This is a genomic window from Streptomyces sp. NPDC047971 (genome assembly GCF_040653355.1).
Taxonomy (GTDB): Bacteria; Actinomycetota; Actinomycetes; order Streptomycetales; family Streptomycetaceae; genus Streptomyces.
Genome location: NZ_JBEZNW010000015.1, coordinates 57,672 through 167,469, shown reverse-complemented (window position 1 = coordinate 167,469; position 109,798 = coordinate 57,672). Strand labels below are relative to the sequence as shown.

The following is a 109,798-nucleotide window of genomic DNA, read 5'->3' as shown; positions in this document are numbered from 1 at the left end:
CCGGCGGCTCGGGCGTACCTACTGTGTTGTGGGGTGGGGGGCCCCGCCCGCGGGGCCCCCCACACCCGCTCCGCAAGCACCGACACGGGGAGTAGCCGACGTGACCAAGGCCGAGCGCGCACTCGAGACGCGGGAGCGAATCCTCACGGCCGCGTGCGAGGTGATCGCCGACATCGGTTTCGAGAACATCAGCATGCGCAAGGTCGCCGAGCACGCCGGCGTGTCGAAGGCTCTGCTGCACTACCACTTCGACACCCGGGAGAAGCTCTTCGCCGAGGCGATGACGCACTCCTTCGCCCAGACCGGAACGGACCTCGACGCCGACGCCGACGAGGTCCCGGCGGCCGTCGTCCTGGCGCGCATCGTGAGCGCCATGCTTCCGACGGACGCCGTGCTGCGCCAGGACTGGAAGCTCTGGCAGGAACTCTGGGTGCGCGCCGGCCGCGACACGACCGCCCGGCACCTCGCCGTCGACCTCTACGACCAACTCCACACCTGGGTCGGCGGAGCGATCGAACGGGGCATCGCCTCGGGCGAGTTCGCCGACTGCGACGTCCCGTCGGTCAGCACCCTGATCCTGGCGCTCTGCGACGGTCTCGGCATCCGCGTGATGCTCGTCGACCCCCGGGTGGATCTCGGCACGGCGCGATCGGCCATCTGGCGGACCATCGCCCCGGCCCTCGGCATCGCACCGGATTTCCCGGAGATCCGACGCGACGCCCCGCCACACCTCGGATGGTGAACGGCCTTGCGGTGGAAGGCCGTTCGCGGTCGGCTGGGGCCGGTCCCCGGGCGTCGTGTCGTTCGGCGGGGTGTGGCACGGTAAGGGTGGGTGCGGCTCGCGAGAGGGAGCAGGATGACACGCAGGCAGATATGGGGCATAGCCGTGGCGGCGTTCGTGGCGGGTGGCGCGCTGGGGTTCGCGGTGGCGGTCGTGCAGGAGGACGAGTCTCCTTCGGTGACGGTCGGTGCGCAGCGGCCGGCCGAGTCCGTCGTCCCCACGACTCGTGAGGGTCTGGTCGACGCGTGGACGGCCGAGCTCAGGCGGGCGGGCAAGGAGCTGCCGCCGGGCTGGGAGGCGCTGACCACGGACGAGATCAGGGGCCGCTATCTGCACCAGCGGATGGTCAACGCTCCCGCCGCCGAGGACATCGACCCGGCCATGGGGCGTCCGGTGGACGAGTGACGCAGCGTCCCCGCGGGGAGAACGGAGCGGGCCCCGGCCGACCGGCCGGGCCCCCTGTGTGCCAGGGGCGGTCAGTTCGCGTCGTTGATCGCGTTGATCACCGGTAGTTGAGTGACGACGGACCGCGCCCGCGCCGCTGGTGGTGTGCCGCGCTGGGCTCACGGCGAGGGGAGGGCGGCCCGGGAATGCACATGCGGCACCGGACGGCCGTGCCGCATCATCTGTGGATGATCGTCATGCGGCCCGTCCTCGAGATGTGCGTCCCCGAGAGATTCGGCCTGTGGCCGGTCGCCGAGGTGCGGCCCTGGGGGTTCCTTCCCCTCGACGGGCGACTCGGTTCCACCGAGGTCGGCGCCGCGGTGATGGTCATCGCCGCCGGCAACGACGCCGACCCCGAGGACGCCGGCGGTCCGGAGCGCCCGGCCGACCCGCTGGGCAGCTTCCTGCACGGTCTCCTCACCATGGATCCGCTCTTCGCTTCGGGCGGACTCCAGGTCACCGACACGGTCACCGGCGCCACCCTGGTGCCCGGATGCTGCAACGGGCTCGACGAGCGTGCCGACTGGCTCGATGTCCTCGACGGCGCCGGCTGGGCCTGCTTCGGGCACGACCCCTCGCCGGTCGCCGAACGCGTCGGCGACACCGTCCGTCTGACGGTCGACGCCGAAGCGGACGACAGTCCGCGGATCGAGATTCCCGTCGCCGAGCTGCGTTCCCTGCTCGCGGGCGCGGAACGCGATCTGATCGACTTCCTCGACCTGGCTGCGGGCTGGGCGGCCCGCCACCTGCCCGCCCACGCCGCCGACGTCACCGAAGCGCTGGCCCGTGCCCTCGCCCTGCCCACGGGGCGCGGTGCCGTCGTGGATGGGGACGGAAGGGGTGGGCCTGCGTGAGGGGGAGGGCGATCAGGAGTAGGTCTGCACCATGCGTGTCAGGATCGTCCGCCCGCGGTCGAGCAGTTTCGGATCCTGCCTCGTGACCCCCGTGTCGACGTACGTGACGCCCAGACGCGCGGTGAAGAGGGGCAGGGCCCGCTGCTCGGCCTCGGACAGGCCGCGTCCGTAGCCGGCGAGGAACGCGGGCTTCAGGTCCGGGTTGGTCGGCCAGGAGGCGCAGCACAGCCAGACGAAGTCCTCCACGGCGATGCCGTGGTCGGACTTCTCGAAGTCGATCAGGCTGTGGGTGCCACGCCTGTGGTCCCAGAGCCAGTTGCGCGTCGAGTAGTCGCCGTGGCGGAAGACCAGCGGGAGATCCTCGGCAAGCCGCGGCAGCTCGCGGCCCACCCGCTCGACGAGGGTCCGCTGCGCGTCGGTGAGATGCGCGGAGGTGCGCTCCAGGAGGCCGGTGACCTCATCCGCCTTCCGGACGACCGACGTCATGATGTCGTCGCGCACTCCGGGCCCGGCCGGAACCGGGTGGTCGTGCCACCGCCTGAGCAGCCGGCCCGCCAGCTCGTGCACACGGGACTCGGCGTCGGGTGCGAGGGGGAACCCCCGCACCACATGACCCGTCAGGGGCGAGGTCATGACCGCCCGCAGCCCGGGATCCGAGGCCAGCAGCCGAGCGGCCTCGCCGGGAGCGAGGCACTGGGCGGCATGTCCGTACCCGCGCACCTCGCGCGCGAAGTCCTCCGGGGTCGGGCTCACCTTCACGAAGGCCGCCGACACCTCGGACGTCACGCGCCACACCCGGGAGTCCCCGCGCGGCCAGGACACGTCGAGAACGTCCATGGCGATCGCGAAACCGGGCAGACGGTCGACGACCCATTGCCGCAGGTCCGCGGGCATGAGGGCGTCGGGCGTCTCGTACGGCTCCACCCCGCTTCGCGCGGCGACCGGGGAGACGGCCGGTTGTGCGCTCGCCCCGTCGCTCGATCCCGCCGGCGGCCGCACCTGCCCGGCGACGCGAGGCGACTCCTCGCTCTCCGTTCCTCGGGCCGTGCCCTGGGACATGGTGCCTGCCTCGCGATCAGGTGGTTCGGACGGTGACCTCCGAGGTTCCGGACTACCCGCGCCCCCGGCCGCCCTATGCGACGACCGCGCCGGATTCATCCGAAAAGGATCACCTGGCGCCCATCCGGTGAGACTCCGCGCCCCCGGCCGTCGCTGACGCACGTCCGGCCCGGGGCGCGGCCCGGTCATCGTGGACGGGTGCGGTAGCCCTCCTGGAAGGCCGCCCAGAAGTCCTCGTCGATGCCCGAATCGACGAGGGAGTTCCAGTTCGTGTGGGCGACGAGCTGGTGGTGTCCGTCCCGGCTGTTGAGGGCGAAGGTCAGATACCCGGGTGCGCTGCCGCCATGACCGTAGGCGGGTCCGCGGTCGGTGGCGTAGACGTACAGGCCCAGGCCGTACGCCACGACCGGAGGGGCGCTGCCGGTCGCGGGGACGGTGTCGGTGAGCATGGCGCGCAGGAGGGGCGCCGGGAGCAGGCGTCCTCGCAGCAGAGCCCGGTAGAACCGCGCGATGTCGGTCGCCGTCGTCACGAGTGCGCCCGATGCGCCGGCCTCGGACGGGCTGAACGCGGTGACGTCGCATCGCGTGGCGTCCGGCGCGTCCGGCAGCAGCGGTGAGATGTCGGCGTAGCCGCGGACGTGGGCTCCGTCGATGGTGGTCCGCGCCAGCGGATACGAGGTGTCCCGGAGTCCCACGGGCGTGAACACGCGGTCTTCGAGGTTGGTGCGCAGGTCGCGGTCGGTGAGCCGTTCGACGATCAGGTCGAGCAGCAGGTAGTTGGTGTTGGAGTAGCGGAAGCGGGTGCCGGGGGCCGGGAAGTACCGGGGGTGTGCGAGGCCGATGCCGATCAGCTGCTCGCGGGGCCAGTACTGGTCGAGGCCGCGGAAGTGGGGGAGCAACCCTTCGACGTAGTCGTGGAGGCCGCTGGTGTGGTTGAGCAGCTGACGGACCGTGATGGGCGCGCCGGACAGTGCGTTGTCGGTGCGGACCTGGTCGGGCAGGAGCCGCTGCACGGTGTCGTCGAGGCGCACCCGGCGCTCGGCGACGAGCTGCAGGACGACCGTGGCGGTGAAGGTCTTGGTGACGCTTCCCGAGCGGAACCTCAGGTCCGGTGTCATCGGCCTGCCGGTGGCCCTGTCGGCGACGCCGGCCGCGCCGAAGCGCTCGGTCAGGCCGTCGCGGGCGAACAGGAACGCGCCCGGATTGGGGTTCGGCTCGGCCACGACCCGGTCGACCAGGGACTGCAGCGCCGGGTCGCGACGGCGTTCGGCCGCGCCTCGACCTGAGGACTCCGCGGCGGCCGCTCCGGATGGCAGCAGAGGGGTGAGAGCAAGTGCCGTGCCTAACAGGAGGGTTGAGCGCCGTCGGATCATCGAGGTCTCCCTTCCAATAACAATATAGGCATACGGTTATAGCACGCGGTACCGTCCTCTCGTGCCGAGAGTCGCCGACCATGACGCCCGCCAGGGGCAGATCACCGACGCCGTCCAACGCCTGATCGTGCGGGACGGCCTCCATGCCGTGACCGTCGCGCGGACCGCCGCGGAAGCAGGCATGTCCGTGGGCCTGGTGCAGCACTACTTCACGGCGAAGGACGAGATGCTGCTGGCGACGTTCGCGCGGGTCGACGGGCATTTCACCGCGCGGGTGGACGAGCTGGTGGACCGGGGCGAGGCCGAAGGACGCACCATCGCCGAGATGCTGCGGCAGGCGTTGGCCGAGCTGATCCCGCTCGACGCCGCGCGCCGCGCCGAGTTCCTCGTCCGACTCGCCTTCGCCGGGCAGGCCGCGCACAACGCCCGTCTCGCCGCCGTCCAGCGGGAGACGCTCGCGGGCATCCGCTCACGCGTCGCCCGGGCCATCCGCAACGGCGTGGAGTGCGGCGAGGTCGCCGGGGGCGTCGACGCGGACGACCAGGCCCGGCGGATCGTCGCGTACGCGGAAGGGCTGGCACTCCACACGCACGTCGACCCGGACTCCACACCGGAATCGGCGACCCTCGCCGCACTGGACGACCAACTCGGCCGCGTCTTCACGGGAACCTGCCGACGTGCCCGCGCGGCCGGGAGCCGGACGGCTCCGTGACGCGGCCTCGGGCATGCGCCGAAGCCCGTGGCAGGTCGGCTCAGCGGGTCACCGCGGCCGGGGAGCCGTCTCCGGATCCGGGCTTCCGAGCAGCTCCGCCAGCGGCCTCCCGGAGCGGGCGGCGGCGATCCGGCGTGCCCTCAGTTGGGCCCGGGTACGGGGGCGGAACGCGGGTCGCCTGACACAGCCGCACGGTTCGCGACCCTCGTACCGAAGTCCCGCTCCCAGCACCGCGGCCACCACGCTCCACGCCTTGGCGTCCCGGCGCCGCGGGGCCGCGAAGTCGTGGCCGGCGCAGCTCATGGGCTCCGAGCATCGGGGGCATCGGTGCTCGCCGGCCCCGGGGTGCCGCTTGAACGCGACGCGGCAGCGCACGCACGCGTAGTGCAGCTTGTAGGGGTTCTCGGCGTAGTAGCACACGAGGGGACCGTACCCCGTCCGGAGCTGCCGCAGGGGCGGTCGTTCTCCGGATGCGCGGTGGGGAAGTTCCCCGCCCGCTCCCCGGGTGCGTGGTGGGGGAGTTCCCCGCCCGCTCCCCGGGCACGCGGTGGCGAGATCCCCGCCCGCTCCCCGGGCACGCGGTCAGGAGAGCCCCGCCCGCTCCCCGGTTCCTCGCGGCCCCCGATGCACTTTCGTTCGCATTCTTTGCTGCGGCGATGAACAGATCTCCTCCCGCCCCCGTATGAAAGGCCGGACGCGTCCCCCCGGTTGCCCTCGCGGCGATCGCAGTCCGTACCCCCACACAGGAGGCGAAGAGTTGAGTCACAGGCGAATACCCAAGCGGAAGGCCGTTCTCGCGGGTGCGGGGGCGGTGGGCATCGTCGCGGCGGCGATCCTGCTGCCGCAGGCCAACGCCTCGCAGGACGGCGCGGGGGAGCAGTCGGGCTCGCCGAGAAAGATGAGTGCCGCGTCGGCCGCGCAACTCCTGCAGCAGCTGGGCAAGCAGCTCGGCGACTCCTACGGCGGTGCCTACTACGACGCCGGCAAGCAGCAGCTCGTCGTCAACGTCGTGGGCAACGACAACAACGTCAACGTCGAGGTCACGAGGGCCGGAGCCGTCGCACGGAGCGTGCAGAACAGTCGCTCGGCCCTGGTCTCCGCGATGGACTCGCTGGGTGACAAGGCATCGGTTCCCGGAACCGCGTGGGCGATCGACCCGAGGACCAACCAGGTCCTGGTCACCGCCGACCGTACGGTCACCGGTGAGCGCTGGGACACCGTCGAGGGGGCGGTCCGCGCGCTGGGCGACGGTGTCGCCCGGATCCAGAAGTCGAAGGGCGTGTTCAAGCCCTTCATCGAGGGCGGCGACGCCATCTTCGGCGGCGGCTCGCGCTGCTCGCTCGGATTCAACGTCACCACCCAGGACGGCCGGCCCGGCTTCCTGACGGCGGGACACTGCGGCGTCGCGGTCGAGCAGTGGTCCGAGCAGCAGAACGGCGCCCCCATCGGCACCGTGCAGGAGGCCGTCTTCCCCGGTGAGGGCGACTTCGCGCTCGTGACGTACGACGACCCGAACACCCAGGCGCCGAGCGCGGTGGACATCGGGGACGGCCAGATCGTGGAGATCGGGCAGGCGATCGATGCGGCGGTCGGTCAGGAGGTGTTCCGGATGGGCAGCACGACCGGTCTGCGCGGGGGCCAGGTGACCGGCCTCAACGCGACCGTGAACTATCCCGAGGGCACGGTCTCGGGGCTCATCCAGACCGATGTCTGCGCGGAGCCCGGCGACAGCGGTGGCGCGCTGTTCACCCGGGACGGAAACGCCGTCGGCCTCACCTCGGGCGGAAGCGGTGACTGCACCTCGGGCGGCGAGACCTTCTTCCAGCCGGTGACCACGGCCCTGGCCGCCGTGGGTGCCCAGATCGGTGCGGGTGGCGCCGATCAGGGTGACGGTGGCGCCGATCAGGGTGACGGTGGCACCGGTGACGGTGGCGCCGGCCAGGGTGACGGTGGCGTCGGCGAGGGTGACGGCGACGGTGCCGTCGAGGAAGGGGGCGAAGGGCACGGCATCGGCTGACGGCGAAGGAGGGGAGCGGCCCTGGACGTCGAACGACCGTCCAGGGCCGCGGCCTGCCGTCCCGGGCCCGCCCCGCCGTTCGGTCAGGACCGCGTGAGGATCCGTCGCAGCCAGCGGGTACGGGTGGCGAGGGCGTCCTCGCTGAGGGCCGCCTGCGGGGCGAAGGTGTCGAAGCCGTGGAAGGCCCCTGGCCATACGTGCAGTTCGGCCTGGCCTCCCGCCCGCCAGATCGCGTCGGCGTAGGCGACGTCCTCGTCCCTGAAGGTCTCCACGGAGCCCACGTCGATGTAGGCAGGGGGCAGCCCGCTCAGGTCCGTGGCACGGGCGGGGGCCGCGTAGGGAGGGACGTCGGTGGCGCCGTGCAGGTCGCCCAGCACGGCCTGCCAGGCGGTCGCGTTGGAGGTCCGGTCCCAGGTGTCGACCCCGGCCATCTGGTGACTGGAAAACGTGTCGTTGCGGTCGTCGAGCATGGGGCAGAGGAGAAGCTGCCCGATCGGTGCGGGGCCACCACGGTCACGGGTCAGCAGGGCGAGCGCCGCGGCCAGTCCGGCGCCCGCGCTCTTCCCGCCGATGACGATGCGGTCCGGGTCGATGCCCAGTTCGGCCGCGTGGGCGGACACCCAGACGAGCCCGGCGTAGCAGTCCTCCACGGGGTCGGGGTACCGCACCCGCGGAGCGAGTCCGTACTCGACGGAGACGACGGCCAACTCCAGTTCCGCGGCCCAGTCGTGAAGCAGCTGGGGAAGCACGGACCAGGCATTTCCCATGATCATTCCGCCGCCGTGCAGGTAGTACAGCAGCGGCAGCGGACCGGTGACCCCGGCGGGCCGCGCGCTGACGAGAGTGACGTCCCGCCCCCGCGCGTCCCCCGGCACCCGCAGCTCCGTCACCTCGAAGAGGCCGTCGGCCCGGAGCTCGTCGACCGTCGGCCGGGGCCGGGTGGCGGCATCCTGCTCCTGCCGGGCCGCGAGGTTCTCCGGGGTGAACGGTCTCCTCGCCTCGTCGTCGAAACCCTCCAGCACCGCGCGCAGTTCGGGGTCGAGAGGGGGCGCCACCCGAGCCGCCGAGACGGGATCCGGCCCTGACGCATGCGCGTGATTCATGCGGCGTAGTCAATCACCTCGGTGGGCCACCGCGGCTGAGGCCCGCGTCGCCTGTCGGCCTCGATCGCCCCGCACGTGCCGGGCGGCCGCGCGTCCGACGTCAGCGCTGCCCGTAGGCCCGGGCCAGGACGTCCACGCTGAGGCCCGCGTCGCCTGTCGGCCTCGATCGCCCCGCACGTGCCGGCCGGCAGCGCGTCCGACGTCAGCGGAGCCCGTAGGCCCGAGCCAGGACGTCCACGGTGGCGGTCATCGCCCGGCGTAGTTCGGTCGGCGCGACGACCTCGACGTCGACGCCGAGCCGGAGCAGTTCGCCGCACGCGTGATCGGTGCTCTCGGTCGGGATCACCGCCTCCACCCATCCGTCGTCACCGACGGCGGTCGCCGTGGTCTCGACGGCGCGCACCACCTCAGCGGGGACGTTGTCCGGCAGCCTCCGCAGTCCGCGAGGAGAGATCCGGACGGTGGCCGTGCCGGTGAAGCGACGGGACGCGAACTCTTCGAGGTACGAGGACCAGTACGCGCCCAGATCGAAGCCACGCGGCCGTTCGAACCGCTCGTCGCCGAGGGAGGCGTCGAGGACCTGGGCGACCCGGTAGGTCGCGATCCGGTTCTCCGTCGCGGCCACGAGGTACCAGACACCGGACTTGAGCACCAGGCCGTAGGGACGGACGCGACGGTCCACCTCCTGCGGCGCGCGCCAGCGGCGGTAGCGCACGTCCACCGCACGTCCGGTGAGCACCGCGTCGACGAAGAGAGGCAGATGAGGCGTCTCCTCGGTCTCCCGGTACCAGCCGGGCGCGTCCAGGTGGAACACCGCGGCCGTCCGCGCCGCCGCCTCACGCGGTCCCGCCGGGAGCGCGGCCAGCAGCTTCAGCCTCGCCGCCGTCACCTCCGCCGCGAGCCCCAGGTCGGCGGCGGGCCCGGGCAGTCCCGCGAACAGCAGGGCCCGCGCCTCGCCCTCGCTCATCCCGGTGAGACGGGTGCGGTAGCCGTCCAGCAGCTGATAGCCGCCACGGCGGCCCGGCTCCGCGTAGACCGGGACCCCGGCCGCCTGCAGGCGCTCGACGTCACGGTAGGCCGTCCGCACCGACACCCCCAGCTCATCGGCGATGGCGCGCGCGGACACGCGACCACGGGACTGCAGCAACAACAGCAGGGAGAGCAGACGACCGGCGGACATGGACGCATTCTCCTCGGAAACACTGACAGCCCCTGGCACGCGGGGTGCCTACCGTCGATCCGCGGCGCCCGGCCACGACCGAACGAGCCGGGAACCGCGTCAGGGAAGAACCACCGAACAGGAGTCCGTCGTGCCCTCCACCGACCCCGCCGTCCGGCCCGCGGTGATCGAGCTTCGCCAGTACACCCTGCGTCCGGGCCGACGCGACGAGCTCGTCGAACTCTTCGATCGGGAATTCGTCGAGACCCAGGAGGAGACCGGAATGATCGTCCTCGGCCAGTTCCGGGACCTCGACGATCCGGACCGCTTCGTCTGGCTGCGCGGATTCCGGGACATGACGGTACGTCACCATGCACTGACCGCCTTCTACGGCGGCCCCGTCTGGGCCGAGCACGGCCCCCGGGCCAACGCCACCATGCTCGACTCCGACGACGTCCTGCTGCTGCGCCCCCTGTCCGCCGCAGGCGCTCCCTCCGGCTCTCCGACGGAGCGCCCGCGCGTGGGCACACCGGCACCGGATCGGTTCGTGTCCGCCACCGTCTGGTCCTTCCCACCCGGACGGCCCGACGGCGCCACGCTCGTCCGTGACGGCCTCCTTCCCGTCCTGCGCGGGACGGGACCGGCGCCGCTCGCCGTCCTGACCACCGAGACGGCGCCCAACACCTTCACCAGACTCCCGGTCCGCACGGGCGAGAACGTGACCGTCGTCATCACCTCGTACCCGGACGAGGAGGCCCACCGCAGGCACGCGGCCGAGATCCTGCGAGACCCCCTCGTACGGGACGAGATCCTGCCGGGCATCGAGCGGGAACGGACGGCAGCGCCCCGAACGCTCCGACTGGCACCCACCGGCCGTTCCCTGATCCGATGACCGCAGGACGGTGAGCGCGGACCGGGTGGCCGACCGGACGGCCGCGGACCACGCCCACCCGGCGGACCACGGCCCGCTGTCCTGCGGAGATAGGGTGCCGGAGTGACCTCAGCGCCGCGCCGGTTCCCGCCGTATCCGATCCGTGGCGTGCGGATCCTGCACCGCCGACAGAACTGCGCCCCGCACTTCGCCCGGATCGAGGTGGACTTCGAGCCCGCGCCCGAGGGCTTCACCTTCGAGGTCGCCGAAGGGCTGACGGTGGCGTACGAACCCCGGGGCGATCTCCCCGGCTTCTACGCGGCGGTCGCCGAAGGGATCGCGGAGCGGCTGAGCAGACCCGAGCACGGACTCGTGACCGCGACCCGTGTGGTGCTGCGGCAGGTCCACGCCGAGGAGTTCGGCTCCCACCCCTCGCGTTCCGGATCGCGGGCTACCTGGCGGCGGGCGAGGCCCTGGCACAGACACAGGAGAATCCACCTAGTCCCTGACAGGGCCCCGTCGGAATGCGCGAGCCACTCGCTCGCCGGCCGGGCAGGATGCCCTCTGTGAACCATCTCCTGTGCGGGCTCGCCGCCAATGACGCGCTGCCGTCCGAGCTGGTCGACCGGCTGATCGCGGTCGCCGACACCGACATCGCCGCGGCGTTGGCCGGTCGCGCCGACCTGAGCCGTCGTCAGGCGGTCGCCCTCGTCTCGCGTGTCGAGGAGAGCGCGGGTCGACTCGCCCACGAGGGAAGGCTGACCGCCGCGGACATCGACCCCACCACGCAGCCGCTCGCGGCCCTCGCCCTGCTGGAGGAAGGCGCCGGCCGCCCGGAATGGGCGCGCCGTCTCGCAGCGGAACCGTCGGCCGAGCGCCGGGCGCGGCTGGCGGCCTGCTCCGGCCTCCCGCCCGACGTGACGGAGACGCTCGCCGGGGACACCGAGGTACGGGTCGTCGCCGAGCTCGCCCGCTGGACCACGCCGGACGTCGCCGCCGGACTCGCGAGCCATCCGCATGCCGAGGTCCGCCGCGCGGTCGCCGCCAACGAGGCGACGCCCCCGGAGGTCCTGGCGGCGCTCATCACCGGCTCGGGCCTGCCTCCCGCGCAGCGGTGCCTGGTCTGCGACCGTGAGGAGACTCCGTACACGCACGATCCGCACTGCCCCCGGCTCGACTGCGATCTGCGGTCGGGCGCGTCCTGCGACGGATCCCACGAGTCCACCCTCCACGACATACGGCAGGCGGCGCTCGGGAACCCGGCCGCACCCGCCGAGACGGTCGGCGCCCTGGCGGACCACCCCTCGTCGCTGCTCCGCCAGGACCTCGCGGCCCGCCCGGACCTGCCGTCTGAGGTGTACGCACGGCTGGCCGTGGACGCCATCCCCGGTGTGCGCGCCAACGTGGCCGCGAACCCCGCGATCGACGATGTCCTCATCCGTGTCCTGGCCGCCGACGGCAGCCACGACGTGCGGCGCGCGCTCGCACACCACCCCCACCTGCCGCTCGACGTCCTTGCCGACCTGGCATCCACGACCAGGATCGGCGCCACGCTGCTGCCACGGATCGCCGCGGCATCGCCCGACGAGGTCGAGGCACTGGCCGCGTCGCGGAACCCCGCTCTCCGGATGCTCCTCGCCCAACGACGGGATCTCCCGCCGGGGACACGCGACACGCTGGCCGCCGACCCCGACGCGAAGGTGGCCAGGTCGATCGCCGCGCACCCGGGGCTCTCCGAGGCCCAGTTGCGTTCCCTGGTCGAGCGGTACGGGGGCGGTGTCGTCGCCCGGGTCGCGACCAACCCGGACACGCCTCCCGCCCTGCTGGAGGAGTTGACCCGGCACGAGCCACCGGCAGGGAAGACGCTCCGGGAGGTGGCGCGGCACCGCCGTGCGACCTCCGGAGCGCTGCTCGCGTGTCTGACGGACAGCCGGGCCAGGCGGATCGCCGCCGGTCATCCCGCGCTCCCGCCGCAGGTCGTCGTGGAGTTGCTCACCGACGCGGACGGGGAGGTGGCCGAAGCAGCCGCCGCCAACCCGTCGCTGCCGTGCGCCGCGATGGCGGGCCTGGTGCCCTGAACGCGGGGCGGGAAGCGAACTCGGCGGATTCCCGGGGACGTCCCCCCGGGGCCGGATCGAAGCGGCCCTCTACCGGGCGGGGACCGCGCCGGCGGGGATCTCGAAGACGAGGTCGACCTCGTCGTGCTCGTTCCTCCGCTCGGCGACGAGCGTGAAACCGAAGCCGGCGACGGTGGCCAGCGAGGCGTCGTTGTCGGACCTGATCGTGGCCCGCACGGTCCTGACGGCGGGGTCGGCAGCGGCCCTGGCGAGCAGCGCGGCCAGCATGGCCCGGGCGTAGCCCTGGCGGCGGTACTTCGGCACGACGGTGTAGCCGACCTCGACCACACCCGCCTCGTCCGGCGGCCCGTGGAACCCGGCGTCGCCGACGACGGTCCCGTCCGGTTCGGACACCGCGGCCCGGGTGATCCAGGGTGCGACGGAGGGGTTGCCGGCCAGCTGGTCGGCCCGGTAGCCGAAGATCCATCGGGCCCGGTCGCCGACGAAGTGTTCGTCGAGTCGCACCCCGGCCTCGGCGCTGCCCGCGGCGAGGTCACCGTCGGCGAGCGCCCGCAGCGCCTTCTCGCCGAGCTCGACGAAGCGGACGCGCTTGGGGGTGGTGCGGAGTTCGTCGTTCATCGCGCAGATGCTCGCCCAGCATCGTCGGCCTGTCCATCGCATTAACACCCCGACCGGGGCGGCGCCCCTCCGACGGCGGCCTGTTCCGCCGGACGAGTGACCGTCCACGCCGAACGGCCGCGTCGGACGGCGTCTCTCATGCCCACAACCCCCGGTAGGGCATCCCCGGTACGGTCTCGCCCGGCATGCGCGTGCCACGGTGCGGGGAGATCATCCCTCCATGGTTGGTACTTCCCCGCAGTCCGAGCCGCCCGGAGCCGAGACCGCACAGGCGCCGCGCCAGAAGCTCGCCCTCGCTGCCATGCTGTTCGCGGTGTCGATGACCTTCATCGACCAGACCATCGTCTCCATCGCGGCCCCGAGCATCACCGACGAGCTCGGCCTGTCCGCCTCGGCCATGCAGTGGGTGGTCAACGCCTACCTGCTCTCCCTCGCCGCCTTCTTCGCCCTCGGCGGACGGCTCTCCGACCTCTTCGGACATCGTCGGATCATGCTGCTGGGCACCCTGCTCTTCGTCGTCTCGTCCGTGCTGTGCGGCTGTGTGCCGGCCGGTGACTTCGCGCAGACCTGGCTGATCATCTTCCGCGCCACCCAGGGTCTGGGCGCGGCCCTGATGTTCCCCGCCGCGCTGGCCGTCGTCGTGGCCGTCTTCCCGGTCGACCGGCGCGGCCGGGCCCTCGCCCTCTTCTTCGGACTGTCGGGCGCCCTGACCGCCATCGGTCCCCTGCTGGGCGGCTGGCTGACCCAGTGGACCTGGCGGGCGATCTTCTGGGTCAACGTGCCGGTCGCCGTCGTCGCGATCGTGCTCACCGTGATGGCCCGGATCCCAGAGAAGCGCCGTGGGGAACGGCTGGACGTCGTCGGCGCCGTCCTCGTCGCCGCCGGCATGGGCCTGAGCGTGCTCGGCTTCCAGCAGGCGTCGGCCTGGGGCTGGAGCAGTGTCGCCACCTGGGTCTGCATCGTCGGCGGTCTCGTGATTCTGCTGCTGTGCTTCGGCTACGAGAAGCGCACCCCGCACCCGCTGATCAATCTCGACGTCTTCCGGGACCGGGCCTTCACGGTCGACAGCCTCGTGCTGTTCTTCGCGATGCTGGCCTTCGTGCCGGTGTTCTTCTTCGCGTCCGTGTACGCCCAGGTCTCGCTGAGTGCCTCGCCGAACCAGGCCGCGCTGTTCCTGCTGTACTTCTTCATCGGCTTCGGCATCGCCTCCCAGTGGGGCGGGAAGATCCTCGACAAGCGCGGCGCCCGGCCGGCCATGAAGATCGGCTGCGCGCTCGGCGCGGTCGGCTTCTTCCTCTGGGCCCAGAAGCTCACCGACCTGTCGATGCACGACCAGTGGCCGTACGCCGCCCTGGCCGGTGCCGGTATCGGCTTCCTGCTCGCCCCCGCCTCCACCGACGCCGTCAACCGCTCCATCGGTGCCTCGTACGGCGAGGTCACCGGGATCACGCAGACGATCCGCAACTACGCGGCCGCCGTCGGCATGGCCGTCTTCGGCACCGTCCTGACCCATGTCTCCACCGACCGGATCACCAGCACGCTCCAGGACCGCGGCCTGCCTCCGGCGGAGGCCGAGGCGACCGCCGGCCACGTGGCCGAGGCGATCACCGGCCCCCCGGACGGCCGGCCGCCCACCGGCGACGGGCCGGTCGCGCGGGCCCTGCAGGGTGCGGGCGACGCGATCCGCATGGACTTCGCGGAGGCCAACCAATGGGTCTTCTACGGCATGGCGATCGCCCTGGCCATCGCGTTCCTGTGCGCGCTGGCGCACCCCGGAACCCGGGTCACCGACCAGGCACCGCAGGGCTGACCGCTCGGCGCGACGCGAGCCTCGCCGACGCCTCAGCCACGGGCGGGAGGCGACGAGAGTCCCGCGGCGCCTCCGCATGCCCCCGGGGTGGCCGCGGGTGCCGGGCGGAGGGGAACCCCGTTGGACCGCAGCATGTCGCGGAGGTGCAGGATCAGAGGGAACACCTCCTGGTTCCAGTCCGCTCCCTGCTCGTCCCACGCGCGCTGTTCCGCCTCGACGGCCATCCGGTCCTCGGCGAAGACCCGCTCGGTGAACCGCCGGATCAAGGGCCACGCGAGATGAAGGGCGCCCGGGAGGGACGGCTTGGCGATCGAGAGCAGCCCGAAGGTGTGGTTCACGCGCTGCTCGGCGTCCTGGGGAACGTAGGCCGCCCACAGCGAGAACGCCGGGAGCGTCGCGTTCTCGGGGACCGCTTGCAGCGTCTGGTACGGGTACTGGGAGCGGACGGTGATCACGTCGGGCGTCGAGCCGCCGCTCATCCCCTCGGCGGACAGCAGACCCGCGCCACGGTCCTTCCGTCCCCCGCCCGGTACGAAGAGGTACCGGGCCTCGACGAAGTCCGGTCCCGTCTCGTACCCGAGAAGCTTCGGCTGGATCCTGCCGAGCACCCCCCGGTGCAGGAACTGATGGTTCATGTCCAGCAGGTTCTCGTGCATGAACGTGTAGTGGCAGTGCACGGTGCGGGAGAAGGTCATGGTCCGGTGGCCGGGCGAATGGAACGCCGGCAGCTCGGGGAGCCCGGACCCGAACGCCTTCTCCGGATCCCCGGGAAAGACGAAGACGAGGCCGTACGCCTCACGGACCGGATAGGCGCGCACCCCGCGCGGCGGCCGGTCCGCCCCCTTCGGCAGATAGGGGATCTGCGAGATGCGGCCGTTCCCCCGATAGGTCCAGGCGTGATAGCAGCAACGCAACGCCTCGCCCTCCACGACGCCCATGCTCAGCGGTACCTGGCGGTGCGCGCACCGGTCCTCCAGGGCGTAGACCGTCCCGCCCTCACCGCGGTACAGGGCGATCCGCTCACCCGCGAACACGGCGGGGAACGTCCCTCCCTTGGGCACGCTTCCCGACACGGCCACCGGGTACCAGAAGTCCGGATCGATGCCCGTGCGCCGAAGATCGGCGACCTCACCTGGGCTGAGATCCGCCGCCGTCGTCCCGTCACCGTTGTCGGTTCGGGCCTCGGTCATGTGCTGCTCCCTCGCAGGCCGATGGGGGAGAACCCGAGCTGCTCGTCGCGTGGTCGGCCGCCTTGACCGGACGGGCGAGGGCCGTTCTGAGCACCGGGCGAACTCCTCGCTCAGGCTCTTGCCTTCCCCGGAGCCACGCCGGGCAGGCTCCCCCCACCGAGTGACGCGCGCTCCGGCGCCCCGGCGGCCACGGTGGTCAGCGCAGGTCCAACCGCATCAGGACGCGCGGATATCCGGCGAGCACCGACGTGGTGTCGGCGGCATGGGTGAAGCCGGCCCGCTCGAAGTTCTTCCTGATCCCCGCGTACGCCATCGTCATGTCGACCCGCGCGCCGCCGCTGTCGATCGGGTACGCCTCGATCACCGGCGCGCCCTCGGCGCGCGCGAACTCCACCGCGCCGGCGATGAGCGCGTGGGAGACGCCGCTCTTGCGGTGACCCGGCCGCACGCGGATGCACCACAGTGACCAGACCGGCAGATCGTCGACATGGGGGATGCGGCGGCTGCGGGCGAAGGAGGTGTCCGAGCGCGGAGCCACCGCGGCCCAGCCGACCGGCTCGTCGCCGTCGTACGCGAGCACACCGGGCGGAACCCGGCCGCGGCACAGCTCGGCGACGTACTCGCCACGCGCCGGCCCCCGCAGCTCCTGGTTGAGCTTGGACGGGATCCGATAGCTCAGGCACCAGCAGACATTGGCTCCGGCCGACTTCGGTCCGATCACGGCCCGGACATCCTCGAAGACCGAAGCAGGTCGCACCTCGATCGCCATGGGCACCACGATGCCACGCCCCACCCGACGACGCCGCCCGATGGACGAAGACGCCTCGCCCCGTCCTCGACGACGCGGCGGCCCCGGCCGGCCTCAGCGGCTTCGCCGTGCGGCGCGGCAGTCACCCAAGCGGCGACGGTACGCGGTCAGTACGCGTTTCGTACGCTGGATGTACGGGCTCCGTACGGTTCGCGGACTAAGGTGTCCGCTGGAGGTGGTCCCTTGTCCGAGCTGTTCGACGCGATCGACGCCCTGCTCGCGTCCCGCGCCACACTGCCGCCGCCGGAGGAGCGCCGACGTCTCCGCAAGGCCCACGGCCTGACGGTCGACGAGGTGGCCGGAGCGCTCAAGGTGCGGCGCGCCACGGTCAGCGGCTGGGAGTCCGGCAAGACGGAGCCGCGGCCGCCGGAGCGCGACGCCTACGCACGCCTGCTCGACGGGCTCGCGAAGCTCTACCCGGCCGACACCGACGCCAACTCCGACACGCCCGCCCAGGACACGGCGGTGCGCGGAGAGTCCACCGGAGCGCCGCACCAGGCTGCGGCGGAACCGCCGCCCCTGCCCGCCCCGCTCGCCGCCCCGCCCGCGCCCGAAAAGGTCTCCCCACCCGCCTCCGTCCCTGCCTCGCCCGCCCCGCGAGCGACGCGGCCCTCCTCCGCGGCCCCGCCCCACCCTGTCCCCGGCTCCCGGCCCCCGGCCCTGTCCGCCGAGCGGAACGCCCCGTCCCGCCCCGCCGACACCCTCACCGCGCCGACGGAGGCGTCGAGTCCGGCGCCCGCCCCACGGCAGCCCTCCACCCCTCACCGGTCGAGCGGGCGGAAGGCCGGGCGGGGCAGCACCGCGCCCCAGCCGCGCGGCGCCGACCCCCGCTTCGCGAACGGCCCGCTCGCCGTCGTCGACATCGACGACGACGGGCAGGCGCTGGCGTACTGCGTGGGCGGTCTCGTCCTGGACATCCCCGCCGCCTCGCTTCCCGCGCTGGTGGAGTGGACGCTGACCGAGGCACGGCTCGGCGCCCCGAGGCTGCACGGCGCGGGCAGGGACGCCGACCCGCTGCTCGTCCTCACCGGGGCCGCCTGCGAGCGCTTCGGGCTGCCGCCACGGCTGACCCCGGAGGAGCGTCTCGACGGGCGGCTGCCGGAGGACCACCGGGCCGTCGAGCAGTTGGCGGGGGCCGAGTGGCTGCTGACCCGACGCGGACTCGGCCCGTGGGCCTGGATCTACCGCCCCGCCCAGGGAGGCCGGCGCCAGTGCGTGCAGCTGTGCATCCCGTCCTGGGACGCGCTCGACGCCCGCCACTGGCACGGCGCCGCCGACCTTCCCCCGGCGGAACTCGCCCGGCTCCTCGGGACGTACGCCTCGCGGGTGCTGACGCCCCGCGGCACCACGGCCGTGACCGGGCTCGAACTCATGACCGCCCTGCGCCCGCCCACCAGGGCCGGAGCGCCGGACGAGACCGGCAGACGGCACAGCGAGCACAACCCCGGCTCGCTCGGCAGGGACGCGATCGACTGCGCGCCGTGCGAGGCACCCGACGGCCACCCGCTCCTCGCGGACCTCCCGCGCTTCCACCAGCGGGGACCGGCCGAGATGCTGCTGGAGGAGGCGTACGACTGGACGCGTCCGCTCACGGACGCCGAGTGCATGCGGCGTCATCTCGTCGGCATCGACGTGAACATGGCCTTCGCCGCCGCCTCGAACGGCGCGATCGTCGGCCTCGCCCAACCGCCGGTCCATGTGACGGGACCGCGGTTCGACGCGAAGGTGCCCGGAGCGTGGCTGGTCGACCTGTCACACGTCGACCTGTCCCGGGTGAAGGTCGGCAAGCAGTGGCACACCCTCGTAGCCGACCAGCTCCCCAGCCCGTTCACGCCCTCCGGTGAGCGCCCCGACGGCCCCGCCTGGTACGCCACCCCCACCGTCGCCTACGCGGTCGAACTCGGCTACGACGTCGCCCCCGCCGAGGCATGGATCCGCCCGGAGAGCGGCCGCTTCCTCGACGACTGGTACAAGCGGCTGCGGGACGCGTACGTCGCCACCATGGCCGACCTCGGGGTGACCGAGGACCTCGGACCGGCCGAACTGCTCGCGGCGATGGACGACCACAAGCGGCGCGATCCCGGGGCGGCGATCGTGGTGTCCGCGATCAAGGCCACGGTGAAGGGCGGCATCGGCAAGCTCCGCGAACGTCCGCGGGGAGACGGCTGGCGCCCCGGACAGCCGTGGCCGGCGCTCGCCCGCCCGACCTGGCGCCCCGACATCCGCGCCGCGGTCATCTCCCGTGCCCGGGTGGGCATGCACCGGAAGATCGTCGCGCTCGCCGCCGCGACCGGCCGCTACCCGGTGGCGGTCCTGTCGGACTGCGCGGTCTACGCCGCCGACGGACCGAGCCCCCTGGACGTCCTGCCGTACGACACCGACGGCAGGACGGTGCCGGGCAGCTTCCGGATCGGCGTCTCCCCGGGGATGGTCAAGCACGAGGGCACCCAGAGCGTGCTGTGGGCCGAGGGCCTCCGCGAGGAGTACGGCCAGGAGCTCAACCTGGCCCGGTACATCAAGACCGGCGACATCGCCGCCCAGGACACGGGGGAGTAGGAGCAGCGATGGCGACATCGGTCGGCGAAGGTCTCGACAGGGTGCTGGAGCAGGCGATCACCCGCCCCGTCCCGAAGAGCGCGGGCGCGCAGATGCGTTATCTGGTCAAGCAGCTGAAGGGCACGAAGGCCGCCGCCCAGTTGCTCGGGATCAGCCGGCGCACCGTCGAGCGGTACGTCAAGGACCAGATCAGAAGCCCCCGCCCCGAACTCGCCGGCCGCATGGACGCGGAGGTGAGAAGGCGGTGGCAGCCGCAGGTACGGGCGAAAGCCCGGAAGGCGGCGTCCAGTACGAACGGGATCATCGTCGACGTGCGGGCCCGCCTGGGCTACAGCGCCCCGGTCGGCACCACCGACGAGGCCCGGATGCGACACCTCACGGTGGCGCTGCCGCCCCGGTTCGCCGCTCGCCTCTTCGACGCCCAGGAACAGGGAGCGTCCGACGCCCAGTTGCGGAAGATCGCGGCAGAGGGGCTGAAGGAGGTGTACTTCCAGAACCGCGGCACCCGCGCCGGCAGCCTGGAGGAGGTGCACATGCTCGACGTGCAGAACATCGAGTTCGGTCTCTAGAGCGGGGAGAAGAGCACAGGTGCCGGGTATGCAGCTCCGCGAGCACCAGGTCGAAGGGCTGGCCCGCATCCGCCGGTGGGCAGGCTTCCCGGCCAGGTCGGCCGTGCGGCCCGCGGGGGAGCGGGCGACGTTCGTGTCCGCCACCGGGTCGGGCAAGACGATCACCGCGGCCTCGGCGGCCCTGTCCTGCTTTCCCGGCGGCCGGATCCTCGTCATGGTGCCCACGCTCGACCTCCTGGTGCAGACCGCCCGGGCATGGCGCCGCGTCGGCCACGACGGCCCCATGGTGGCGGTGTGCTCGCTGGAGAAGGACGACGTCCTGGAACGGCTCGGCGTGCGGTCGACGACCCATCCGATCCAGCTCGCCCTGTGGGCCGGAACGGGTCCGGTCGTCGTGTTCGCCACGTACGCCTCGCTGGTGGACCGGGACGACCCGCGCGACCCGTCGGGGCGCGCCAAGGTCCGAGGGCCGCTCGAAGCGGCGCTCGCGGGCGGGGAGCGCCTGTACGGACAGACGATGGCCCGGTTCGACCTCGCCGTCGTCGACGAGGCGCACGGCACCGCGGGAGACCTCGGACGACCCTGGTCCGCGATCCACGACCAGGCCCGCATCCCCGCCGACTTCCGCCTCTACCTGACCGCGACTCCGCGCGTCCTCGCCGCTGCCCGGCCGCGCGACGGCGGGCAGGAGCCCGAGATCGCCTCCATGGTCTCCGACCCGGACGGCCCGTACGGAGAGTGGATCCACGAACTCGGTCTCTCGGAGGCCATCGAGCGCGAGATCCTCGCCGGATTCGAGATCGACGTGATCGAGATCCGCGACCCGGAGCCCCTCGCGGGACAGCCCGCCGGCCCGGGCGCGGGCGGCCCCGAACCCTCCGAGGACGCGTTGCGCGGCCGTCGCCTCGCCCTGCTGCAGACCGCGCTCCTCGAACACGCCGCGCGCCACGACCTGAAGACCGTGATGACGTTCCATCACCGGGTCGAGGAGGCGGCCGCGTTCGCCGACAAGCTGCCCGAGACCGCCGCGCAGCTGTACGCGACCGAGGCGTCCGACCGGTTCCTCCGGGACGCGGCCGCGCTGCCGCCGTCGTCGATCGGAGCGCAGCCGTACGCGCTGGAGCCCTACCGGCACGTGCCACCCGGCCGCGTGTGGTCGGCCTGGCTGTGCGGGGACCACCTCGTCAGCGAGCGCCGCGAGACCCTGCGGCAGTTCGCCGACGGCGTCGACGCCGACGGGACCGGGGTCCACCGCGCCTTCCTCGCCTCCGTACGCGTCCTCGGCGAAGGCGTCGACATCGTCGGCGAACGCGGGGTCCAGGCGGTCTGCTTCGCGGACACCCGCGGCTCACAGATCGAGATCGTCCAGAACATCGGCCGCGCCCTGCGACCCCATCCCGACGGAACCGCCAAGACCGCCCGCATCATCGTCCCGGTCTTCCTCGAAGCGGGCGAAGACCCCGAGGACATGGTCGCCTCCGCTTCGTACGCCCCTCTCGTCGCGGTGCTCCAGGGCCTGCGCTCCCACGACGAGCACCTCGTCGAACAACTCGCCTCCCGCGCCCTCACCCGTGCGCCCAGGGAGCGACTCCACCACCTCGTCCGGGACGCCGACGGCCGGATCATCCGCGCCGAAGGAGACGGGGAGGCGGACGGAGGACGGGAGTTCGTGGAGTCGGCGCTGCTGCACTTCTCCAGCCCCCGAGACCCGGCCACCGTCTCCGCGTTCCTCCGCAGCCGCGTCTACCGGCCCGAGTCCCTCGTGTGGCTGGAGGGCTACCAGGCGCTGCGACGGTGGCGCGAGCGGCAGGAGGTCGAGGGACTGTACGCGGTCCCGTACGACACCGAGGTCGAGCTCGGCGTCACCCGCTTCCCCCTCGGCCGCTGGGTCCACCAGCAGCGCAGGTCCCTGCGTGCCGGCGAACTCGACGCGTACCGCAAGGAACTCCTCGACGAGGCGGGGATGGTGTGGGAGCCGGGCGAGGAGGCGTGGGAGACCAAGCTCGCGAAGCTGCGCTCCTACCGCCGCGCCCACGGGCACCTCGCCCCCCGGCAGGACGCCCGCTGGGGGGAGAGCGACGCGGACGCGTTCGCGATCGGTCAGTTCGTCGCCAACCTCCGCCGCGCGGGCGGCCTCGGCAGGAACCCCGAACGCGCCGCGGCACGCGCCGCGCACCTGCGCGCGATCGACCCGGACTGGGCGTGCCCCTGGCCGCTGGACTGGCAACGCCACCAACGGGTCCTGGCCGACCTCGTCGACGCGGACGGTGTCCTGCCGTCGATCGCGCCCGGCGTCCTCTTCGACGGCGACGACCTCGGCCGGTGGATCGAACGACAGGTCCATGCCTGGCCGGAACTCTCCGCGGAGCAGCGGGACCGGCTCACCGCGCTGGGTATCGAGCCCGCCGAGCGGCCCGCGCCGGACTCGTCCGACAGGGGTGGCGGCACGGGGCGGACGAAGGCGTCGGCGGCGTTCCTGCGGGGCGTCGCGGCGCTCGCGCAGTACGTCGCCAGGGAAGGGACGCACCGCGTCCCACGCGGCCACATCGAGGAACTGGCCCTCGAAGGGCGGGTGGAGCCGCTGCCCGTGAAGCTGGGAGTCTGGGTCACCAACACCAAGACCCGCCGCGACAGGCTCACTCGGGAACAGCGCGCCGCGCTCGCCGAGCTCGGCGTGGAATGGGCGTGACACGACAACCGCTCGACATCGCGGTCCCGGCTTTTCGCCCTCCTGCCCGGGTCTGTTCACTCGGATGAACGTCCGCGGGCCGTGGTCCACGCGCCGGGCACGCCCTGCTTCGACGGGGCATGGCCGTGCGCCGTCCCCGTACGGCACGGAGGGGGAACGTCGTCGACGGCCGGGGACCCCTTCCCCTCAGGCCGCGGCGCCCGGCGCCGAGGGGCTGGCCTCGGGCGCGGACGTCTGGGCGGGGCCGACGACGGTGAGGGGGATGCCCAGGTGCTCGCACAGCCGCCGGGCGCGTGTGAGCGCGCTGAGGGAGGCCGGCGAGGGGTCGAAGGTGGGCAGCTGGACGCGGACGTGGCGCGGGTGGTGGGCGTGGACGAGCGCCTCGGTTTCCAGGGAGGCCGCGGCTCGGGTGCTGATGTCGAGATCACGCAGCAGCGTCACGTGCAGGACGCCGTCCTCGATGGCGTACGTGATGAGCAAGACGGTCTCCTTCTGTGCCGCGTCCCTGCTGGGCGGGACGTTCCAGGCCCAACGGGGGCGGCCCGGCAGGGGGGCCACCGATCATTCTCCGGGGTCGGGCGCCCCTCCGCACGCTGCGGGACTCCGGGTACGGTGCGTGCCCCTCCCGGGGCGCAGGTCCGCGAAGGGATCCGGGCGGAACCGCGCATGCGGCCGAGGGGGTCGACGCAGGAGGAATCTCTGCCCGCACGAGTCCCCTGTGCGGGCACGTCGGAGTGCTCCCACCCGCCATGGTGCACGTAGCACTGATATACGTCAAGGAATACGTGAAAATCAGGACGTATGATGAATGATCCATCGCGACGCGGAGAGAGGTGCGGCATGGCAGATGGCGGTCGCCACCCTCCGAGCTGGACGTTCCTCACCCATCACGCGCGGGTCCTCCTCATGCTCTTCCGGGACCCCGGTGTCCGACTCAGGGACGTCGCGGCCGACTGCGGGGTGACGGAGCGAACCGTCCAGGCGATCGTCGCGGACCTGGAGGCGGAGGGTTACCTCACTCGCAGACGCGGCTCGGACGGCCGGCGCAACCAGTACGAGATCAATGGCAAGGCCCGGTTCCGCCACCCGGCCGAGGCGGGCCACGAGATCGCCGGCCTCCTGGCCCTGCTGTCCGCCCCTCCCCGGGCAGGCGACACCCCGCCGGCGCGCGAACGCCGTACCCCCGTCACGACGGGGAAGGGCCACGGAGAACCGCGCCGAAGGCCGGCGACGCGCCGACCCCGCGCCGCCGAGTGAGCCCGGCACGACGCGAAACCACGGGCGTTCACCCCGCGATGACCGCCGAACGGTTCCTGGCGCTGTGACCGCAGAGGCTCACAGAGGGGGAACGAGGTCGCACGACTCAGCCCGACAGAGCTGCTTTCCACTGCCACGACTCGACCCGGGTGCGACCCGCGAGATCACCCCGCCCGGTGCACCAGAGCAGGACCCTGGCAGGTTCGCCGGACGGGGCGTCCGGGAAGAGACGGCGCAGGACGGCGGCGGACAGCGAGGCCGGCGGAAGCCACGGAACCGCCAGTCCCTGAGTGATGTCATGGGTGTGCAGCAAGGCTTCGGCGACACCCATCGCGGCGAAGCCCGACACGTCGCACGGCCCCCAGTGCCAGGCCCGCATCCGAGGATCCGCCGCGGCCAGAGACCGGGCGAGCAGACTCCCGCACGCCTCGACCACGCTCAGTACCTCACGTGGACCGGCTTGCGGGCGGACGGCCAGGTCGAACGGCAGATAGGCATCGGCCGGCTGGGCCGCCACCTGTCCCGCGTACGCGATCAGGTCGTGCGCCACATGGACGGCTGTCGCCCGACAGTCCCACTCCAAGGAGCCCGCCGGCACCGACCAGTCCGCGTCGCACTGCGGCCGCAGCACGCCCAGCATCACGTCCACGGCCCGCTCCACGTCCCGGAAGCCCATGCTGCTCATCCCGCGAGAGTAGCCGCTGCCCCACCGGCCACCCATCTCGAGGAACGCTCCGGCACGGGAAGTCAGGAGGCCGAGCCCTGAGCGGGGCATTGCCAGTCGGCCGCGTCAATCGCGTTCCCCTCCGCGTCGCTGAGATGAAAGCAGTTGCCGTTGGTCCACACCGTGACCGAGTCGGGCCGATGGTCGACCTGGAATGGTTCGTCCCCACGTAGAGTCCCGGACCATGAACCATCTGCTGCGGCAGTGTGGGTGACAACAACGCACGTCTGCCTCGGGAGAAGCCGGTGAGTCTCCGCCCAGGGCTCCACGGTCAGCTCCAGCGCCGCCTCACCGCCGTTGCTGAGCAGCAGCCGCGCTGTTCTCCCGGTGGCCATTTCCGATATCCCGCCTTGAGTCCACGAACGATCCCACGTGCAACCCCGGATCCATCGGCACACGCGCCCAGATCATCACACGCGTGATGGTCTGGTCCGAGCGGCTTTCGTAGCCCGACTTATCAAACGGCCCTGCTGGGACAAAACGCGCATTGAGGAAACTTGCGCTCAAGTCCTGATCCCGAAACACCGGAGAACTCGATCGAAGCGCCGTCTGGAATTGTGCGATTCTTCTTCTCCTGGATGGTCCACCGAGAAGAATGTGATGACCCGCGACGACGCTCTCAAGCAGCTCAGCCCATATCGCACGCGAGAGGGCATTCGGTAGGCATGTCGGGTCTGACCGCCTCATCCAGGCTGGGCTGGACGCGCTGATTGCCGGACTCGAGAGTCCCTCCCTCGCCATGCTCGCCGGTCTCCTCCGGAGCGAAGAGCCCGAGGCCCCGTTCCTCTTCGACCAGGTCCTGGAGGGGTTGGGACTGCTCTTCCGTCCGCCCGCTGACACTCGGGCAGCGAAGTGGGCCATGGCCTTTTGGGTCGCCGATCGGATTGTTGACGGATCACTGGATCCAGCAGCCGGCACCCACCTCATCTGGGCGGATGTCGCGCATGACCTCGACTACCCGGTGGAACTCGAACCCCTTGTCCACTGCGCGCACAACTTGGATGGCTGGGATGCGAGTTGGGGAGTCTCCGTCGAGGCACTCAACCGGGAAGCAGTCGAGGCGGCGAAGCAGTTCCTCAGTCAGGTGCCGGAAGCCGCGCCGGGAGACTGAGCCCATCCCCCTTCAGACAGCTGCTGGTCAGCGCCATTCATGGGTATCCGATAGACCCTGGCTATGACGTTCCTGGCGGTGGTCGAGGGTGATACGGGCGGATGGCACGTCGATTGAGGTGCGCTGACTGAGGTGATCTGTGCCCGGTGGACTGAAGTCGAGATCGACTCGTCGGGCCGTAGTGCAGTGCGCAGCCTCATTTGGATATTCGATACGGATTCCGGCCTGGGCGAGGCCTATCTGCACGAGGACGGTACCTGCCTGTACATGGACGTGACGGAGAGCGACGCGATCTGGTTGACGATCGCCTTCCGCAGGCTGACACCCATCCATTGTGGCCTGGTGTTCTGTGAAGAGGGCTATTTCTTCGACGTGCGCGTGCCGGCCGGGACCACCGAGGGTGAACTGATGGCCCTGGTGAGTACTGCGCACTGAACTGCCGGTGTGGCCGCGCCAACAACCGTCCACCGAGGTTTTCTCAACGGTGATCACTTCCAGATTCCGTTGAGGACGAGGGCTGCTCGGACGATGTCGCCGATCCGGCCAGGGCTGAGCGTGATGTGCTGAAGGGCCCGCCACCGCTGCTTGAGCTCGGCGGCGGTCCGCTCGCCCAGAGCCCGCACGTGCCGCAGCAGGGTATTGAACATGCGGGTATCGGCGTGAAGTGCTCGTTCGGACTTGCCTCTTGGACGGCGGACCGGGATGCGGATGCCGACGCCCGCGCCCATGTAGTCCTTGTCCGTCAGGGTCGGAAGGCCCTCGGCCGCCGCCTTGTACAGCGCGGGAAGGGTGTGGATCCGGGCGGCGGTGATGTCGGGGACGCTGCCGGTTTCGACCTCGGAGACCCATAGCGGGATGCCGTCCGGAGCGGACAGGAACTGGATGGTGCCGCCGAACGCCTTGTGCTTCTGGCTGAACCACAGGCCGTTGCCGTTCTCGCGGACGCCGGCCACGTGGTCCGATTCGATCAGCGTGCCGTCGAGGATCACGTGCGTCATGCCCTCGCGCCGGCAGCAGGCGAGGACATCGTGCAGGTCGGAGGACTGCTCGGCGAGGACGTCGATACCCTCGTGAGATAGCGGTAGCCGGTGGCCTGGGAGACGCCGGCGTCACGGGCCAGGCAGTGCACGCAGCCGCGCTCACGGAACCAACGCAGCACCAGCACCGCCTGGCGGAACGGCCCGAGCGCGCGGGCCTTCTCGGGGTGCCGATCCGGCGCCGGTGAGCGGCCAGGTGGCAGGCGAGGAACTCGACGACGTGGCGCGGGACGTCGAGCGTGGCGCTATAGGTGACCAACGTGAAGCCTCTGGTCGTAACGGGCATGATCTTGGGCGGACCTGTCCTACCGGGGCCTTCACGGCTGTCCGCCGCCGGAACCCGCTTGCCCGATCCGCGCCGTTCAGCGTGGTTCACGCCGCTTCGCGAAGATCATTTCGCTGAGAAATCCTTAATGGTCACCGGGATCACTTGGGGGTTGCGGACGGAGAGGCGGTGAGGGGCTTGTCCCAGTCGATCTGGATCTGGTTGTGGTTGCTACGGCTCACCCAGCACGAGTAGTGCTTGGACACCGCGACGATCTGGGCGACCTGGATGGGGTTCAGCACGGGCTCCTGCGCGCCCTCGAAATCCGGCTCGCCGGCAACGTGCACGCGATAGCGCACGAAGTAGCTGAGATTGCCGCCCCTGATGTCGTTGCCCTCCTTGATGGAGCTCACCGTGATGGTGCAGGGGACCTCGTCCGGGCTGCCGGCCTCGGGTCCCTTCTCGTCGTCGACTCCGCAGGCACCGAGGAGCGGGCATATGGCTCCCACGGCGAGCAGGGACAGCAACTGACGTACACGCATCTCGTCTCCTCGTGGAGCCTCCGGCTTTGATCGCTCGTTGTCGACACCGCCGGGAAGGATCTTGGGGAGAACGAAGATAGCGCAGCGTCCCCGGACCTTTCGGCACGCCTGCGTCGTCGGCAGCTCGGTCCGGCATTCAACCTGGCCCGGCAGTTCGCCGATACCTGCCGTGGATGAATTCGGGAAACCCACCGAGCGAGGTTTCTCAACGGTGACCGCTTCCAAGTTCCGTCGAGGCTGCTGAGCCCGACACCGTTGCTTGAGCTCCGTGGCGGTCCGCTCGCCCGGCGCGCGATGGCGGAGATCATTTCGCTGAGAAACCTCACTGGCTTGAGACGCCGAGGGGCACGAGCAGCGCGACCCTGTCGAGCGATGTCGACCACGGATCGTCCGTCGGTCGCCACTCGCGCGGTGTCCACAGTCAATTGTTCATCCGGAGTCCGCGACTTACGGACGCCTGCTCCTCAGCTCGTGCTCCAGCTGCCGTAGTGGCCAAGGCTGGATACGTCGGACTTGACCGGCTGAACAGCGTTGCCACCGGCGTTGGTTGAGGCGGCCAGGATTGTCAGTGGCTGGTGACAGGATCGTCGGCATGGATTTCGTACGTACTACTCCGCCGCGGCCCGTGGACGTGACCGCGGTCTTTCCCGAGCTGGGGCCGTTGGCGCGTCCTGCGATCCGGCTGCACCCCCGCCCCGGGTCGCCTTCGGTCGGGGAGAGCTCGGTCGGAGGGCCGTTGCTGTGGCCGGCCGAGGAGCCGTGGCCGCACTGCGAAGCCTCGCACCTGCACCGTGACAGCGGGTTCCGCCGGTCGCCTGCCGACGTGCGGCTCATGAGGCGCAGGCAGGCCCGTTGGCACCTGGATCACGATGCTCGTGGTGGGACGACGGCGGAGGAGGAGGCGATCAAGGAGCGGAACGCCGCGCGTCTCGCGGAGCGACTCGACACCGGTCCTCCGCCCGCGGACTGCCCGGTTCCCATGCTGCCGGTGGCCCAACTGTATCTGCGCGACATACCTCTGATCCGACCGCCCGGACAGACCGATCTGCTCCAGGTCCTCTGGTGCCCCTACGACCACGATCCGCATCACAAGCCGTCGACCGCACTGTTCTGGCGGTCCGCCGCCGAGGTCGTCGACATCCTCGCCACACCGCCCGAACCGTACGAGGTGAACGACGACGGCTATCTGCCGGAGCCGTGCGTGCTCGCACCGGAAGCGATCACCGAGTACCCCAACAGCCTCGACATGAGCCCACAGATGCGGCTGACGGTGGAGGACGGGAGCAGATGGCAGGCGTCCGGCGTCGACATGGACGGCTCCGAACACGCGGACTGTCCGCGGGACTTCTACGACGTCCATCTGGCAGGCGCGCCCGGTTGGAAGATCGGCGGCTGGCCTCCGTGGGGCCGCACCGACCCCAACCCCCGACACTGCACTGTCTGTGACGCGCAGATGGTCCCTCTGCTGACCATCGCTTCCTACGAATGGGACGGCGGTGAGGGACACAGCTGGGCACCTCACGAAGAACAGGCAGCCGCGTACGCCGCCAACACCACCGGTCTCTGCTGTGGCCAGGACCCCTCGCAGCCGACCAAGGTCGAGGTCGGCAGCACCGACAACATGCAGATCTACGTCTGCCCGACCTCCCCCGAGCATCCGCACACCGACCTGATCCAATGAGCTGCCGAGACGTGCTGTTGGGGGGCGGTGTTCGACTGGTTGGGAAGCCGTGCGTTGAGCAACGAAGCCCCGTACGCAGGTGGTTGTGGCGGGCGCCGCTGCGCGATCATTAGGCTGTTCGCGGATCGGCGGTCAAGGGGTACCGATGTCTTCGGGGGATGAGCACATGCGCGTAGGGGTCTATCTCGCACACCCACGGCCCGGAAGCTTCAATCACGCCGTGTTCGAGGCTGTCGTGGGCGAACTGCGTGATCGCGGGTGCGAGGTGCTCGCGCACGACCTCTGTGCCGAGGGGTTCGCGCCCTCGCTGGCCGCCGACGAGACGCGGACCGTCCAACCGGTCCCGGATGCCGCGGACCCACAGGTGGCGCTGCACCGCGCGGAGGTGGCCACGCTCGACGCCATGGTGTTCGTGCACCCGAACTGGTGGGGCATGCCGCCCGCTGTCCTCACGGGCTGGGTGCAGCGCGTACTGGCGCCAGGCGTCGCGTACAAACTCGACACCGCGGAGGGTGAGCCCGCCGGGTTGCTGCATGCCGGTCGGGCCCTGGTCCTGAACACCTCGGACACTCCCGCGGACCGCGAGGAGAGCGAGTTCGGCGACCCGCTGGACAGGATCTGGTCGGCTTGCGTGCTGCCGTACGTGGGGGTCACCGACGTCCGGCGGGTCGTCTTCCGCACGGTCACGGATTCGACGGAGGAGGCACGCGCGACCTGGCTGAGGCAGGCGCGTGAGCAAGCCGCCGCGCTCCTGGACTGAGATCGGCGGGTCGAGCGGCAGGCCCGGTCGGTCGGCGACGGCCGGCTCCGCGGTCGATCTGCGGGCCGTCTCCGCCTGATCCCGGAGACGGCCCGCCACGAGGATCGGTTCGTACGTGTCGGGGGCGACCCCATGCTCAGCCGGTACGAGCGCCCTGCCCAAGGGGGACCGGGCACGGCCCCGCCAGCCGCGTATTCGCCCGGTGCGAGGGTCCCGGAGTCGATGAAGGTGCCGCCTTTGTGGCGGAGTTCGTTCCCCACGGGCCGCGGTCTGGAAGGCGGGCGAGGCGCGGCTCGCGTTCCAGACCGCGTGCGCGTTCGGCGCGTCCGTACGGTCCTCAGCCGATACGGGTCCCGGTTCCGCTCACCCGTACCCGGGCGTCGTCCTCGCGCAGTTCCACCGTCAGGACACCGGGGCGGCCCATGTCGGCGCCTTGGTGGAGGGTGAGGACCGACGAAGCCGGGACCAGGCCGAGTTCGCGGGCGTACGCGCCGAAGGCGCCGGCGGCCGCGCCGGTCGCCGGGTCCTCCACCACGCCGCCCACGGGGAAGGGGTCGCGCACATGGAAGACGGTTCCGGACTCACGCCACACCAGCTGAACGGTGGTCAGGTCCAGGCGGTGCATCAACGATTCGAGCCGCGCGAAGTCGTACGCGAGATCCGCGAGGCGCTCCCGGGTGGCCGCGCCGATGACGAGGTGGCGGGCGCCCGCGAAGGCGATGCGCGGCGGCAGGGCGGCGTCGAGGTCGGCAGCGGGCCAGTCGAGGGCGGCGAGAGCCTCCGTGAGGTCCGCGTCGCCGATCGCCTCGACGCGCGGTTCGACGGTCGTGAGGGTGGCACGCAAGCCCTCGGCCTCCTCGGTCACGCTCACCGGCACGTTCCCCGCGCGGGTGGCGAACAGCAGCTCGCCGGGGCCGATGCGCTCGCCGAGGGCGACCGCCGTCGCCACGGTGGCGTGACCGCAGAACGGCACCTCCGCCTTGGGGCTGAAGTACCGGATGGTGAAGGCCCGGTCGCTCGCGTCGCCGAGGTCCTCGGGAGGGGCGGTCAGGAACGCCGACTCGCTGTAGCCGAGGTCAGCGGCGATGGCGAGCATCGCGTGGTCGTCGAGTCCGGCGGCGTCGAGGACGACCCCGGCGGGGTTGCCGCCCTCGGGGTCGGAGGAGAACGCGGTGTAGCGCAGGACTGCGGGCTGTGTCGTCATGATCAGCGCAACTTCGGGGCCCCGCGGATTGTTCCCTCGCCCTCGCGAGCCGACGGTGCCTGCCCCCGACCTCGGCCTGGTGGGCAGCGCTCCGGCCGGGCCGACATTCGGTCAGGCCCGCGAGGTCGCCTTCCGGCGGAAGGCGTGGGGAGTGGTGGTGCCCGTACAGACCCTTCGTGAGGCGAGCCCGGCGGACCATGGGGCCGTTAGGCTGCGGCGATGGAACGCATGACCGACGTGCCCCAGAACAACGAGCCGGGTACGGATCGTGCCAGGGCGAACGACTACGACAGCTTCGCCGAGGCCTACGCGGCGGAGACCGAGAACAGCCTCGTGAACGCGTACTACGAGCGGCCCGCCATGCTGGCGCTCGCCGGAGACGTGGCCGGGCGCCGGATTCTGGACGCGGGCTGTGGCTCCGGCCCCCTGTCCGCCGCCCTGCGCGACCGCGGTGCGATCGTCACCGGCATCGACGTCAGCGCGGGGATGCTCGCGCTGGCCAGACGGCGACTCGGGGAGGACGCGGCCCTGCACCTCGTCGACCTGAACGACCCCCTGCCGTTCGACGACGGCGCCTTCGACGACGTCGTCGCGTCCCTCGTCCTGCACTACCTGGAGGACTGGGGACCGGCATTGGCGGAGTTGCGCCGGGTCCTCAGGCCCGGGGGGCGGCTGATCGCGTCCGTGGACCACCCGTTCGTCGCGTACACGATCCAGGATCCCCGGCCCGACTACTTCGCGACCACCAGCTATGCCTTCGACTGGACGTTCAACGGGCAGTCCGCCCCGATGCGGTTCTGGCGCAAGCCGCTGCACGCGATGACCGATGCCTTCACCGCCGCCGGATTCCGCCTCACGGTCATCGGCGAGCCGCAGCCCGATCCGGCCGCTCGCGAGCTGTTCCCCGACGGTTTCCGGGACCTTTCGAGCACGACCACGTTCCTCTTCTTCGTGGTGGAGGTACCACTCCCGGCCGCCGGCTCGGACGACCGGCGCGGAGCGGGTGCCGACCAAACGCCCGCCGGAGGCCGGTGATCCGCCCGCCGAAACCCGGTCGCCCCGAGCACGCCGGGCCTGGCAGGGTGGCCCTCATGAGTCCCGCGCCCGCCCGCCCCGAACCGGTCCGCCATCGCGACCGCGGCACCTGGCTGGTCCAGTTCACCGGTCGGATGCTCGTGGTCTGTCCGAAGTGTGGTGGTCGCGCGGTCGTCGTGCCGCTGCCCCGCCTCGCGGCGCCCAGGTACGTGAGCGAGCTGCTCGTCCAGCCCCGCCGCCTCAGTTGCGCCGGTTGCGGCGCGGTCGCCGAATGGACGGCCGAGCAGCGGGGTACCGGTCTCGTCGGCGCGGTCCCCGGCGGCACGGAGGACCCCTTCTTCCGGCGTCCGCTGTGGCTGCAGACCCGCTGCGCGGGACGCATCCTGTGGGCCTACGACGAGGAACACGTCGACGCCGTCGCCGCCTACGTGTCCGCCCGGCTGCGTGAACGCTCCGTGTCCCCGACACGGGGGATGTTCGCCCGGCTGCCGCGTTGGATGAAGTCCGCGGACCACCGTGACGAGGTGCTGGCCGGCCTGGAGAGCCTGAGGGCCCTCGCCGCGCGCACGGCCCCCGCCGACCGCTCCGACGCTTCCCACGAACGCGGCGACCGCCCACGCCACCACGGCTCCTTGTACTTCCGCGGCGGCCCGTACTAGGCCATGCGTCGGCGAGGACGGCGCCGGCCGGAGGAGGCGGCGCATGCGCCGTCCGGTCGCGACACGCCCCCGCCCTCGGCGCCGTCGCCGTCGACGAATGGCTGTCATCGGCAGGGACATCGACGCGCCCCGCCCTGTCCCACGAGCGAGGATCTCCCCCATGACCATGGATCTCACGGTGCGTTCGGCCCGACCCAGCGATGCCCGGGCCCTCGCCGCCATGCGGTGGACGTTCAGGAGGGAAGACGGTGAGGGGCAGACCCCCACCCCTGTTCCTCCCCTGGACGAGGCCGAGCGGTGGATTCGCGAACGGCTCGACGACGGGACCTGGTTGGCCTGGGTCGCGGAGACCGAGGGCGAGATCCGCGGTCACGTCTTCCTCTGTCTCGTGGAACGGATGCCCGAGCCCTACGCCGACAACAAACCCGTCGGCTATGTCACGAACTTCTTCGTCCTGCCCTCACATCGGAACCAAGGAGCCGGTTCCGCGCTCCTTGAGGCGCTGAAGCAGTACGCACGCACGGCCGGCATCGAGGGCTTGATCGTCTGGCCGTCGGAACGCAGCGCCCCGCTCTATCGTCGCTCCGGATTCCACCCTCCGGAGGAACTGTTGGAACTCCCCCTCGGAACCTGAGGGGATCCACCTTCGGCGAGCGCCCCGGAGAACCGCCGATCTCGACCGCGTCCGGACGAGGCGTACGAGCACCTGATGTCCCGGGCCACCGTCGTGCGCGACGACTGGATCATCCGGCGGACGCCGGTGTGCTCCGACGGAGACCGAAAAAGATTCCGGCGTTCCGGTCACATCTCCGTCAGGCGGTCCGTCAATGCGGTGAAGCCACCCACCAGGGCGGCCGAAGACGAAGGAGCACCATCATGACGAACCCCTCGATCTCCCGGATGGCGAACCCGACCGCGTTCGTACCGGAGCTCGGCGACGTCACCGCCGCCCTCTTCCGGGCCACGGGCAACCGGTCGGTACCCCGCGCCACGATGAACCTGATCCACCTGCGGGCCGGGCAGATCGTCGGCAACACCTACCTGACGATCCTGAACACCGGCTTCCTGCGCAAGGCCGGCGAGTCCGAGGAGCGCATCACCGCCGTCTCCTCCTGGCAGGACGCCCCGTACTTCACCGACGCCGAGCGCGCGGCCCTCGCCCTGGTCGAGGCCACGCTCCAGCCCGCCCCGCACGGGCGGGAGCGCGTCTCCGACGAGCTGTACGCCGAGGTGGCGAAGCACTACGACGAGAAGGCGCTGGCCACGCTCACCGTCGCGATCGGCCAGATCAACTTCTTCATCGCCCTGGCCGTCATCGGCAAGCCCCAGCCCGTCGCCTCCCTGGCGGACGAGCAGTGGGACTGACCCGGTCCGTCGCCGAGCACACGCGGTGGGGCCCGACGATGCCTGCCGGGGCCCGGGGGACGGAGATCCGTGGGTACGGGAGGCCGGTCCGGGGTTCCGCGACGGCGGCCCGTGTGGCAGCGTGGGCGTCGTGATCATCAGGATGAGTGAGGCCCGTGTACGCCCTGGTCGCTTCGAGGAGTTCCGCGACGTGATCCTCGACGCCGTGCGTGAATTCCCGCTTCTCCACCCGGGGTTGGTGGATCACGAGGTACTCGTCGCTCCGCCGGACGGACTGATCTACGTCAGTCGCTGGCGGAGCGAGGAAGACCTGGTCCGCTACGCCGGCGAGAACTGGCGTGACCAGCCGGTGGTGCTTCCCGGTGAGGAGGAGTACCTGGTGGCGCCCCTTCAGGTCCGGCACTTCACGATCGCTCCGTTGACCTGACCTGACCTGACCTGACCTGACCCGATCGGGCCGGGCCTGACCTGACAGGGCCTGACCTGACCCGGTCGGGCCCGATCCCCCGTCCCGGCGCCGGCCCGCCCTACGTCGTCTGCTTCCGGCGCACCATCTCGGCGATCCACTCGGGTGCGAACGGAGACGTGCAGTTCGGGGGAGTGGGGTAGTCCTTGAGCACTTCCAGGCGCTCGCCGATCCCGATCGCGCGGGCGCGGTGTTCGGCGTGCTCGATCCCGATCTGGGCCAGACAGTGGTTCATCGCCCACTGCAGACGGTCCGGGGCGTCCTTCATCTGCGCCTCGATGACATCGAGCAGCAGGGGAAGGTCGAGGCCGTCGGGCTTCTTCGCCACGCGCTCGGTGGTCAGTGCCCAGCCCGCGCTCGCGACCACGGGATCAGGGTCCGCGGACCAGGCCACGCGCAGTTCTTCGGAGGCCGGGTTCTTCTTCACCACGTAGTTCACGAGCCAGTCGTGCACCTTGGGAGCGCGGGCCTCCCGCAGCATGGTGTCCAGCTCGTTCCGCTCGAACGCCTTCGGGCGGCAGACGAGCAGGGCCAGGAGCCTCGCCGCGGTGTCATCCGTCTCCCAGAGTTCACGGGCGAGGTCCTGCTGTGTCCTGAGCTGCTTCGCGAGCGCGCGGAGCTTGCCGAGGTTCACGCCGTGATCGTCACCGCGCTTCTCGTTGGCCGCCCGCATCTTCGGGTCCTCGAGCACGGCCAAATCGGCCATGACCTGCGTCACGGTGGTCTCGGTCACGTCGGTCTCCTGTCCGTCGAGCTGGCATCCAGCCTAGGGCCGACGCTGCGCACGAAGCCGTGGTGCCCCCGGATGGGATGTCCGGTCCGGGGACGTCGACCCGCCACCGAGCGAGGCGACGGCGGTCGCCCCTCGCGGATCACCGCGCGGGGCGTGATGCGGCAGGCTACGGAGAACGGCGCGGGTGCGGGACGGTGACGGCTGAACGGGAGGGGCGGCCGAGTCGCACCGGGACTCCGGGGGAGTACAGGACGCTGACCGGTGCCTCGCTCGGGGTCGGCAGCCCGGCCGATGCGAGCAGGTTCTCCTCGCAGGCGAGCAGTTCCGCGCGGTACAGCGGCCAGCGAGGATGGTCGTTGGGCAGGTACGCCGCTCCGCCGAAGAAGGCGTTGTGCATGCCCCAGCGGGCGGTGAGGAAGTGTTCCAGGTCGGTGGGTTCCTCGATCCACTCGCCCCTGGCCACCGTGATGCGGCTGTGCGCGCCGCGCGGGCCGGGCCAGCGGCGGGAGCTGGCGTAGTCGACGGTGTCACCGTCGGAGCTGACGCTCATCCGGGACCACAGGTACGGGAGCCGGAAGCCTGCCCGCCCCATCACGACCGGGATCAGCCGCGACGCGTCCATCGACCGGAACACGACACCGCGCCGCCCCTGGGCGTCGACCGAGTACAGACGCACGTTGGTCTCGGGGAACGAGCCGAGGTACGGCACCCCGGGCAGCCGGAGCCAGCCGACGCGGTGCATCCGGAAGGCCACGAGCCCGACGTAGGTGACTCCCTCGTGCGTGTCGGGCACCGTCCCGCTGGGGAGCAGCGGAGCCACGACGTCCGGGTCGACGGCCCAGTGGATGAAGGTCAGGTCGAGCCACTCCTGGGTGAGGAGCGGGGCGCGTATGGGGGCGGGGGCGTCGGGCGTCACGGATGAGGGCGGCTGCACGCAGCAAGGATGGCAGAGCGGCGGTTCGCGGCCGCGCCATGGTCCGAGGACTCCGCGCCACGGTCCGGAGAGTACGGGAGCCGACGCGCGACGGTCCAGGACTCGACGGAGCGCCGCGCCACGGTCACGGGCGCCGCGCCCATCTCCGGGACTCGTCGGAGCGGGGAGCGATGGTCCGGGGCCTCACGGAGCCGACGCGCCACGCTCCGAGGACCGGTCGGAGCTGTCGCTCCGCGGTCCTCGGGCTCGTCGGGTACGGGCGGTCCTCCCTAGCCGCCCAGGTCGAACGGAGAACTCGGATTCACCTTGACCGGGAGGCCGAGGCCGGCCACGCGCGTGGGCAGGTCTTCTGGGCCCTCGGCCTCCACGACCATCTCGTCGTCACCGATCGGCACGGGGGTGGAATCCAGCAGCGTGCAGCCGACACCGGACAGCTTCGTCGCGAGGTCGCCGAGGTCGGTGCCTGCCGGCACCGTCAGGAGCCACTTCATCGACACCCTCTCGGTTCGGGCGGTTCACGGGGTACGCGTATGCGGCGGACCGAGGCGATCCCGCGCCAGGGGTCACCGCCGCGCGGGATCGATCCCGTGGCTCAGGGCTTCCGCAGGAGGAACGAGTACGACGCCGCGGCGTTCACGATGCCACGCCCGTACCCCGGATCCCAGACCTTGCCCGTCGTGTTGATCAGGCCGGCCAGCAGGGCCTCGCGCAGTTCCTGTGGGCTGAGTCCCGGGAACGCGGAGAGCAGCATCGCCGCGACCCCTGCCGCGACCGGTGTGGCCGCCGACGTCCCGTTGTCGAAGGGCGACCTCGGGGGCGCCGGCACTCCGCCGGGGCGGCCCGGGCCGAAGTTCCCGAAGAGGTGCGTGTACGAGGCGAAGTCCGGCTTCTGCGACTCGAACATGCCGGGCCCCTGCGAGGAGTAGCCGACACGTTCCTGCTGGCTGTTGACCGCGGCGACCGTGATGACCTCCCTGAGGCTGTTGGACGCGTGGACGGAGCGGCCGGGGCCGATGCCGGAGCGGTCGCAGCTCCCGCTCGGGCAGTGGACGCCGCAGTTGCCGGCCGCGAAGAACGCCGCCGCGCCGGAGGCCACGACCTCGCGCACCTTGCGGTGCAGCGGGTGGTCGAGGTCCCAGATCTCGTGGCCGGGGGCGAGCTCGCGGCGAGGCACGCCGGTGAACCCGTAACTGTTGTTCGTCAGGTGGGGCGTGCCGTCGAGCCTGCGGTGCTCCAGGACCGCCTGGAACATGGTCAGCGCTCCGCCGGAGTCCGGCTGCCCGAGGAAGGGGTAGTCGTACAGCCTGGCCGCGGGTGCCGCGACGAGGATGTCGGCGGCGCACATCGAGCCGTGACTGGTGATCGGGGCGGCCCCGGGCTGGAGGGTCGCTCCGTTGCGGGCGAATCCTCCGGAGACGGGGTAGACATGCCCGTTCACGCCTTCGTCGATGATGCCGACGACGACGTTCTGCCCTCGGAAGCCCTCCTGCCACGGCCGGGCGACGCCCAGCAGTGCCCGGATGGTCTCGAGGGTGGCGCCGGGGCGGAACGGCCGGCAGTCGAGGCCGGTGCGCGAGCGGGCGAGATCGAACGCGTTCGCCTCGACGTCGGTGCCCGGTTCGTTCGGGCTGCCCTCGTTCTCGTAGAGGTGGAGCGGGGAGCTGGCCCACACGCGCACGCCCTCGCGCTCGCGCAGCTCCGCCAGTTTGGTGGGGTCGACCTCCACCGGCAGCACGACCGAGGTCGCCGCCATGTCGGGGTTGGTCTCCGGAACCGCGAACTCCCGCAGGGAGCGCAGCGGCTCGGGGGACTCGCCGTCCTCCCGGGCCGGGCTGAACATGGGGACGGGTACGAAGTTCTCGCCGGGCTCGACCCCGAGCCCGGCCACCAGGTCGAGTTCGGGCAGAGCCTGGTCGAGAGCGGTGGCCTCGGAGGCTACGGCTTCCCGGAAGGCGCCGAATCCTTCGGGCTGGGTCTGTGACGCTTGGGTTTCGAGCAGCACCTTGATCTTGGCCATGGTTCGGCTCTTCTCTCCGTCCGAGGGCAACCAGGCAGTCGCGTGGGCCTCTCGCGTGGCCGGAGCGGCGATGGGGCATCGCGGCCGCGCGTCGGACAGTCGTAACGGCACCTATGGATCTGAGGTCTGCCGGATCGGGACCGCTCGGCGTGTGAACCCTCGGTCGGACGTCGGGTCGATCGAACGTCGGATCGGTCGGACGTCGGGTCGGCCGGACGCCGCGTCGGCCGAGTCGCGACAGACGGGTGGATGGCGCACCGGATAATCGGCACCTACCACAAATCTATGGATATCGCCCGATATGCGCAACTCTGAAGAGATAGTTGACAGTTGCACCGCGACTGTCCGTGAACGGCGCTGGTTGGTGCCTTGATCGAGATCTCTCACCGTGGCGTGTGCGGGTCGCCCGGGGCGATGGGTGACGGCTGGTCAGGGCGGTGGGCGGTTTCGAGGTGGCTTCCGTCGCCGGGCCTGCGCCACGCGGTCGGCGCGAGCTCGGGGCGAACCGTGCCTGTGCGGTCCCGCGCCGGTCAGCCGGTCCCGAGGACCTCGACCCCGCGCGCCGTCAGCTGCTCGATCACGGGGCCGTCCGGGGCCGCGTCGGTGATCAGTCCGCTGATCTCCTCCCACGGAAGGACCCGGAACCGCGATGCCGTGCCGATCTTCTCGGAGGAGGCGAGGATATAGGTGTCCGCCGCCCGTGCGGCCAGGGCGCGCTTCATCGCGGCCTCCTCGGCGTCGCCGGTGGTCAGTCCCGCGTCGGGGTGCACGCCGGTGACGCCGAGGAAGCAGAGGTCGGCGGAGACGTTCTGGGCGGCTTCGACCGCCGCCGCGCCGCAGGCGACCGCCGAGTGCTTGAAGAGGCGGCCGCCGAGCAGGAAGATCTCCGCCTCGGGGTGGTCGAGCAGGGCCGCGGCGATCGTCGGACTGTGCGTGATCACGGTGCAGGCCAGGTCCCGGGGGAGTGCGTGGACGACGGCGAGGGCCGTCGTACCGCCGTCGAGGATCAGGGCGCCGCCGGGCCGTACGAGTCCGGCGGCCACCGACGCGACCTTCCTCTTGCCGCCCGGGGCGACGGTCTGCCGGGTCCGGTAGTCCGCCACGGCGGGCGAGACGGGCAGCGCCCCGCCGTAGACCCGCTGGCACAGACCCTCGCCGGCGAGATCGCGCAGGTCGCGCCGGACGCTGTCCTCGGAGATCCCCAAGGCGGCGGCGACGTCCTTGGCGACGATCTTGCCCTCGCGGGCGAGCAGATCCAGCAGGTGGTCGCGCCGTTCGGCAGCCAGCATCCGTACTCTCTCCTGTTCTTGCACGTTTCTGCATGTATCGTAGCGCGCCATGACCGACCGGCACAGGCTCGTCCTCGCTGCGGGGGTCCGTGCCTCCGGCGGTGCGGCCGAACCGCGGGCCGCGGTCTGCGACCTCGTCCGCCGTCCGTTCCTGCCCGTCCATCACGACGCCGCGCAGATCTCGTCACGCACCCCGCAGGAGTACGCATGAGCCCCCGTCCCGGCGTCGACACCCCCGACCACCGCGGCCGCACCGGCCTCGACCGCGCGGGTCGCGAGCTGGACCGCAACCCCGACGTCGTGATCCGCGACGTCGAACTCACCTCCCAGGGCTGGCACGTCCTGCGCCGCACCACCTTCGACTACCGCCGCCGCGACGGCCGCTGGGTCACCGAGCAGCGCGAGACCTACGACCGGGGCAACGGCGCGGTCGTCCTGCCCTACGACACCGAGCGCCGGTGCGTCCTGCTCACCCGGCAGTTCCGCTACCCGGCCTACGTCAACGACCACCCCGACGGCATGCTGGTCGAAGCCGCCGCCGGGCTGCTCGACGCGGACGACCCGCCGGCCGCCGTCCGCCGCGAGAGCGCCGAGGAGCTCGGCATCACCCTGGGCCCGCTCACCCATGTACTCGACGCCTTCATGAGCCCCGGCTCCGTCACGGAGCGCCTCCACTTCTTCGCCGCGCCCTACACCCCGGCCGACCGGACCGGGACCGGCGGCGGACTCGAAGAGGACGGCGAGGACATCGAGGTCCTCGAACTCCCCTTCGCCGAAGCCCTCGCCATGACCCGCGACGGGCGCATCACCGACGGCAAGACGATCCTGCTCCTCCAATGGGCCGCCCTGGACGGCCCCTTCGCCCCCGCGGCTCCGACACTGTGACGCCGCTCCGCGGGCCGACGACCTCGCTGCCGCGAACCCCGAGGAGAGCGGTCGGATACGGTGACGTCATGACCGAGAGCCTGCCTGCCGACGTGGCCGACGTGCTGGCCGTGGTCCTGAACTCGGACGGTCCGATCGAGGTGGCGCTCCGGCAACAGGTTCCCCACCTCAGGGTGCGAGAGCGCTGTACGTGCGGGTGCGGTACCGCCTACTTCGCCCTCGACCCCGGCAAGGTGGCGCCCGCGTCCAGCGGCCCCGGCACGGCAGTGGTGGCCGAAGCGCGTCTGGTCACGGAGGCCGGCGAGTGCCCTGGCGAGGTCCTTGTCTTCGCACAGGGCGGCTATCTGTCGTGGCTGGAAGTCTGTTCATGGAGCGACGACACCGAGGTGACGCTGGCCGCCGCGCGTCAGTGGCTTCGCCGTGGTCGCTGAGGGCGCAACCCCTCGACGAAGGGGACTCCTCCTGGTGCGACCCATCGCCGAGTTCGCTGTCTCCGCCCGCCCGGACCGCGGCTTCGTCGAGGTCTACGACGCCGACGCCATCCTGGGCGACGACGAGGCATTCCGGGCGGCGCGCGACCATGTCGTGGCCGGCGACGGCTACCACCTGTATCTGTACAGCCTCCAGCCGGACATCCGCGTTCGCGTCGCGATCCGCCTGTGGGAATCAGCGCCCCCGCCGCCCGCGGATGCCGAAGGCCACACACCCGTGACGCTCGATTCCGAGACCGGGATCCTCGTCATCGGCCAACTCGCCCTCGGTCCCGCCGGGACGATGGACCTGCCCCAGCCGGGCCTCTACGAAGGCACGGCCTGGTGGGTCGGACGCCGGGCGACCAGCGACTACTACGACCAGACCCTCCGGCAGCTCGCAGGCGACGCGAGCCCGGAGCTTCTGACGCAGGCGTGGGCGCAGTGCCCTACCCGAGAGCAGTACGTCCTCGACCTCGGCCGCGCGGGCGAATCCCGCCCGGAGGCCGAGTGGCACGACGAGGTCACTCGCGCGCCGTGACCAGCGCGGGGGCCGGGCGTCGTACGACTGAAACGTCGGCCGGGCAAGCGAGCCCGTAGGTGGACAGAGCCGGAGCCGGGCGCCGGGGAGGAGTGGGCGGCGGGGCGGTCGCTGACGTGAGGGGGTTCGGATCCGGAATCATCACGATCCGGTCGAGACCGCGCCGCTCGGTGACCGACCGCTTAGCATGTTGCCCGCCGGGAAGGACGCTGCCCGCCCTGCGCCTGTGGTGGCCCGACAGGTGAAGGGCTCGCCGTGTTCCGTGCGGCCGCGCGTCGGGTCGGGCGCGCGGCCGCTGCTCACGGCGCCGCGGCATGCCGTCACCCCGCGTGGTGCTTCGCACCCCGTCCACCAGGAGCGTCCATGTACCGTAGTTCCGCCCCCGGCGACGCCATGGACCCCTCCTCCGCCGAGCTCTTCGACAGCGTGTGCCGGCGGCTTCTCGGATACGGCACGGAGTTCACGGACGCCGTTCTGGAGGCCATCCGCGCCGAGGTGCCGTACTACGCCGACCCCGTCCTCGCGCCGCCCGACGTGCGCCAGAACGTGGGCGCCGGGATCCGCCACAGCTTGGAGACCGGCGTGGATCCGAGCAGGATCGTGGACGTCGAGCGGTTCACCCGAGAGCTCGGCGTGCGGCGCGCGGAACAGGGCCGCCCCCTGGACGAGGTCCTGCATGCCTTCCGTGTCGCCGGATCCCAGGTCTGGAGAGGGATGATCGGCGTGGTGGAACGGGACGGCCTGGGCGACGTCCGCCGTCTCGTGCACGTCGCCGAGCTGGTGTGGAAGAGCAACGACCGCGACGCCGTCCTGGTCGCCGACGCCTACCGGCAGGTCGTCGACGGGGCCGCCGGGCGGCACGCCGAACGCGTTCGCCTGATCCTCGCCGCCCTGCTGGAGAAGCGCCCCGAACCCGAGTTCAGCCGGAGCGCGGCCGGCATCCTCGATCTGCCGCTCACCGGCCGGTACGCGGTGGCGGTCGTCGAGGCGACACCTCCGTACGGCCGTGTGCCACCGGCGGCACCGGAGCTGACGGGCATCCGCGTCCTGCGACACGCCTGGGGGCAACGAGCCGTCCTCGTCGCGCACTTGGGCGACCGGCCGCTGGAGGCGTTCGCCGCCGGCCTGGTGGGCGGCAAGGGTCTCCGGATCGGGATCAGTCTGGTCGTCCCCGGCCTGGAGGGTCTGGCCCGCGCGCGCGAGATGGCCGGGCTCGCGCTCCGCACCTGCCGGGGCGACGGGGAGATCGCCCGCCTCGACTCCCGCCTGCCCGACGGACTGCTGGTCTCGCGCCCCGACCTGTCCGACGAACTCGTCCGCCAGGTGCTGCGGCCCCTGTACGACCTGGAGCCGGCCGACCGCGACCTGCTGTTCGACAGCATCGGCGTGTGGATCGAATGCGGTGGCTCCACCGCCCAGGCGGCGCGGCGCATGTTCTGTCATCGCAACACCGTCCTGAACCGCCTGCGCCGCGTCGAGCAGGTCACCGGCCTCGCGCTGTCCCGCCCCCGCGACCTGGTGCGACTCACCCTCGCGCTCGACGCCCACCGCCTGCTGGGGCCGGCCGCGGCCGCCGGCTCGGCCGACGACCACCCACCGCGTCTCCCACCGCACTGACCCGCACACAGCGGCGTACGGCGGGGCGTCCATCGGCCCCGGGAGCCCGAGCGGCCGCACATGGGGAGCTTCGGCGGACGGACCGGGCTCTGCCGCGGCGGAGAGGTCAGCCGAGGCGGTCGACCGCGGTCCTCCAGGCAGCGGTCACCGCCGTGTGGGCCTGGGCCGTGCGCTCCGCGTAGTCCCCGGTCAGCGTGAGCGGTGCGCCCACGTGGACGTGCAGTCCCGGGCGACGCAGGGGCGCGGTGGCCACCCCGGCGAGCTGCTTCGCCGCGCTGCCCGAGGTGACGCGGCGCGCACCGGCCTGGCCCACGGGGACGACGGGCGCGCCGGTGCGGTACGCGAGGCGCGAGAGGCCGCTGCGGAAGGGGAGAGGAGGCGCTTCGCCGGAGTCGGTGCGGCGCGGGATGCCGCCCTCGGCGTAGATGAGGACGAGGCGTCCTTCGTCCAGGGCCCTCGCGGCCAGGTCGAGGGAGTCCGAGGCACGGCGGTCGTCGCGGATCACGGGGATGTGGCCTTCGCGGGCCAGGGCCTGGCCGAGGAAGGGGATGCGCCACAGTCCGGCGGCGGCCATGACGACGGGCGAGACACCGAGTCGGCGGAGCGCGGCGAGCACGATGGCCGGGTCGGCGAGCGAGGTGTGGTTCGCGGCGATGATGCTGCCGGGCACCAGTTCGGCCCGGGCGTTCATGGTCACGGCGAGGCGCCCTACGGCGGGGACCAGGACGTCGGCGATGCGGCTGAGCATGGGGTGCCTCCTTCGTGTCGACGAGTCTCCATCGTCGACGTCGGGGGTCACTGCGGCGTGAGCGCTCGTACTCAACTCCGCGCGGTCGCGGTACCCAGAACGCCGAAGGGCGCGGTGGCAGCTCCACCACGGCAGCACCCGGTCGCACGGGAGGCGCCCGGGTACAGCAAGGCCCTTCACGCCGTGGACGCCGTCACCGGGGCGCGGCTCGTCGCGACGGGCGCGACGAGCCGCACGCGTAGGCCACCCGGGTTCAGAACACCCGGTCGCTCGTGGTGACGACCGCGCAGCGGCCGGCCGCCCAGCGCAGGGCCATGTGGTGGTCCTCCTCCGAGAAGTCGGCGACGGCGTCCGCGACGACGAAGGTCTGGATGTCCCTCATCCAGGCGTCACACGCCGTCATCAGCACCCCGATGTGGGCGTACACGCCGGTCAGCACGAGCTGGTCGCGTCCCCACGCCCGCAACCGTTCCTCCAGGTCGGTGCGGACGAAGGCGCTGTACTTCCACTTCGTCAGCAGGATGTCGTCCGGCTCCGGCGCGGCGGCCTCCGCGATCGCCACCGCCGCCCGGTCCGCCGGGACGCCAGGACCCCAGAAGTCCTGCTGCAGACCGCGCTGTTCGGCCGTCTGACCGCCGGGCTGCGCGGTGTACACGACGGGTACTCCGCGTCCTGCGGCCCCCTCGCGGAGGCGCCGGAGGTTGCCGAGCAGGGCGGTGAGCGGCTCCGCCTCGGCGTCGAAGGGGGCGAGGAAGTGGTTCTGGAGGTCGTGCACGAGGAGTACGGCCCGGTCCGGGTCGACGGTCCAGTCCACCCGGTTGGCCGGCAGATCATCGGGACGGGGCATGGGGTACGGCGGGACGCTGGGGAGGGTCATGGGGAGGGAGATCCGTTCGGAGGTACGTGGGTACGCGGGTACGTGGGTACGTGGGTACGCGGGTACGTGGGCGGGTGGGTGAAGGGGGATCGGGTCGCACCGAGCCCGGTTGCACCGAGGCGGGCGCTTTCAGCGCGTCATGAGGCCGGTCCACCGGCGCGGAGGTGCTTCTTCGAGATCTTCCCGACCCCTGTCGTGGGAAAGACCTCGACGAAGACGATCCGGTCGGGCACCTTGTACGCCGCCAGGCCGCGCTCCCGTACGAAACGCCGCAGGGCCGGCGCCTTGACCTCGGGGGCGCCCTGACGCCGTATCACGTACGCGCAGCTGCGCTCGCCCAGGTAGGGGTCGGGCTCCGACACCACGTTGGCGTCGTGGACCGAGGGGTGGGCGAGCAGGTGGTTCTCCACCTCCTCGGCCGCGATCTTCTCGCCGCCCCGGTTGATCTGGTCCTTGGCACGCCCCTCGACCACCAGGTGGCCGCTCGGGGTGAGCCGGACGAGGTCGCCGGTGCGGTAGAAACCGTCCTCGGTGAAGGCGCGGGCGTTGTGTTCGGGCGCGTTCCAGTAGCCGCGGATGGTGTACGGGCCCCGGGTCAGCAGGTGGCCCGTCGTCCCGACCGGCAGGTCCTCGTCCTCGTCGTCGACGACCCGGATCTCGTCGTCCGGGGAGATCGGCCGTCCCTGCGTGGTGACGACCGTCTCCGGGGCGTCGTCCAGGCGGGTGTAGCAGACCAGGCCCTCGGCCATACCGAAGACCTGCTGGAGCGTGCAGCCCAGTGCGGGCCGGACCCGGCGGGCGGCCTCCTCGCTCAGCTTGGCGCCGCCGACGAGCAGCACGTCGAGGCTGGACAGGTCGTAGGCGGAGCGGGGCGCGGCGTCGATCCAGACGAGCGCGAGCGGGGGTACCAGACCCGTGATCGTCACGCCCTCGTCCTGGATCAGCGGGAACGCCGCCTCGGGGGTGGGCTGCGGGCACATCACCACCCGGCCGCCCGCGTACAGCGTGCCCAGTGAACCGGGTGAGGAGAGCGGGAAGTTGTGGGCGGCGGGCAGCACGCACAGGAACACGCTGTCCGCGTCGACGTCGCAGATCTCCACGGAGCCGCGCAGCGAGTACAGGTAGTCGTCGTGGGTGCGCGGGATCAGCTTGGGCACGCCCGTGCTGCCACCGGAGAGCTGGAGGAAGGCCGTGCCGGACGGATCGGGGTCGGCGAGGGGGAGGGGTTCCGCGGGCACGTCGGAGAGCGCCTCGAAGGGTCCCGCGTCCTCGCCGACGACGAAGACGTGCCGGAGCGACGGGCAGCGGGCGAGCACCGTGGTCGCGAGCGTCCGGTGGTCGAAGCCCGCGTGGACGTCGGGGATGACGTAGGCGGCGGCCTCCGTGAAGGAGCAGAAGTAGGAGATCTCCGACTCGCGGTGCGCGGGCAGCGCGAAGACGGGCAGCGCGCCCAACCGGAAGAGGGCGAAGACCACTTCGAGGAACTCGGCCACGTTGGGAAGCTGGACGACGACCTTGTCGCCCGTTCCGATGCCGCGGGCCGCGAGTCCCGCGGCGAGCCGGTCGGCGCGGCGGTCGAGGTCCGCGTACGTCCAAACTCTCCGGGCACCGTCGGGCCCGGCGCGGTCGACGACGGCGACGCGGTCGGGGTGCTCCCCGGCCCGGGCGCGGAGCATCGCGCCGAACGTCTCCCCCTGCCACCAGCCGGCCGCACGGTAGCGCTCGGCGAAGGCGTCGGGCCAGGTCGGCGCGGTGTACGGCGCGGTGTCGGCGCTGGTGTCCGTGCCGCGGGTGCCGGTGGAGCTGGTGTCGGTGCGGCGGGTTTCGGCGCCGGAGTCGTCGGTACGGCGGGTGCGGTGACGACCCGTCTCAGTACGACCCGTCTCAGTACGACCCGTCTCAGTACGACCCGTCTCAGTACGACCCGTCTCGGTCGGTGCGGTCACAGCTCGGCTCCTACGGCGTCCAGGAAGGTACGGAACTTGGCGGCGGTCTCCGCGGTCTCCGCCTCGGGCTCGGAGGCCGCGACGACACCGGCGCCCGCGTACAGACGGAGTGTCCGCCCGGCCGCCTCGGCGCAGCGGATGGTGACGACCCATTCGCCGTTGCCGTCGGCGTCGCCCCAGCCGCTGATGCCGGTGAAGAATCCGCGGTCGAAGGGCTCCGTCTCCCGGATGACCTTGCGGGCGAGCGGCGTCGGAGTGCCGCAGATCGCCGGGGTGGGGTGCAGCGAGGAGGCGACCTCCAGGGCGGACACCTCCGGGTGGGCGAGGACGCCGGTGATGGTGGTGGACAGGTGCCACATGGTGGCGGTGCGGATCAGCGACGGCCGGGCGGGCACGTCGATCGAGGAGCAGTAGGGGGCCATGTTCTGGTGCACGGCGTCGACGACGACCGCGTGCTCGTGCAGGTCCTTGGCGGAGTCGAGCAGGGCGGCGGCCCGACGCACGTCCTCGGCGAGGTCCGCGCTGCGCGGGGTCGAGCCGGCCAAGGGGTTGGAGACCAGCCGGTCGCCCAGCCGGGACACGAGCAGTTCCGGGCTGGCGCCGAGCAGGGTGCGGTCCGGTCCGACGGGGAGGCCGAAGGTGTAGCCGCCGGGGTCGCGGCGGGCGAGCCGCCGCACCATCGCGGCCGTGTCCGGCTCGTCGGGACCGGTCAGCTCCAGGGTGCGGGCGAGCACCACCTTGCTGAACTCGCCCTTCCACATGCGGTCGACGGCGGCGGCGACACCCCGGCCGTACACCTCGGCCCCGGGCACGGGTCGCACCGTCCAGCCCGCGGCTCCCGGCGCCGTGGTGGGCAGCGCGACGAGCGGGTCGGAGGCGAGCGCCGGCCCGATGCGCACGGTCTGCGGCACGACGAGCGCGGCCGGCGCGTCCTGGTCGAAGGGGATGGCGCCCATGACGACGTGGGAAGCCTGCCGTCGGGCGCGGGCCTCGGAGAGCGCGGCCGCGACGCGTTCGGCGACCGGGCGCGCACCGTGCGGGACCTCGTGCAGCACGCCGTGGGCCAGCATGGTGCGGGTCGGGGTGGCGAGGAACCTGTCGCCCGGACGGTAGGCGTCGAGCAGAGCGGTGGCGGCGCCGACGGTGCCCTCCGAGACCGGCGAGGAGACCGGCGGCCCGGCGGGCGGGCGCGGCGTCGGCCCGGCGGCGGCGCTCGGCGCGGCGGCACGGCCCGGTACGGTGGCCCGCGTGGTGGCGGGGCCGACGGGCGGGGCGGTGGACTGGGTCGGGAGCGGAACGCCGGGCGCGGACGGGAGCGCGGCGACCTGAGGGACCGTCGACACGGGTGAACTCCTTGGTGAGAAGTGGGGGTGGGGCGCGCGAGGGGCGGCGCGACCGGGACGGTGCGCGGGGCTTCGGCGCCGGGGTGTGCGGCAGGCGGGCCGTCAGCGGAGGGTGGCCCCGCCGTCGACGTACAGGTCCTGCATGGTGATGTGACGGGCCCGGTCGGACGCGAGGAAGACGACGGCCTCCGCGATGTCCTCCGGTCGGGCGACGCGGCCCAGCGGGATGCCGGTGCGGTGGGCCGCGAGGTCCCCGTCGATGACGCTGCGCGGGACCTCGGTCCCGTCCCAGAGCGAACGCTGCATGGGCGTGTCGGTGGAGCCGGGACAGACGACGTTGCAGCGCACGCCTCGGGCGGCGACCTCCAGGCCCAGACACTTGGTGAAGGCGACGGCGGCCGCCTTGGAGGCGGCGTACACGCTCATCCCCGCGCGGGGGATGCCGGCGGCGTTGGAGGCGACGGTCACCACGGAACCCGAGCCGCGCGCCGCCATGCCGGCGACGACGGCCCGCGACAGGTGGAACACGCCGGTGGTGTTGACGGCGAAGACGTCCGCCCACTCACGGTCGGTGGTCTCCAGCGCGGAGCCGGTCCGCAGCACCCCGGCGACGTTCACCAGGGTGTCGACGGGGCCGAGTTCGCGCGTGACGCGCTCCACCGCACATGCCACGCCGTCGGGGTCGGTGACGTCGAGCCGGTACGGCACGACCCGTCCGGCCGTCCGGTCCCCGGCCGTGCGGTCGGTCAGCCGTGCGACCGTCCGCACCAGCTCGTCCGCCGAGCGGTCGGTCGCGGCGACGGTGGCCCCGCGCTCGGCGAGCGCGCGCACCACCGCCTCCCCGATGCCCTGCGCGGCGCCGGTGACCAGGGCCGTGTGGCCCGCGAACTCCCCGCGGGACGCGTCGGCGTCTCTCACGCCTCCTCCTTCCGCGTGTGCGTGGCGGCGCCCAGCGGCCGGCTCGCCGCCCGCAGCGCCGCGTCGAGCAGCGGACCGATCTCCGCCAGCGCCTCGGGCGCCATCAGCTCGTCGTGACCACGGTCCAGAACGTGCTCGGTGAGCGTCCCGGAGACGAACTCCGGCCACACCAGCGCCGGCAGCTCCGTCGCGGGGGTCGTACGAGCGGCGGTGAAGAACAGCACGTCGCCGCGGAAACGACGGGTCGTGCTGCGGGACAGCAGCCGCACGCAGTGCACGTTGGTGTCGACGATCGCCCGCAGCAGCGACTCGTCGAACCCGGCCAGCAGACCCCGGCTGTCCCGGATCGCCGCGACCGCCTCCGCACGGTCGAGCGTCCCGCTCTCCGTGTCCCGGAACTCGCCCGGTCCGGCTATGGAGAGCAGGAAGCCGCTCTCCTCCCGTTCCAGCCTCTCGCGCCAGTCCGGCGCGTCGAGGTAGGACCAGTCGTCCCGCTCCGGCGGAGAGGCGTCGAGCAGGGCGAGGAAGGCGACCTCCTCACCCCGCTCCTGGAGCATCGACGCGAGCGTGTGGGCCACCGTCCCGCCGAAGGAGTAGCCGGCGAAGTGGTACGGACCCTCCGGCTGCACCTCCCGGATCGCCGCGAGGTACACCTCGGCCAGCTCCGCCGCGTCGGACACGTCGGGCAGCACGCCCGACAGGCCCGGCGACTGCACCCCGTACAGCGGCCGGTCCGCGTCGAGGTGACGCAGCAGGCCCGTGTACTGCCAGCTGAAGCCCGACGCGGGGTGGAAGCAGAACAGCGGTTCCCTCGTGCCGCGTTCGCGCAGGGGCAGCAGCACCCGCAGCGCGTCGCTCCGGGCGTCCGAGCCGATCCGGGCGGCCAGGTCCGCGACCGTCGGCGCCGACATCACCGTACCGACCTGGACGGGCACGCCCAGCTCCTCGCGGACGCGGCCGACGAGCCGCATCGCGAGCAGCGAATGCCCGCCCAGTTCGAAGAAGTTGTCCTCCACACCGACCCGCTCCAGACCCAGCACCTCGGCGAAGACGCCGCAGAGCAGCTCCTCCCGGGCGTCCTTCGGCGGACGGCCGCCGCCCGCGTCCGCGAACTCCGGCGCGGGCAGCGCGACCCGGTCCACCTTGCCGTTCACGGTCAGCGGCAGCGCCGGCAGCTCGACGAACGCCGAGGGCACCATGAACTCGGGAAGCGTCGCCGACAGCCGGGCGCGCAGCGCCGCCGTGTCCGCCTCCGCGCCGGTGCGGACCGTGCCCGAGGCGGGCACGGTGTAGGCGACGAGCCGCCTCACCCCGTTCGCGCCCGTGTGCACGACCACCGCGGCGGCCGCCACCTCCGGCGCGGAGGCGAGCGCCGACTCGATCTCGCCCAGCTCGATGCGGAATCCGCGGATCTTCACCTGGTGGTCGGCCCGGCCCAGATAGTCGATCTGCCCGTCCTCCCGCCACCGCACGAGGTCGCCGGTGCGGTACATGAGGGTGCGGGGCTCGCCGAAGGGGTCCGCCACGAACCGCTCCGCGGTCGCCGCCGGGCGGGCGAAGTACCCGCGGGCGAGGCCGGCCCCCGCCAGGTACAGCTCGCCCGGCACCCCGCGCGGCACCGGCCGCAGCGCGCTGTCGAGCACATAGGCACGGGTGTTGAGGATCGGCCGCCCCACACACGAGGAGACGCTGTCGTCGACGTAGGCACCGAGGGCGTTGATCGTGTACTCGGTGGGGCCGTACAGGTTGTAGCCCATCGTGCCCTCCGTCTCCTCCAGGAGCGACCAGAGGGAGTCCGGTACCGCCTCGCCGCCGAGCAGCACGAGCGCCGGACGGTGCCGTCCCTCGTCGAGGAGACCCGCGTCGACGAGCTGCTGCCCGTACGAGGGAGTCACGTTGACGACGTCGATGCCGACGCGGTCGTAGTGCGCCGTGAGCGCCGCCGGGTCGAGACGCAGCTCCTCGCCGATGACGTGCACCTCGTGCCCGTCGACCAGCCAGAAGAACTCCTCCCACGACATGTCGAACGCGAACGACACCGTGTGGGCGACGCGCATCCGGCGGCCGCCCGCCGTCTTCACCGCGGGGTCGAAGATCCGCTCCCGGTGGTTCAGCAGCATGTTGACCAGGCCGGAGCCCGGCACAACGACGCCCTTGGGCCGGCCCGTGGAACCGGAGGTGTAGATCAGGTACGCCGGGTGCCCGCCGTCGCGCGGCTCGGCCAGCTCCTCCTCCGCGACGGGCGCACCGGACAGCCCGGCCAGTGCGGCGACGGTCGCCGGCTCGTCCAGGACCAGGGTCGGCACGCCGTCCACGACCGGGACCGCGCCGCGTACCGCGTCCACCGTCAGCAGACACAGCGGGCGCGCGTCCTCGACCATCGCGGCGAGCCGGTCCACCGGGTGGTCCAGGTCCAGCGGCAGATACGCGGCCCCCGCCTTGAGCACGGCGAACAGCGCCACCACGAAGTCCGCCGAACGCGGCAGCCCGAGCGCCACGAACCGCTCGGGACCGGCGCCGCGCGCGATCAGCGCCCGTGCCAGCCGGTTGGCCCGCTCGTCCAGCTGCGCGTAGGTCAGCCGCTCGTCCTCGAAGACCAGCGCGGTGGCCTCCGGAGTCCGTACGACCTGCCGGGCGAACAGCTCCACCAGCGGCACGTCCGGGACCTCGTGCCCCATGTCGTCGCCCAGGGAGAGCAGTTCGGCCCGCTCCGCGGGCTCCAGCGTCCGCAGCCGGCCCACCGGAACCGCCCCGCCCGCGGCGAACTGCTCCACGAGCAGCCGCAGCCGGCCCGCGAGCCGCTCCGCGGTCGCCCGGTCGTAGAGATCGGGCCGGTACGCCAGGCTCAGTGCGAGCGAACGCTCCGGGGTGACGGCGAGCGTCAGCGGGTAGTGGGTGCCGTCGACGCTGTGCGTCCAGCCGATCTGGTGCCGCTCCACGGCCTCCTCGCGCGCCGCGTCGTCCAGCGGGGTGTTCCGGAAGACGTACAGCGTGTCGAAGAGCTGCCCGATGCCGGTGCCCTGCTGGATCGGACCGAGCCCCAGGTAGTGGTGCGGCAGCAGCTCCGCGTGCTCGCCCTGCATGCGGACGAGGAGATCTCGCAGCGGCTCCCCGGGACGCACGCTCACCCGGAACGGCAGCGTGTTCATGAACATGCCGATCATCCGGTCCACGCCCGGCACGTCCGCCGGCCGGCCCGAGACCGTCGCGCCGAACACCACGTCGTCCCGGCCGGTCGTCCCGGACAGCGACAGCGCCCATGCCGCCGAAAGCACCGTGTTCAGGGTGACGCCGCAGCCCCGGGCGAACGACCGCAGCCGGTCGCTGGTCTCCTCCCCGAGCGCGATGTCGACCACCTCGGCGGTCACCGGACGCCGCGCCGGATCCGCAGGGGCGACCAGGGTCCCCTGGTCGAGCCCCGACAGATGCGCGCGCCAGGCTTCCCGGGACGCGTCCCTGTCGGTGGCGGCGAGCCGGCGCAGGTAGTCCCGGTACGGGGTGACGGGTGGCAGCACCTCCTCGCGGCCACCGGCCCCGTACAGCGTGAACAGCTCCTCGAAGAACAGCGACTCCGACCAGCCGTCCGTGAGGATGTGATGCTGCGTCACACACAGCATCCAACGGTCCTCGGCGAACTTCAGCAGCGTCACCCGCATCAGCGGCGGCGCCGCCAGGTCGAACCGGGTCGCCGCGTCCGCCAGCGAGAACTCCCGCTGAGCCTCGTCCTGGGCAGCGCGGTCCAGGCCGGTCAGATCACGCACCTCCCACGGCAGCTCCCACGCCGCCGGGACCACCTGCACCGGCTCCGGCAGGCCCTCGTGCCAGAACCCCGCCCTCAGGTTCGGATGCCGTCGCAGCATGGCGTCGAAGGCGGAGCGCAGGGCGGCCGTGTCCACGACATGCCGCAGCTCGACGAAGTTCTGCATCAGGTAGACGTCGAGCGCGCGGTCGTCGTACTGCGCGTGGAAGTACAGCCCCTCCTGCAGCGGAGCCAGCGGCAGCACCTCCTCGGCGTCCGGGAACACCCGCGCCAGGACCGTCCGGCCGGCCTCGTCGAGCTCCGGCAGCGGGGCGTCCGCGCCGACCGTCGACACGGATGCCGCGCTCTCCTCCGGCGTGCGGGCCGCTGCCGCGAGAGCCGCCACCGTCCGTCGCTCGAACACGTCGCGCGGGGTCAGCACCAGGCCCTCCTTGCGGGCCCGGGTCACCAGCTGGATCGAGACGATGCTGTCGCCGCCCAGCTCGAAGAAGTCGTCGTCCACTTCCACCGAGGCCAGCCCGAGGACGTCGGTGAAGACCCGGCACAGGGCCTCCTCCCGCTCCCCGTGCGGCTCCCGTGATCCCGCCGAGCCGCCGAAGACGGGCGCGGGAAGGGCGGCGCGGTCCAGCTTGCCGTTGACCGTGAACGGCAGCGCGTCCAGGACCACCACCGCCGCGGGCACCAAGTGGTCCGGCAGCAGCCGGGCCAACTCCGCACGGACCGCCGCCGGTTCGACGGAACCCGTGACATAGCCGACGAGCCGCTTCACCCCCGGCGTGTCCTCGCGCACCACCACCGCGGCGGCGCCGACCCCGTCGACCGCCGCGAGCGCCGACTCCACCTCGCCCGGCTCGATCCGGAAGCCCCGGATCTTCACCTGGTCGTCGGCCCGGCCGAGGTACTCGATCTCCCCGTCCGACCGCAGCCGCGCCAGGTCGCCGGTGCGGTACATCCGGGTCCCCGGCGGGCCGTACGGGTCGGCGACGAACCGCTCGGCGGTCAGCGCGAACCGGCCCAGGTATCCGCGCGCGGTGCCGTGTCCGGCCAGATACAGCTCACCGGTCGCCCCGGCCGGCACCGGCCGCAGCGCCGCGTCGAGCAGATAGGCGCGGGTGTTCCCGATCGGCCGGCCCACCACCGGGGTGGCGCAGGACGCCAGATCGGCCGCCAGCGCGTCCACCGTGTACTCGGTCGGCCCGTACAGGTTCACCGACATGACACCGGTCGCCGCCCGCACCGCCGACCACAGCGCCTCGGGCACGGCCTCGCCGCCGAGCAGCAGCAGCGCCGGCCGGTGGAGGGCCGGGTCGAGCAACCCCTGGTCGAGCAGCCCGAGGGCGTACGTCGGCGTCACGTCCATTGTGTCCACCCGGTGTTCGCGGACATAGCGGACCACGAATTCGGCGTCCCGCCGCTCCGTCTCGTCCAGGACGTGCAGCTCGTGCCCGGCGATCAGCCAGAACAGCTGCTCCCAGGACGTGTCGAAGCTGAACGACGCCGAGTGCAGCGCCCGCAGACCGCGGCCCCCGGTCGCCTCCACCACGGGGCCGAACACATCGGCGACGTGGTTCGCGTACAGGTTGGACAGACCGCCGTGAGTCAGCACGACGCCCTTGGGCCGGCCGGTCGAACCGGAGGTGTAGATGACGTACGCCGGGTGTCCGTCCGCGACCTCGGGGGACACGAACCGGGCCGGCTCCGCCGCGAGTGCGGCGGCCGTCCCCGGGGCGTCGAGCACCAGCCGCTCCGCGCCGTCACCGGCCGGCGGCAGCAGCGCGGCGCCCCGCGCCGTGGTCACCACGCACACCGGTCGCGCGTCCTCGATCATCAGACCGAGCCGGTCGGCCGGATAGTCCAGGTCCAGCGGCAGATAGGCGCCGCCGGCCCGCAGGACGGCGAGGATCGCCACCACCGTCTCCGCAGAACGCGGCACCGCCAGCGCCACCACCGACTCCGGCCCCACGCCCCGCGCCGCCAACAGGCCCGCGAGCCGCGCCGACCGCTCGTCCACCTCCGCGAACGTGAGCGACACACCCCCGCACACGACCGCGACCGCGTCCGGAGTACGGGCCGCGCGAGCCGCGAACACATCGGCCACGGTGCCCGCCGGCACGTCCCGCACCGTTCCCCGCCAGCTCCGCCGGACCCGCGCGAGCTCCGCCTCCGGCAGCAGACCCAGTGCCCCGACCGTCGTACCCGGCTCGGCCGCGATCCGTTCGAGGACATGGGCCAGACGGTCGGCGATCAGGCCCGCCCGCCGGTCGTCGAACACGTCCGGGCGGTACTCCAGACGCAGCGTCGCCCGCTCGTCCAGGGACACCGCGAGCGTCAGCGGGTAGTGGGTGGCGTCCTCCGCCTCCACGCCGGTCACCCGCACCCCGGCGGCGACGGTCTCCCGCGCGGCCGGGTCCACCGGGTAGTTCTCGATGACCACGAGGGTGTCGAACAGTTCCCCGGCGTCGCCCTGCCGGCGGATCAGCCGCAGCCCGAGGTGGTGGTGGGCGAGCAGCCCGTTCTGCTCGTCGCGGAAGCGGCGCAGCAGCTCCTCGACCGTCTCGTCGGGGCGGACCGTCAGCCGCACCGGCACCGTCGTGATGAACAGGCCGAGCATCGACTCGACGCCCGGTATCTCGTCCGGGCGACCGGACACCGTGAGCCCGAACAGCACGTCCTGGCGGCCGGTCAGACCGCCGACGAGCAGTCCCCAGGCAGCCTGCACGAGCGTGCTCGGCGTCGTGCCGAGACGCCGCGCCGCGGCCGTCAGCCGCCCCGTCGCCTCCTCCGAGAGTTCCAGCGCCCGCACACCGGGCCGCACCGGGGCCCGCGCCGGATCCGGCTCCGCGACCAGCGTCGGCTCCGCCACCCCGGCGAGCGCGTCCCGCCAGGCAGCTTCCGCCGCCGGCCCGTCCTGCTCCTTCAGCCACTTCAGATACGCGCGGTACGGCCGCACCGGCGGCAGCCCGGACGCGTCCCCGTCCGCCGCGTACAGCGCCAGCAGATCACCCACGAGCAGCGGCATCGACCAGCCGTCCACCAGGATGTGATGGACCGTGATCACCAGCCGGACGTCGTCCTCGGCCAGCCGCGCCAGCACCATCCGCAGCAGCGGCGGCCGGTGCAGCTCGAACCGGCGGGCCAGCTCCGCCCGCCGCAGCCCGGCCAGCCGGTCCGCCGGCGAGGCCGCGCCGGCGCCTTCGCGCAGATCGGCCCGCTCCACCCGGAAGGCGATCTCGGCCGGTACGAACTGCACCGGCTGCGGCACACCCTCGTGCCAGAACCCGGCCCGCAGGTTCGGGTGCCGGTGCAGCAGCGCCACGGCCGCCCGCTCCATCCGGTCGGCGTCGACCGGGCCCGTGAGTCCCACCGACACCTGCACGGTGTACACGTCGGCCGCCCCGTCGTCGTAGACGGAGTGGAACAGCATGCCCTGCTGCAGGGGGGACAGCGGCAGCATGTCCTCGATACGAGCCTGCGTCACTGCTGGGCCCTCCACATTTCTTCGAGCATGGTGATCTGGTGCTGGTCGAGGTCGAGCAGGTCGAGGTCGGACGGGGTGTGGCCGGCCGTGGTGCCGCCGGCCGCCCACGCGGCCAGCACCTCCAGCGCGGCCTGCCAGCCGTCCGCCAGCGCCCGGGCCGTGCCCTCGGGCAGGGCCTCGCCCGCCCACACGAAGGAGGCGACCAGCTCCGGCCCGTCCGGGCCGTGCTCCACCTCCGCGTCGATCTGGAGCGGATGGGCGAGCGGCGCGTCCGGCTCGGGACCGACGGCCAGCGCGTCGGACTCCTCCGCCGGGCCCCAGTCCGACCGCACGGCGACGGTCTGCCGGCCGAGGTAGTTCCAGAGGATCTCCGGGCGGTCGCCGGAGGCGAACAGGCCCGCCGCGGCCGCGTTCGCGTACCGCAGCAGCCCGGCGCCGATCCCGCCGTCCGGCACGCCCCTGACCCGTTCCTTGATCTCCTTCAGCGCGGCACCGGCGTCCTGCGAACCGGCCACGACCGCACGGGCGTCGTAGCCGTCGGCAGTGAGCCGCAGCGGATACACGCTGGTCAGCCAGCCGACCGTACGGGTCAGATCCGCGCCGGGAACGAGGTCCTGCTCCCGTCCGTGGCCCTCCAGTTCCACCGTCAGTCCGTTCGACGGACGCCCCTCGCGGGCCGCCCAGTCGCCGACGGCGAGTGCCAGCGCCGTCAGGAGCGTGTCGTTGACCGAGCCGTGGAAAGCCTGCGGCACCGCCGTCAGGAGCGGCTCGGTCCGCTCGGCGGAGACCCGCACGGTGAGCCGTCGCGCCGTCGCCGCCGTGTCCCGGGCAGGATCCAGCGGCCGGTCGGACAGCAGCCGGGCTCCCGGCTCCGACTCCGCGAGCCACCGGTCGAGTTCGGCCGTCCGGCGCGCGCTCTGCGCCTCGGCGAGCAGCCCCGCCGTCCAGGTGCGCAGCGAGGTCGGCACCGGCTCCAGGGCGGGCGCCCGCCCGGCGGCCGCCGCCTCCCACGCGGCCCGCAGGTCCGGCAGCAGGATCTGCCACGACACCTCGTCGACCACCAGGTGGTGGGCGACCAGCAGCAGCCTGCCCGGTGCGTCGGGACCGGCGTCGCACCACACCGCACGCACCGTCGCGCCGGCCTCCGGGTCCAGCTCACCGGCCGCCCGGTCGGACTCCCGGGCGACCACCTCCCGCAAGGCGTCCGGGCCGAGCCCGGCGACGTCCACGGAACGCAGCAGCGAGGCGGCCGTCACGGTCTCCGCCGGGCGCACCTCGGCGCTCCACACGCCGGGCCGTGCGACGGTCAGCACCTGCCGCAGCCCGTCGTGCCGGTCCAGCACCGCCTGGAGCGCGGTCACGAGGCCCCCGCGCCGCACTCCGCCCGGCAGCATGATCAGCCGGGCCTGACAGAACCTGCGGTACGGGCCGCCCCGCGAGGCGAACCAGTGCGCCACCGGCGGCAGCACCAGCGGGCCGGTCGGCCGCTCGGCCGGGCGCTCCGGAGCGGTGGCCCGTGCGGCGGGCGCGGCCACGGCCGCGAGCGCCGCCGGCGTCGGGTGCTGGAACACCTGGCGGGCCGTCACCGTCAGTCCGGCCCTGCGGGCCCGGCTGACGTAGCGGATGGAGACGATGCTGTCGCCGCCCAGCTCGAAGAAGTTGTCGTCGGGGCCCACCGCCGGCAGCCCGAGCACCTCGGCCATCAGCCGGGCGAGAAGAGCCGTCGGCGTCTCCTGCGGGCCGCTCGCGACCGGGGCGTCGGGTGCCACCGACGGCCGGACCTCGGGGGGTTCGGGCAGGGCGCGACGGTCGAGCTTGCCGTTCGGGGAGAGCGGCACGGACGGGATCTCCGTGATCACGGCAGGGACCATGTACTCCGGGAGGCGCGTCGCGGCATGCGCCCGCAGCGCGTCCGGATCGAGCGGCCCTTCGCCCACCGGGACGGCGTAGGCGACGAGCCTGCGCGCGCCCGGCCGGTCCTCGCGGACGACCGAGACGGCACGGGCCACCCCGGGCGCCGCGGAGAGCACCGCGTCGATCTCGCCCAGTTCGATGCGCAGGCCGCGCAGCTTGACCTGGTCGTCGGTGCGGCCCAGGTACTGGATCCGGCCGTCGTCGTGACGGACGACGAGGTCGCCCGTGCGGTACATGCGGGTCCCGGCGGGCCCGTACGGGTCCGCGACGAATCGTTCCGCCGTCAGGTCGGGGCGGCCGAGGTAGCCGCGGGCGAGCTGGACGCCGGCGAGGTGGAGCTCCCCGGGCACGCCGACCGGGACGGGCCGCAGGCGCCCGTCGAGGACGTGGACGCGGGTGTTCCAGACGGGGGAGCCGATGGAGGCCGAGGCCGTCGTCGCGCCCGGGAGCGCCGTGGCGGCGGTGACGTCGACGGCGGCCTCGGTGGGCCCGTACAGGTTCTCCAGGGCGACCGTACGGCCCCCGGTGGAGGCGTGGAAGCGGTCCACGAGATCCGTCGGAAGCGCCTCCCCGCTGCACACGACGAGCCGCAGGCCCGGGCAGTCCGCGAGCTCGACCTCGGCGAGGAACGCGGCCAGCATCGACGGCACGAAGTGCAGGACGCTGACCCGCCGCGCACGGATCACCTCGGCCAGGTACTCCGGGTCCTTGTGACCCTCGGGCCGGGCGACGACGAGCGGCACGCCCTGCGCGAGCGGCCAGAACAGCTCCCAGACGGACACGTCGAACGTCGTCGGCGTCTTCTGCAGGACCCGGTCGGCGGATGTGAGCCGGTACGCGCCCCGCATCCACTGCAGGCGGTTGACGACGGCCTCGTGCTCGACCACGACGCCCTTGGGGCGTCCGGTGGAGCCGGAGGTGAAGATGACGTACGCCGGGTGGCGCGGAAGGAGCGGAGCCGCCCGGTCCGCGTCCGTCACCGCGTGCGCCTCCGCGCCCGCCCACTCCGCCGCCACGGCGGCCGAGCCGAGCACGATCCGCTCCGCCGTGAGCGCTGCGGGAAGGTCCGGCGCCGAGGCGGTGTCGGTGAGGACGGCGACCGGCCGGGCCGTCTCGCACATGTGGGTGAGACGGTCGCCGGGCAGGGTGAGGTCGAGCGGAAGATAGGCGCCACCGGCCCGTACGACGGCGTGGAGGGCGACGAGAAGGTCGAGCGAGCGCGGCAGGGCCACGGCGACGACCGACTCGGGGCCCACGCCCCGCCCGATGAGGAGCCGGGCGAGGCGGTTGACGCGTGCGTCGAACTCCGCACGGGACAGCTCCTCGTCCTCGAAGACCACCGCCGGACCCTCGGCGCGGGCCGCGCCCGCCGCCACGAGGTCCGCGAGGGTGCGCGGACCGTCCACGACCCGCCCGGTCGCGTTCCACCGTTCCAGGGCCTGCCGCTCCTCCTCGTCCATCAGGTCGCAGGAGGAGACCGGCGCGCCCGGGTCGGCCGCCACGGAGTCCAGGAGGCGGACGAGCCGCTCCACGATCCGCTCGGCGCCCGAGCGGTCGAAGAGGTCGGTCGCGTACCGGAGTCCGCCGCTGATCCCCCCGTCGCTCTCCGTACCGCCGAACGCGAACTCCAGGTCGACCTTGGAGCCGCCGATCTCCACCGGCACCTCACGGGCCGCCACTCCGAAGAGGGCGGACAGCTCCGTCGACACCGAGTGGTGGGTGACCATCGCCTGGAAGAGGGCGTTGCGGGCCTGCGAGCGGGGGGCTCCCAGGGCCTCCGCCACCCCCTCCAGCGGCAGATCGGCGTGCGCGAAGGCCGCGAGCCCGGTGTCGCGCACCCGCCCCACGAGCTCGGCGAACGTCGGATCGCCCGACAGATCGGCCCGTACGACGAGCGTGTTGAGGAAGAATCCGACGAGCGGGTCCAACTGTTCGTCGCCCCGCCCGGACACCGGGGCGCCCAACGGGATGTCGTCGCCCGCGCCGAGCCGGTGCAGCAGCGCGGCGACGGCCGCGTGCGCGACCATGAACATCGTCGCCCCGGACGCTCCGGCGAGGCGCGCCAGAGCGGCGCCCGTGGCGGCCGGGACCGCGAACGGCACGACGTCGCCGCCGTGCGTGGGCGTGGCCGGCCGGGTCCGGTCGGTGATCAGGCCCAGCTCCTCGGGAAGCCCGGCCAGGGCCTCCCGCCAGTAGCCCGCCTGCCGGGCCGCCGCCGACTCCGTGTCCTGCGCGTCCCCGAGGAGTTCACGCTGCCACAGGGCGTAGTCGGCGTACTGGACGGGGAGTTCGGGGAACTCCGGCGCACGCCCCGCGGCGCGTGCCGCGTAGGCGGTGTCGAGGTCGGCGAGGAGCGGACCGGTCGACCACTCGTCGGTCGCGATGTGGTGCAGCAGCACCACCAGCACGTGCCGCTCCTCGGACGCGCTCAGCAGCGTCACCCGGATCGGGAGCTCCCGCGCCAGGTCGAAGACGTGACGGGAGGCGGCGAGCGCCTCGCCCGCGAGAGCGTCGGCGGCCACCCGGCGCGTCACGAAGGGCACCGGGACCTCGCCGGGCGGCAGGATCCGCTGGTACGGCTCGCCGTCGGCCTCCGCGAACACGGTCCTGAGCACCTCGTGCCGGGCCACCACGTCCTCCACCGCGGCCCGTACGGCGAGCGGGTGGACGGCGCCGTCGAGAGCCACGGCGAACGGAACGTTGTACGCCGTCCCGGGCCCCCGCACGCTGTCGAACAGCCACAGGCGGCGCTGCGCGTACGAGAGCGGCAGTCGCTCCGGACGCTCGGCGGCGGGTACGAGCACGGGCCGACCGGAGGCGGCCCGCTCCGCCAGTCGGGCGGCGAGCGCCGCGACCGTGCGTGACTCGAAGACGTCCCGTACGGAGCACTCCACGCCGAGCGCGGTCCGCACGCGGGCCGCCGCGCGGGCGGCCAGCAGCGAGTGTCCGCCGAGGCCGAAGAAGTCGTCCTCGACGCCGGCCGCGTCCAGGCCGAGGAGGGTGGCGAAGATCCCGGCGATCAGCTCCTCACGCGCGTCCCGCGGCGCCCGCGACGGCACCTGGACGAGGTCCGGGGGCGCGGGGAGCGCGCGGCGGTCGAGTTTGCCGTTGGGGGAGAGCGGGACGGCCGGTATGCGCAGGACGACGGCGGGGACCATGTACTCGGGCAGACGGCCGGCCGCGTGCGCGCGCACCGTCTCCGTGTCGACCCGATCCGCCCCGGGGGCGGCGACGACGTAGGTCACCAGCCGTTGGACCCCGGGCCTGTCCTCGCGGACCACCGTCACCGCGCGCGCGACGCCGGCGGCGGACGAGACGACCGCGTCGATCTCACCGAGTTCGACGCGCAGTCCGCGGAGTTTGACCTGGTCGTCGGTGCGGCCGAGGTAGTGGAGGTGGCCGTCGGGGCGTCGCACGACGAGGTCGCCGGTGCGGTACATGCGGGTGCCGGGCGGTCCGTAGGGGTCGGCGGTGAAACGTTCGGCGGTGAGGTCGGGGCGGTCGAGGTAGCCGCGGGCGAGTTGGACGCCGGCGAGGTAGAGCTCGCCCGGGACACCGACGGGTGCGGGCCGGAGGCGGTTGTCGAGGACGTGGACGCGGGTGTTCCAGACGGGCGTGCCGAGGGAGGCGGAGACCGCGGTCCCGTCGGTGGGCGGGCACGAGGCGGCGGTGACGTCGACGGCTGCCTCGGTGGGTCCGTAGAGGTTCTCCAGCGCGACCGCGCGGTGTCCGGCCGAGGTGTGGAAACGGTTCACCAGCTCGGTGGGCAGGGCTTCGCCGCTGCACACGACGAGCCGCAGGCTCGGGCACGCGGCCACGTCCACGGCGTCCAGGAACGCCTGGAGCATCGACGGTACGAAGTGGAGCACGGTGACGCGCTGTTCGACGATGAGAGCGGCGAGGTGGTCGGGGTCCTTGTGCCCGTCGGGTCGGGCGAGGACGAGCGGGACGCCCTGGGCGAGGGGCCAGAACAGCTCCCACACGGACACGTCGAAGGTGACGGGTGTCTTCTGGAGGACCCGGTCGTCGGGCGTGAGCCGGTAGGTGTCCTGCATCCAGGCCAGGCGGTTGACGATGGCCTCGTGCTCGACCATGACGCCCTTCGGGCGGCCCGTGGACCCTGACGTGAAGATGACGTAGGCGGGATGGTGCGGCAGCAGCGGTGCGACCCGGTCCGCGTCCGTCACGTCCGCGTCCGACAGGGCGTCGAGCTCCGCCCGTACCTCGGGCGCGTCCAGGACGATCGGCTCCGCCTCCGCGCCCGGGGGCAGCGCGCCCAGCCCGTCCAGATCGGTCAGCACGCACACCGGGCGGGCGGTGTCCGTCATGTGGGCGATGCGGTCGGCGGGGAGCGTGAGGTCGAGGGGCAGGTAGGCGCCGCCGGCGCGGACCACGGCGTGGATCGCGACCAGCAGGTCGAAGGAGCGCGGAAGGGCCACGCCCACGACGGACTCGGGGCCGACGCCGCGGTCGACGAGCAGCCGGGCGAGGCGGTTGACGCGGGCCTCGAACGCGGGCCGGGACAACTCCGCCCCCTCGCACACGAGCGCGGGACCCCGGGCCCGGTCCGCGCTCGCCGCGACACGTCCGGCGAGCGTGCCCGGGCCGTCCACGGCGCGAACGGTGTCGTTCCACTCGTACAGCACCCGCCGCCGCTCGTCCGCGTCCGTCAACTCCACGGCGGACAGCGGAAGATCGGGGCGTGCCGTGACCGCGTCCAGGAGCCGCAGCAACCGCGCCGCCAGCCGCTCGGCGCCCGACCGCTCGAACAGGTCCGTGGCATAGCGCACGCCGCAGGTCATGCCGGGCCCGTCGGTGCCGTCCGCGCGCCGGAAGAGGATCTCCAGGTCGAACTTGGCCGCGCCCGCCCGCACCGGGTACTCCTCGGCGACCGTGCCCAGCAGCCGGGACAGGTCGGGGCCGCCACCCTCGTACGCCACCATCGTCTGGAACAGCGGGTGGCGGGCGAGCGAGCGGGCCGGGGCCACCGCCTCGACGACGGCGTCGAAGGGCAGGTCCGCGTGGTCGAGCGCCGCGAGCCCGGTGTCCCGGACCCGGCTCAGCAACTCCTCGAAGGAGGGGTCTCCGGTCACATCGGTGCGCAGGACTGCGGTGTTGACGAAGAAGCCGACGAGACCGTCCAGGGCGCTGTCGTCCCGGCCCGCGACCGGCGTGCCGAGCGGGATGTCGTCGCCCGCGCCGAGCCGGTGCAGCAGGGCGACGACGGCCGCCTGGACCACCATGAACATCGTGGCACCGGACCGCGCCGCCACCGCGTCGAGGCGGGCGACCAGCTCGGACGGCAGGTCGGTCGCGACCGTGTCGCCCCGATGGGAGGGTGCGGCGGGCCGGGACCGGTCCGTGGGCAGGCTCAGCTCGTCCGGCAGCCCGGACAACGCCGTTGTCCAGAAGGCTGCCTGACGCCTGCTCCGTTCAGACGGGCTGCCGTCCGCGCCCAGAAGGTCGCGCTGCCAGAGCGTGTAGTCGGCGAACTGGACCGGCAGCTCGGCGAACTCCGGCGGACGCCCCACGACACGTGCCGCGTACGCGGTGTCGAGATCGGCGAGAAACGGCCCGGTGGACCACTCGTCGGTCGCGATGTGGTGCAGCAGCACCACCAGAACGTGTTTACCGCTCTCCGCGCCCAACAGCTCCACACGCAGCGGAAGTTCTGCCTCCAGGTCGAAGGTCCCTCCGGCCGCGGCCTCCACCGCCTCCCGCAGTTCGCCGGCGGCCACCCGGCGCGTCACGAAGGGCACCGGGATCTCGCCGGGCGCCAGGATCCGCTGGTACGGCGCGCCGTCGGCCTCCGCGAACACGGTGCGCAGGACCTCGTGCCGGGCCACCACATCACCGAACGCGGCCCGCAGCGCCTCGGGGTCCGGCCGGTCGCGCAGCAGCAGCGCCAGCGGGACGGTATAGGTGGAGCTCGGCCCCTCCAGCCGGTGCTGGAACCACAGCCGCCGCTGGGCGGCGGAGAGCGGAAGCCGTCCGGGCCGTTCGGCGGTGCGCGCGAGCGGGGGGCGCTCGGACACGGCCCGCTGCTCCAGCCGGACCGCGAGCGCGGCCACCGACCGGGCCTCGAACACGTCCCGTACGGAGCATTCCCGGCCCGCGGCGCGAATCCGGGCCACCAGCCTGGTCGCCAGCAGGGAGTGCCCGCCCAGCGCGAAGAAGTCGTCCTCGGCTCCGACGGACGCGACCCCCAGGACCTCGGCGAAGTCGTCCGCCAGCCGCTCCTCCGCCGCCCCGCGCGGCGCCCGGCTCGGTGCGGACGCCACCGGCTCGGGTGCCGGCAGGGCGGCACGGTCGAGCTTCCCGTTCACGTTCACCGGCAGGATGTCCAGCGCGACGACCGCGGCGGGCACCATGTACTCCGGCAGTCGCTCGGCGACGGCGCGGCGCACCGCGCCGGGCTCGGCGCCGCCCGTCACGTACGCCACCAGGCGCGGCACGCCCGGGGTGTCCTCACGGACCAGCACCGCGGCCGAGGCCACGCCCGGGCACCCGGTCAACGCGTCCTCGATCTCGCCGAGTTCGACACGGAAGCCGCGGATCTTCACCTGGTCGTCGACGCGGCCCAGGAACTCGATCAGCCCGTCGGCGCGGCGGGAGGCGAGGTCTCCGGTGCGGTACATACGCGTCCCGGGAGGACCGTACGGGTCGGCGACGAAGCGTTCGGAGGTGAGGACGGCCCGCCCCAGATAGCCGCGGGCGTTCTGCACGCCCGCGAGGTACAGCTCGCCCGGCACACCCGGAGGAACCGGCCTGAGCCGGGAGTCCAGGATGTGTGCCCGGGTGTTGGCGAGCGGACGGCCCACGACGGGCGCCTCGCAGTCGGTGACCCGGGCCACCAGGGCGTCCACCGTGAACTCGGTGGGGCCGTAGTAGTTGACGGTCTCCACCTCGGGGATCCCGCGCAGCTCGGCCCACATGGCGGGCGGTACCGCCTCGCCGCCGAGCAGGAACAGCGGGGGCCGCACGTCACCGGCCAGGAGCCCGGCGTCGAGCAGGTGCCTGCCGTACGAAGGGGTGACGTCGAGCGCGTCGACGCGCAGCTCCCGGACGTGCGCGACGACGGCCTCGGCGTCCCTGCGCCCGTACTCGTCCAGGACGTGCAGCTCATGGCCGGCGATCAGCCACAGCAACTGCTCCCACGAGGAGTCGAAGGAGAACGAGGCGGTGTGCAGGGCCCGTACCCGCCGCCCGAGCCGCCGCGCCACCGGGCGGTACAGCTCCCGCTCGTGGTCGCGGTAGAGGTTCGTCAGGCCCGCGTGGTGCAGCCCCACGCCCTTGGGGCGGCCGGTGGAGCCCGAGGTGTAGACGACGTACGCGAGATCGTCCGGGTGGGGTGCCCGCGGCGCGGGCCCCGAAGCGGTGGCGAGCCGCTGCCGGACGGCCGGGTCGTCGAGGACGAGCCGGGCCGCTGCGGCCCGGGCGGGCACGGTGCCGTCGACGGCGCGGGTGGTCACGACGCAGACGGGCGCCGCGTCGCCCAGCATGTGGGAGAGACGGTCGGCGGGGTGGTCCAGGTCGAGCGGCAGATAGGCGCCGCCCGCCTTCAGCACGGCGAAAGCGGCGACGACCGCGTCCGCGGAGCGGGGCACGGCGAGCGCCACGACGGTGTCGGGCCCCGCGCCCTCCTCGCCGAGCAGCAGCGCGAGCCGGGACACCCGGTCGTCGAGCTCGGCGAAGGTCAGCCGCTCCTCGCCGCAGACCAGCGCGAGCGCGTCGGGTGTCGCGGCGACCCGCTCGGCGAGGATCTCGACGACGGTGGCCCGCGGGGTCTCGACGGCGGTGTCGTTCCACCGGTCGAGCAGCTCCCGCTCGGCCTCGGAGCGAAGGTCGTACGTGGACACCGGGGTGTCCGGAGCGGCGACGGCCTGCTCCAGGAGGCGCACCAGCCGCCCGGCGAGCGCGTCGACGGAGGAACGGTCGAAGAGGGCGGCCGAGTAGAAGACCTCCAGGTCGAGTTCGTCGCCGTGGGCCGTGTCGGAGAAGGTGATGTCGAGGTCGAACTTGGTGACTCCGGGATCGGTCCGGTCCACGGCGGCGTCCAGACCGAACAGGGACCGTACGTCCTGGGTGACGGTGCTGTGCGACACCATGGTCTGGAACAGCGGGTGACGGGTCAGCGAGCGGGTCGGATTGACCGCCTCGACCACCGCCTCGAAGGGCAGGTCGGCGTGGTCGAGCGCGGCCAGGTCGACTCCGCGCACCCGGTCGAGCAACGTGGTGAACGACGGGTCGCCGGACAGATCGGCCCGCAGCACGACCGTGTTGACGAAGAAGCCGACGAGCCCGTCGAGGGCCTGGTCGGAGCGCCCGGCGACCGGGCTGCCGAGCGGGATGTCGTCGCCCGCGCCGAGCCGGTGGAGGAGCGCGGCCACGGCCGCGTGCACCACCATGAAGACGCTGGTACCGGACTCCCGAGCCAGCCGGCGGATGCCCGAGGCCAGCGCGGCGGGCACCTCCTGGTGCACCATCCCGCCCGCGCTGTCCGGCTCCGTGGGCCGGGGCCGGTCGGTGGGGACGGGGGTCTCGGCCGGCAGCCCGGCGAGCGCGGCGCGCCAGTACGCGGCCTGCGAGGCGGCCGGCGACGCGGCGTCCGACGGCTCGCCCAGCGCCTCGCGCTGCCACAGCGCGAAGTCGGCGTACTGCACCGGCAGCGGTGCGAACTCCGGGGCCCGGCCCTCGCGGCGGGCCGCGTACGCCTGCTGCAGGCCGTCCAGGAAGGGGCCCATCGACCACTCGTCGCTCGCGATGTGGTGCAGCAGGACGACGAGGACGTCGGCTCGACGCTCCCGGTCGCGGACCACGGTGACCCGTACCGGGGCCTCGGCCGCCAGGTCGAAGAGATGCCCGAGGGCGTCCTCCACGACGGCGTCGACCCGCTCCGCGGCGACGTGCTCCAGGCGCAGCCGCACCCCGGCCTCGGCCGGCGCCAGGACGCGCTGACAGGGTTCGCCCCCGCCGTCGGCGAGGGGGAAGACGGTCCGCAGCGTCTCGTGCCGGGCCGCCACGTCGCCGAGCGCCGCGTCCAGGGCATCGGTGTCCAGGGCCTCGTCGAAGCGGGCCACGAACGGGATGTTGTAGGTGGCGCTCGGGCCCTCCAGCTGGTGCAGGAACCAGAGTCTCCGCTGTGCGTGCGAGAGCGGCAGTACCTCCGGTCGCTGTCCGGCGGTGAGCGGCGGCCGGTCGGCCGACCCGTCCCGGGCGCCGAGCCGTTCGGCGAGCGCGGACGGGGTGCGCGCCTCGAACACGTCCCGGACGCCGCACTCGGTGGCGAGGGCGCCGCGCAGCCGCGCGGCGACACGTGCGGCCAGCAGGGAGTGCCCGCCGAGGTCGAAGAAGTCGTCGCCGGGACCGACCGACGCCAGGTCGAGGACGTCGGCGTACACGCCGCTGACGATCTCCTCGCGGGCGCCCCGGGGGGTGCGGCCCGCGCCGGGAGCGGCGATTCCGGCCAGGTCGGGGGCGGGCAGTGCCCGGCGGTCCACCTTGCCGTTGGCGGTGAGGGGGAGGGCGTCGAGGACGACCACGGCCGCCGGCACCATGTGGGCGGGCAGCCGGTCGGCGGCCGCCCGACGCAGCGCGGCACCGTCCGGGCAGGTGCCGGCCGAGCCGGTGACGTAGCCGATCAGCAGAGGCGAGCCGGGGATCTCCTCGCGGACCACGACCACCGCGCGGTCGACGTCCGGACGATCCGTCAGAACGCTCTCGATCTCGCCGAGTTCGATGCGGAAGCCGCGGACCTTCACCTGGTCGTCGGCCCGTCCCAGGAAGTCGACGCGTCCGTCGCCGTGACGGCGGACGAGGTCACCGGTGCGGTACATACGGGTGCCGGGCGGGCCGTAGGGGTCGGCGACGAACCGTTCGGCGGTGAGCGCCGGTCTGCCGAGGTAGCCGCGGGCGAGCTGGTCACCCGCCAGGTAGAGCTCGCCGGGACGGCCGTGCGGGACGGGGCGCAGGGCGCTGTCGAGGACATGGGCCCGGGTGTTCCAGAAGGTGCGGCCGATGTCGGGGATGCCGGTGTGGTCCCTGGGCAGGGCGGCGGAGGTGGCCCAGACGGTGACCTCCGTCGGTCCGTACACGTTGGTGACCGACTTGGCCGTGCGGGTGAGGCGTTCGGCGAGGGCGGCGGGCAGGGCCTCGCCGCCGACGAGGACCTGGGTTCCGGCGAGGGACCGTGGTGCCCCGTCCTCCAGGAGGGCGTGCCACAGCGAGGGTGTCGCCTGCATGACCGCGGGACGGTGGGCGTCCACCAGGGTGGCGAGCGCCGCCGGGTCGCGCACGGTGTCGCGGTCGGCGAGCACGATGGTCGCACCGCTGACGAGGGGGACGTGGATCTCCAGGGCGGCGATGTCGAAGGAGACCGTGGTGACGGCGAGGAGCCGGTCGCCGGGGGCCATGGCGAGTTCGTGGGCCTGCATCCGCAGGAAGTTCGCGAGCGCCGCGTGCGGGATGACGACGCCCTTGGGACGGCCGGTCGAGCCGGAGGTGTGGATGACGTACGCGGGGTGGCCGCCGGCCGGGGCAGGGCGCGGCGGGGCGGGCGCGGCGGCGAGGTCGGCGAGGGCGGCCAGGGTGTCGGGGGCGTCCAGGACGAGGAGCTCGCTGCCGGGCACGTCGGGAGCGCCGGGGGCGGCGGCCAGCGTCGTCAGGACGCATACGGGCCGTGCGTCGCGGACCATGAACTCCAGCCGTTCGGCGGGGTATTCGAGGTCCAGCGGAAGGTAGGCGCCGCCCGACCTCAGGACGGCGAGCAGGGCGACGACGAGGTCCGCGTTTCGGGGAAGGGCGATGCCGACGAGGCTCTCCGGGCCGACGCCGTGGGCGGTCAGGAGGCGGGCCAGCGGCTCGACCCGTCGGTCGAGCTCCGCGTACGTGAGCTCCTCGCCGCCCGCGACGAGCGCGACCGCGTCGGGGTGCTGCCGGACCTGTGCGGCGAACGCGTCGACGACGGTACCGGGTGCGATGGCGCGCGCTGTCGCGGTGGCCTGTTCGGCGAGTGTGCCCAGGGTGGCGTCGTCGACGAGGTCCGGCCGGCCGAGGGGCGTGCCGGGCGCAGCGGTGGCCGCGCGGTCGAGGAAGCGGGCGAACTCGGCGCAGCGGGCGTCGAGCGCGTCCTGGTCGTAGGCGCGCGGGTTCGCGTCGAGCTCGAAGCGTATGCGGCCCTCGGCCTGGTCGTGGCGGACCGCGAGGGTGAGGTCCTCGACGGGTCCCGCGGCCACGTTGTGCACGGTCCCGGCGGCGCCGGCGAAGTCCAGGGCGTTGTCGAAGGCCTTGACGTTGACCATCGGCCCCAGCGGGCCCCGGTCGCGTCCGACGAGGCCCAGGTCGCGGCGGATGTCCTCGGCCCGGTGGCGCTGGTGGCGGCGCAGGTCGCGGACGGCGCCCGCGACCTCGCGCACCAGCTCCTCCAGGGGCTGGTCGGGACGGACCGCGATGCGCAGCGGAAGCACGTTGACGACCATCGCGGGGACGGTGAGGGAGGCCGAGCCGAGGCGGGCCATCGCGGGCAGCGACAGCAGGATGTCGCGCCGGCCGGTGGACCGGTGCAGGAAGGCGGCGAAGGCGGCCGTCACGGCATCCGCCCAGGTCGCCCGGGCTGTCCTGGCCAGGGCGAACACCCGTGCCGTGGACTCGGGGCCGAGCGCGGCCTCGGCGCGCAGGAAGTGGGGCGCGGCGGGGAAGGAGGCGCCGGACAACGGCTCGTGGTCGCTCCGGTCGGCCAGCCGGTTCCGCCAGTACGCGCGGTCCTCGGCGTACCCTCCGCCGGCCCGGTACGCGGCTTCCTCGTCGAGCACCGCGGAGAGCGGGCCGAACGGTGCGGGTGCGGGCTCCTCGCCGCCGGCCAGGGCCGTGTAGACCTCGGCGGTGCGGCGGGAGAGCAGCGAGAAGCCGTAGGCGTCGAGGGCGATGTGGTGGACCCGCTGGTACCAGAGCGTGCGGTCGTCGGCGACCCGGTGCAGGGCGAAGGCGAAGAGCGGTGCGCCGGCCGGGTCGGCGGGCGTGGCCATGTCGGCGCGCATCGCGTCGAGCGCGGCGGCCTCGGGGTCGGCGAGGCCGCGGTGGTCGACCACGTCGGTGAGCGGGTCGGGGTGGGGTGCCGCGGCGGGCGTCTGCCAGGGGCGGCCCGTCTCGTCCTCCTCGAAGCGGACGGTGAGGGCCTCGCACTCGCCGACGACCTGACGCAGCGCCGCCGCGAAGAGTTCCGGATCGAGCGCGCCGTGGACGGCGACGTACTGCCCGACGTTGTAGACCGGGGAGTCGGGGTCCAGCCGCTGGCCGTACCAGACTCCCGTCTGGGCTCCCGTCAGGGGGAGGCGTCTCGGGGCACGCTCGGTCATGGATCTTGCTCCAGATGTCACCCGCACCGGCTGGGCCGGCTCACGGGACGGGAAGGGCGAGGGAGGTGAAGGGGGCGAGGCGCCGGATCGACGCCGGCTCGGTGGCGCCGACGGGCGCCTCGCCCCGGCAGTGGGGTCAGCCGGTGGCCGACGGAACCTCTCCGGCGCGGAGCGGCGGCGTCGTGCTCTCCGCCGGGGACGGGGAGGCGGGAGGGGACGGCTGCGGGGGCGCGGAGTCCCCACCGGGCGGTCCTTCGCCCTCCGTCTCCTCGCGGGGGAGGGTGGCGCGGCGCAGTCCGGGGACCGCGACGGCGACGGCGACGGCGGCGAGGGCGCAGACGGCACCGTTCACGACGGCGGCGCCGGCGGGGCTGAACCACCGTGCGACCAGGGCCACTTCCGCGTCGCCGACGACGCCCCCGGTGGTGCCCTGGGAGGTCATGACGCTGACCATGCGACCGCGCAGTCGGTCCGGGGTGTTGTGCTGGACCAGGGCGTATTCGACGATCTCGTACACCGTGCCGGCCGCGCCACACACGGTCAGCAGGGCGAAGGCGACGACGATGTCGCCGCTGAGACCGAAGCCGACGGTGGCCAGACCTCCGGTGAACGCGGTGCCGAGCAGCAGCAGTCCGGGGCGGGCGTTGCGGGGGATCCAGCCGCTCGTGGCGGAGGCCAGGATCGCTCCCACGGCAGGCGCGGTGTACAGCAGGCCCAGCATGACCTTGCCGCCGCCGAACACCTTGTCGACCATCTCGGGGAAGAGCACGACCGGCAGGTTGAACAGGGCCATGACCCCGCCGAGGCCGAGGAGGCCGCCGACGACGCGGTTGCGCGCCGCGTGGCGGAAGGCTTCCAGCGGCGACCCCGAGTCCTCCGCGTCGTCCTCCTCGTCCTTGACCGGGGGCAGCGGACGGAGCCTGAGGAGCAGGAGCGTCGTGACGCCGGTGGTGAGAGCGGTGAAGGCGAAGACGGTGCCGGGGCCGGTGAGAGCGAGCAGCACGCCGCCGACGAAGGGGGCGGCGACCGAACCGATCTCGCCGGTGAGCGAGATCAGGGCGCCGGCCGCGGGGAGTTGGTCGGGTCGGACCAGGGCGGGGGCGACGGCCATGAGGACGGTGACGCTGACCCCGGTGGCCAGGCCGTCCCACGCCACGCACAGGTAGAGCGCCCACAGCTGCGGGTCGGGCAGGAAGGCGTTGACGGCGAGACCGGCGAACGCCAGCGAGGCCGCGCCGCGTGCGACGAGGATCAGGCGCCGGCGGTCCGTCCGGTCGGCCGCCCAACCGCCCCAGAGGGAGCCGATCAGGACGGTGACGCTCATGATCATGCTGGCGACGGCGACACCGAAGGTGGAGGCCAGGTCGTACGCCTGGGCCGCCAGGGCCACGGCGGCCATCCCGAGGCCGAAGAGGGATACCACGCGGGCCGTGAAGATGGCCCGGAAGTCGCGGCTGGTCCGCAGCGGCCCGATGTCGATGAGGAGGTCACCGGCTCGCACGGGGTGCTCCCGCCGGACGGTCGAGGAGCGCGGCCCAGTCGCGGAGAGTGGGGCGTTCGGCGAGTTCGACGAAGCCGAGTTCGGCGCCGTCCGCGCGCCACGTCTCCACCAGGGCCATCAGACGGATCGAGTCGAGGCCCTGGTCGAGCAGGCTCTCCTCCGGATCGATGTCCTCCGCCTCGACGTAGAGCACATCGGCGACGTCGCGGCGGAGGCGTCGCAGGGTGAAGGGCTGCTGTCCGGCCGTGTCGGCCATGGGTGGATCCTCTTCCCGTCCAGGCGATGGCTAGTTAGGTAAGGCTTACCTAACTAGCGGCGGAATAGTCAAGCGGGTGCCGCACGAGGGCGTGCGAGGTGATGAATCGTCAAAAAAAGGGCCACGGGGCCGCGTCGGGCGGCTCTCCGGTGCCGGCTGCGCCCTGTGCGGGCGGTGGGTTCAGGAGCGGGCGAGGAGGCTCGCGGGCCGCAGGTCGGTCCAGTGCTCCTCGGTGTACGCGGCGCAGCCCTGTCGGGTGTCCTCGCCGTGCACGACGGTCCAGCCCGCCGGCACCTCGGCGAAGGCCGGCCAGAGCGAGTGCTGGTTCTCGGAGTTGACGAGAACGAGGTAGCGGGCGTCGTCGTCCTCGAAGGGGTTGGTCGCGGTCATGGTCACTCCTCGGGTGGGGGAGGGCGCCGTTCTCCGGGGGCGGAACCGTGCGGAAGTGCCGTGAGCGGACCGGCGGCCGGCGCTCGGGGGGAGCGTGCCGGGCCGCCGGTGCGGCGGGGTGTCGCGTCGGTGGGGCCCGCCCGGTGCCCGCCTGGTCGGGGCGGGCGGGGCATGGCCTGGGTTCCGGCCGGGCGGGTGCGCCTCGGGATCGGTCAGGTAAGGCTCACCTAAGCACCCCGGGGGCACTGGCTGTCAAGTCGCCCTCCGGCGGCCGGTGTCGGCCGCCGGAGGGCGACCCGGACGCCGCGCGTCAGGCGGTGCGGCACCCCGCGCGCTCCTTGACCCAGGCTCCGGGGGTGCGTCCGAAGTGCCGTCTGAAGGCCAGGATGTAGCCGTTCGTGCTGACGAATCCGACCTTGGCGGCCACCGCTCCGACCTGGTGCCCCTGGGTCAGGAGTTCCAGGGAGTGATTGAGCCGGACGCGGGTGCGCCACTCGGAGAACGCCAGCCCGGTCTCGGACCGGAACGCCCGGCGCAGGCTCGTCGAACTCACGTAGAGGCTCTCGGCCCACTCGGTCGCGGTGCGCTGGTCGTCGGGTCTGCGCAGCAGCGTCCCGGCGACCGTGCGGGCGGCCTCGCTGGTCGGGCGGAGGAGCGGAAGTCGCGTGTGCCGTCCGGCCGGAGCGCTGGTCAGGGCGGCGAAGGCTCGGGCGTCGTCGCTCTCGGACCGCGTTCCGCGGGTCCCCGCGAGGAGGTGGCGGCGGGCCTCGCCGTCAACCTGGACCACCGTCGGCTCGGCGTACGGGAGCCGGTACCGATCGGCGTCGAACGACTCCGCCATGACCAGGGAGTCGGGCTCGAACCGGGCGCTGTGCGGCGTGCCGGCGGGCAGCCACAGGGCCATGGGTGCGACGAGCTCGTGGTCGCCCCCCGGAGTCGTGACCGTGATGCGGCCCAGGGGCGCGTACAGGAGTTGGTGGAAGTCGTGGACGTGCGTCGCATGGCCCGTCGCGGTGATCTGCGCGTGGTCGCTCGTCTGCGTCTCGTCGTCGGCCATGGCGGCCACCCCCCTGGGACGTGGGGTCGGCCGGAGCGCGACCCCTCGGTGTGATCGGTCGGACTCCGGCTTGGATCGCCGAAGGTTAGGCAAGGGTAACCTAAGTTCCCTCACGAACCAGGTGTACCAAGGACTATCCATGACAGAACCACCCGCATCGACCACGGCGTCGCCGCCTCCGGTACGGATGCACGGCACCCCGGCGGCCCTCACCCGGCCCGGCCGGGGCGTGACGGTCACCGTGCTCGCGGTCCTCGTCCTGCTGGCGACCCTCGTGGCGGGAATCGGGCTCGGCGCCCGGGACATCTCGCCGCTGGAGGTCGTCCGCATTCTGCTCCATCCCGGGGAACAGGCGTACGACACCCACGTCCTGTGGACCGAACGCATCCCCCGCACCGTCCTCGGTCTCGTCGTCGGCGCGGCCCTCGGCGCCTCCGGTCTCGTGATGCAGGCACTCACCGCCAACCCCCTCGCCGACCCCGGCATCCTCGGCATCGAACAAGGCGCCGCGATGTTCGTCGTGTTCGGCATCATCTTCTTCGGCGTCACCGATGTCACCGGCTACTTCTGGCTCGCGCTCCTCGGCGCCTCCCTGGCCGCCGCGCTGGTCTACCTCATCGGCACCCGCACCGAGGCCGGCGGATCCGCCGTCGGGCTCGTACTCGCCGGCGTCGCCCTCGCCGCCGTCATGTCCTCCCTCATCACCCTGCTCGTCGTCCGTGACAAGGAGGTCTTCTTCCACCTCCGCTTCTGGTCCGTCGGCCAACTCACCGGACGTGGCGAGATCCTGGGCACGATCCTCCCGTTCGTCGCCGTCGGCCTCCTGCTCGCGATGCCGCTCGGCCGCACCCTCAACATCCTCGGCCTGGGCGACGACACCGCCCGCGCCCTCGGCGTACGCGTCGAACGCGCCCGGCTCGTCAGCGCCGCCGTCGCCGTCCTGCTCTGCGCGGCCGCCACCGCGGCCATCGGCCCCGTCGCCTTCGTCGGACTGGTCGCCGCGCACTGCTCGCGCCTCCTCGTCGGACCCGACCACCGCTGGTCGCTTCCCCTTTCCATGGCCGTCGGCGCCGTGCTCCTCACCGCCGCCGACATCGCGGGACGCCTCGTCCTCGACCACGGCGAGGTGCAGGTCGGTCTGATGACCGCTGTCATCGGCACCCCCTTCTTCGTGTGGCTGGCCCGCCGCCGCTCCCTGGTACGGATGTGATGACCGCACTCGAACTCCGGCCCCCGCGGCCGGACACCACCGTCGCGGACACCGTCGCCGCGCGGCTCCGGGCAGGCCGCCGCGCCCGCCGCCGCCGGGCCCTGCTCGTCGGCGCCGTCCTCGCCACGGCCCTCGTCGGGCTCACCGCCGCCTCCGTCCTGCTGGGCGGCGTCGGTCGGGTCGACCCCGCGGACGTGCTGCCCGCCGCGTTCGGCCTGCGCACCGGACTCGCCGACTACATGATCTTCCAGCTGCGCATGCCCCGAGCGCTGTCCGCCGTACTCGCCGGAGCCCTCTTCGGCCTGGCCGGCTCGCTCTACCAGCGGCTGATCCGCAACCCGCTCGCCACCCCCGACATCCTCGGCATCTCCGCCGGCGCCGGGGCCGGCGCCGCGACCGTGCTCCTGTTCGCGCCCGGCGCCCTCGCCGTCGGGGTCCCGGCCGCCGCCGTCATGGGCTCCTTCGGCCTCGTCTGCGCCATCCAACTGCTCAGCTGGCGCGGCGCGGTCGACACGTACCGCCTGGTCCTCGTCGGCATCGGCCTCAGCGCCTTGTGCACCGCCTACACCAACTACCTCTTCACCGTGGCAGACCAGCAGAGCCTCGCGATCGCCATGCGCTGGACGGTCGGCAGCACCAGCGCCGCCGACTGGCCCGGGGTCACCACCCTCGCCATCGGCCTGCTCGTCTGCGCCGCCGCCGCGCTCGTCCTCGGACGATCCCTCGGCACCCTCGCCCTGGGCGACACCTTCGCCTCGGGCCTGGGCACCCGCGTCACCGCCTCCCGGATCGGCATCCTGCTGCTCGGCGCCGCCGCGGCGGCGCTGGCCACCAGCGTCGTCGGCCCCATCGGCTTCGTCTCACTGGTGAGCGGCCCCATCGCCGTACGCCTCGTGGGCATCGACCGCTCCACGGTCGTCGCCCCCGCCATCGGCGCCGTCATCGTGATCGGCGCCGACGTCCTCGCACAGAACGCACCTCTGATCAGTCCGGTGCCCACCGGGGTCCTCACCGCCCTGCTGGGCGCCCCGTACTTCGTCTGGCTGATCCTCCGACGCGGGCAGGGAGCCTCGTGACACACCCCGTGACCCCACCGACCACCGCTGCCGCCGAACCCGCGAAGCCGGATCCGGCGTCCCCGGAGCGAACGGCGGAGGCTTCCGTCGCCGCACCCCGCGCCACGGTGGAGACGCCCGCCACGACCGAGGCCGCACACCGGATCGAAGCCCGGGGGATCAGCGCCGGATACGGCAGGACACCCGTCATCGAGGACCTGTCGCTCCGCATCGAGACCGGCAAGATCACCGCACTCGTCGGCCCGAACGCCTGCGGCAAGTCCACCCTGCTCAAGTCCATCGCCCGGCTCCTGCCGCTCGCCGCCGGATCCGTGCTCCTCGAAGGCGCCGACATCCACCGCCTCCCCACCCGGGAGGTGGCCCGCAGGCTCGGCGTGCTGCCCCAGTCCCCGGTCGCCCCCGAGAGCATCACCGTCGGCGACCTGGTGTGGCGCGGACGCCACCCGCACCGTCGGTTCGGGCACCGCCGGGACGCGCGGGACGACGTCCTCATCGCCGACGCGCTCCGCGCCACCGGTACGGCCGAACTCGTCGACCGCCCCGTCGACCAGCTCTCCGGAGGACAGCGCCAGCGCGTCTGGATCGCTCTCGCCCTCGCCCAGGACACTCCGACACTCCTGCTCGACGAGCCCACCACCTATCTGGACATCGCCCACCAGATCGAGGTCATGGACCTGCTCGCCGACCTCAACGAACAGACGGGCCGCACCATCGTGCTCGTCTCCCACGACCTCAATCAGGCGGCCATGTACGCGTCGACGATCGTCGCCATGCGCGACGGACGCATCGTCCGGCAGGGCCCGCCCGAGGAGGTGCTCGACGAACGGACCGTGGCCGACGTGTTCGGCCTGGACTGCCTCGTCGTCCCCCACCCCCGCACGGCACGGCCACAGATCTTTCCCCTCGGCCGCCGCCACCACTCGCAGAAGAACGGACAGGAATGAACCGCCTCGCCAGACCCCTCGCCCGGCGCTCCGCCGCCCGCACGCTGATCGCCGCCGTCGCGTGCGCCACCCTGCTCGCCGGCTGCGGAGGCGCGGCGGACGACAAGGGCACCGAGACCAAGCCGAAGTCCGGCGACGCCGCGGCGGCCGCCTTCCCGGTCTCGCTCACCAACGCCTGGGGCACCACCAAGGTCGACAAGAAGCCCCTGAAGGTGGCCACCGTCTCCGACGGCGACACCGACATCGCCCTCGCCCTCGGCATCGTCCCCGTCATCACCCCGGACGCCGAGGACGGCGGCCCCGTCCCGGAGTACAAGCAGCGCGCCATCACCAAGCTCGGCGCCGGCAAGCTCAAGACCTACGACGACACCGACGGCACCGACTTCGAGGCCATCGCCGCCGAGGCCCCCGACGTCATCCTCGGCATGAACACCTGGTCGATGGAGACCGAGTACGCCAAGCTCGCGCCCATCGCCCCCGTCGTCACCTACACGGACAAGAAGCACGCCGACACGCTCACCTGGCAGGAGCGACTGAGGAACGCCGCCAAGGCCCTCGGCATGAAGGACGAGGCCGAGAAGGTCATCGCCGCCAACGAGAAGGCGACCGCCGACGCGGCCGCCGCGCACCCCGAGTTCAAGGGCAAGACGTACACCTACGCCGTCGTCCACCCCGAGCAGCTCACCTTCATGTCCTACGCCGACCAGGACCCGGGCGTCTTCGAACAGCTCGGTCTGCGCAAGACCGACAAGGCCAAGAACTACACGGCCGACAAGAACTCCGTCAGCCTGGAGAACCTCGACCAGCTGGACGCCGACGTCCTCCTGATGACCTACCCCTTCGGTGACAACGGCCTCCTCAGCGCCTCCGAGTTGGAGAGCAACAAGGTGTTCCAGTCGCTCGGCGCCGTCAAGGGCAAGCACTACGCGGTCATCCCCTCGGAGAACACCCTCTCCTCCGCGGTCGCCTACCCCGACGCCCTCAGCGCCCCGTGGGTGGTCGAGAAGCTCACGCCGATCCTGGCGAAGGCCGTCGCCGGCAGGTGACCCCCGCTCCTCGCGCAGGAGCACCGCCCCACCCCCAGGGGCCGGGTGGACGGAGATCGCGCCACGCCCCCGTCCACCCGGCCCCGCCCGTCGTCCCGCAAGGAGCCCCGACCATGCCCACCCGCAACCCCCGCTCGGTCGTCACCTTCCCGATCGTCCTCCGGGAACTGACCGTCCTGCGCGCCGAGAACATCACCCCGGGCATGCGCCGTCTCACGCTCGGCGGACCCCAGCTCGACGCCTTCGTCAAGGACGGACTCGAGCTGCCGGCCCTGCGCACCGAGGGCTTCGACGACCACGTCAAGTTCTTCTTCGCCGACGAGACCGGACGCCTCGTCCTGCCGGGCCAGCAGGTCAGCAGCCTCGACTGGCCCGTCGACGGCCGCCCCGTGGCCAAGGACTACACCCCGGTCCGGCACGATCCGGAGAAGGGCGAGATCGACTTCGACTTCGTGCGCCACGAGGGCGGCGTCGCCTCCTCCTGGGCCGAAGGCGTCGTACCGGGCGACAGCGCCTGGATCGCCGGCCCGAAGATGTCCCACAGCCACCCGGACGGCGCCGACTGGCTGCTCGTCGTCGGCGACGAGACCGCCCTGCCCGCCATCGGCCGCTGGCTCGCCGAGATGCCCGAGGGCACCAAGGCCCGCGTCTTCATCGAGATCGGCGACGACAGCCACCGCCAGGAGCTGCCCACCCGCGCCGACGCCGACATCGTGTGGCTCTCCCGCGACGGCGCCCCCGCCGGCACCACCGACCTCCTGGAGCAGGCGGTCCGCGCGGCCGAGTGGCTTCCCGGCACCGTCTTCGCCTGGGTCGCCGGCGAGGCCGTCACGCTCAAGGGCATCCGACGCCACCTGGTGACGGAGCGCCAGGTACCGCGCGAACACACCCACATCACCGGGTACTGGCGCCGCACCACCCCCGTCGTCCCCAGCGCGGGCGCCGAGATCACCTCGGAGCCGGAGGACTCCGACGACGCGCACGAGCGCCTCCACGAACTCACCGACCTGGCACCCGGCTACGCCATCCGGACCGCCGTCACCCTCGGCCTCTTCGACCTCGTGGACCGCGGTGTACGAGACGCGGGGGAGCTGGCACTCCGCGCCGAGGCCGACCCGGACACCCTCAAGGCCCTGCTCGGCTACCTCGTCGCGATCGACCTGCTCACCCTCGACGAGGACGGCTACCGGCTCACCCCGGTCAGCGAGGAACTCGTCGAGGACGACCACTCGGCCGACGAGTACCACCTGGAGGGCGCCCAGGCCGCGTTCGACGCCTCCCTGTCCGGCCTTCTGCACACCGTACGCACGGGAGAGGCGGGCTACCGCACGCTCGACGGGCTGACCCTGACCGAGGCCATGGCCCAGCGGCCCAGGATCGCCGGGGACGCGCGCGCAGCCGTCGAGGACGAGGCCCGCTGGATCGCCCCGGCCATGCTGCGGGCCCACGACTGGTCGGACGTGACCGAACTGACGGCCACCGGCCACGGCGTGGCCACCGTCGTCGAGGCCCTCGTCAAGGAGCACCCGGAGCTGCGCGCCCGGATCCTCGCCATGCCGTCGGTGCTCCGTGCCCTGAGCGAGGCGGTCCTCGACCAGGACACGCTGCCCCGGGTCGACCTGGTTCCGAGCTCCGGAGCCGTACCGCCCGGCACCCGAACTCTCCTGATGTCACGTCAGCTCGAGTGGCTCGCCGACGAGGACGCGGTGCACACCCTCGCCGTAGCCGCCGACTCGCTCGCCCCGGACGGCACGCTGCTGCTCGTCGAGCAGATCACGCCCGAGGACCCCGACGACATGGACGCGGTCCTGCACCACTTGCGCCTCAAGTGCGCCTTCGGCTCGGGCTTGCGGACCGCCGACCGGATCACGAGCCTGACCGAGGAGGCGGGCCTCGTCCTCCGCTCCCGCACCGACATCGGCTGGGACCACCGTCTCTTCGTCCTGAGCCGGCCGACGCGGGGATAGACGGCCACGGGCGGGCATGCGGGAGGTGCGAGGGGTCGACGGGCCTGATCGACGAGACAGTCCCAGGGTGTGTGCAGCGAGCGCGCGTGCCAGGGTTCGCGGGGCAGGCGGCACTTTCGGCACACCCTCAGGGCAGGATCGAGTCCACGTACCCACCGTCCACCCGCAGCGCCCCGCCCGTGGTCGCGGAGGCATGGTCGGAGGCGAGGTAGACGACCATGGCGGCGATCTCCTCCGGCTCGATCAGCCGCTGCAGCAAGGACTGCGGCCGGTGCTCCCGCATGAACGCCCGCTGTGCCTCGTCCCACGGCAGGTCGCGGTCGACCAGCTCGTAGACCAGGTCCTCGACGCCGCCCGTGTGCGTGGGACCTGCGATGACCGAGTTGACGGTGACTCCGGTACCGGCGGCCCGCTTGGCGAACCCGCGGGTGACGGCGAGGAGCGCCGTCTTCGACATGCCGTAGTGGATCATCTCCGCCGGGATCACCACGGCGGAGTCGCTGGCGATGTTCTGCACCCGTCCCCAGCCGCGCTCGCTCATCCCGGGCAGGTACTGGCGGATCAGCCGCACAGCGGCCAGCACGTTCACCTCGAAGTAGCGCCGCCACTCGGCGTCACTGATCTCCAGGGCCTCGACGGCCTCGAAGACACCGAGGTTGTTCACCAGGACGTCCACCTCCGGCAGCACCCGGGCGGCCTCGCGGGCTCCGGCCTCCGTGCTGACGTCGGCGACCACCGGCACCAACTCCGCGTCCGGTGCCTGCGCCCCCAGCGCGGCGACCGCCCGGTGCACCCGGGACTCCGTCCGCCCGTTGACTCCCACCCGCGCCCCGGCCCGGGCGAGCCCGGTGGCGATCGCGGCCCCGATGCCCTGGGTGGAGCCGGTGACCAGCGCGGTTCGTCCCGTCAGATCGATACGCATGGACGGGAGCCTTCCCGCTCCGGCCGCCCGACAACGGGGGCGGCGCCCCCACCCTTCGGACGGCCCCGTGAACGCCTCCGTACGGCTCACAGATCCCGGAGGGTCTCCCCTCGCCACGCCGCCGACCGGTCAGCGGGCGGCCGGGACGTCCCGAAGGCGACCGGTCACGACCAGGTCGCCGTCCGGGGTGAGCCGCGCGAGGGCGCCGGTCCGGAGGAAACCGTCGGGCGTGAAGGCGCGTGCGTTGTCCTCGGGGGCCCGGTAGTAGCCACGCGGCGTGTACGGACCGCGGGCGAGGAGTTCGCCGGACTCCCCGACGGGCACCTCGCCGCCGTCGGGGTCGACGACGCGGATCTCGTCGTCGGGCGACAGCGGGCGGCCCCGCGTGCCGAGCGACCGACCGTCCGGATCGGCGCGGTGGGTGAGTGTGAGCAGCCCCTCCGCCAGTCCGAAGACCTGCTGCGGGCGGCAGCCGAGCGCGGCGCCGATCGCCTCGGCGGACGCCGGATCCGCCTCAGGCCCGCCGCAGAGCTGCACCAGCCTCAGACCGCTGACGTCCGCCCGTACGGCGGGAAGCGCGTCGATCCACGCCCGGGCCACGCCGGGCTCCACCGACGTGACGGTGACCCGCTCCCGGTCGATGACCGGAAGACAGACGTCGGCTCCCGCGTCCTCGACCAGAACGACCGTGCCGCCGACGGAGAGCGTGCCGACGATGCCGGGGCCGCCGAGAGCGAAGGGGGACGCCGCCGGCTGCGCCGCGAGGTACACGTCGTCCTCGCCGAGGGACACCAGCTCGGCGGCGGCCCGCATCTGGTAGGCGTAGTCGTTGTGGGTGCGCGGCACGAGCCGAGGTGCTTCGGCGGCGCCGCCGGCGAACAGCAGGAACGCCACGTCGTCGGCGCTCGGCGCGAGCGCCGGCACCGGCGGGGCGTCGACGGAGCCGATCGGGAAGTAGTGGCAGCCCCACGCGTCGGTGGTGTAGCCGCCGCCGTACGGCGACGCGGTGTCCGACGTCTCCAGGGTGAACACCCGCCGGAGGAAAGGCCCTTCGGCGGCGATGCCCGCCGCCATCGCCGTGTGGTCGAAGCCCCGGTAGGTGGAGGGGCCCGCGTAGCCGACGGCCTTGGTGAGCCGGACGAGCCGGGACACCTCGGCACCGCGGTGCGAGACCGGACAGATCACCGGGACCGCACCCGCGCGCATCAGCGCGAACACGGTGACCACGAACTCGGGGACGTTCGGCAGCTGGACGACGACCCGCTGCCCGGGCCGGAGCCCGAGCAGCCGCAGTCCGGCCGCCATGCGGTCCACGCGCCGGTCGAGGGCCGCGTACGTGATCCTGCTGTCGCCGTGTACGAGCGCGGTCCGCGTCCCGTACTGCAGGGCCCAGCCGCGCAGCAGGTTGTCCAGCGTGTTGCCCTGCCAGTGTCCGGCCGCCCAGTACCGGTCGACGAACTCCTCGGGCCAGGGCGTACAACCGTCGAGCATGGTGCCCTTCGCTTTCTTCCGCACACGCGCGTTCCCACGGACCCCGGCAGTCAATGCCGCCGACACCGGGACGCACAAGGCGCGTTCCCGACCATGGACTCGGGACCGCGTCGGCGGAAGGTCCAAGGAACGGTGCTGACCAGGACCTACATGCCCGTCCGGCCGTCGACGAGCTCGCGCACGATGTCGAGGTGACCGTTGTGCCGCGAGGTCTCCTCGATGAGGTGGAGCATCACCCACCGCAGATCCACACAGCGACCGTCGCGGAGCGTGCGTCGAGCCTTGGCGTCGAGGTCGTGCTCGGCGAACAGACGCCGGTAGCGGGCACTCTGCTCCTCGTACTCGGCCAGCAGCCGCGGCAGCGGAAGGTCGACCGCGATCCGCATCTCGGGATCGGGGTCCTCCTCGGTCGCCTCCGCCAGCGGGCCCTCGCGCTCCTCTCCGAGGAACACCACCTGGACCCAGTGGTGCTCGACCCACCGCAGATGGCTGATGAGTCCGCACATCGTCATCAACGGTGAATGCGGGAGAGGTGCCTTGCGGGCGTCCTCGGGGGAGAGGCCCTCGCACTTGGCCCGGGCCGTGTCACGGGCGTAGTCCAGGAAGGTGGCCAGCTGTGTGCGCTCGTCCCAGGCGGGAGGCGTATCGGTTCGTCGAGTCATCGCGCGCAGTGTGCCGCAGCCCGGAAGCGGGTGTCGAAGGGTTTACCGAGCGCCCGGAACCACGTGAGCAGCGGCAGGCGGAGGGTTCGGGCACCGACAGCCCTCCCGGGGCTACCTCCCGAACAGGAAGAACCGGGCCGGGACGACGACCTCATGACCGGTGGAGAAGCGGACACGCACGTCGGACTCCGTCCACGTGGTGGATTCGATCCCCTCCACGGCCACGGCGGTGTCGACGTCCAGCCAGTGCCCGTAGGCGGCGCCGGTGTACCTGCCGATCACCAGGTGGTAGCGGTGCTCCCCGGAGAGGGTGTGGCGGTGGACCAGCTCCAGGTAGTGCGGTGAATCGTCGGCGTACACCACTGACGCGGGAGCGGTGCTGCGGTACGTCACCTCCGTCCGCGGCCACCACAGAACCGTCATGACCGCGAGGGTCAGCAGGACTCCCGCCGCCCCGGCCAGCAGCAACCTGCCGATGCCCGCCCTCCGGCGGGGGCGCGCGGTCTCGGCGGGCTGGTCGGGGGTGACGGTGACGATGGTGTCCTCCAGGGACGGCGCTGCTCCGCACCGGCCGGCCGGAGATGACTCGGTGAGGAGGACGCGGTGCCGGGCCGATCGGTTCGCTCCCCGCAGGCCGTGCCGGACGAAGGCCCTCAGCGGCACCCCCGCCCCGGCCGTGTCACTGTCGGTTGATCGTGCGGGTCACGCCGGCGACGATCGTCGTCGCCAGGATCCAGCCGGTGATGATCAGGCCGTACGAGAGCCACTGGTGCCGGCCGTCAGGGGCGAAAGCCGATTCCTGGCCGAAGTTGATGACGGGCAGCAGCAGATCGAGGGTGTAGAAGACCGGGTTGAAGTCGGGTGACTCACCGGGCTTGACGGGGCGGGGGTGATCCAGACCGTACGCGATCGACCCGACGGCCAGGAGCGACAGCAGCCACACGGCCGCGCGCAGCGGACGGAAGCCGTAGCCGACGGTGGCGTCCTGGACGTACCCCCACAGCCGCCCGTACCAGGTGAGCGTGGCGCGTCGTCGGCGCTGCTTGGCGAGCTGGACGATCCGCGCCGCGTCGTCGTCCCCGACATGACGGTAGGCCGCCGTCAACTGCTCGTATCCGTACGGCTCGTACCGGTCGCCGTCCCGCTCCAGCATCGGCAGGCGACGCTCGGCGGGCTCGTGCGGGGCGAGCGCGGTGTAGGCGAGATTGCCGAGATGCACCTCGTCCGGCAGCTTCTCCGGCTCGAGAGTCAGGATCTCGATCTGGGAGCGCCGCAGGTTCAGGGCCCCTTCGAGGCGCTCGCCACCACGCAGCCAGAGCTCGCCGATGACACAACTGCTGGCCCGCAGCGCCGTCTCGCCCGGATTCGAGAGAACGGCGTGGACCAGGTCGAGACGGCCTGTGATGCGCGAGCCGCGGAGCTCGACCCGGCCCCGCGCCCGGACGCGGCGCGCCCGGACGTGGGCTCCCACGCTGAGGTTCTGCGCATCCAGCGCGGTGCCGCCGGGCACGTCGAACTCGGCCTCCTGAAGGTTGACCCGTCCGGCGATCGAGGCCCCGGTGAGCCGCACCTGCCCCCGCGCCCGCATCTGCGGCGCCCACAGGTCGGCCTCGATCACGGCCTGGTTGAGCTGCAGCACCGGCTCGGAGTCGTCCGGCGCGCCGAACTCCGCCTGCTCCATGAACAGTGCCCCGGAGATGTGCGCCCCGCCCAGCCGCACCGGACCCCGCATCCGGCAGCCCGTGATGCGCAGGACCCGTTCGATCCGCAACCCGGCCGAGGTCAGGCCCGGCAGAACGGACTTCGTCAGGTTGAGCTGCCGCAGGTGGGCACCGTACAGATCCGGGACGTCGTCGAACTGACAGTGACTCAGCCGGATCGCGGCGTCGACGGTGGCGTACTTCAGGTCCAGTACGCCGACGATCCGCGCCCCCGAGATCTTGAGCGCCGCGATCTCTCCGGCCTCCTGCGGAGCCTTGAGCAGGAGCGCCCGCAACACGCTCGCGCGTACGGTCCGCTCGGCGTCCCAGGACCCGCCGAGAGCCGGATCCTCGTCCTCGGAGACCCGGAAGTCCACGGACTCGCCGCGTGGAAAGGCCCGCCATATGCGTGCCTCGGCCGGTGTCAGATCATCTGTGTCGCTCACTCCGGGACTCTGACGTGCCGTGATCGCGCTGTCAATCTCCCTATGGATCAGGGGGGTTTCGTCGGCTCGGCCTCGACTCCGCACCCTTCCCGGTTCAACTACTCTCGGCCCCACTGACGTCCATCACGCGCTCCCGGCACGAACACCGCAACGGGAGCGCCCACAGGGGAGAAGCCGACGCATGACGACGCCATCATCGACAGCCGAAGCGCAGCCGGCCGACACCTCGGCCATCCGGATCGGTGTGCTCGTCCCGCTGACCCGGCCCGGCTGGACCGGGGCGGGCCGGCATCTGCTCGCCGGAGTCGAGGTGGCCGTCGGCGACGTCAACGAAGCCGGCGGGATCGACGGACGACCGGTCGAGCTGGTGGTCCGGGACACCGCGGCCGATCCGCGGAAGGCCGCGGCGGCCGTGGACGAACTGGTCCGGCTGGGCGTGTCCGCCGTGGCGGGGGAGTACCACAGCGTCGTCGCCCGTGCCGCCGCCGCCAGGGCCGACGCCCTCGGGCTGCCGTTCCTCTGCTCGTCGGCGGTGCTCGACGGGCTCACCGAGGAACCGACGCCGTGGGTCGCGCGCCTGGCCCCGGCGCAGTCGCGCGGCTGGAGGATCTACGCGGATTTCCTGCTCGCCGCGGGCCACCGTCGCATCGCCGTGGCCACCGAGCCCAGTGTCTACTGGGCGTCCGGGACCGGCATCCTGCGGGACCACGTGGCTGGGCACGGCGGCACCCTGGTCGAACTCGACATGCGCGAACTCGATCCCGGCGCGGTGTGCGACGAACTCGTCGAGAACGGCGCGACAGCCCTCCTTCTGCTGGTCGGTCACCCTGAGCCGGCGGTACCGCTCGTCACCTCCGTACGCCGGGACAAGCGCCTCGCCGAGGTGCTGATCGGCGCACCGGCGGGGCAGCCGGAGTTCGCCGAGTGGGCGTCGGCGCTGGGAGACGACGGTACGGCGATCCCCTTCCTGCGCTATCTGCCCGAGCGGCTCGGCCCGCTCGGCACCCGAGTCGGAACGGCCGTGCGCGAACGGCTGGCGGAGCCGCCCTCCTTCGTCGCCTTCGAGGGCTACGACACGATCGTCGCCCTGGCCGATGTGCTGCGCACGCACGGCACGGACAGGACGGCCACGACCGACCTCTGGTCGAGCGTCGACGTCGAAGGCACCCGCGGGCGCGTCCGGTTCTCCCGCGTGCCCGGCATCGGCGTGGGGCAGTGGGCGTGGCCGCCGATCCAGGTCGTCGACCGGGACCCGGCGCACCCGGACCGCTTCCGGGTTCTCCGCACCGGCTGAGCGAGCACGAGGGACAGGGATCGGCGGCGCGTCGCCCCGCGCCGCCTTCCGCCGGGCCGGCCACGGCCGCAGGCCAGCGTGTCGGCTGCCGACGGGGCTCGCAGGGCGGCGCGGAGAGCCACCTCAGCCGTCGGCGGGGCCGAGCGTCGTCCTGGATGCGCGGTTGAGGCCGAGCGCCAGTCGAGCTTCGCCCTGACTGGTCATCTGCGGCTGCGGCGAGCCCTGACTGGCGAGGCGGTGCCGCAGCTCATGGGAGAGGGTCCGGAGGTCCAACAGGGCGGGGCCGTCTTCGATCCCCCGGTCGAGGATGTCGATGAGCACGCCCGTGAAGTCGGGGTACCTCCTCGTCGGGGACGCGATCGCGGCGCGGACCGAGGAGGTGGCGCTCAGCACGTAGGTCCCGGTCGCGGCGGCGAGTTCCGCCACCGTTCCCATGGATCCCTCCATCGCCAGTCCCGAGAAGCAGCAGTCCAGGATCAGGGCTTTCCGTCTCGCCCGGCTCATGGCGAACGCCTCGCGCACGCCGTCGTAGTCGACGGCCGTGAACGGCCGGTCGTACACGGTGTCGCCTGTCGCGAGCATCAGGCTGCCGGACGCGCTGAGCAGACCGTGGCCGGCGTAGTAGAGAAGGAGGGTGTCGGTGGCCTCCTCCGCGGCGTCGTGGACGGCACCGAGAACGTCGAGTCGTGAGCCGTCGTGCACTTCGGTCGTGGCGCTGCGCAGGAACGCGGGACCGACGGAGGTCAGCAAGGCGCCCACGGCCTCCGCGCCGGGGACGACACCGGGGAGATTCTGGAGTTGCGCGTCGCGGAACCGGCCGACGCCGACGACGACCGCACGGGAGGTGTCCAACCGCGGCAGGTCGGGGTGCCGTTCCGCGGTGTCGGGCGAGGCGACGCTCCGGGGCGTCGGCCGCCGAGGAGCGGGTGCCTCGCCGACTTCGGCGGGTGCGGCCGGGCCGGGGTTGAGGCGTTCCTGATCTGCCGGGGGCAGGTCGATGCTCGGTTTCATTCCCTGGTAGTGGTACGCGGCGAGCCACAGCCGCGACATGCGGTCGCAGACCTCGTCCTCATCGCCCCAGGGGTTGCGCCGCGCCAGCGCGGCCACCACCTCTGCGTAGACGGTCGCCTTGGGGAGGTCGGGCTGGGTGAACAGCTGATGGATCGTGAAGTGACTGACCGACAGCTCCTTCTCCAGCTCCCGGACGCTCGGCCAGCCGGCCATCGCGTGCAGCTCGTGAAGGCGCACCATGAGTTCGTGAAGGGGGCCTGACAGGCCGGAAGGCATGCGGAGTTGGGGCATGGCGACGCCTCGGGTGTCTGCTGCTGTCATGAGATGTCATGGACGATTATTCCTCAGCAGGCCCTGTCGAGGGGAGTCTTCTCCCGTACTTCCACGGGAGGGACCGGCCCGAAGGTGGTTCCAGGCTCCAGGCCGTCCACATCGGCTGACGTCTCCTGCTCCCGCACGAGATCCGAGGAGCCGCGGCCCCGGTCCGCCGCCGGCGCGGGCCCCTGACTCGGAGGCGTCCATGACCTTTCAGATCACCCCCCTGGCGCTGGGGATCCTCATCGTCGGCTGCCTCGTGGGGATCGCTGTCTTCCGGTACACCGTGCGCGCCCAGACGGGCCTGCCGGCCCGAGGCGATCTGGTCGGCGCGGTCTCGGTCGCCGTGGGGGTGATCGCGGCCCTGGGTCTGCTCCTGGGGTTGGGTGACTCCGGCGCGGGCGGTGCTTCCGCGCCGGAGTCGCCTGCCGACGGCCGTCCCACGGTCGCATGCCCGTCTCCGCCCTCGGGATGCTGACCGCGGTACGGACGGCGCGGGCGGGCCGTCCGGGTGCGCGGAGCCCTGGTCCTCGGGTGCCCTCCGCGCGCCGTCGACGAGCCGTTGCCCGTGGGCGGCGGAGGCCTCAACTCCGGTGTGGATAGGATCACCTGTCCCAGCCGCACACACATGCAAATGGAGTCCCCCTTGAACCGCACGCCGGGTTCCCCCCTCTCCCGCCGCAGCCTCATACGCACCGGTGCCGGCGCCTCGCTCGCCATGCTCGGACTCGGTGTCGGCGCGCAGTCCGCCGCGGCCGACGTGGCGGTGACCAAGCGATTCGATCTCACCCAGCCCTCGCACGATTTGTTCCGTTCCGCGAACACGCACAGCGCGCGGGTCCAGCAGAGCTTCGCCTTCGACTGGGAGAACAAGTTCCTGTTCGTGGCGACCAAGCGCAGCGGAAGCCCCGAGTCCGCCGGTGACCTGTGCATCAACAAGATGGACTTCGACGGGAACTACATCTCGTACATGCACCTCAACGGCTTCGGCCACGGTGTCGCCTTCGCCGCGATCCCGGACGGTTCCGGCACCGAGCTGTGGATCGAGTGCGCCGCGAACACCGGCGGATACGGCACCGCGCTCGCCCCCATCCGCTTCACGGCCGACACCACCCTGAGCTCGCCCGCCGCCTCGGCCGCCTACCGGCCGATCTCCGGAGCCACCGAATACACCTGCTCCGTCGACCCGGTCTACCGGCGCATGATCGTGCGCTACCACACCAGCGCCGGCAAGCGCATCGCCGTGTACCCGCTCTCCGCCTTCGAGACGCGGAGCTTCGGCACGCCCCTGGTCGACTTCAAGCAGCCGACGATCTCCGGCACGCCGCAGGGCTACACCCTCTACGGCTCCTACATGTACTTCCTGACGGGCGACGCCTACCCCGGCGACGGCACCCCCACCGGCGACGGCAACTCCTACGTCACCAGCATCGACATCAACACGGGCGCCATCAAGCAGGGCCCCGTCCTCACCAAGGCGGGCTCCACCCTCCACCACCGCGAGCCCGAGGGCCTGGCGATCTACCGCACCGACGCCGGCGAGGCCCGCCTCTTCATCGGCTTCGCCACGGGCGTGGAGGGCGACAGGCGCTCCAGCATCTTCTACAAGAACGTGCTGATCTGATCGGTTCCCGACCACCGCGCCGCCCGGGCCACGCCCGGGCGGCGTCGTGCGTTCCCGGGACGTGCCGGCCCGGCATCCGGGCCGGCCGCACGTCGAACCGGGCGCGTCCGAGTCGCACGCCGGCGGAGCCGACGTACGCCCTGGAGAGGAGTCCTCGGGCAGCCGCGTAGCACTTCGGGATGACCCCGTGCCCGTACGGAGACGGACTTTCCCGCCTCCAGGGAACCTCGCCCTTCCACGGCCGTCTTGATCACCAAGTTCGGCTGGAGGAAGGGTCCGATGGTGAGTCAGGTATGTGACGAGGGGCGGGCGAAGGCGTCCGCGCCGGAGTATCAGGGTGCTCTCGGGTCGTTGTCGGTCAACGCCCCGTTGGCCGAGGTGCTCGCCCGCGGCGTCGAGGAACTGCGGGCGGCGGAGCTGGCCGGAGACCTGCAGGAGGCGGCGCGCTGCGGACTCGCCGTGGCGGAGTCCTGCCGCAGGCTGGGGCGGATCGAAGAGGCCGACCGGGCGTGGAAGGCGAGCTACCGCGCGGCGCGTTCGGCCGGGCACGAGGGGGCCATGGCCTGGGCGCTGTGGAGCGGCGGGACTCTGGCCCGCCAGCGCGGGGCGTTCCCGCTGGCGTACCGACTGCTGCGGCTGGCGGCCGAGATGGGCGAGCGGGGCGGTGACGTCGTCGTGCGGGGCTACTCCCTGGCGGGGCTCGCCGAGACGGGGCGCATCCAGGGCGACTACGCGGCCGTGCGCAGGCTGCACGAGCAGTTGCTGGCCGAGGCCCGTCGGCGCGGTGAGGCCCGGCACACGGTGTGGGCGCTGGAGGGCATCGCGCAGATGCACCGCAACACCGGCGCGTACGACGAGGCACTGGCGCTGTTCGAGGAGGCCGCCGAGACGGCGCTCGGAGCCGAGGACCGCCGCGGGTGGGCATGGGCGCTGCGCGGTGTCGCCGATGTCGTGTCGGCGCGCGACGGGGACGTGGAGCGCGCCCTGTCGCTGCTGTCGCAGGCCGAGGTGGCCTGTGTGGAGATACGGCTGTCCAGCGCGCTCGCCTACAACCACAAGATGCGCGGCAACGTGCTGTACCGGGCCGGCCGTTACGAGGAGGCCCGTGAGCTGTACACGCGGTCCCTCGCGGAGTTCCGCGAGATGGAGGAGCCGCGGGGTACGGCGCTCTCGAGGCTCGGGCTGGTCAAGGCGCGGGCCAGGCTGGGCCGGGACGCCGCGCGGACCGCCGCCGAACTGGCGGAGCTGCGCACGGTTCTGGACCGCATCGGGCTGCGCCACGCCCGGGAGATGGTGGAGAAGGCGGCGGCGGAGCTGGGCGTGGGGCCCCTGCCGGACCGGTCCGGCGACGCGCCGGGGAGTGCGGAGCCGATGCTGCCGGCGGCCGGCCTGGAGGCGTTGCGCGCGGCCGACGCGGAGGGGCTGCGGTGAGCGCCGCCCTGACGTCGGCGTCGACGTCACCCGCGCCGGTGGCGTCGACGGTGTCCTCGCCCGCCGCCGCACGGTCCGAGGCGGCGTGCCCCCTGACGGCCGTTCCCGACGCCCGCCGCGGCGCCGTCCCCGGTGTGGTGGCCCGCAGTCGTGAGCTGGTCCGGCCCGCACTGGTGGACGCGGTGGGTCGGCTGCACCCCTGGACGGGGGAGATGGCGGCGTACGCACTGGGCTGGAGCGATGTGGCCGGAACGCCGGATCCGGACGGTTCCGAAGGCAAGGGGGTGCGCCAGGCGCTCGCCGTGCTGGGGGCCGAGGCCGCCGGAGCGGACGGGAGCGCCGCCGTCCCGGGGGCGGTGGCCACGGAACTGGTGCACACCTTCTCCCTGCTGCACGACGACATCATGGACGGCGACGCCCTGCGACGGCAGCGTCCGGCGGTCTGGAAGGCGTACGGGACCGGTCCGGCGGTCCTGGCCGGCGACGCGCTCCACGCCCAGGCCGTACGGACGCTGGCCGAGGCGCCGAGCCCCCATGCGGCGACCGCCGTCCGGCACCTGTGCGGCACGCTCGACGCTCTGGTGAGCGGGCAGGCGGACGATCTGCGGTTCGAGCAGCGACCGTGGACCGGTGCGGGTGCCGTGGAGTTGGCCGAGTACCGGTCGATGGCGGAACGCAAGACGGGGGCCTTGTTGGGCGGCGCGATCGGTCTCGGTGCGGTGCTCGGCGGCGCGCCCGCCCGGACCGTGGCGGTCCTGGACCGGGCCGGGCGCCATCTGGGCATCGCCTTTCAGGCGGTGGACGATCTGCTCGGCATCTGGGGCGACCCGGAGGTGACGGGCAAGCCGGTCCACGGCGACCTGCGACAGCGCAAGAAGACCTACCCGGTCCTCGCCGCGCTGGCCTCGGGGGGCACGGCGGCCCGCGAGCTCGCGGTGCTGCTGGAATCCCCCGAGCAGCTGCGCGGCGCGGGACCGGCCCGTGCCGCCGCGCTCGTCGAGGAGGCCGGTGGGCGCGCCGCGGCCCGCGCCGAAGCGCGCCGGAACCTGGACGCCGCCCGCCGCGGACTGGAGGACGCGGCACTCGCGCCCGCGGCCGCCGGGGACCTGGACGCGCTGTTCACGTACGTGCTGGACCGCAGCTGGTGAGATGGTGCCCGCGCCCGGCTTTCTATCGCCCATCCACGTTGTTCCTAGAATGGTCGGGTGGAGGACATCGAAGCGATCGCGGCGTTGCAGGATCCGGTCCGGCGCCGCCTGTACGAGTACGTGGCGGCACAGGGCCGTGAGGTCGGGAGGAACGAGGCCGCCGAAGCGGTCGGGGTGGCACGCACGCTCGCCGCGCACCATCTGGACAAGCTGACCGAGGCCGGGCTCCTGGAGAGCGGCAGCCGTCGTCTGACGGGCCGCTCGGGGCCGGGGGCCGGCCGGCCCGCCAAGGTGTACACGCGGTCGAAGGCGGAGCGGTCGGTGTCGCTGCCCGCCCGCGACTACCTCACCGCCGCCGAGTTGCTGGCCGAGGCCGCCGAGCAGGCCGGGCTGGACGCCGGGCTCTGCGCCGCCGCGCGCCGCCGGGGCGAGGCCCTGCGCGGGTCGGCGGCGCCCTGCGGCGACCTCGACGAGGCCATGGAGATGCTGGCCGCCCGTGGTTACGAACCGCACAGGGAGACCGCCGAGGACGCCGAGGTCGTGGAGGGGGAGCCCGAGGCGGCCGGCGTCGTCCGTATGCGCAACTGCCCCTTCCATGCCGTCGCCGAACGCTTCCCGCCGCTCGTCTGCGGCATGAACCTCGCGCTGCTGGAGGGGCTGCTCGGGGCGGACGGGCCGGTCCGCGCCCGCATGGACGCGCGGCCGGGGGAGTGCTGCGTGGTGGTCGAGCAATCTAAAAACAATGACGATTGACATAGAAATGGAGGGCGTGCTGGGATGAGGCCATGACCGCATCCACGCATGCCGCACACCACCTCGCCCAACTCAACGTCGGCACACTCCGCCACCCCATCGACGACCCGCGCGTGGCGCCCTTCGTCGAAATGCTCGATCCGGTCAACGCCGCGGCGGACGGCGCGCCGGGCTTCGTCTGGCGGCTCGTGGAGGAGGGGGCGGGCGATGCCACCGGCCTGCGCCCCGCGGGCGAGAACGTCATCGTCAACATGTCGGTGTGGGAGACCCAGGAAGCGCTGTGGGACTTCGCCTACCGCAGCGGGCACCTGGAGGTGATGCGCCGACGCCGCGACTGGTTCGAGCGGCACGTCGAGGCCCACATGGTGCTCTGGTGGGTGCCCGCGGGCCATGTCCCCACCATCGGGGAGGCGTTGGAGCGGCTGGCGGACCTCCGGGCACACGGCCCGTCCGCGCGCGCGTTCACCTTCGCGTCCTCGTACACCGCCGCCGAGGCCGCCGAGCACCTTCGTACCGTGCCCCAGGCACGCCCCGAGCAGGACCCCCGCGGTGCGGAGCCGACCCCGACCCCGACCGAGGACCCGTCGCCGCTCTGAGGCGACGCGCGGTGCCCGGTGGCGCTGCGCTGCCCCGGGAACGGTTCGAGGAGTCCCGCTGGGCTGCCGGGCAGGGAGCCGCTTGCCGGAACGACGAGCAGTTCGCCCTCACTTGCCACGACCCTCACGGACCAGGCGGCGCCTGGCGGAGCGACGGAGGATCCATCTGGTGCACTCGGTTCCTCCTCCCAGGGCCAGCAGCAGAGCGAGAGCGGCGGCCAGCATCGCCTGTGATCCGCAGGCCACTGGTAGCCCGGCCCGGTAGAAGCCGTAGCCGACGACAGCCAAGCCGACCGGCCCGACGGTCAACACGAGGAAGAACCGGGCCGTCGCACGAGGGGGACGCGCTCCCTCGGCAGCCCATCGCTTGAGCCCTTCCGTGAGCCAGAACGCCGTGAGCGCTGCCACTTCCAGCGCTGTGAGCAAGGCTGCCGAAGCGAGGTCCGCGACCCAGACAAGCATGTTCAGCTCCCCCGATGAGGTGGACACAGCTGCCGCACGACCAGGCCCCCGCCCACGCGCAACATCAAGAACACGTCTAGCGGGGCAGGCGGCCCACCACCGCACGGAACCTTTCTCTTCCCGCAGTGACGCTCGCGTCCCACAGACCTGAGGCGTCACCGCTCAGGGAGAGGGACTGGAGGCGTTGCTCCTCGGCGAGGAAACCGGCCCCTGCCAGGGTCCCGTCGAGCATTCCCATCGCAGTGAGCGCCGCATGGCCGCACGACACCGCGCTGTCGGCGCTTCCCGAGCCGTGGGCCAGCAGGGCATACCGCAGGCACAGGACGGCGAAGAAGGCGTACGTGTCGGCGACATCAGTGATTCCCTCCTCGCTCGGTTGAAGCTCCGGAATCCCCTCCAGCAGCCGTACGCGCTCGGCGGCGTCGGCGAGCGGCCGATCGACCTGCCAAAGATCGCGAACGGACTGCACGTGGAAATCCAGGTCGGCTTCCCGCCCCGGCGCGCCCGCCCGCAGGCCCACGAACAGGGGCGCCATACGCTCGGCACAAGCGGCGACATACAAGCGAACCGCCTCGCCGCCCCCCTCACGAAGAGCCACCGCGACGGCCCTCTCCACCAACGTGTCCACGTCCCAGCCTCATTCCGTTCGAACAGATCGGCAGGCTATACGGCGATCGGGAGACCACAGCGTGACGAGTCAGCACCCTGAGGTGAGCCGCCCCGTCCGTGGGCGAAGCCGACCGCGGCCCACGCCCCCACCCCGCCGTACTACGTGTTCGGCGTCCTGAAGGTGCTCACCCATCCGAAGCCCACCACCGCACAGCCCAACCCCCGGTCAGCCTGGCCCCGGTCACCCGGCCCCGGTCACCTCGGGATCGTGCAGTCCAGGATCCTTCCGTCCACCGTCCCCACGACCAGCCGCCGTTGGTCGGCACGGAACACGACGGACATCGGCGTGACCGGGTGGCCGTGTGCGCGCAGGGTGTGCCGGCCCCGTACCTCGCCCGTCGCCGTGTCGAGCGTCTCCACCTCGCCGGTGAGGTAGACGACGTACACCTCGCGCTCGTCGCCGTCGAGACCGGCGAGCGGTCGGTCGGTCTCGAACACCCAGCGTGCCGCTCCGTCCGGAAGGCGGCGGTTCACGACGTACGTGCCCTTGCGGGCTTCTGCGTAGGTGGCGCCCTGCTCGTACGACCGGCCTGCCTGGACGAGGGTGTCTCCCAACTCGACGGCGGGGCCGCACCAGGGCTGGAGCGCGGACGCCGGGTCCCAGTGCAGGGCAAAGAGGGCGCGCACGGCGGCGGGACCGTGGGTGCCTGGCGGCTCGATCGCGTGGATCCACGGCGTGTCGCCGTCCGGGCCGGGACCGTCCACGTACAGCAGACGGGTGCTTCGTCTGACGCGCAGCGCCGGGGAGTTGGAGCGACGGGCCGCAAGCCCGACTCGTTCCGCCTCCTGGTGCGTAGGGTCGAGCAGCAGCGCGCCCTCTGCGTCGCGCCCCAGCGGGCGCAGCGTCAGCCAGCCCTCGCCCGTGCCGCTCAACGCGGAGGCCGACGCCATCTCCACGCTGTCCACCACACCGCCGTCCGCCGTCGAGATCCGCCGAACCGTGGTCGCCCGGTCGACCAGCCGCCCCGTCTCCTCGTCGCGGCGAAAGCCCCGGTACGTCACCCATGCCGACTCGTCGTCAGGGGCCGCCTCGATCTGGACGCTTCCCTCCCCTTCGGCCGGCAGAGCCCAGCTCAGCGCGCCGGACGGATCCCAGCATTCGAGGTCCGTGTGCCGGCCGGCCGCCAGCACCCTGCCGTCGGCCAGCACCGCGAGGTCCCGAACCTCCGCCCGCCGCCGCCACCGGCCCCGCGTCAACCGGGCGAGGGCGTTCTCCACATGAGGGTCGTACAGGAGCCCGCTCTCGACCATCGGATGGCGAACACTGTCGGGGTCGACCAGACCGGCCGGAGCGGACAGCCAGTCGTCCGCCGCGACGGCCAGCTCGAAGCCTTTGCGGAAGCCGCCGTCCTTGTCCTCGGGGGAGAGCAGCATCGCGAGCCTGCCGTCCTCCAGCCAGCGCAGGTGCCGCACTTGGCGGCTCTTGCTCAGCAGGTCCGTCACCCGCCCGGTCTCCAGGTGCAGCACGAGCAGCTGTCCCTCGAAGTCCCACGAACCGTCGTAGCGGCCCGTGCCCACGGCGACGATCGGCAGCTCCGGGTGAGGCTCGATGGCACACACGGAGTAGCGGGAGGCGACGACGTGGCGCGGCCGGAGGCTGTCGGCTTCGTACACACCGATGCGGTGGCCGAGCCAGCGACCCGCGCCGTGCCAGGGGACGTGGCCGAGGTCACCGGCCGCGATGACGCAGCCGTGACGCGTGGCGGCCACCGCCCACTCGGGCCGACCGATCTCGGCGAACGGCTGGTCCCCGAGTATGCGGTCGACGGTCAGCTCTTCCGGCACGACGATCTCCCCTCAGGAGCCGCACAGTCTGCCAGGCCCTGCCCCACTCGGGTAAGGCTGCGAGAGTGTCCGGGTGGGTCCCACAGTCCGCCATGGGCATCGGCCACGAGGAGCCTGGGCACGACTGGGATGGAGCCTCCTCCAGCCACGAGGAGGGCTGCGGGTACGTCGACGCGTGGGCACGGGGGCGAAAGGCTCAGGGCCTAACGGGCGTTGCGCCGCCGACGCGCGCGCTCGAACTCGGCGACGTTCGACATCCAGGGACCGTGCTGGTCGAGCGCGGCGCAGCCCCCGCGGACGAACGCGCTCACCATGCTCCGGTACCCGCCGAGCCCGTCGACCAGGCCGTACTCGACCCGGTACTCCGGATCCGACCCGCCTCTTCCCTTGCGCACCGTCGTGACCCGGGCGATGGAGTCCGCGTAGAAGTGGAGCTGGATCCCCTCGCCCATCTCCTCGTCCTCGATGGTGAACACGTCGTTGTCCGCGGCAGATCGATCGCCGACGAACTCCCAGAACGCCGCGGTGGCACTGCGAGGGCCTCCCCGTAGCCACTTCCTCTCGACGCCCTTGTCGTCGGTGAACGAGAGGGCCGTCTTCCGCGCACCCCCACCGCGGTCGGTTCGGGCGTCCCCCGTCTCCTCGTCGTCTTCCACAGGTGTGTTCCTGGAGCGGTCCGCAGCCTCGGAGCACAGCAGGAAGCTCACCGTACGCACGGCGTCTTCGACGAGTTCGGGATGGGCCCGGCGCACGGCCGTGTCGACCGTCGTCGCCATCCGGTCCCAGTCGCGCTTGTCCGTGGCGCGGCGTCCTCGTCGTGGATCGAGGCCGATCCGCATTCCGGCACACGCCTGCTCCGCGGTGGCGAACACCCGCATGACCTCGGGCAGCAGCGCGGCGTCGACGGCATCGGGCTTCCGCCGGGGAACCGTCGAGCCGTGCGCGTACTGGCCCGTGTAGCGCAGAATCGCGGCGTCGAGCGGGCCGAGGACCGTTCCGCGCTCGGCGCGACGGCGGTCCGCGCGATACTCCTGAGCACGCTTCTCGTTCGGCGTCTCCGTCGCCGATCGCATGGCCGCGCAGACCTCGCCGCGCTCGAGCAGACCGATGTCGGCCCCATGGGCGACGAGCCGGCTCCTGTCCCACCGGATGCGTCGGAAGAGCGCGTCGACGTCCGCGGGCGAGCCGAGAAGGACCGGGTCGAGGAGCGCGACGGCGGCGTTCTCGTCGAGGGGGCCCCGGGTCCCGGCCGCGTCGCACAGCGGAAGGACAGCGCTCCACAGCAGCAGGTGTCTGGCCAGGTCCTCCCGAATCACTTCGAGATGGGCTTCCCCGATCGGGAAAGTGAACGTGCGAGGGTCATGGTTGGCGTCGGCCCCCGCGCCCAGCGTGAGCTTCAGCTCACCGTCCTCGCGGGTCACGGTCGGGATCCAGCCGATCCCGCGCGTGAAGACGACGTCTCTCATGGGTTCAGTCTCCCCGTAACGGGAGCGGCCCCGGCTCGACGTGGTGGTCTCACGCCCACGGCGAGCATCACGCCGGTGTCGCGCCCCACCCCGCGCCTTCTGTTCACGACCACCGTGCACATGCCATGACGAGGCGCGGGTCGGTGCGCACCCAGACTTCGCCGGCGGCGGCCCCGGCCGGGGCGTCGACTCGTTCGACGCCGAGGAACTCGATCAGCTGGAGCAGTTCGGCCCGTTCGGCGCGGTCGTCGTCGACATCGTGCCCGTCGAAGAAGACGTAGTACTGGTCGCTCGGGTCCACGATGCCCGAATCTCCCCAGATCCGGGCGACTTCTTCGATCGCCCCGGCTTCCGTCGTGAAGGTCGCGGCGCGGGCGGCACCGCGGGTCTCCGGTGACGCGTCGAGGTCCGCGAGGTCGGAGAACCACTGACCGAATCGGTCGAGGCCGGCGTATCCGTTCTCGAAGAACAGCATCGCGCTCGGAAGACAGCGATTGGCCCGGTCGACCCGGAGGTACTCCGACCGAGGCCGGTTCCCGTCCTCGCTCCGGGAGATCACCCCCTGCCCGGGCATGAGCACCAGGCGCTGCCCTGCCGGTTCATCACTGATGACGTACGTGCCGGAATCCCGATCGCGGAAGAATGCGGAGAACGCCACGTAGGCTTCCTGAGGGTCGCCCACGGATATCCGTCGGTCGTTGCCGTCACCGACAGCGAAGACGAATTCCTTCGGTGAGGGGTCGTAGGGGCGAGGCATGGGCGTCCTTCGTTCTTGGGGTAGCTCCCCCAGCCTAACGAGTCCGTGCACAGCGGGCCGTGAGACGTCGAACCCCAGCGCTGTCGGTGACGTGGCTGGGGAGGAGGAACCCGGGCGACGGGCAGATGGGCTTGGGCAGGCAGCCGTCCATGGAGGAGTTCCGCCAGAGGAGCCCCCACCTCCGCCGACGTGCAGAAGGTGGGGGCTCTGTGTTTCTTTCGCCCTTTCAAGTTTTCCGGATGCGTGTGAGGCAGCCCATCTGGTTGAGGAGCAGCCGCGTGTGATCGTCTGCTCGCCTGACGAGCCCGGCGCGGCCGGCTGCGGGGGAGCCGCCGCTCTCGACCGTCCGCCGGGTCTGCGACGTGATCCTCCGTACAGCCTTTGCCGTCACTTCACCTCGGGGGGCGGACGGCACCGCTGACCTACGGCCGGCTGCCGCAGCAGCCGCACCTACCGAGTGATCGCCCTCGCCCCGTAGGCACCGCCCGAGGAAGCCAGGGGCGATACGGGAGCCGACCCGGCCACCCGGGGCGCAGCCTGGAGCTCCGCAGCACTGGCCTTGGGCCCGGTAGGGCTGCCCAGGCGGACCTCGCCACGTCGGACGGCTTCGGCCGCGCTGATCTTCGGGGGCACCGGGGCGCCGCCCGTGGCAAGCCCGGCACGGGGTACCCAGTGGTTGCCGGATACGACCCAACTGCCCCTCCAGGCCACCCCGTCCCAGCCGTACGCGGCCGTGTTCGTGGCGTACCAGACGTCACCACCGCACACGCGGTTGAAGTTGCCGGAGAGCTCCACGCCCACGGCGGGAACGGGGTTTCGGAGCGGTCCGAACCCGGCGCACTTCCACCACACACCCCGCGCCATGTCGAAGGCGAGGATGTGCCGCTCGCTGGAGAGCCAGCCCGTGTACTGGTTCGCGAGCTGGCAACCCCCGCTGGACGTACGGTTGTAGCCGTACGTGATGCTCCGCGAGTATCCGCCGCCGTTGGAGCCCGCGCTGGTCTCCGCGTAGCCGGCGATGCACCTCACGGTGTCCGTGTGCGTGTACCGGAAGCTGGAGACGGCGGACGCCTCACCGGTGAAGCCGACGACCAGGCCGAGGGCGGCCGCCGCGGAGCCCACGATGCGGGCGATGTCGGATCGTTTCACGCTAACTCCTCCGTTGTGTGTCCAGTGCCGCGAGTGCACGCGCTCGCATGCGGCACCAGGGGTCTGTCAGGAACCGATGGACCACCGAGCGGGGCCGGAGCGCTGCTCCTTCGCGCGCCGCCCGGCCTCCTTCCCCTCGCTCTCACGCACCTCGTCGTCACTCGGCGGCACATCGCCCTCCTGCCTGTCGTGGTCCCGACCGAGCCCGCCCACGCTCCCGGGAGTACGGGCGGAATCCGTCGGGTCCGAGCAAGGCCGATGCCTTCTCACCTCGAGCTTTCGCCCCAGGGCGTTTGTTGCGCAGCCCACTCCCGGCGGTGAATCAATCCGCGCATCACCACCGTGCGACGCAAAAGCGCCTTGCTGCCCCCGCCTTGGTACGGCTTGGATACATGACCGGCAGGAGACCGGTCGGCCGGCGCCCAGCCGGAAGGGGGGCACGATCGTGGGACGCCAGGAGAAGCCCGTGGACCCGGCCGCCGGACCGGCGGCAGAGTTCGCTCTAGCCTTGCGGCAGCTTCGCAAAGAGGCAGGCAGCCCCACGTACGGGACCATGGCCCGCCACACAACGGCCTACTCCGCGGCCACGTTCTCCCGGGCCGCCGCGGGTGAGCAACTCCCGACGCTGCCGGTGCTGCGCGCGTACGTCGCCGCCTGCGGGGGCGACCCCGAGGAGTGGGAGCATCGCTGGGCCCGGGCATCCGACGACCTGGCCTCCCGGGCCGCAGAGTCCTCGGACACTCCAGCCCCCTACCTCGGGCTGGCCCGGTTCGAGCCCGGCGACAGCGACCTCTACTTCGGCCGCGACCGACTGGTGCACGACCTGTTGGCACTCACTGACCGACACCGCGTCGTCGCCATCTTCGGCTCCTCGGGCAGCGGCAAGTCCTCCCTGCTGAGGGCGGGCCTCGTCCCCCGGCTCCGTGACCGCGCCGTCCCCACAGCCGCGGTTCGCCTCCTCACCCCCGGAGCGCGGCCCCTGAGCCGACACCGTGAAGCCCTCCGGCCTGCCGACGCTCCGGGCGACACCTGGCTGATCGTCGACCAGTTCGAGGAACTGTTCACCCTCTGCCACGACCCCGAGGAAAGAGACAGCTTCCTCGCGGGCCTGCTCGCCGCCCGCGAGCCGGACAGTCGCCTGCACGTCGTCCTCGGCATCCGGGCGGACTTCTCCCCACACTGCCTGGCCCACACCGAGTTCGCCCGGACGATCCGCAGGGCAAGCCTCCCGGTCGGCCCTCTGACCCGGGACGAACTGCGCAAGGCCATCATCGGCCCTGCGACGGCCCGCTCCCTGGTCGTGGAACGAGCGCTGACCGCCACCCTGATCGACGAGGTCCACGGCCGGAGCGCCGGCCTGCCGTTCCTCTCCCACGCGCTGCTGGAAACCTGGCGCCGACGACGTGGCCGCACCCTCACCCTGGAGGGATACCAGCGGGCCGGAGCCATGCGAGGCGTGATCGCCCAGAGCGCGGAAGCCGCGTACGCACGCATGGACCCGGCCCAAGCCGAGACGACCCGTCAGGTGATGCTGCGGCTGATCACTCCCGGAGTCGAAGTCCCCGACACCCGTCGGCCCACCAGCCGCAGGGAGATCGAATCCGCCGGAGACGTACGGGAGACCACAACGGTCCTCGACATCCTCGCGCGGGCCCGGCTGATCACTCTGGACGGGGACACCGTCGACCTGGCCCACGAGGCCCTCATCACCGCCTGGCCCCGGCTGCACGCCTGGATCGAAGAGGACCGCGAGAAGCTGCGCCTCCACCGCTGGCTCACCGACGCCGCCGAAGCCTGGGAATCCGTCGGCCGTGACCCCGGCGTACGCATCTCGCCGGTCCGCCTCACCCAGCTCGACGTGCACTTCACCACCCCCGCCGACCGCCGCCGACTGACCACCCTCGAAGCCGATTTCATCGCCGCAGGCAGAGCCACCCACCGACGCGGCAACCGCGTCCGCTGGACCGCGCGGGCCGTCGTACCCCTCCTCGCGATGATGACCGGCATCGCCGCCCGCCTCGCCTGGGGCCAGATCCTCGCCACACGGCAACACCCGCCGGCGCCGCCACCCTCAAACACTCCCGCTGCCGCCGTCTCCCCACCCCCGACCCCGCCGAGCCCCCGGACCAGAAGCTCGTGAGGCGACCGAGCAACCGACACAGGCTGACGTCGACACGTCGAGCGACCAACGCCCGCCGCTCGAAGAACCCGATGCGGCAGGCGTGATTGCGGCGGCAGGTGCGTCACCCCACGCCGTGCAGGTTCTTGGCGGTCGGTGAGGTCTCCACCGTGGCCGGGTCCGGGTAGGTCCCCAGGAGGCGATCGGCGCTCGCGGTCGTCGTGACCGTGAACCAGTAGTGCTCGTTCTTGTAGTGGTGCAGCCGGTGGTTGCGCCAGACCGCCTTGTAGGCCCTGCTCCGCGGCCGGTAGTCACTGTGGATGAGGTAGTGCGTCCACTCGTACACGAGCCCCGCCACCGCCACCGTCACCATGAACGTCAGGGCCTGGCCCAGTCGCGGGAAGGCGATGAGGGCCGCCGCGTTGTAGCCCACGATGACCCAGACGAGGGCCTTCCAGGGGATGAAGACCAGGGGGACCTGGCGCGGGTCGACGTGGTGTTCACGGTGCTTCTTCGCCAGAAGGGTGTCCAGGACGACTCCGGCGACCTTCCTCGGACGCCAGTGCAGCACGAAGACATGTATCAGCCACTCGAGGAGCGGAAACAGCAGGATCAGGATGACCGGGGCGTACGCGTCGTCGACGCGCCAGTCTCCCGTCGCGACCCTGCAGGCGAGCACGGTCACCAGGACACCGCTGATCATCCACGGTGAGGGGTAGCGCCAGAAGGCCCGGAAGGCGCTTCCGAGCGTGACCTCGGTCCGGCGGGGCGACGACTGCGCGTCCTCGTCCGCCCGCACGCGGGCACGGGCGTCCGCGTCCGAGGCCCCGCCGGCGCGCGCCCGCTTCCGTATGAGGGTTCTACGCAGGTTCATGGCTCTCCTCGAGTTGATCGATGACGTCGATCAGGGCCTCGGTCGCGGGGCGCAGCAGGTCCTCCGCGCGGGCGCGCGCCGCACTCGCGTCGCCTCGGACGATCGCGTCGGTCAGCGCGGTGTAGGCGTCGGTCCGGTCCACCTCCGCGGCCATGACGTGCGCCAGTGCCTCCAGGGCGGGCTCGTAGGCAGCTCGGAGGCTGTTGAACATCAGGCGGAAGGTCACGGACTCGGCCGCGTCCGTGACGTGCTCCCAGAAAGTCAGGGCGTGGCGCTGCCTGTTCACGGGATCGGTGTCGTCGTCGAGCTTGCGGACGGCGGCCCGCAGCGGAGCGGCGAGAGCCGGTCCCCTGCGTCGTGCCGCGAGTTCCGCGATCTTCGGGCCGACGTGGAGCCGTGCCTCCAGGATGCTGCGGGCGACTCCCAGGTCGATCTCGCCCCCGGCGAACAGGAGGCGAGGGAGCAGATCGAGGCCACCCGCTCTGCGGATGTCCCGAACGGTGGTGGTGTCACCCTGGCGGACTTCCACCAGGCCGGCGTGTGCGAGTCGTTGCAGCGCTTCGCGTACCGCGGGACGTGAGACGCCGAGGACTTCCGCGAGGCGTCGCTCGCTGGGGAGGCTCTCGCCGGGGGCGAGGCTGCCACTCACGAGTTCCCCGAAGAGCTGGTCGAACACTTCGTCAGGAACCGAGCGTCGGTTGACCGGTTGCAGAGGCATGCGGAGACTCTACGAGCACAGAGGACTGATGGTCTAGTGGTCAGACCAGTCGAGTGGGATCCATGACACAGGGGCATGCCGTCCGGTCCGCCGGCCGTCAGAACCGGCCGTTGGCCATACGGCCCGGCCCCGCGCATACTTACTCCCCGGTAACCCGTCCCCACCAGGAGGAGCCCAGATGCCTCGGTCCGCCCGTCCCGCTCTCCTGCTCGCCGGCCTGCTGGCCGCCGCGGGCACCGCGCATTTCGTCGCACCCCGCCGGTTCGACGCCGTCGTGCCGAAGGCGCTGCCCGGCAGCCCCCGGGCCTGGACGCAGGCGAGCGGCGCCGCCGAACTGGCACTCGCCGCGGGGCTCGCGCATCCGACGACGCGCCAGGCCACCGCCCGGGCGACGGCGCTCTTCTTCGTAGCCGTCTTCCCGGCCAACGTGAAGATGGCGTACGACTGGCGCAACCGCCCCACCGCGGCCAAGACCCTCGCCTACGCGCGCCTCCCCCTCCAGGTGCCCCTCATCCTCTGGGCCAGGAAGGCGGCCCGCACCGGGCAGTGAGCGCCGAAGGGCGGGCTCCCGGCAGCTCGATGTCACAGCCGCCCGCGCGTCGCGCCGGTCGGCAGAACCACATGCCCCGCGCGGGTCAGGGGGTGGCCCGGTTGCCCGTCACCGTCCTCCAGCCGCCCGCGTTCACCGTGAACACCGTCAGCCGGGGGTGGACCGTGTCGCCGTACGCGTTGAAGGCGACGGGGCCGGTGACCCCTTCGAAGGCCGATCCCGCGACGGCCCCCGGCAGCTTCGCGCGGGCGTCGTCGGGGAGGGTGCCCCCGTTGGCGGTCACGACCGCCTTCACCGCCTCGATGAGGGTCCAGGTCGCGTCGTAGGCATAGGGGCCGTACCAGCCGGCCGGCTCCGAGTAGTTCGCCTTCTGGTAGCGGGAGAGGAAGTCCTGCCCCGCCTCCGATTCCTCGGCGGGCACCCCGATGTTGGTGGCGAGGTCGCCCTCTGCCTCGGGGTTCGCCGTGAGGTACCCCTGGTCGAAGATGCCGTCGCCGCCCATCATGGGGACGTTCACCCCCGCCTGCTTGAGCTGCTGGGAGAGCGGCGCCGCGGTGTCGTAGTAGCCACCGAAGTAGACGGCGTCGGCGCCCGAGGACCGCACTCTCACCGCAAGGCCGTCGAAGGCACGCTCATCGGGATCGACCTGCTCGGTGCCGACGACGCTCCCGCCGAGCCGGGTGAACTCGGCCGTGAGACCGGTGGTGAGAGCGGTGCCGTGGGCGCTCGCGTCGTCGATCACGTAGAGCTTGGTCTTCTTCGCCGCGTGCAGGTACCTGGCGGCGAAGGGCCCCTGATCGACGTCCGTGGCGACCGTGCGGAAGTAGGTGGAGTGAGGGCGGGACCTGGGACCGTCCGCCCAATCGGTGCCCAGGGTCAGGGTGGGATCGGTGTTGCCCGGGGACACGTTGACCATGCCCGCCTCCGCGAGCGGCGGCACCAAGGTTCGGGCGACACCCGAGTTGAGAGGGCCGACGACCCCCAGCACCTTCTCGTCGGACACGAACTCGGCCGCGTTGGGCGCGCCCTTGACCGGGTCGGCGCCGTCGTCCAGGGCCTTGATCTCGAACGTCACGCCGGGGACGTGCCGGGACTCGTTGGCGGTCCTGGCAGCCAGGTCGGCGGAGTTCTTCATACCGGCGCCCATCGAGGACAGTCCACCGCTCAGTGGCGCGTCCACCCCGATGACCACCGTGACAGCGGAGCTCCCCGGGCCGCCGGCCGCCCCGCTACGGCCTGCTTCGTCGTCGCGGTTCAGGGTCCAGGTCAGGACGGACCCCGCGGTCAGCACGGCCAACGCCGTGCCCAGGATCGCGGAGCGCCGGGTGAGACCACGCCCCCGGGCGGCCGTCCCCTCACCACGCCGCGAATCGACCGTCGCATCGAGCGTGACAGGGTCCTCGCCAGGACGTGAGGGTACGGGTGTGGCAGCCGGCCGGTCATGCACAGGGCCGTCCGGTGTACCGGCCGCGGACGACCCCGGGTCCGGGACGGTGGGGGTCGGGGGAGTGGGTGCCTGCCGCGGCATCGGCGGGGCGGGGGCCTGTTCCGCCGCCACGTCCGGCACCGGCGCGGGGGCCGACCGGGGGTCGGGCGTGGGCGCGGGGGCCGACCGCGGGTCAGGCGCGGGCGCGGGTGCCGACTCGGGGTCGGGCGTGGGCGCGGAAGGCGACCGGGGGTCGGGTTCGGCGTCGCGGTCGGACGGCGCGCCCGGCCCGGCAGGCTCGTCGGCCCGGCGCGGCGAGGCCCGCAGCACGGACGCGAGCATCTCAGCCGCTTCCGCAGCACCCACGCGCTGCGCCGGGTCCTTCGTCAGGAGCGCGTCCAGCACGGGGACCAGCGGACCGGCATGGACCGGTGGTCGGTGCGGGCTGGTGAAGACGGCCACGGCAAGGGCGTGGAGCCCGACCACGTCGAACGGCGGGTGCCCCTCGACGGCGTGGTAGAGGGTGGCACCCAGCGCCCACAGGTCGTTGGCCGGGGTGGGGCGCTTGCCTTCCAGCTGCTCCGGCGGCATGTACTGCGGCGTGCCGATGACGATCCCGCTGTGGCTCAGCCTGGTCGTGGCGTCCGCGAGGTGCGCGATGCCGAAGTCGGTGAGGACGACACGGTCCTTGGTCAGCAGCACGTTGTCCGGCTTGATGTCGCGGTGGACGATCCCCGCCCCGTGCGCCTCGGCCAGCGCGTCGAGCACGGCGGCGCCGATCTCGGCCACCCGACGCACGGGGAGTCGCCCGCCTTCGCGGATGGCAGCCGCCAGGGACCGGCCGCGGATCAACTCCATGATGATGACGGGGGCCCCGTTGTGCTCCACCACGTCGTGGACCGTGATGACCCCGGGGTGGCTGAGAGTGACCGCTGCGCGGGCCTCGCCCGCGAACCGCCGCAGCAGCGCGGCGCGGTCGTCGTCCTCCAGGCCCGGCGGGAACACGATTTCCTTGACGGCGACCTCGCGTCCGAACAACTGCTGGTCAAGGCCGCGCCAGACCCGGCCCATACCGCCCTGGCCGATGCGTTCCACCAGCTGATAACGGCCGGCGACAAGTTCGGGATTCTGCTCGGTCACGCGCACACTCTAAGTCCTGCTGAGCCACTCGGGTGGCGGAAAGAAGGCGTGATCACCCCCTCCACGGTGATGAGGAGACGACGCGTCCGACAGGGGGGTGCGGCGGGGTGCCGCGGCAGCTCGCACAGCCCTGGCCCGGCGCCCCCGCCACGGAGACCGGTGCGTGCGGTGGTGACGTCCGGCGCCGCGCCGACGACCTCGCACGGTCTTCGTCAGGTCGTCGTCGGCTGCCACGGCCTCGGAGCCGCAGGGAATGCCTGCGTCGGCGAACACGGCGGTGGCGGATCGATCCCTGTACGTCTGCCGGTGAGACCGGGGCCGCCGGGTCCACGGTGGCGGATCGCACGCCCGTGGCGCCCGGCGGCCGTCCCGGGGACGATGTCACCCTCGTCGGGCGCCGAACACCTGCGTCCAGTAGGGGCCGCCCTCGTTGTGGATGCCGATCCCGATCTCCTTGAAGTCGCAGTTGAGGATGTTCGCGCGGTGGCCCGGGCTGTTCATCCATGCCTCCATCACCGCCTCCGGGGTGCGCTGGCCCATGGCGATGTTCTCGCCGTACGTCGACCAGGGGTACCCGGCCGCGGTGACCCGCTCGCCAGGTCCGTCGCCGTCAGGGTTGGTGTGGTCGAAGTAGTCGCGCGCGGCCATGTCGTCGGAGTGGCCCTGGGCCGCCCTGTTCAGGGTCGAGTTCGCCGTGAGCGGGCCGCACCCGGCCTTGGCGCGCTCCGCGTTGACCAGGCTGACGACCTGGTCGACGGCCGAGCCCGAGCCGGAGTCGCCCTGCCTGCCCGCACCCGAACCCGAACCGCTGCCGGAACCGGTGTCGCCGTTCGTACGCTTGGGCTTGGGCGCCGAGGTACGGGGCGCGGTCGTCTTCGCCGCACCGGGCGACGCCGTACGGGTCGGCGGCGTGGTCGTGGCTTTAGCGCTGGGCGATGCCGAGGCAGAGGCGGAAGCGGAGGGCGACACCGTCAAGGGGGTCGAGGTGAGGCCGGCGGCCTCCTGCGCGGACGGAAGGTCCGGGGCCGGCGCCGCCGCGCGGTTCACTTCGAGGCCGTCGTCGCCTCCGCCGCGGCCGCCACTCAGGTAGAAGGACCCGCCGGTGAGCGCCACGACCGCCATGCCCGCGGTGACGACGACCCTGCGCCGGTTACGCTCCCGCTCCTGACGGCGACGACGGCGAACATTCCGTGCTCCGCGCGCACCGGGCACACCCGCCGGGGCGGCCGTACCGGGGGAGCCGAGCACCGAGGGCACCTCCTCCGACATGCCCGGCGGGCGCGTCAGGTCGACCGAGGCGATGTGACCGTCCCGGTCGGTGCCGTGGTCCTGATCGGCGTACTGCCACGGTTCGCCGTGCGGCTCCGGCACCTCGTACGCATCCGGTGTCCCGGTCGCCGCCTGCGGGGTGGCCGCGGTCGCCGCGAGCGCCCATGCGGCGGACTCGCGGACCCCGGCGACCAGCGGCGTCGGCGGAGGCACCAGAGGCAGCCCGGCCAGCAGCGCTTCCAACGGCACCAGACCTCGCCAACGGGCGGAGCACTGGGCGCAGCCGCCGGCGTGCCGGGCGAGATGCTCCCGCCACGCGGCGCAGGGGCGGCCGTCCCAGGTCCCCGCCTCGTAACCGAGGGCCGGACAGAGCGGGTTCGCCGACACCGCACCGACGACGACCCTGGCCGCGTCGTGCCGCGCCCGCAGACTCTCCACGCCCGCCGCCGTGTGCTCGACGGGCCACTGCAGGGCCGCCGCGACCTCGTACCGGCTCAACTCGCCCACGCACTCCAGCCACCACAACGCCAGGAGAACGCCGTCATCGGGCTCGATCCAGCGCGCCGCCTCGGCGGCCTCGCGCTCCTGCCCCGGCAGGTTCAGGAGCCCGACGGTCAGGTCCGCGAAATCAGGCCCCGGCAGGGGGAGACCATCGGCGTCGCCGAGGAGCCGGGACCGCGTACGGACACCGTCCACGGCGATGGCCACCAGCCACGGCCGGAACTCGTCCGGGTCCCGCAGGCCGCCCAGTCCGTCCAGGGCCCGCACCATCGTCTCCCGCACGAGGCCGTCGACGCCCTGCTGTCCGTTCAGCGCACGGCCCACGACGTTGTAGACCAGGGGCACGTGGGTGGCGATCATCGGGTCCCGTGCCCACGGGTCGCCGTTCATCGCCGCCCTGACCAGCTCCCGACCCTGGGCCTGCTCCCTGCTTATGCCCTGATTCACGCTGCCTGTCCTGCCTGTTGACGATGCCGACACCTGGGAGACGTCGGCATGGGCACCGGATAACAGAATCCTGTCCGCGCCCGACGTGACGTGGGTCACGTGCCGTCGTGCCGACACCGCACCACGGAGTCCTGCGGCGGTCGACGGCCGCCGTGGCCCGCGGTTCATGCACCTGCACCCGCCGGGGCCGAGCCTTCACCGGCCTGTCAGATCCCGCATCTAGGCTGTGACGGAAATCGATCAGGGAGCAGGGCCGTGCGAATAGAGCGTCACCAGGTGGGCGGGGCTGCTGTGTCGGCAGCGCGCGAGGACTTCACGAACCGGATCGGGCGTCAGGTCCACTCCATGTCGAGGGCCGGCCGCATCGCGACCTACGAATGGCAGTTGATCGCCGACGCCTTCCTCGACTACCTGGGCGCCCTCTCCGTCGAGACGCCCGATCTCGACACCGCGGAGGCCAGAGCCGCTCTCAAGGATGCCTCGGAGGCCGCGGTCGGCGCCGTCGCGTACGCGGCGTACCACCCGCACTGCAGCTTCAACGTCTTCCTGGAGTACGTGAACTTCGGTATGAGCTACGACCCGGGTGACGACGCCCCCGAGGAGAAGGTCACACCGGGGGAGTGGATCGACGCGTTGTGCCTGTCGGTTCTCAGGGACAAGGCCACGTGGCACGGTGAGGAATTCACCTTCGCCCGGCGGAAGTTCGCCGATCAGGAGACGGGAACGCTCCTCGGTGAGCTCGCCACGGGGTTGACGGCCGTGGTCCTGGACGACGCCGGCGACGGAAAGTACCCGCCGAGCGCGCAGGCCAAGCTGGCCGCCGTCGACGCTGCTGTGGACCGGATCCGTACCCGTGCGGCGGAGACGGGCGAACTCCTCCTGGACGGGCCGAACGGCCTCGCTCTGCGGACGCTGCGAGCGCTGGCCGCCGAGGACCGGCAGGGCTTCGACGCCGCCCTGGCCGAGCTCCTGGTCAGCCACAGCTCCCTGCACGGTCCGGCGGACT

The 109,798-nt window shown here is 72.5% G+C and carries 85 protein-coding genes and 1 pseudogene (1 of these 86 running past the window's edge); 42 read left to right on the top strand and 44 right to left on the bottom strand.

Annotated features, from left to right (window positions below):
- The first annotated feature begins 100 nt into the window (after positions 1-100).
- From AB0D99_RS17020 to AB0D99_RS17010, 3 genes are all read left to right on the top strand, one after another.
- On the top strand, positions 101-742 hold the full coding sequence (locus AB0D99_RS17020) for a TetR/AcrR family transcriptional regulator (RefSeq protein WP_362361840.1): 642 nt from the start codon (positions 101-103) through the stop codon (positions 740-742).
- A gap of 114 nt (positions 743-856) precedes the next feature.
- Positions 857-1,186 (top strand): hypothetical protein, encoded by a 330-nt coding sequence (locus tag AB0D99_RS17015; protein ID WP_362361837.1) that lies wholly within the window; start codon positions 857-859, stop codon positions 1,184-1,186.
- A 227-nt stretch (positions 1,187-1,413) separates the two neighbouring features.
- Complete coding sequence (locus AB0D99_RS17010) at positions 1,414-2,079, top strand: hypothetical protein (RefSeq protein WP_362361834.1); 666 nt, start codon at positions 1,414-1,416, stop codon at positions 2,077-2,079.
- Between the two features lie 12 nt (positions 2,080-2,091).
- Here AB0D99_RS17010 and AB0D99_RS17005 read toward each other — a convergent pair whose 3' ends face one another.
- Together AB0D99_RS17005 and AB0D99_RS17000 are read right to left on the bottom strand one after the other, a co-directional pair.
- The gene (locus AB0D99_RS17005) at positions 2,092-3,138 is read right to left on the bottom strand and encodes an aminoglycoside phosphotransferase family protein (protein WP_362361831.1); all 1,047 of its coding nucleotides are present in this window, start codon (positions 3,136-3,138) and stop codon (positions 2,092-2,094) included.
- A 185-nt stretch (positions 3,139-3,323) separates the two neighbouring features.
- A complete protein-coding gene (locus AB0D99_RS17000; RefSeq protein ID WP_362361828.1) occupies positions 3,324-4,511 on the bottom strand; it encodes a serine hydrolase domain-containing protein in 1,188 nt (395 codons plus the stop codon).
- 61 nt (positions 4,512-4,572) lie between these two features.
- Here AB0D99_RS17000 and AB0D99_RS16995 point away from each other — a divergent pair, with 61 nt between their 5' ends.
- Complete coding sequence (locus tag AB0D99_RS16995; RefSeq protein ID WP_362361825.1) at positions 4,573-5,223, top strand: TetR/AcrR family transcriptional regulator; 651 nt, start codon at positions 4,573-4,575, stop codon at positions 5,221-5,223.
- 48 nt (positions 5,224-5,271) lie between these two features.
- Here AB0D99_RS16995 and AB0D99_RS16990 read toward each other — a convergent pair whose 3' ends face one another.
- Positions 5,272-5,643 (bottom strand): hypothetical protein, encoded by a 372-nt coding sequence (locus AB0D99_RS16990; protein WP_362361822.1) that lies wholly within the window; start codon positions 5,641-5,643, stop codon positions 5,272-5,274.
- A gap of 337 nt (positions 5,644-5,980) precedes the next feature.
- Between AB0D99_RS16990 and AB0D99_RS16985 the strand changes: the two genes are divergently transcribed.
- A complete protein-coding gene (locus tag AB0D99_RS16985) occupies positions 5,981-7,240 on the top strand; it encodes a S1 family peptidase (RefSeq protein WP_362361819.1) in 1,260 nt (419 codons plus the stop codon).
- An 83-nt stretch (positions 7,241-7,323) separates the two neighbouring features.
- Here the strand turns inward: AB0D99_RS16985 and AB0D99_RS16980 are convergent, their stop codons facing one another.
- Together AB0D99_RS16980 and AB0D99_RS16975 are read right to left on the bottom strand one after the other, a co-directional pair.
- On the bottom strand, positions 7,324-8,343 hold the full coding sequence (locus tag AB0D99_RS16980; protein ID WP_362361816.1) for an alpha/beta hydrolase: 1,020 nt from the start codon (positions 8,341-8,343) through the stop codon (positions 7,324-7,326).
- Positions 8,344-8,545: 202 nt separating this feature from the next.
- On the bottom strand, positions 8,546-9,523 hold the full coding sequence (locus AB0D99_RS16975; RefSeq protein WP_362361813.1) for a WYL domain-containing protein: 978 nt from the start codon (positions 9,521-9,523) through the stop codon (positions 8,546-8,548).
- Positions 9,524-9,653: 130 nt separating this feature from the next.
- On the opposite strand from AB0D99_RS16975, the gene AB0D99_RS16970 reads away from it, so the two are divergent.
- The 3 genes from AB0D99_RS16970 to AB0D99_RS16960 all read left to right on the top strand — a co-directional run bounded on the left by AB0D99_RS16970 (position 9,654) and on the right by AB0D99_RS16960 (position 12,451).
- Positions 9,654-10,394 (top strand): NIPSNAP family protein, encoded by a 741-nt coding sequence (locus AB0D99_RS16970; protein ID WP_362361810.1) that lies wholly within the window; start codon positions 9,654-9,656, stop codon positions 10,392-10,394.
- 102 nt (positions 10,395-10,496) lie between these two features.
- Positions 10,497-10,943 (top strand): hypothetical protein, encoded by a 447-nt coding sequence (locus AB0D99_RS16965; RefSeq protein ID WP_362361807.1) that lies wholly within the window; start codon positions 10,497-10,499, stop codon positions 10,941-10,943.
- Complete coding sequence (locus tag AB0D99_RS16960) at positions 10,940-12,451, top strand: hypothetical protein (RefSeq protein WP_362361804.1); 1,512 nt, start codon at positions 10,940-10,942, stop codon at positions 12,449-12,451. The genes AB0D99_RS16965 and AB0D99_RS16960 overlap by 4 nt, the downstream gene beginning before the upstream one ends.
- A gap of 69 nt (positions 12,452-12,520) precedes the next feature.
- On the opposite strand, the gene AB0D99_RS16955 is transcribed toward AB0D99_RS16960, so the two are convergent.
- A complete protein-coding gene (locus AB0D99_RS16955) occupies positions 12,521-13,069 on the bottom strand; it encodes a GNAT family N-acetyltransferase (protein WP_362361801.1) in 549 nt (182 codons plus the stop codon).
- Between the two features lie 301 nt (positions 13,070-13,370).
- On the opposite strand from AB0D99_RS16955, the gene AB0D99_RS16950 reads away from it, so the two are divergent.
- Entirely contained in the window at positions 13,371-14,879 is a 1,509-nt protein-coding gene (locus AB0D99_RS16950; protein ID WP_362361867.1) for an MFS transporter, read from the top strand.
- Positions 14,880-14,911: 32 nt separating this feature from the next.
- Here the strand turns inward: AB0D99_RS16950 and AB0D99_RS16945 are convergent, their stop codons facing one another.
- Together AB0D99_RS16945 and AB0D99_RS16940 are read right to left on the bottom strand one after the other, a co-directional pair.
- Positions 14,912-16,069 (bottom strand): aromatic ring-hydroxylating dioxygenase subunit alpha, encoded by a 1,158-nt coding sequence (locus tag AB0D99_RS16945; RefSeq protein ID WP_362361798.1) that lies wholly within the window; start codon positions 16,067-16,069, stop codon positions 14,912-14,914.
- 196 nt (positions 16,070-16,265) lie between these two features.
- Entirely contained in the window at positions 16,266-16,838 is a 573-nt protein-coding gene (locus tag AB0D99_RS16940) for a GNAT family N-acetyltransferase (protein ID WP_362361795.1), read from the bottom strand.
- A gap of 222 nt (positions 16,839-17,060) precedes the next feature.
- On the opposite strand from AB0D99_RS16940, the gene AB0D99_RS16935 reads away from it, so the two are divergent.
- The 3 genes from AB0D99_RS16935 to AB0D99_RS16925 are packed head-to-tail and all read left to right on the top strand — an operon-like array spanning position 17,061 to position 22,691.
- Positions 17,061-19,433: a helix-turn-helix domain-containing protein gene (locus tag AB0D99_RS16935; RefSeq protein ID WP_362361792.1), complete on the top strand. Its 2,373-nt coding sequence runs from the start codon at positions 17,061-17,063 to the stop codon at positions 19,431-19,433.
- Between the two features lie 8 nt (positions 19,434-19,441).
- On the top strand, positions 19,442-20,002 hold the full coding sequence (locus tag AB0D99_RS16930; protein WP_362361789.1) for an XRE family transcriptional regulator: 561 nt from the start codon (positions 19,442-19,444) through the stop codon (positions 20,000-20,002).
- A 28-nt stretch (positions 20,003-20,030) separates the two neighbouring features.
- A complete protein-coding gene (locus AB0D99_RS16925; RefSeq protein ID WP_362361786.1) occupies positions 20,031-22,691 on the top strand; it encodes a Helicase associated domain protein in 2,661 nt (886 codons plus the stop codon).
- Positions 22,692-22,877: 186 nt separating this feature from the next.
- On the opposite strand, the gene AB0D99_RS16920 is transcribed toward AB0D99_RS16925, so the two are convergent.
- The gene (locus tag AB0D99_RS16920; RefSeq protein ID WP_362361783.1) at positions 22,878-23,171 is read right to left on the bottom strand and encodes a hypothetical protein; all 294 of its coding nucleotides are present in this window, start codon (positions 23,169-23,171) and stop codon (positions 22,878-22,880) included.
- Between the two features lie 360 nt (positions 23,172-23,531).
- Between AB0D99_RS16920 and AB0D99_RS16915 the strand changes: the two genes are divergently transcribed.
- Complete coding sequence (locus AB0D99_RS16915) at positions 23,532-23,948, top strand: helix-turn-helix domain-containing protein (RefSeq protein WP_362361780.1); 417 nt, start codon at positions 23,532-23,534, stop codon at positions 23,946-23,948.
- 106 nt (positions 23,949-24,054) lie between these two features.
- On the opposite strand, the gene AB0D99_RS16910 is transcribed toward AB0D99_RS16915, so the two are convergent.
- Positions 24,055-24,633 (bottom strand): maleylpyruvate isomerase N-terminal domain-containing protein, encoded by a 579-nt coding sequence (locus AB0D99_RS16910; protein ID WP_362361777.1) that lies wholly within the window; start codon positions 24,631-24,633, stop codon positions 24,055-24,057.
- An 898-nt stretch (positions 24,634-25,531) separates the two neighbouring features.
- Between AB0D99_RS16910 and AB0D99_RS16905 the strand changes: the two genes are divergently transcribed.
- Together AB0D99_RS16905 and AB0D99_RS16900 are read left to right on the top strand one after the other, a co-directional pair.
- On the top strand, positions 25,532-25,783 hold the full coding sequence (locus tag AB0D99_RS16905) for a hypothetical protein (RefSeq protein WP_362361774.1): 252 nt from the start codon (positions 25,532-25,534) through the stop codon (positions 25,781-25,783).
- 186 nt (positions 25,784-25,969) lie between these two features.
- Positions 25,970-26,218, top strand: coding sequence for a hypothetical protein (locus tag AB0D99_RS16900; protein ID WP_362361771.1), 249 nt, complete (start codon positions 25,970-25,972; stop codon positions 26,216-26,218).
- A 53-nt stretch (positions 26,219-26,271) separates the two neighbouring features.
- On the opposite strand, the pseudogene AB0D99_RS16895 reads toward AB0D99_RS16900, so the two are convergent.
- Together AB0D99_RS16895 and AB0D99_RS16890 are read right to left on the bottom strand one after the other, a co-directional pair.
- A pseudogene (locus AB0D99_RS16895) lies at positions 26,272-27,079 on the bottom strand (transposase family protein).
- Positions 27,080-27,246: 167 nt separating this feature from the next.
- A complete protein-coding gene (locus AB0D99_RS16890; protein ID WP_362361768.1) occupies positions 27,247-27,627 on the bottom strand; it encodes a hypothetical protein in 381 nt (126 codons plus the stop codon).
- Positions 27,628-28,219: 592 nt separating this feature from the next.
- Here AB0D99_RS16890 and AB0D99_RS16885 point away from each other — a divergent pair.
- Together AB0D99_RS16885 and AB0D99_RS16880 are read left to right on the top strand one after the other, a co-directional pair.
- Positions 28,220-29,308, top strand: a complete 1,089-nt coding sequence (locus AB0D99_RS16885; protein ID WP_362361765.1) for a hypothetical protein — start codon at positions 28,220-28,222, stop codon at positions 29,306-29,308.
- 145 nt (positions 29,309-29,453) lie between these two features.
- Positions 29,454-30,068, top strand: coding sequence for an NAD(P)H-dependent oxidoreductase (locus tag AB0D99_RS16880; RefSeq protein WP_362361762.1), 615 nt, complete (start codon positions 29,454-29,456; stop codon positions 30,066-30,068).
- Between the two features lie 337 nt (positions 30,069-30,405).
- On the opposite strand, the gene AB0D99_RS16875 is transcribed toward AB0D99_RS16880, so the two are convergent.
- On the bottom strand, positions 30,406-31,272 hold the full coding sequence (locus tag AB0D99_RS16875; protein ID WP_362361759.1) for a PhzF family phenazine biosynthesis isomerase: 867 nt from the start codon (positions 31,270-31,272) through the stop codon (positions 30,406-30,408).
- Positions 31,273-31,491: 219 nt separating this feature from the next.
- On the opposite strand from AB0D99_RS16875, the gene AB0D99_RS16870 reads away from it, so the two are divergent.
- The 5 genes from AB0D99_RS16870 to AB0D99_RS16850 all read left to right on the top strand — a co-directional run bounded on the left by AB0D99_RS16870 (position 31,492) and on the right by AB0D99_RS16850 (position 34,758).
- Positions 31,492-32,307 carry a class I SAM-dependent methyltransferase gene (locus AB0D99_RS16870; RefSeq protein WP_362361756.1) on the top strand — a complete coding sequence of 272 codons (816 nt, stop codon included), beginning with the start codon at positions 31,492-31,494 and terminating at the stop codon, positions 32,305-32,307.
- A 56-nt stretch (positions 32,308-32,363) separates the two neighbouring features.
- Positions 32,364-32,966, top strand: coding sequence for a hypothetical protein (locus tag AB0D99_RS16865; protein WP_362361753.1), 603 nt, complete (start codon positions 32,364-32,366; stop codon positions 32,964-32,966).
- Between the two features lie 160 nt (positions 32,967-33,126).
- On the top strand, positions 33,127-33,600 hold the full coding sequence (locus tag AB0D99_RS16860) for a GNAT family N-acetyltransferase (protein WP_362361750.1): 474 nt from the start codon (positions 33,127-33,129) through the stop codon (positions 33,598-33,600).
- 242 nt (positions 33,601-33,842) lie between these two features.
- Positions 33,843-34,331: a carboxymuconolactone decarboxylase family protein gene (locus tag AB0D99_RS16855; RefSeq protein ID WP_362361747.1), complete on the top strand. Its 489-nt coding sequence runs from the start codon at positions 33,843-33,845 to the stop codon at positions 34,329-34,331.
- 142 nt (positions 34,332-34,473) lie between these two features.
- The gene (locus tag AB0D99_RS16850) at positions 34,474-34,758 is read left to right on the top strand and encodes an antibiotic biosynthesis monooxygenase (protein WP_362361744.1); all 285 of its coding nucleotides are present in this window, start codon (positions 34,474-34,476) and stop codon (positions 34,756-34,758) included.
- Between the two features lie 100 nt (positions 34,759-34,858).
- Here AB0D99_RS16850 and AB0D99_RS16845 read toward each other — a convergent pair whose 3' ends face one another.
- The 5 genes from AB0D99_RS16845 to AB0D99_RS16825 form a co-directional block, all read right to left on the bottom strand.
- Positions 34,859-35,503, bottom strand: coding sequence for a DNA alkylation repair protein (locus tag AB0D99_RS16845; RefSeq protein ID WP_362361864.1), 645 nt, complete (start codon positions 35,501-35,503; stop codon positions 34,859-34,861).
- A 193-nt stretch (positions 35,504-35,696) separates the two neighbouring features.
- Positions 35,697-36,464, bottom strand: coding sequence for a DUF2071 domain-containing protein (locus tag AB0D99_RS16840; protein ID WP_362361741.1), 768 nt, complete (start codon positions 36,462-36,464; stop codon positions 35,697-35,699).
- Positions 36,465-36,733: 269 nt separating this feature from the next.
- On the bottom strand, positions 36,734-36,955 hold the full coding sequence (locus AB0D99_RS16835; protein ID WP_362361738.1) for a hypothetical protein: 222 nt from the start codon (positions 36,953-36,955) through the stop codon (positions 36,734-36,736).
- Positions 36,956-37,056: 101 nt separating this feature from the next.
- Complete coding sequence (locus AB0D99_RS16830) at positions 37,057-38,481, bottom strand: S8 family serine peptidase (RefSeq protein ID WP_362361735.1); 1,425 nt, start codon at positions 38,479-38,481, stop codon at positions 37,057-37,059.
- Between the two features lie 530 nt (positions 38,482-39,011).
- Positions 39,012-39,770, bottom strand: a complete 759-nt coding sequence (locus AB0D99_RS16825; RefSeq protein ID WP_362361732.1) for a DeoR/GlpR family DNA-binding transcription regulator — start codon at positions 39,768-39,770, stop codon at positions 39,012-39,014.
- Positions 39,771-39,819: 49 nt separating this feature from the next.
- Between AB0D99_RS16825 and AB0D99_RS16820 the strand changes: the two genes are divergently transcribed.
- From AB0D99_RS16820 to AB0D99_RS16800, 5 genes are all read left to right on the top strand, one after another.
- A complete protein-coding gene (locus AB0D99_RS16820) occupies positions 39,820-39,981 on the top strand; it encodes a hypothetical protein (RefSeq protein ID WP_362361729.1) in 162 nt (53 codons plus the stop codon).
- Positions 39,978-40,655, top strand: coding sequence for an NUDIX domain-containing protein (locus AB0D99_RS16815; protein WP_362361726.1), 678 nt, complete (start codon positions 39,978-39,980; stop codon positions 40,653-40,655). Before AB0D99_RS16820 ends, AB0D99_RS16815 begins: the two co-directional genes overlap by 4 nt.
- Before the next feature lie 68 nt (positions 40,656-40,723).
- Positions 40,724-41,086 carry a hypothetical protein gene (locus AB0D99_RS16810; protein ID WP_362361723.1) on the top strand — a complete coding sequence of 121 codons (363 nt, stop codon included), beginning with the start codon at positions 40,724-40,726 and terminating at the stop codon, positions 41,084-41,086.
- A 34-nt stretch (positions 41,087-41,120) separates the two neighbouring features.
- Positions 41,121-41,666, top strand: coding sequence for a hypothetical protein (locus AB0D99_RS16805; protein ID WP_362361720.1), 546 nt, complete (start codon positions 41,121-41,123; stop codon positions 41,664-41,666).
- A 363-nt stretch (positions 41,667-42,029) separates the two neighbouring features.
- Complete coding sequence (locus AB0D99_RS16800; RefSeq protein ID WP_362361717.1) at positions 42,030-43,283, top strand: helix-turn-helix domain-containing protein; 1,254 nt, start codon at positions 42,030-42,032, stop codon at positions 43,281-43,283.
- A gap of 106 nt (positions 43,284-43,389) precedes the next feature.
- On the opposite strand, the gene AB0D99_RS16795 is transcribed toward AB0D99_RS16800, so the two are convergent.
- From AB0D99_RS16795 to AB0D99_RS16745, 11 genes are all read right to left on the bottom strand, one after another.
- The gene (locus AB0D99_RS16795) at positions 43,390-44,031 is read right to left on the bottom strand and encodes a lysophospholipid acyltransferase family protein (protein WP_362361714.1); all 642 of its coding nucleotides are present in this window, start codon (positions 44,029-44,031) and stop codon (positions 43,390-43,392) included.
- A 253-nt stretch (positions 44,032-44,284) separates the two neighbouring features.
- Complete coding sequence (locus AB0D99_RS16790; RefSeq protein WP_362361711.1) at positions 44,285-44,908, bottom strand: isochorismatase family protein; 624 nt, start codon at positions 44,906-44,908, stop codon at positions 44,285-44,287.
- Positions 44,909-45,045: 137 nt separating this feature from the next.
- On the bottom strand, positions 45,046-46,854 hold the full coding sequence (locus tag AB0D99_RS16785; protein WP_362361709.1) for a (2,3-dihydroxybenzoyl)adenylate synthase: 1,809 nt from the start codon (positions 46,852-46,854) through the stop codon (positions 45,046-45,048).
- The gene (locus tag AB0D99_RS16780; protein WP_362361861.1) at positions 46,851-47,978 is read right to left on the bottom strand and encodes an isochorismate synthase; all 1,128 of its coding nucleotides are present in this window, start codon (positions 47,976-47,978) and stop codon (positions 46,851-46,853) included. Before AB0D99_RS16780 ends, AB0D99_RS16785 begins: the two co-directional genes overlap by 4 nt.
- Positions 47,979-48,299: 321 nt before the next feature.
- Positions 48,300-49,115, bottom strand: coding sequence for a 2,3-dihydro-2,3-dihydroxybenzoate dehydrogenase (locus AB0D99_RS16775; protein WP_362361707.1), 816 nt, complete (start codon positions 49,113-49,115; stop codon positions 48,300-48,302).
- Positions 49,112-56,353, bottom strand: a complete 7,242-nt coding sequence (locus tag AB0D99_RS16770) for an amino acid adenylation domain-containing protein (protein WP_362361704.1) — start codon at positions 56,351-56,353, stop codon at positions 49,112-49,114. The genes AB0D99_RS16775 and AB0D99_RS16770 overlap by 4 nt, the downstream gene beginning before the upstream one ends.
- Positions 56,350-70,620, bottom strand: a complete 14,271-nt coding sequence (locus tag AB0D99_RS16765; protein WP_362361701.1) for an amino acid adenylation domain-containing protein — start codon at positions 70,618-70,620, stop codon at positions 56,350-56,352. Before AB0D99_RS16765 ends, AB0D99_RS16770 begins: the two co-directional genes overlap by 4 nt.
- A 136-nt stretch (positions 70,621-70,756) precedes the next feature.
- Positions 70,757-72,121 (bottom strand): enterobactin transporter EntS, encoded by a 1,365-nt coding sequence (gene entS / locus AB0D99_RS16760; RefSeq protein WP_362361698.1) that lies wholly within the window; start codon positions 72,119-72,121, stop codon positions 70,757-70,759.
- Positions 72,108-72,377 (bottom strand): phosphopantetheine-binding protein, encoded by a 270-nt coding sequence (locus AB0D99_RS16755; RefSeq protein WP_362361695.1) that lies wholly within the window; start codon positions 72,375-72,377, stop codon positions 72,108-72,110. The genes entS and AB0D99_RS16755 overlap by 14 nt, the downstream gene beginning before the upstream one ends.
- 180 nt (positions 72,378-72,557) lie before the next feature.
- The gene (locus AB0D99_RS16750; RefSeq protein WP_362361692.1) at positions 72,558-72,767 is read right to left on the bottom strand and encodes an MbtH family protein; all 210 of its coding nucleotides are present in this window, start codon (positions 72,765-72,767) and stop codon (positions 72,558-72,560) included.
- Positions 72,768-73,077: 310 nt separating this feature from the next.
- Positions 73,078-73,824: an AraC family transcriptional regulator gene (locus AB0D99_RS16745; RefSeq protein ID WP_362361689.1), complete on the bottom strand. Its 747-nt coding sequence runs from the start codon at positions 73,822-73,824 to the stop codon at positions 73,078-73,080.
- Positions 73,825-73,963: 139 nt separating this feature from the next.
- On the opposite strand from AB0D99_RS16745, the gene AB0D99_RS16740 reads away from it, so the two are divergent.
- From AB0D99_RS16740 to AB0D99_RS16720, 5 genes are all read left to right on the top strand, one after another.
- Entirely contained in the window at positions 73,964-75,034 is a 1,071-nt protein-coding gene (locus AB0D99_RS16740) for an iron ABC transporter permease (protein ID WP_362361686.1), read from the top strand.
- Positions 75,034-76,110 (top strand): iron ABC transporter permease, encoded by a 1,077-nt coding sequence (locus tag AB0D99_RS16735; RefSeq protein WP_362361683.1) that lies wholly within the window; start codon positions 75,034-75,036, stop codon positions 76,108-76,110. The genes AB0D99_RS16740 and AB0D99_RS16735 overlap by 1 nt, the downstream gene beginning before the upstream one ends.
- Before the next feature lie 143 nt (positions 76,111-76,253).
- On the top strand, positions 76,254-77,054 hold the full coding sequence (locus tag AB0D99_RS16730; protein ID WP_362361858.1) for an ABC transporter ATP-binding protein: 801 nt from the start codon (positions 76,254-76,256) through the stop codon (positions 77,052-77,054).
- A complete protein-coding gene (locus AB0D99_RS16725; RefSeq protein ID WP_362361680.1) occupies positions 77,051-78,100 on the top strand; it encodes an ABC transporter substrate-binding protein in 1,050 nt (349 codons plus the stop codon). Before AB0D99_RS16730 ends, AB0D99_RS16725 begins: the two co-directional genes overlap by 4 nt.
- Positions 78,101-78,213: 113 nt before the next feature.
- Positions 78,214-80,067 (top strand): SIP domain-containing protein, encoded by a 1,854-nt coding sequence (locus AB0D99_RS16720; RefSeq protein ID WP_362361677.1) that lies wholly within the window; start codon positions 78,214-78,216, stop codon positions 80,065-80,067.
- A gap of 127 nt (positions 80,068-80,194) precedes the next feature.
- Here AB0D99_RS16720 and AB0D99_RS16715 read toward each other — a convergent pair whose 3' ends face one another.
- The 5 genes from AB0D99_RS16715 to AB0D99_RS16695 form a co-directional block, all read right to left on the bottom strand.
- Entirely contained in the window at positions 80,195-80,989 is a 795-nt protein-coding gene (locus AB0D99_RS16715; protein WP_362361674.1) for an SDR family oxidoreductase, read from the bottom strand.
- 129 nt (positions 80,990-81,118) lie between these two features.
- Positions 81,119-82,504, bottom strand: a complete 1,386-nt coding sequence (locus AB0D99_RS16710; protein ID WP_362361671.1) for an AMP-binding protein — start codon at positions 82,502-82,504, stop codon at positions 81,119-81,121.
- Between the two features lie 122 nt (positions 82,505-82,626).
- The gene (locus AB0D99_RS16705) at positions 82,627-83,142 is read right to left on the bottom strand and encodes a DinB family protein (RefSeq protein WP_362361669.1); all 516 of its coding nucleotides are present in this window, start codon (positions 83,140-83,142) and stop codon (positions 82,627-82,629) included.
- Positions 83,143-83,253: 111 nt separating this feature from the next.
- A complete protein-coding gene (locus AB0D99_RS16700) occupies positions 83,254-83,805 on the bottom strand; it encodes a hypothetical protein (RefSeq protein ID WP_362361666.1) in 552 nt (183 codons plus the stop codon).
- 16 nt (positions 83,806-83,821) lie between these two features.
- The gene (locus AB0D99_RS16695; RefSeq protein ID WP_362361664.1) at positions 83,822-85,288 is read right to left on the bottom strand and encodes a membrane-associated oxidoreductase; all 1,467 of its coding nucleotides are present in this window, start codon (positions 85,286-85,288) and stop codon (positions 83,822-83,824) included.
- Positions 85,289-85,469: 181 nt separating this feature from the next.
- On the opposite strand from AB0D99_RS16695, the gene AB0D99_RS16690 reads away from it, so the two are divergent.
- Positions 85,470-86,582 (top strand): ABC transporter substrate-binding protein, encoded by a 1,113-nt coding sequence (locus AB0D99_RS16690; RefSeq protein WP_362361661.1) that lies wholly within the window; start codon positions 85,470-85,472, stop codon positions 86,580-86,582.
- Between the two features lie 123 nt (positions 86,583-86,705).
- Here the strand turns inward: AB0D99_RS16690 and AB0D99_RS16685 are convergent, their stop codons facing one another.
- Positions 86,706-87,833: a caspase family protein gene (locus AB0D99_RS16685; RefSeq protein ID WP_362361658.1), complete on the bottom strand. Its 1,128-nt coding sequence runs from the start codon at positions 87,831-87,833 to the stop codon at positions 86,706-86,708.
- A gap of 280 nt (positions 87,834-88,113) precedes the next feature.
- Here AB0D99_RS16685 and AB0D99_RS16680 point away from each other — a divergent pair, with 280 nt between their 5' ends.
- The 6 genes from AB0D99_RS16680 (at position 88,114) to AB0D99_RS16655 (ending at position 93,460) form a co-directional block, all read left to right on the top strand.
- A complete protein-coding gene (locus AB0D99_RS16680) occupies positions 88,114-88,386 on the top strand; it encodes a hypothetical protein (RefSeq protein ID WP_362361655.1) in 273 nt (90 codons plus the stop codon).
- A 168-nt stretch (positions 88,387-88,554) separates the two neighbouring features.
- Complete coding sequence (locus tag AB0D99_RS16675) at positions 88,555-89,532, top strand: teichoic acid biosynthesis protein C (protein ID WP_362361652.1); 978 nt, start codon at positions 88,555-88,557, stop codon at positions 89,530-89,532.
- Positions 89,533-89,811: 279 nt separating this feature from the next.
- Entirely contained in the window at positions 89,812-90,963 is a 1,152-nt protein-coding gene (locus AB0D99_RS16670; protein WP_362361649.1) for a tetratricopeptide repeat protein, read from the top strand.
- Positions 90,964-91,055: 92 nt separating this feature from the next.
- The gene (locus AB0D99_RS16665) at positions 91,056-92,111 is read left to right on the top strand and encodes a polyprenyl synthetase family protein (RefSeq protein WP_362361855.1); all 1,056 of its coding nucleotides are present in this window, start codon (positions 91,056-91,058) and stop codon (positions 92,109-92,111) included.
- 57 nt (positions 92,112-92,168) lie between these two features.
- Positions 92,169-92,864: a helix-turn-helix domain-containing protein gene (locus AB0D99_RS16660; protein WP_362361646.1), complete on the top strand. Its 696-nt coding sequence runs from the start codon at positions 92,169-92,171 to the stop codon at positions 92,862-92,864.
- 32 nt (positions 92,865-92,896) lie between these two features.
- Positions 92,897-93,460, top strand: a complete 564-nt coding sequence (locus AB0D99_RS16655; protein ID WP_362361643.1) for a DUF3291 domain-containing protein — start codon at positions 92,897-92,899, stop codon at positions 93,458-93,460.
- A gap of 538 nt (positions 93,461-93,998) precedes the next feature.
- On the opposite strand, the gene AB0D99_RS16650 is transcribed toward AB0D99_RS16655, so the two are convergent.
- From AB0D99_RS16650 to AB0D99_RS16630, 5 genes are all read right to left on the bottom strand, one after another.
- On the bottom strand, positions 93,999-94,550 hold the full coding sequence (locus tag AB0D99_RS16650; protein ID WP_362361640.1) for a hypothetical protein: 552 nt from the start codon (positions 94,548-94,550) through the stop codon (positions 93,999-94,001).
- Between the two features lie 236 nt (positions 94,551-94,786).
- Positions 94,787-96,376 (bottom strand): hypothetical protein, encoded by a 1,590-nt coding sequence (locus AB0D99_RS16645; protein WP_362361637.1) that lies wholly within the window; start codon positions 96,374-96,376, stop codon positions 94,787-94,789.
- A 203-nt stretch (positions 96,377-96,579) separates the two neighbouring features.
- Positions 96,580-97,842 carry a DUF6357 family protein gene (locus tag AB0D99_RS16640; protein WP_362361634.1) on the bottom strand — a complete coding sequence of 421 codons (1,263 nt, stop codon included), beginning with the start codon at positions 97,840-97,842 and terminating at the stop codon, positions 96,580-96,582.
- 103 nt (positions 97,843-97,945) lie between these two features.
- Positions 97,946-98,500 carry a hypothetical protein gene (locus AB0D99_RS16635; RefSeq protein WP_362361631.1) on the bottom strand — a complete coding sequence of 185 codons (555 nt, stop codon included), beginning with the start codon at positions 98,498-98,500 and terminating at the stop codon, positions 97,946-97,948.
- A gap of 549 nt (positions 98,501-99,049) precedes the next feature.
- Complete coding sequence (locus tag AB0D99_RS16630; protein WP_362361628.1) at positions 99,050-99,748, bottom strand: hypothetical protein; 699 nt, start codon at positions 99,746-99,748, stop codon at positions 99,050-99,052.
- Between the two features lie 388 nt (positions 99,749-100,136).
- Here AB0D99_RS16630 and AB0D99_RS16625 point away from each other — a divergent pair, with 388 nt between their 5' ends.
- Positions 100,137-101,888 (top strand): helix-turn-helix domain-containing protein, encoded by a 1,752-nt coding sequence (locus AB0D99_RS16625; protein WP_362361852.1) that lies wholly within the window; start codon positions 100,137-100,139, stop codon positions 101,886-101,888.
- A gap of 103 nt (positions 101,889-101,991) precedes the next feature.
- Here AB0D99_RS16625 and AB0D99_RS16620 read toward each other — a convergent pair whose 3' ends face one another.
- Positions 101,992-102,741, bottom strand: a complete 750-nt coding sequence (locus tag AB0D99_RS16620; protein WP_362361625.1) for a sterol desaturase family protein — start codon at positions 102,739-102,741, stop codon at positions 101,992-101,994.
- Positions 102,728-103,459, bottom strand: coding sequence for a GntR family transcriptional regulator (locus AB0D99_RS16615; RefSeq protein ID WP_362361622.1), 732 nt, complete (start codon positions 103,457-103,459; stop codon positions 102,728-102,730). Before AB0D99_RS16615 ends, AB0D99_RS16620 begins: the two co-directional genes overlap by 14 nt.
- 178 nt (positions 103,460-103,637) lie before the next feature.
- Here AB0D99_RS16615 and AB0D99_RS16610 point away from each other — a divergent pair, with 178 nt between their 5' ends.
- Entirely contained in the window at positions 103,638-104,009 is a 372-nt protein-coding gene (locus tag AB0D99_RS16610; protein WP_362361619.1) for a hypothetical protein, read from the top strand.
- A gap of 85 nt (positions 104,010-104,094) precedes the next feature.
- Here the strand turns inward: AB0D99_RS16610 and AB0D99_RS16605 are convergent, their stop codons facing one another.
- Together AB0D99_RS16605 and AB0D99_RS16600 are read right to left on the bottom strand one after the other, a co-directional pair.
- Positions 104,095-106,575 carry an ABC transporter substrate-binding protein gene (locus AB0D99_RS16605; RefSeq protein ID WP_362361616.1) on the bottom strand — a complete coding sequence of 827 codons (2,481 nt, stop codon included), beginning with the start codon at positions 106,573-106,575 and terminating at the stop codon, positions 104,095-104,097.
- 381 nt (positions 106,576-106,956) lie between these two features.
- Entirely contained in the window at positions 106,957-108,792 is a 1,836-nt protein-coding gene (locus tag AB0D99_RS16600) for a CAP domain-containing protein (RefSeq protein WP_362361613.1), read from the bottom strand.
- 276 nt (positions 108,793-109,068) lie between these two features.
- On the opposite strand from AB0D99_RS16600, the gene AB0D99_RS16595 reads away from it, so the two are divergent.
- Positions 109,069-109,798 carry the start of an Imm49 family immunity protein gene (locus tag AB0D99_RS16595; RefSeq protein ID WP_362361849.1) on the top strand. The gene runs 1,004 nt beyond the window's last position, so 730 of the gene's 1,734 nt are visible here — the first part of the coding sequence; its start codon is at positions 109,069-109,071; its stop codon lies off the right edge, out of view.

Excerpts from the sequence above, each read along its gene's own strand:
- AB0D99_RS17015 (WP_362361837.1), top strand. The coding sequence starts at position 857 with ATGACACGCAGGCAGATATGGGGCATAGCCGTGGCGGCGTTCGTGGCG.
- AB0D99_RS17010 (WP_362361834.1), top strand. The coding sequence starts at position 1,414 with ATGATCGTCATGCGGCCCGTCCTCGAGATGTGCGTCCCCGAGAGATTC.
- AB0D99_RS17005 (WP_362361831.1), bottom strand. The coding sequence starts at position 3,138 with ATGTCCCAGGGCACGGCCCGAGGAACGGAGAGCGAGGAGTCGCCTCGC.
- AB0D99_RS17000 (WP_362361828.1), bottom strand. The coding sequence starts at position 4,511 with ATGATCCGACGGCGCTCAACCCTCCTGTTAGGCACGGCACTTGCTCTC.
- AB0D99_RS16980 (WP_362361816.1), bottom strand. The coding sequence starts at position 8,343 with ATGAATCACGCGCATGCGTCAGGGCCGGATCCCGTCTCGGCGGCTCGG.
- AB0D99_RS16975 (WP_362361813.1), bottom strand. The coding sequence starts at position 9,523 with ATGTCCGCCGGTCGTCTGCTCTCCCTGCTGTTGTTGCTGCAGTCCCGT.
- AB0D99_RS16955 (WP_362361801.1), bottom strand. The coding sequence starts at position 13,069 with ATGAACGACGAACTCCGCACCACCCCCAAGCGCGTCCGCTTCGTCGAG.
- AB0D99_RS16950 (WP_362361867.1), top strand. The coding sequence starts at position 13,371 with ATGCTGTTCGCGGTGTCGATGACCTTCATCGACCAGACCATCGTCTCC.
- AB0D99_RS16945 (WP_362361798.1), bottom strand. The coding sequence starts at position 16,069 with ATGACCGAGGCCCGAACCGACAACGGTGACGGGACGACGGCGGCGGAT.
- AB0D99_RS16940 (WP_362361795.1), bottom strand. The coding sequence starts at position 16,838 with ATGGCGATCGAGGTGCGACCTGCTTCGGTCTTCGAGGATGTCCGGGCC.
- AB0D99_RS16930 (WP_362361789.1), top strand. The coding sequence starts at position 19,442 with ATGGCGACATCGGTCGGCGAAGGTCTCGACAGGGTGCTGGAGCAGGCG.
- AB0D99_RS16925 (WP_362361786.1), top strand. The coding sequence starts at position 20,031 with ATGCAGCTCCGCGAGCACCAGGTCGAAGGGCTGGCCCGCATCCGCCGG.
- AB0D99_RS16915 (WP_362361780.1), top strand. The coding sequence starts at position 23,532 with ATGGCAGATGGCGGTCGCCACCCTCCGAGCTGGACGTTCCTCACCCAT.
- AB0D99_RS16910 (WP_362361777.1), bottom strand. The coding sequence starts at position 24,633 with ATGAGCAGCATGGGCTTCCGGGACGTGGAGCGGGCCGTGGACGTGATG.
- AB0D99_RS16905 (WP_362361774.1), top strand. The coding sequence starts at position 25,532 with ATGGCCTTTTGGGTCGCCGATCGGATTGTTGACGGATCACTGGATCCA.
- AB0D99_RS16890 (WP_362361768.1), bottom strand. The coding sequence starts at position 27,627 with ATGCGTGTACGTCAGTTGCTGTCCCTGCTCGCCGTGGGAGCCATATGC.
- AB0D99_RS16885 (WP_362361765.1), top strand. The coding sequence starts at position 28,220 with ATGGATTTCGTACGTACTACTCCGCCGCGGCCCGTGGACGTGACCGCG.
- AB0D99_RS16880 (WP_362361762.1), top strand. The coding sequence starts at position 29,454 with ATGTCTTCGGGGGATGAGCACATGCGCGTAGGGGTCTATCTCGCACAC.
- AB0D99_RS16875 (WP_362361759.1), bottom strand. The coding sequence starts at position 31,272 with ATGACGACACAGCCCGCAGTCCTGCGCTACACCGCGTTCTCCTCCGAC.
- AB0D99_RS16870 (WP_362361756.1), top strand. The coding sequence starts at position 31,492 with ATGGAACGCATGACCGACGTGCCCCAGAACAACGAGCCGGGTACGGAT.
- AB0D99_RS16865 (WP_362361753.1), top strand. The coding sequence starts at position 32,364 with ATGAGTCCCGCGCCCGCCCGCCCCGAACCGGTCCGCCATCGCGACCGC.
- AB0D99_RS16860 (WP_362361750.1), top strand. The coding sequence starts at position 33,127 with ATGACCATGGATCTCACGGTGCGTTCGGCCCGACCCAGCGATGCCCGG.
- AB0D99_RS16855 (WP_362361747.1), top strand. The coding sequence starts at position 33,843 with ATGACGAACCCCTCGATCTCCCGGATGGCGAACCCGACCGCGTTCGTA.
- AB0D99_RS16850 (WP_362361744.1), top strand. The coding sequence starts at position 34,474 with ATGAGTGAGGCCCGTGTACGCCCTGGTCGCTTCGAGGAGTTCCGCGAC.
- AB0D99_RS16845 (WP_362361864.1), bottom strand. The coding sequence starts at position 35,503 with ATGGCCGATTTGGCCGTGCTCGAGGACCCGAAGATGCGGGCGGCCAAC.
- AB0D99_RS16835 (WP_362361738.1), bottom strand. The coding sequence starts at position 36,955 with ATGAAGTGGCTCCTGACGGTGCCGGCAGGCACCGACCTCGGCGACCTC.
- AB0D99_RS16830 (WP_362361735.1), bottom strand. The coding sequence starts at position 38,481 with ATGGCCAAGATCAAGGTGCTGCTCGAAACCCAAGCGTCACAGACCCAG.
- AB0D99_RS16825 (WP_362361732.1), bottom strand. The coding sequence starts at position 39,770 with ATGCTGGCTGCCGAACGGCGCGACCACCTGCTGGATCTGCTCGCCCGC.
- AB0D99_RS16820 (WP_362361729.1), top strand. The coding sequence starts at position 39,820 with ATGACCGACCGGCACAGGCTCGTCCTCGCTGCGGGGGTCCGTGCCTCC.
- AB0D99_RS16815 (WP_362361726.1), top strand. The coding sequence starts at position 39,978 with ATGAGCCCCCGTCCCGGCGTCGACACCCCCGACCACCGCGGCCGCACC.
- AB0D99_RS16810 (WP_362361723.1), top strand. The coding sequence starts at position 40,724 with ATGACCGAGAGCCTGCCTGCCGACGTGGCCGACGTGCTGGCCGTGGTC.
- AB0D99_RS16800 (WP_362361717.1), top strand. The coding sequence starts at position 42,030 with ATGTACCGTAGTTCCGCCCCCGGCGACGCCATGGACCCCTCCTCCGCC.
- AB0D99_RS16795 (WP_362361714.1), bottom strand. The coding sequence starts at position 44,031 with ATGCTCAGCCGCATCGCCGACGTCCTGGTCCCCGCCGTAGGGCGCCTC.
- AB0D99_RS16790 (WP_362361711.1), bottom strand. The coding sequence starts at position 44,908 with ATGACCCTCCCCAGCGTCCCGCCGTACCCCATGCCCCGTCCCGATGAT.
- AB0D99_RS16765 (WP_362361701.1), bottom strand. The coding sequence starts at position 70,620 with ATGACCGAGCGTGCCCCGAGACGCCTCCCCCTGACGGGAGCCCAGACG.
- AB0D99_RS16755 (WP_362361695.1), bottom strand. The coding sequence starts at position 72,377 with ATGGCCGACACGGCCGGACAGCAGCCCTTCACCCTGCGACGCCTCCGC.
- AB0D99_RS16750 (WP_362361692.1), bottom strand. The coding sequence starts at position 72,767 with ATGACCGCGACCAACCCCTTCGAGGACGACGACGCCCGCTACCTCGTT.
- AB0D99_RS16745 (WP_362361689.1), bottom strand. The coding sequence starts at position 73,824 with ATGGCCGACGACGAGACGCAGACGAGCGACCACGCGCAGATCACCGCG.
- AB0D99_RS16740 (WP_362361686.1), top strand. The coding sequence starts at position 73,964 with ATGACAGAACCACCCGCATCGACCACGGCGTCGCCGCCTCCGGTACGG.
- AB0D99_RS16735 (WP_362361683.1), top strand. The coding sequence starts at position 75,034 with ATGACCGCACTCGAACTCCGGCCCCCGCGGCCGGACACCACCGTCGCG.
- AB0D99_RS16725 (WP_362361680.1), top strand. The coding sequence starts at position 77,051 with ATGAACCGCCTCGCCAGACCCCTCGCCCGGCGCTCCGCCGCCCGCACG.
- AB0D99_RS16720 (WP_362361677.1), top strand. The coding sequence starts at position 78,214 with ATGCCCACCCGCAACCCCCGCTCGGTCGTCACCTTCCCGATCGTCCTC.
- AB0D99_RS16715 (WP_362361674.1), bottom strand. The coding sequence starts at position 80,989 with ATGCGTATCGATCTGACGGGACGAACCGCGCTGGTCACCGGCTCCACC.
- AB0D99_RS16705 (WP_362361669.1), bottom strand. The coding sequence starts at position 83,142 with ATGACTCGACGAACCGATACGCCTCCCGCCTGGGACGAGCGCACACAG.
- AB0D99_RS16690 (WP_362361661.1), top strand. The coding sequence starts at position 85,470 with ATGACGACGCCATCATCGACAGCCGAAGCGCAGCCGGCCGACACCTCG.
- AB0D99_RS16685 (WP_362361658.1), bottom strand. The coding sequence starts at position 87,833 with ATGGTGCGCCTTCACGAGCTGCACGCGATGGCCGGCTGGCCGAGCGTC.
- AB0D99_RS16680 (WP_362361655.1), top strand. The coding sequence starts at position 88,114 with ATGACCTTTCAGATCACCCCCCTGGCGCTGGGGATCCTCATCGTCGGC.
- AB0D99_RS16670 (WP_362361649.1), top strand. The coding sequence starts at position 89,812 with ATGGTGAGTCAGGTATGTGACGAGGGGCGGGCGAAGGCGTCCGCGCCG.
- AB0D99_RS16655 (WP_362361643.1), top strand. The coding sequence starts at position 92,897 with ATGACCGCATCCACGCATGCCGCACACCACCTCGCCCAACTCAACGTC.
- AB0D99_RS16640 (WP_362361634.1), bottom strand. The coding sequence starts at position 97,842 with ATGAGAGACGTCGTCTTCACGCGCGGGATCGGCTGGATCCCGACCGTG.
- AB0D99_RS16620 (WP_362361625.1), bottom strand. The coding sequence starts at position 102,741 with ATGAACCTGCGTAGAACCCTCATACGGAAGCGGGCGCGCGCCGGCGGG.
- AB0D99_RS16615 (WP_362361622.1), bottom strand. The coding sequence starts at position 103,459 with ATGCCTCTGCAACCGGTCAACCGACGCTCGGTTCCTGACGAAGTGTTC.
- AB0D99_RS16610 (WP_362361619.1), top strand. The coding sequence starts at position 103,638 with ATGCCTCGGTCCGCCCGTCCCGCTCTCCTGCTCGCCGGCCTGCTGGCC.